The 112,275-nt window shown below is 61.4% G+C and carries 112 protein-coding genes, 1 tRNA gene and 1 pseudogene (2 of these 114 only partly in view); 51 read left to right on the plus strand and 63 right to left on the minus strand.

The window, feature by feature from the left end; all coding sequences use genetic code 11:
• The 3 genes from clpA to C8K44_RS12360 form a co-directional block, all read right to left on the minus strand.
• Window positions 1-630: the 5' portion of an ATP-dependent Clp protease ATP-binding subunit ClpA gene (gene clpA, locus C8K44_RS12350; protein WP_109576091.1), read on the minus strand. Its footprint begins 1,842 nt before the window's first position; only the first 630 of its 2,472 coding nucleotides appear in the window; it begins with the start codon at window positions 628-630; its stop codon lies off the left edge, out of view.
• Window positions 631-638: 8 nt separating this feature from the next.
• Complete coding sequence (gene clpS, locus C8K44_RS12355; RefSeq protein ID WP_055977693.1) at window positions 639-968, minus strand: ATP-dependent Clp protease adapter ClpS; 330 nt, start codon at window positions 966-968, stop codon at window positions 639-641.
• Window positions 969-1,241: 273 nt separating this feature from the next.
• Window positions 1,242-1,571, minus strand: a complete 330-nt coding sequence (locus C8K44_RS12360) for a phasin family protein (RefSeq protein WP_109576093.1) — start codon at window positions 1,569-1,571, stop codon at window positions 1,242-1,244.
• Between the two features lie 329 nt (window positions 1,572-1,900).
• On the opposite strand from C8K44_RS12360, the gene C8K44_RS12365 reads away from it, so the two are divergent.
• Window positions 1,901-3,331 (plus strand): D-alanyl-D-alanine carboxypeptidase, encoded by a 1,431-nt coding sequence (locus tag C8K44_RS12365; protein ID WP_245417460.1) that lies wholly within the window; start codon window positions 1,901-1,903, stop codon window positions 3,329-3,331.
• A gap of 43 nt (window positions 3,332-3,374) precedes the next feature.
• Here the strand turns inward: C8K44_RS12365 and C8K44_RS12370 are convergent, their stop codons facing one another.
• From C8K44_RS12370 to C8K44_RS28170, 8 genes are all read right to left on the minus strand, one after another.
• Window positions 3,375-4,070 carry a DnaJ domain-containing protein gene (locus C8K44_RS12370; RefSeq protein WP_109576095.1) on the minus strand — a complete coding sequence of 232 codons (696 nt, stop codon included), beginning with the start codon at window positions 4,068-4,070 and terminating at the stop codon, window positions 3,375-3,377.
• A complete protein-coding gene (locus C8K44_RS12375) occupies window positions 4,067-4,798 on the minus strand; it encodes a hypothetical protein (protein ID WP_109576096.1) in 732 nt (243 codons plus the stop codon). The genes C8K44_RS12370 and C8K44_RS12375 overlap by 4 nt, the downstream gene beginning before the upstream one ends.
• 66 nt (window positions 4,799-4,864) lie before the next feature.
• On the minus strand, window positions 4,865-5,302 hold the full coding sequence (locus C8K44_RS12380; RefSeq protein WP_109576097.1) for a DUF1489 family protein: 438 nt from the start codon (window positions 5,300-5,302) through the stop codon (window positions 4,865-4,867).
• Between the two features lie 139 nt (window positions 5,303-5,441).
• On the minus strand, window positions 5,442-8,000 hold the full coding sequence (locus C8K44_RS12385; RefSeq protein WP_158282732.1) for a TonB-dependent receptor: 2,559 nt from the start codon (window positions 7,998-8,000) through the stop codon (window positions 5,442-5,444).
• A gap of 273 nt (window positions 8,001-8,273) precedes the next feature.
• Complete coding sequence (locus C8K44_RS12390) at window positions 8,274-9,221, minus strand: FecR family protein (RefSeq protein ID WP_109576099.1); 948 nt, start codon at window positions 9,219-9,221, stop codon at window positions 8,274-8,276.
• Window positions 9,222-9,303: 82 nt separating this feature from the next.
• The gene (locus tag C8K44_RS12395; RefSeq protein WP_109576100.1) at window positions 9,304-9,804 is read right to left on the minus strand and encodes a sigma-70 family RNA polymerase sigma factor; all 501 of its coding nucleotides are present in this window, start codon (window positions 9,802-9,804) and stop codon (window positions 9,304-9,306) included.
• 271 nt (window positions 9,805-10,075) lie between these two features.
• Window positions 10,076-11,479, minus strand: coding sequence for an L-serine ammonia-lyase (locus C8K44_RS12400; RefSeq protein WP_109576101.1), 1,404 nt, complete (start codon window positions 11,477-11,479; stop codon window positions 10,076-10,078).
• Window positions 11,480-11,678: 199 nt separating this feature from the next.
• Window positions 11,679-11,810: a hypothetical protein gene (locus C8K44_RS28170; RefSeq protein WP_281062994.1), complete on the minus strand. Its 132-nt coding sequence runs from the start codon at window positions 11,808-11,810 to the stop codon at window positions 11,679-11,681.
• 286 nt (window positions 11,811-12,096) lie between these two features.
• Between C8K44_RS28170 and C8K44_RS12410 the strand changes: the two genes are divergently transcribed.
• Window positions 12,097-12,855, plus strand: coding sequence for a DUF599 family protein (locus tag C8K44_RS12410; protein ID WP_109576103.1), 759 nt, complete (start codon window positions 12,097-12,099; stop codon window positions 12,853-12,855).
• Here the strand turns inward: C8K44_RS12410 and C8K44_RS12415 are convergent.
• The 5 genes from C8K44_RS12415 to C8K44_RS12435 all read right to left on the minus strand — a co-directional run bounded on the left by C8K44_RS12415 (window position 12,804) and on the right by C8K44_RS12435 (window position 16,707).
• Window positions 12,804-13,601, minus strand: a complete 798-nt coding sequence (locus C8K44_RS12415) for a YdcF family protein (protein WP_109576104.1) — start codon at window positions 13,599-13,601, stop codon at window positions 12,804-12,806. The genes C8K44_RS12410 and C8K44_RS12415 overlap by 52 nt on opposite strands.
• Before the next feature lie 24 nt (window positions 13,602-13,625).
• The gene (gene gatA, locus C8K44_RS12420; RefSeq protein ID WP_109576105.1) at window positions 13,626-15,107 is read right to left on the minus strand and encodes an Asp-tRNA(Asn)/Glu-tRNA(Gln) amidotransferase subunit GatA; all 1,482 of its coding nucleotides are present in this window, start codon (window positions 15,105-15,107) and stop codon (window positions 13,626-13,628) included.
• A 68-nt stretch (window positions 15,108-15,175) separates the two neighbouring features.
• Window positions 15,176-15,463, minus strand: a complete 288-nt coding sequence (gene gatC / locus C8K44_RS12425) for an Asp-tRNA(Asn)/Glu-tRNA(Gln) amidotransferase subunit GatC (protein WP_109576106.1) — start codon at window positions 15,461-15,463, stop codon at window positions 15,176-15,178.
• An 82-nt stretch (window positions 15,464-15,545) separates the two neighbouring features.
• Window positions 15,546-15,965, minus strand: a complete 420-nt coding sequence (locus C8K44_RS12430; RefSeq protein WP_199227083.1) for a hypothetical protein — start codon at window positions 15,963-15,965, stop codon at window positions 15,546-15,548.
• 34 nt (window positions 15,966-15,999) lie between these two features.
• Complete coding sequence (locus tag C8K44_RS12435; protein WP_109576107.1) at window positions 16,000-16,707, minus strand: metal-dependent hydrolase; 708 nt, start codon at window positions 16,705-16,707, stop codon at window positions 16,000-16,002.
• Window positions 16,708-16,794: 87 nt separating this feature from the next.
• Here C8K44_RS12435 and ruvX point away from each other — a divergent pair, with 87 nt between their 5' ends.
• Complete coding sequence (gene ruvX / locus C8K44_RS12440) at window positions 16,795-17,280, plus strand: Holliday junction resolvase RuvX (RefSeq protein ID WP_109576108.1); 486 nt, start codon at window positions 16,795-16,797, stop codon at window positions 17,278-17,280.
• On the opposite strand, the gene C8K44_RS12445 is transcribed toward ruvX, so the two are convergent.
• Both C8K44_RS12445 and C8K44_RS12450 read right to left on the minus strand, forming a co-directional pair.
• Window positions 17,247-17,558 (minus strand): DUF6105 family protein, encoded by a 312-nt coding sequence (locus tag C8K44_RS12445; protein ID WP_109576109.1) that lies wholly within the window; start codon window positions 17,556-17,558, stop codon window positions 17,247-17,249. The genes ruvX and C8K44_RS12445 overlap by 34 nt on opposite strands.
• Before the next feature lie 206 nt (window positions 17,559-17,764).
• On the minus strand, window positions 17,765-19,393 hold the full coding sequence (locus C8K44_RS12450) for an acyl-CoA dehydrogenase family protein (RefSeq protein ID WP_109576228.1): 1,629 nt from the start codon (window positions 19,391-19,393) through the stop codon (window positions 17,765-17,767).
• Between the two features lie 184 nt (window positions 19,394-19,577).
• Between C8K44_RS12450 and C8K44_RS12455 the strand changes: the two genes are divergently transcribed.
• Genes C8K44_RS12455 through dprA form a run of 4 tightly spaced genes read left to right on the plus strand, consistent with a single transcriptional unit; the run spans window position 19,578 to window position 23,596 of the window.
• The gene (locus C8K44_RS12455) at window positions 19,578-20,543 is read left to right on the plus strand and encodes an aspartate carbamoyltransferase catalytic subunit (protein WP_109576110.1); all 966 of its coding nucleotides are present in this window, start codon (window positions 19,578-19,580) and stop codon (window positions 20,541-20,543) included.
• Window positions 20,540-21,826 carry a dihydroorotase gene (locus tag C8K44_RS12460; RefSeq protein WP_109576111.1) on the plus strand — a complete coding sequence of 429 codons (1,287 nt, stop codon included), beginning with the start codon at window positions 20,540-20,542 and terminating at the stop codon, window positions 21,824-21,826. The genes C8K44_RS12455 and C8K44_RS12460 overlap by 4 nt, the downstream gene beginning before the upstream one ends.
• Before the next feature lie 28 nt (window positions 21,827-21,854).
• On the plus strand, window positions 21,855-22,466 hold the full coding sequence (gene plsY, locus C8K44_RS12465; protein WP_109576112.1) for a glycerol-3-phosphate 1-O-acyltransferase PlsY: 612 nt from the start codon (window positions 21,855-21,857) through the stop codon (window positions 22,464-22,466).
• Window positions 22,463-23,596, plus strand: a complete 1,134-nt coding sequence (gene dprA, locus C8K44_RS12470; RefSeq protein WP_109576113.1) for a DNA-processing protein DprA — start codon at window positions 22,463-22,465, stop codon at window positions 23,594-23,596. The genes plsY and dprA overlap by 4 nt, the downstream gene beginning before the upstream one ends.
• Here dprA and C8K44_RS12475 read toward each other — a convergent pair.
• Complete coding sequence (locus C8K44_RS12475; protein WP_348626327.1) at window positions 23,558-23,812, minus strand: hypothetical protein; 255 nt, start codon at window positions 23,810-23,812, stop codon at window positions 23,558-23,560. The two genes, dprA and C8K44_RS12475, sit on opposite strands and share 39 nt — an antisense overlap.
• A gap of 236 nt (window positions 23,813-24,048) precedes the next feature.
• Between C8K44_RS12475 and topA the strand changes: the two genes are divergently transcribed.
• The 7 genes from topA (at window position 24,049) to C8K44_RS12510 (ending at window position 32,251) form a co-directional block, all read left to right on the plus strand.
• Window positions 24,049-26,661: a type I DNA topoisomerase gene (topA, locus tag C8K44_RS12480; RefSeq protein ID WP_109576114.1), complete on the plus strand. Its 2,613-nt coding sequence runs from the start codon at window positions 24,049-24,051 to the stop codon at window positions 26,659-26,661.
• Window positions 26,662-26,667: 6 nt separating this feature from the next.
• Window positions 26,668-28,983, plus strand: a complete 2,316-nt coding sequence (gene rnr, locus C8K44_RS12485; protein ID WP_109576115.1) for a ribonuclease R — start codon at window positions 26,668-26,670, stop codon at window positions 28,981-28,983.
• Between the two features lie 2 nt (window positions 28,984-28,985).
• Entirely contained in the window at window positions 28,986-29,423 is a 438-nt protein-coding gene (locus C8K44_RS12490; RefSeq protein WP_109576116.1) for a DUF983 domain-containing protein, read from the plus strand.
• Window positions 29,424-29,496: 73 nt separating this feature from the next.
• Complete coding sequence (locus tag C8K44_RS12495) at window positions 29,497-30,237, plus strand: NUDIX hydrolase (RefSeq protein WP_109576117.1); 741 nt, start codon at window positions 29,497-29,499, stop codon at window positions 30,235-30,237.
• A 7-nt stretch (window positions 30,238-30,244) separates the two neighbouring features.
• Window positions 30,245-31,426 (plus strand): MFS transporter, encoded by a 1,182-nt coding sequence (locus tag C8K44_RS12500; protein WP_109576118.1) that lies wholly within the window; start codon window positions 30,245-30,247, stop codon window positions 31,424-31,426.
• A 118-nt stretch (window positions 31,427-31,544) separates the two neighbouring features.
• Complete coding sequence (gene rpmG, locus C8K44_RS12505; RefSeq protein WP_019173400.1) at window positions 31,545-31,712, plus strand: 50S ribosomal protein L33; 168 nt, start codon at window positions 31,545-31,547, stop codon at window positions 31,710-31,712.
• A 242-nt stretch (window positions 31,713-31,954) separates the two neighbouring features.
• Entirely contained in the window at window positions 31,955-32,251 is a 297-nt protein-coding gene (locus C8K44_RS12510; RefSeq protein ID WP_146203938.1) for a hypothetical protein, read from the plus strand.
• Window positions 32,252-32,343: 92 nt separating this feature from the next.
• Here C8K44_RS12510 and C8K44_RS12515 read toward each other — a convergent pair whose 3' ends face one another.
• The 4 genes from C8K44_RS12515 to C8K44_RS12535 all read right to left on the minus strand — a co-directional run bounded on the left by C8K44_RS12515 (window position 32,344) and on the right by C8K44_RS12535 (window position 36,562).
• Window positions 32,344-33,630 carry an alpha/beta hydrolase gene (locus C8K44_RS12515; RefSeq protein ID WP_109576120.1) on the minus strand — a complete coding sequence of 429 codons (1,287 nt, stop codon included), beginning with the start codon at window positions 33,628-33,630 and terminating at the stop codon, window positions 32,344-32,346.
• Window positions 33,631-33,715: 85 nt separating this feature from the next.
• Window positions 33,716-34,444: an acetyltransferase gene (locus C8K44_RS12520; protein ID WP_109576121.1), complete on the minus strand. Its 729-nt coding sequence runs from the start codon at window positions 34,442-34,444 to the stop codon at window positions 33,716-33,718.
• Window positions 34,445-34,801: 357 nt separating this feature from the next.
• A complete protein-coding gene (locus tag C8K44_RS12530; protein WP_109576122.1) occupies window positions 34,802-36,175 on the minus strand; it encodes a PleD family two-component system response regulator in 1,374 nt (457 codons plus the stop codon).
• Window positions 36,176-36,205: 30 nt separating this feature from the next.
• On the minus strand, window positions 36,206-36,562 hold the full coding sequence (locus C8K44_RS12535) for a response regulator (RefSeq protein WP_348626331.1): 357 nt from the start codon (window positions 36,560-36,562) through the stop codon (window positions 36,206-36,208).
• 226 nt (window positions 36,563-36,788) lie between these two features.
• Here C8K44_RS12535 and C8K44_RS12540 point away from each other — a divergent pair, with 226 nt between their 5' ends.
• Window positions 36,789-37,088 carry a DUF3572 domain-containing protein gene (locus C8K44_RS12540; RefSeq protein WP_109576124.1) on the plus strand — a complete coding sequence of 100 codons (300 nt, stop codon included), beginning with the start codon at window positions 36,789-36,791 and terminating at the stop codon, window positions 37,086-37,088.
• Window positions 37,085-37,738 carry a hypothetical protein gene (locus tag C8K44_RS12545; protein WP_109576125.1) on the plus strand — a complete coding sequence of 218 codons (654 nt, stop codon included), beginning with the start codon at window positions 37,085-37,087 and terminating at the stop codon, window positions 37,736-37,738. Before C8K44_RS12540 ends, C8K44_RS12545 begins: the two co-directional genes overlap by 4 nt.
• On the opposite strand, the gene folK is transcribed toward C8K44_RS12545, so the two are convergent.
• From folK to folP, 3 genes are read right to left on the minus strand one after another with little or no spacing between them, the layout of a single operon-like run.
• A complete protein-coding gene (gene folK / locus C8K44_RS12550; RefSeq protein WP_109576126.1) occupies window positions 37,735-38,262 on the minus strand; it encodes a 2-amino-4-hydroxy-6-hydroxymethyldihydropteridine diphosphokinase in 528 nt (175 codons plus the stop codon). The genes C8K44_RS12545 and folK overlap by 4 nt on opposite strands.
• On the minus strand, window positions 38,246-38,605 hold the full coding sequence (folB, locus tag C8K44_RS12555; protein ID WP_109576127.1) for a dihydroneopterin aldolase: 360 nt from the start codon (window positions 38,603-38,605) through the stop codon (window positions 38,246-38,248). The genes folK and folB overlap by 17 nt, the downstream gene beginning before the upstream one ends.
• Window positions 38,606-38,610: 5 nt before the next feature.
• Window positions 38,611-39,459, minus strand: a complete 849-nt coding sequence (folP, locus tag C8K44_RS12560; protein WP_109576128.1) for a dihydropteroate synthase — start codon at window positions 39,457-39,459, stop codon at window positions 38,611-38,613.
• A gap of 152 nt (window positions 39,460-39,611) precedes the next feature.
• On the opposite strand from folP, the gene C8K44_RS12565 reads away from it, so the two are divergent.
• Window positions 39,612-40,226 (plus strand): DUF922 domain-containing protein, encoded by a 615-nt coding sequence (locus tag C8K44_RS12565; RefSeq protein WP_109576129.1) that lies wholly within the window; start codon window positions 39,612-39,614, stop codon window positions 40,224-40,226.
• A gap of 125 nt (window positions 40,227-40,351) precedes the next feature.
• Here C8K44_RS12565 and C8K44_RS12570 read toward each other — a convergent pair whose 3' ends face one another.
• The 3 genes from C8K44_RS12570 to C8K44_RS12580 form a co-directional block, all read right to left on the minus strand.
• The gene (locus tag C8K44_RS12570) at window positions 40,352-41,380 is read right to left on the minus strand and encodes an NAD(P)/FAD-dependent oxidoreductase (RefSeq protein WP_109576230.1); all 1,029 of its coding nucleotides are present in this window, start codon (window positions 41,378-41,380) and stop codon (window positions 40,352-40,354) included.
• Between the two features lie 82 nt (window positions 41,381-41,462).
• Window positions 41,463-41,783 carry a 2Fe-2S iron-sulfur cluster-binding protein gene (locus C8K44_RS12575; RefSeq protein WP_109576231.1) on the minus strand — a complete coding sequence of 107 codons (321 nt, stop codon included), beginning with the start codon at window positions 41,781-41,783 and terminating at the stop codon, window positions 41,463-41,465.
• 93 nt (window positions 41,784-41,876) lie between these two features.
• Window positions 41,877-42,251 carry an Hpt domain-containing protein gene (locus tag C8K44_RS12580; RefSeq protein ID WP_109576130.1) on the minus strand — a complete coding sequence of 125 codons (375 nt, stop codon included), beginning with the start codon at window positions 42,249-42,251 and terminating at the stop codon, window positions 41,877-41,879.
• A gap of 279 nt (window positions 42,252-42,530) precedes the next feature.
• On the opposite strand from C8K44_RS12580, the gene C8K44_RS12585 reads away from it, so the two are divergent.
• Entirely contained in the window at window positions 42,531-48,971 is a 6,441-nt protein-coding gene (locus tag C8K44_RS12585) for a kinesin (RefSeq protein WP_109576131.1), read from the plus strand.
• Between the two features lie 187 nt (window positions 48,972-49,158).
• Here C8K44_RS12585 and C8K44_RS12590 read toward each other — a convergent pair whose 3' ends face one another.
• The 4 genes from C8K44_RS12590 to C8K44_RS12605 all read right to left on the minus strand — a co-directional run bounded on the left by C8K44_RS12590 (window position 49,159) and on the right by C8K44_RS12605 (window position 53,237).
• Window positions 49,159-49,758, minus strand: coding sequence for an ABC-type transport auxiliary lipoprotein family protein (locus C8K44_RS12590; protein ID WP_245417461.1), 600 nt, complete (start codon window positions 49,756-49,758; stop codon window positions 49,159-49,161).
• 80 nt (window positions 49,759-49,838) lie between these two features.
• Complete coding sequence (locus tag C8K44_RS12595) at window positions 49,839-51,212, minus strand: MlaD family protein (protein WP_109576133.1); 1,374 nt, start codon at window positions 51,210-51,212, stop codon at window positions 49,839-49,841.
• 14 nt (window positions 51,213-51,226) lie between these two features.
• Window positions 51,227-52,048: an ABC transporter ATP-binding protein gene (locus tag C8K44_RS12600; RefSeq protein WP_109576134.1), complete on the minus strand. Its 822-nt coding sequence runs from the start codon at window positions 52,046-52,048 to the stop codon at window positions 51,227-51,229.
• A 1-nt stretch (window position 52,049) separates the two neighbouring features.
• Window positions 52,050-53,237, minus strand: a complete 1,188-nt coding sequence (locus C8K44_RS12605; RefSeq protein WP_109576135.1) for an ABC transporter permease — start codon at window positions 53,235-53,237, stop codon at window positions 52,050-52,052.
• Window positions 53,238-53,314: 77 nt separating this feature from the next.
• On the opposite strand from C8K44_RS12605, the gene dgcA reads away from it, so the two are divergent.
• Window positions 53,315-54,298 (plus strand): N-acetyl-D-Glu racemase DgcA, encoded by a 984-nt coding sequence (gene dgcA, locus C8K44_RS12610; protein WP_109576136.1) that lies wholly within the window; start codon window positions 53,315-53,317, stop codon window positions 54,296-54,298.
• Here dgcA and C8K44_RS12615 read toward each other — a convergent pair.
• Window positions 54,260-55,483, minus strand: coding sequence for an MFS transporter (locus C8K44_RS12615; RefSeq protein ID WP_109576137.1), 1,224 nt, complete (start codon window positions 55,481-55,483; stop codon window positions 54,260-54,262). The two genes, dgcA and C8K44_RS12615, sit on opposite strands and share 39 nt — an antisense overlap.
• Window positions 55,484-55,787: 304 nt before the next feature.
• Window positions 55,788-56,606, minus strand: coding sequence for a UDP-2,3-diacylglucosamine diphosphatase (locus C8K44_RS12620; RefSeq protein WP_109576138.1), 819 nt, complete (start codon window positions 56,604-56,606; stop codon window positions 55,788-55,790).
• A gap of 119 nt (window positions 56,607-56,725) precedes the next feature.
• On the opposite strand from C8K44_RS12620, the gene C8K44_RS12625 reads away from it, so the two are divergent.
• The 3 genes from C8K44_RS12625 to C8K44_RS12635 all read left to right on the plus strand — a co-directional run bounded on the left by C8K44_RS12625 (window position 56,726) and on the right by C8K44_RS12635 (window position 61,136).
• Complete coding sequence (locus C8K44_RS12625; protein WP_109576139.1) at window positions 56,726-57,505, plus strand: SDR family oxidoreductase; 780 nt, start codon at window positions 56,726-56,728, stop codon at window positions 57,503-57,505.
• A gap of 169 nt (window positions 57,506-57,674) precedes the next feature.
• On the plus strand, window positions 57,675-59,993 hold the full coding sequence (locus tag C8K44_RS12630; RefSeq protein WP_109576140.1) for an NADP-dependent malic enzyme: 2,319 nt from the start codon (window positions 57,675-57,677) through the stop codon (window positions 59,991-59,993).
• Between the two features lie 84 nt (window positions 59,994-60,077).
• The gene (locus tag C8K44_RS12635) at window positions 60,078-61,136 is read left to right on the plus strand and encodes a DUF2865 domain-containing protein (protein ID WP_109576141.1); all 1,059 of its coding nucleotides are present in this window, start codon (window positions 60,078-60,080) and stop codon (window positions 61,134-61,136) included.
• On the opposite strand, the gene gltX is transcribed toward C8K44_RS12635, so the two are convergent.
• Together gltX and C8K44_RS12645 are read right to left on the minus strand one after the other, a co-directional pair.
• Complete coding sequence (gene gltX, locus C8K44_RS12640) at window positions 61,054-62,427, minus strand: glutamate--tRNA ligase (RefSeq protein ID WP_109576232.1); 1,374 nt, start codon at window positions 62,425-62,427, stop codon at window positions 61,054-61,056. The genes C8K44_RS12635 and gltX overlap by 83 nt on opposite strands.
• A gap of 173 nt (window positions 62,428-62,600) precedes the next feature.
• Window positions 62,601-64,403, minus strand: coding sequence for an ABC transporter ATP-binding protein (locus C8K44_RS12645; protein ID WP_109576142.1), 1,803 nt, complete (start codon window positions 64,401-64,403; stop codon window positions 62,601-62,603).
• A 337-nt stretch (window positions 64,404-64,740) separates the two neighbouring features.
• Here C8K44_RS12645 and C8K44_RS12650 point away from each other — a divergent pair, with 337 nt between their 5' ends.
• Genes C8K44_RS12650 through C8K44_RS12660 form a run of 3 tightly spaced genes read left to right on the plus strand, consistent with a single transcriptional unit; the run spans window position 64,741 to window position 66,086 of the window.
• On the plus strand, window positions 64,741-65,055 hold the full coding sequence (locus tag C8K44_RS12650; RefSeq protein WP_109576143.1) for a metalloregulator ArsR/SmtB family transcription factor: 315 nt from the start codon (window positions 64,741-64,743) through the stop codon (window positions 65,053-65,055).
• Window positions 65,052-65,429, plus strand: a complete 378-nt coding sequence (locus tag C8K44_RS12655; protein ID WP_109576144.1) for an SRPBCC domain-containing protein — start codon at window positions 65,052-65,054, stop codon at window positions 65,427-65,429. The genes C8K44_RS12650 and C8K44_RS12655 overlap by 4 nt, the downstream gene beginning before the upstream one ends.
• Before the next feature lie 36 nt (window positions 65,430-65,465).
• The gene (locus C8K44_RS12660; protein WP_109576233.1) at window positions 65,466-66,086 is read left to right on the plus strand and encodes an ATP-dependent Clp protease proteolytic subunit; all 621 of its coding nucleotides are present in this window, start codon (window positions 65,466-65,468) and stop codon (window positions 66,084-66,086) included.
• Between the two features lie 10 nt (window positions 66,087-66,096).
• On the opposite strand, the gene C8K44_RS12665 is transcribed toward C8K44_RS12660, so the two are convergent.
• The 4 genes from C8K44_RS12665 to C8K44_RS12680 are packed head-to-tail and all read right to left on the minus strand — an operon-like array spanning window position 66,097 to window position 70,262.
• Window positions 66,097-67,332 carry an MFS transporter gene (locus C8K44_RS12665; protein ID WP_109576145.1) on the minus strand — a complete coding sequence of 412 codons (1,236 nt, stop codon included), beginning with the start codon at window positions 67,330-67,332 and terminating at the stop codon, window positions 66,097-66,099.
• 9 nt (window positions 67,333-67,341) lie between these two features.
• Window positions 67,342-67,761, minus strand: coding sequence for a GNAT family N-acetyltransferase (locus C8K44_RS12670; protein WP_109576146.1), 420 nt, complete (start codon window positions 67,759-67,761; stop codon window positions 67,342-67,344).
• Between the two features lie 54 nt (window positions 67,762-67,815).
• Complete coding sequence (locus C8K44_RS12675; RefSeq protein ID WP_109576147.1) at window positions 67,816-69,498, minus strand: NAD+ synthase; 1,683 nt, start codon at window positions 69,496-69,498, stop codon at window positions 67,816-67,818.
• Between the two features lie 53 nt (window positions 69,499-69,551).
• Window positions 69,552-70,262: a DNA-3-methyladenine glycosylase I gene (locus C8K44_RS12680; RefSeq protein ID WP_109576148.1), complete on the minus strand. Its 711-nt coding sequence runs from the start codon at window positions 70,260-70,262 to the stop codon at window positions 69,552-69,554.
• A gap of 99 nt (window positions 70,263-70,361) precedes the next feature.
• Between C8K44_RS12680 and C8K44_RS12685 the strand changes: the two genes are divergently transcribed.
• Window positions 70,362-70,925 (plus strand): DUF1003 domain-containing protein, encoded by a 564-nt coding sequence (locus C8K44_RS12685; protein ID WP_109576149.1) that lies wholly within the window; start codon window positions 70,362-70,364, stop codon window positions 70,923-70,925.
• On the plus strand, window positions 70,922-71,503 hold the full coding sequence (locus C8K44_RS12690) for a DedA family protein (RefSeq protein WP_109576150.1): 582 nt from the start codon (window positions 70,922-70,924) through the stop codon (window positions 71,501-71,503). Before C8K44_RS12685 ends, C8K44_RS12690 begins: the two co-directional genes overlap by 4 nt.
• A 3-nt stretch (window positions 71,504-71,506) precedes the next feature.
• On the opposite strand, the gene C8K44_RS12695 is transcribed toward C8K44_RS12690, so the two are convergent.
• The 4 genes from C8K44_RS12695 to C8K44_RS12710 all read right to left on the minus strand — a co-directional run bounded on the left by C8K44_RS12695 (window position 71,507) and on the right by C8K44_RS12710 (window position 73,868).
• Window positions 71,507-72,097 (minus strand): hemerythrin domain-containing protein, encoded by a 591-nt coding sequence (locus C8K44_RS12695; RefSeq protein WP_109576151.1) that lies wholly within the window; start codon window positions 72,095-72,097, stop codon window positions 71,507-71,509.
• A gap of 40 nt (window positions 72,098-72,137) precedes the next feature.
• Window positions 72,138-72,497: a diacylglycerol kinase gene (locus C8K44_RS12700; protein ID WP_109576152.1), complete on the minus strand. Its 360-nt coding sequence runs from the start codon at window positions 72,495-72,497 to the stop codon at window positions 72,138-72,140.
• 49 nt (window positions 72,498-72,546) lie between these two features.
• Window positions 72,547-73,344 (minus strand): class III extradiol ring-cleavage dioxygenase, encoded by a 798-nt coding sequence (locus tag C8K44_RS12705; RefSeq protein WP_109576153.1) that lies wholly within the window; start codon window positions 73,342-73,344, stop codon window positions 72,547-72,549.
• Between the two features lie 104 nt (window positions 73,345-73,448).
• Window positions 73,449-73,868: a GFA family protein gene (locus C8K44_RS12710; RefSeq protein WP_109576154.1), complete on the minus strand. Its 420-nt coding sequence runs from the start codon at window positions 73,866-73,868 to the stop codon at window positions 73,449-73,451.
• A 325-nt stretch (window positions 73,869-74,193) separates the two neighbouring features.
• Here C8K44_RS12710 and C8K44_RS12715 point away from each other — a divergent pair, with 325 nt between their 5' ends.
• From C8K44_RS12715 to C8K44_RS12725, 3 genes are all read left to right on the plus strand, one after another.
• The gene (locus C8K44_RS12715; RefSeq protein ID WP_109576155.1) at window positions 74,194-75,264 is read left to right on the plus strand and encodes a GGDEF domain-containing protein; all 1,071 of its coding nucleotides are present in this window, start codon (window positions 74,194-74,196) and stop codon (window positions 75,262-75,264) included.
• 76 nt (window positions 75,265-75,340) lie between these two features.
• On the plus strand, window positions 75,341-75,721 hold the full coding sequence (locus C8K44_RS12720) for an MbcA/ParS/Xre antitoxin family protein (protein ID WP_109576234.1): 381 nt from the start codon (window positions 75,341-75,343) through the stop codon (window positions 75,719-75,721).
• On the plus strand, window positions 75,681-76,451 hold the full coding sequence (locus C8K44_RS12725) for an RES family NAD+ phosphorylase (RefSeq protein ID WP_109576156.1): 771 nt from the start codon (window positions 75,681-75,683) through the stop codon (window positions 76,449-76,451). The genes C8K44_RS12720 and C8K44_RS12725 overlap by 41 nt, the downstream gene beginning before the upstream one ends.
• 54 nt (window positions 76,452-76,505) lie before the next feature.
• On the opposite strand, the gene C8K44_RS12730 is transcribed toward C8K44_RS12725, so the two are convergent.
• From C8K44_RS12730 to rpiA, 4 genes are all read right to left on the minus strand, one after another.
• Complete coding sequence (locus tag C8K44_RS12730; protein WP_109576157.1) at window positions 76,506-77,879, minus strand: 3-deoxy-7-phosphoheptulonate synthase class II; 1,374 nt, start codon at window positions 77,877-77,879, stop codon at window positions 76,506-76,508.
• 157 nt (window positions 77,880-78,036) lie between these two features.
• Window positions 78,037-79,431 carry a glutathione-disulfide reductase gene (gor, locus tag C8K44_RS12735; RefSeq protein ID WP_109576158.1) on the minus strand — a complete coding sequence of 465 codons (1,395 nt, stop codon included), beginning with the start codon at window positions 79,429-79,431 and terminating at the stop codon, window positions 78,037-78,039.
• Between the two features lie 182 nt (window positions 79,432-79,613).
• Window positions 79,614-80,177 carry a DUF2059 domain-containing protein gene (locus C8K44_RS12740; RefSeq protein WP_109576159.1) on the minus strand — a complete coding sequence of 188 codons (564 nt, stop codon included), beginning with the start codon at window positions 80,175-80,177 and terminating at the stop codon, window positions 79,614-79,616.
• An 18-nt stretch (window positions 80,178-80,195) separates the two neighbouring features.
• The gene (rpiA, locus tag C8K44_RS12745; RefSeq protein WP_109576160.1) at window positions 80,196-80,894 is read right to left on the minus strand and encodes a ribose-5-phosphate isomerase RpiA; all 699 of its coding nucleotides are present in this window, start codon (window positions 80,892-80,894) and stop codon (window positions 80,196-80,198) included.
• A 142-nt stretch (window positions 80,895-81,036) separates the two neighbouring features.
• Between rpiA and C8K44_RS12750 the strand changes: the two genes are divergently transcribed.
• The 4 genes from C8K44_RS12750 (at window position 81,037) to C8K44_RS12765 (ending at window position 85,165) form a co-directional block, all read left to right on the plus strand.
• The gene (locus tag C8K44_RS12750) at window positions 81,037-81,720 is read left to right on the plus strand and encodes a phosphoglycolate phosphatase (protein WP_109576161.1); all 684 of its coding nucleotides are present in this window, start codon (window positions 81,037-81,039) and stop codon (window positions 81,718-81,720) included.
• Window positions 81,721-81,788: 68 nt separating this feature from the next.
• A tRNA-Val gene (locus C8K44_RS12755) sits at window positions 81,789-81,863 on the plus strand.
• Between the two features lie 386 nt (window positions 81,864-82,249).
• On the plus strand, window positions 82,250-84,145 hold the full coding sequence (locus C8K44_RS12760; protein WP_109576162.1) for an LTA synthase family protein: 1,896 nt from the start codon (window positions 82,250-82,252) through the stop codon (window positions 84,143-84,145).
• A 717-nt stretch (window positions 84,146-84,862) separates the two neighbouring features.
• Window positions 84,863-85,165: a DUF982 domain-containing protein gene (locus C8K44_RS12765; RefSeq protein ID WP_109576163.1), complete on the plus strand. Its 303-nt coding sequence runs from the start codon at window positions 84,863-84,865 to the stop codon at window positions 85,163-85,165.
• Between the two features lie 23 nt (window positions 85,166-85,188).
• Here the strand turns inward: C8K44_RS12765 and C8K44_RS12770 are convergent, their stop codons facing one another.
• Window positions 85,189-87,060 (minus strand): murein L,D-transpeptidase, encoded by a 1,872-nt coding sequence (locus C8K44_RS12770; RefSeq protein WP_109576164.1) that lies wholly within the window; start codon window positions 87,058-87,060, stop codon window positions 85,189-85,191.
• A 267-nt stretch (window positions 87,061-87,327) separates the two neighbouring features.
• On the opposite strand from C8K44_RS12770, the gene C8K44_RS12775 reads away from it, so the two are divergent.
• The 3 genes and pseudogenes from C8K44_RS12775 (at window position 87,328) to C8K44_RS12785 (ending at window position 89,543) form a co-directional block, all read left to right on the plus strand.
• Window positions 87,328-87,723 (plus strand): rhodanese-like domain-containing protein, encoded by a 396-nt coding sequence (locus C8K44_RS12775; protein ID WP_109576165.1) that lies wholly within the window; start codon window positions 87,328-87,330, stop codon window positions 87,721-87,723.
• A gap of 74 nt (window positions 87,724-87,797) precedes the next feature.
• Window positions 87,798-88,616, plus strand: a complete 819-nt coding sequence (locus tag C8K44_RS12780; RefSeq protein ID WP_109576166.1) for a MerR family transcriptional regulator — start codon at window positions 87,798-87,800, stop codon at window positions 88,614-88,616.
• A pseudogene (locus C8K44_RS12785) lies at window positions 88,613-89,543 on the plus strand (hypothetical protein). The gene C8K44_RS12780 and the pseudogene C8K44_RS12785 overlap by 4 nt, the downstream one beginning before the upstream one ends.
• Window positions 89,544-89,567: 24 nt before the next feature.
• On the opposite strand, the gene C8K44_RS12790 reads toward C8K44_RS12785, so the two are convergent.
• Complete coding sequence (locus tag C8K44_RS12790; protein ID WP_109576167.1) at window positions 89,568-90,479, minus strand: alpha/beta fold hydrolase; 912 nt, start codon at window positions 90,477-90,479, stop codon at window positions 89,568-89,570.
• Window positions 90,480-90,527: 48 nt separating this feature from the next.
• Here C8K44_RS12790 and C8K44_RS12795 point away from each other — a divergent pair, with 48 nt between their 5' ends.
• Window positions 90,528-90,977, plus strand: coding sequence for a MarR family transcriptional regulator (locus C8K44_RS12795; RefSeq protein WP_109576168.1), 450 nt, complete (start codon window positions 90,528-90,530; stop codon window positions 90,975-90,977).
• Between the two features lie 4 nt (window positions 90,978-90,981).
• Here the strand turns inward: C8K44_RS12795 and C8K44_RS12800 are convergent, their stop codons facing one another.
• The 3 genes from C8K44_RS12800 to C8K44_RS12810 all read right to left on the minus strand — a co-directional run bounded on the left by C8K44_RS12800 (window position 90,982) and on the right by C8K44_RS12810 (window position 93,013).
• On the minus strand, window positions 90,982-91,866 hold the full coding sequence (locus C8K44_RS12800; protein ID WP_109576169.1) for a protein-methionine-sulfoxide reductase heme-binding subunit MsrQ: 885 nt from the start codon (window positions 91,864-91,866) through the stop codon (window positions 90,982-90,984).
• Window positions 91,867-91,985: 119 nt separating this feature from the next.
• On the minus strand, window positions 91,986-92,597 hold the full coding sequence (locus C8K44_RS12805; RefSeq protein ID WP_109576170.1) for a pyridoxamine 5'-phosphate oxidase family protein: 612 nt from the start codon (window positions 92,595-92,597) through the stop codon (window positions 91,986-91,988).
• Window positions 92,598-92,659: 62 nt separating this feature from the next.
• Window positions 92,660-93,013, minus strand: a complete 354-nt coding sequence (locus tag C8K44_RS12810) for a DUF971 domain-containing protein (RefSeq protein ID WP_109576171.1) — start codon at window positions 93,011-93,013, stop codon at window positions 92,660-92,662.
• Window positions 93,014-93,220: 207 nt separating this feature from the next.
• Between C8K44_RS12810 and moaA the strand changes: the two genes are divergently transcribed.
• The 10 genes from moaA (at window position 93,221) to C8K44_RS12860 (ending at window position 101,151) form a co-directional block, all read left to right on the plus strand.
• A complete protein-coding gene (gene moaA / locus C8K44_RS12815) occupies window positions 93,221-94,216 on the plus strand; it encodes a GTP 3',8-cyclase MoaA (protein WP_109576172.1) in 996 nt (331 codons plus the stop codon).
• Window positions 94,217-94,244: 28 nt separating this feature from the next.
• Window positions 94,245-94,715 carry a hypothetical protein gene (locus C8K44_RS12820; protein WP_109576173.1) on the plus strand — a complete coding sequence of 157 codons (471 nt, stop codon included), beginning with the start codon at window positions 94,245-94,247 and terminating at the stop codon, window positions 94,713-94,715.
• 90 nt (window positions 94,716-94,805) lie between these two features.
• A complete protein-coding gene (locus C8K44_RS12825) occupies window positions 94,806-95,726 on the plus strand; it encodes a DMT family transporter (protein ID WP_281062992.1) in 921 nt (306 codons plus the stop codon).
• A 2-nt stretch (window positions 95,727-95,728) separates the two neighbouring features.
• A complete protein-coding gene (gene mobA, locus C8K44_RS12830) occupies window positions 95,729-96,352 on the plus strand; it encodes a molybdenum cofactor guanylyltransferase MobA (protein WP_109576175.1) in 624 nt (207 codons plus the stop codon).
• Entirely contained in the window at window positions 96,352-96,879 is a 528-nt protein-coding gene (gene mobB / locus C8K44_RS12835) for a molybdopterin-guanine dinucleotide biosynthesis protein B (protein ID WP_109576176.1), read from the plus strand. The genes mobA and mobB overlap by 1 nt, the downstream gene beginning before the upstream one ends.
• Window positions 96,880-97,024: 145 nt before the next feature.
• Complete coding sequence (locus C8K44_RS12840; RefSeq protein ID WP_109576177.1) at window positions 97,025-97,801, plus strand: ABC transporter substrate-binding protein; 777 nt, start codon at window positions 97,025-97,027, stop codon at window positions 97,799-97,801.
• A gap of 135 nt (window positions 97,802-97,936) precedes the next feature.
• Window positions 97,937-98,650 (plus strand): ABC transporter permease, encoded by a 714-nt coding sequence (locus C8K44_RS12845; RefSeq protein ID WP_109576178.1) that lies wholly within the window; start codon window positions 97,937-97,939, stop codon window positions 98,648-98,650.
• Window positions 98,647-99,477 carry an ABC transporter permease gene (locus C8K44_RS12850; protein ID WP_109576179.1) on the plus strand — a complete coding sequence of 277 codons (831 nt, stop codon included), beginning with the start codon at window positions 98,647-98,649 and terminating at the stop codon, window positions 99,475-99,477. The genes C8K44_RS12845 and C8K44_RS12850 overlap by 4 nt, the downstream gene beginning before the upstream one ends.
• A 93-nt stretch (window positions 99,478-99,570) precedes the next feature.
• Window positions 99,571-100,440: an NAD(P)-dependent oxidoreductase gene (locus C8K44_RS12855; protein WP_109576180.1), complete on the plus strand. Its 870-nt coding sequence runs from the start codon at window positions 99,571-99,573 to the stop codon at window positions 100,438-100,440.
• A 9-nt stretch (window positions 100,441-100,449) separates the two neighbouring features.
• Window positions 100,450-101,151, plus strand: coding sequence for a DNA alkylation repair protein (locus C8K44_RS12860; RefSeq protein ID WP_109576181.1), 702 nt, complete (start codon window positions 100,450-100,452; stop codon window positions 101,149-101,151).
• On the opposite strand, the gene C8K44_RS12865 is transcribed toward C8K44_RS12860, so the two are convergent.
• The 4 genes from C8K44_RS12865 to C8K44_RS12880 form a co-directional block, all read right to left on the minus strand.
• On the minus strand, window positions 101,152-101,643 hold the full coding sequence (locus C8K44_RS12865; RefSeq protein WP_109576182.1) for an Lrp/AsnC family transcriptional regulator: 492 nt from the start codon (window positions 101,641-101,643) through the stop codon (window positions 101,152-101,154). It lies immediately after the preceding gene.
• A gap of 108 nt (window positions 101,644-101,751) precedes the next feature.
• On the minus strand, window positions 101,752-102,369 hold the full coding sequence (locus tag C8K44_RS12870) for a uracil-DNA glycosylase family protein (RefSeq protein WP_109576183.1): 618 nt from the start codon (window positions 102,367-102,369) through the stop codon (window positions 101,752-101,754).
• Between the two features lie 2 nt (window positions 102,370-102,371).
• Window positions 102,372-102,983, minus strand: coding sequence for a glutathione S-transferase (locus C8K44_RS12875; protein WP_109576184.1), 612 nt, complete (start codon window positions 102,981-102,983; stop codon window positions 102,372-102,374).
• Window positions 102,984-103,028: 45 nt separating this feature from the next.
• On the minus strand, window positions 103,029-103,562 hold the full coding sequence (locus C8K44_RS12880) for a thermonuclease family protein (RefSeq protein ID WP_348626329.1): 534 nt from the start codon (window positions 103,560-103,562) through the stop codon (window positions 103,029-103,031).
• Window positions 103,563-103,722: 160 nt separating this feature from the next.
• Between C8K44_RS12880 and C8K44_RS12885 the strand changes: the two genes are divergently transcribed.
• On the plus strand, window positions 103,723-105,237 hold the full coding sequence (locus tag C8K44_RS12885; RefSeq protein WP_109576186.1) for a HAMP domain-containing sensor histidine kinase: 1,515 nt from the start codon (window positions 103,723-103,725) through the stop codon (window positions 105,235-105,237).
• A 29-nt stretch (window positions 105,238-105,266) separates the two neighbouring features.
• Here the strand turns inward: C8K44_RS12885 and C8K44_RS12890 are convergent, their stop codons facing one another.
• On the minus strand, window positions 105,267-106,262 hold the full coding sequence (locus C8K44_RS12890; RefSeq protein ID WP_109576187.1) for a nicotinate-nucleotide--dimethylbenzimidazole phosphoribosyltransferase: 996 nt from the start codon (window positions 106,260-106,262) through the stop codon (window positions 105,267-105,269).
• Window positions 106,263-106,465: 203 nt separating this feature from the next.
• On the opposite strand from C8K44_RS12890, the gene C8K44_RS12895 reads away from it, so the two are divergent.
• Together C8K44_RS12895 and C8K44_RS12900 are read left to right on the plus strand one after the other, a co-directional pair.
• Complete coding sequence (locus tag C8K44_RS12895) at window positions 106,466-106,696, plus strand: DUF1289 domain-containing protein (protein ID WP_109576188.1); 231 nt, start codon at window positions 106,466-106,468, stop codon at window positions 106,694-106,696.
• A 15-nt stretch (window positions 106,697-106,711) separates the two neighbouring features.
• On the plus strand, window positions 106,712-107,413 hold the full coding sequence (locus C8K44_RS12900; RefSeq protein WP_109576189.1) for a TIGR02281 family clan AA aspartic protease: 702 nt from the start codon (window positions 106,712-106,714) through the stop codon (window positions 107,411-107,413).
• Between the two features lie 24 nt (window positions 107,414-107,437).
• Here the strand turns inward: C8K44_RS12900 and dusA are convergent, their stop codons facing one another.
• The 4 genes from dusA to C8K44_RS12920 all read right to left on the minus strand — a co-directional run.
• A complete protein-coding gene (gene dusA / locus C8K44_RS12905) occupies window positions 107,438-108,442 on the minus strand; it encodes a tRNA dihydrouridine(20/20a) synthase DusA (protein WP_109576190.1) in 1,005 nt (334 codons plus the stop codon).
• A 162-nt stretch (window positions 108,443-108,604) separates the two neighbouring features.
• Window positions 108,605-109,633 (minus strand): proline racemase family protein, encoded by a 1,029-nt coding sequence (locus C8K44_RS12910; RefSeq protein WP_109576191.1) that lies wholly within the window; start codon window positions 109,631-109,633, stop codon window positions 108,605-108,607.
• Between the two features lie 62 nt (window positions 109,634-109,695).
• Entirely contained in the window at window positions 109,696-111,387 is a 1,692-nt protein-coding gene (locus tag C8K44_RS12915; protein ID WP_109576192.1) for an aconitase X, read from the minus strand.
• Window positions 111,384-112,275 carry the 3' portion of a 4-hydroxyproline epimerase gene (locus C8K44_RS12920; protein ID WP_109576193.1) on the minus strand. It continues 110 nt past the right edge of the window, so 892 of the gene's 1,002 nt are visible here — the last part of the coding sequence; its start codon lies beyond the right edge, outside the window — the gene reads right to left on this strand; it ends in the stop codon at window positions 111,384-111,386. The genes C8K44_RS12915 and C8K44_RS12920 overlap by 4 nt, the downstream gene beginning before the upstream one ends.

Raw genomic sequence — 112,275 nt, forward strand, 5'->3', positions numbered from 1 at the left:
GTTGATCTCGGATTCACGGCCGATCAGCGGATCGATCTTGCCTGCGCGAGCCTTGGCATTGAGATTGACGCAGTAGGCCGTGAGCGCGTCCTGCTGCTTCTTGTTCTTGCCGCCCTCTTCGTTCGATTCGCCGTTGGGGCCGTGCTGTTCTTCATCAGCACCGCGCGGCGCACGGTTCTCGGTGGCGCCGGGGCGCTTGGCGATGCCATGGGAAATGTAGTTGACCGCGTCGTAGCGGGTCATCTGCTGTTCCTGCAGGAAATAGGCTGCATGGCTCTCGCGCTCGGCAAAGATCGCCACGAGCACGTTGGCACCGGACACTTCCTCGCGTCCGGACGATTGCACATGGATCACGGCGCGCTGGATAACGCGCTGAAAACCGGCGGTCGGCTTGGAATCCTCGTCATAGCCTGTGACGAGATTATCGAGCTCGGTGTCGATGTAGGTGAGCACGGTCTGCTTGAGCTCGTCGAGATCGACGTTGCAGGCGCGCATGACAGCCGCCGCCTCATTGTCGTCGATGAGGGCGAGCAGCAGATGTTCGAGCGTCGCATATTCATGGTGACGCTCATTGGCGAGCGTCAGCGCCTGATGCAGCGCCTTTTCGAGGCCTTGGGAGAAAGCCGGCATTCAATACCTCACTTCTTCTCCATCACGCATTGCAGCGGATGCTGGTTCTGTCTGGCGAAATCCATGACCTGGGACACTTTGGTCTCGGCCACTTCGAAGGTGTAGATCCCGCATTCGCCGACGCCATGGTTATGAACGTGCAACATGATACGGGTAGCGGCCTCCCTGTCCTTCTGGAAGAAGCGTTCGAGCACATGCACGACGAATTCCATCGGGGTGTAGTCGTCGTTGAGGATGAGCACCCGATATAGGCTCGGCCGCTTGGTCTTGGTCTTTGTCCGGGTGATGACGGCCGTGCCACGGCCTGGACCGTTGCCTCCCTCGTCACCGTTCTGCATCCGCGCCACATCAAGCTTCGTGGCTTCCAAGCCGGTCGTCAATCTGGTTCTGCCCTTCGTCAATTCCGACACACTTCGTCATGTAGGTGTCATCAGATGGATTTTAAGCCCTTCTTGCGTGCTGACAATATGGCGAGCGAGCTAGCAGGGCCCGATTTGGCATAAACGTGAAGCGCTTATGCAAAGAAAAACAAAAAACCCGGCTGCGCGGGCGCAACCGGGTCTCGTTCGACGGGTCTTTCGACCCAGCCCCCTGAAATGGAGGGTCAGCCGTTACTTCGCCTTGGCGACGAGCGACTCGAAAGGCTTGTAAGCGTCCTTGGCCAGCTCGGCATAAAGCTCACCGAGCTTGGTCGCCTCGGCGACGAAACCCTCATAGGCCTGCTTGGCGTAATCGGTCTGAATTTCGACGGCCTTTTCGAGCGACTTGACGCCGAGCAGCTTTTCGAAGGTAGCGGCACCGGTCTCGAAGCTCTTCTTGGTGTAGTCGGTCGTCTCGGTAGCGATCGCCTGGGCACCCTTGGAGAGCGAGGCAAAGCTCTTCAGGCCGGTGTCGACGAATTCCTTGCCGTATTTGCTGAAATCTTCATAGGTCTGGGTCATCGCTACATCCTTTCGGGTTGGGAGCGCTGCGCTATGCGATTGTGCGATGCAGCCTAGATATTGTGCAGCGCACAAGATGTCAACTGACCCTGCGTTACCCCTAGGCTCGTGAGGCAACCGCCCCATTCGCTAAAGTTCGACTAAAGACCCAGCAAAAGTGTGAACGAGCCGGTTACCATAAACCTATTGGTAACGCTGTGACCCTACTGTGCGTGGATACGGGGCAGGAACCTTTGCCGCCCTTCATGCAACAATAATTCAAGGGTGTAACAGTGCGTCAAGCGTTGCCGGGCAAAGTCCTAAAGTCGGCTATCTCCATCAAATCGTTTATGGTTTTTACCCTCGCCGCGGCCATTGGCCTGGCGTCGGCCGCCCCTACCTCGGCGGCGAAAGACAGCAGATACGCAGCGATCGTCGTCGACGCGAATACAGGCGAGACGCTGCACTCATCCAATGCGGATTCCCGGCGCTATCCGGCGTCGCTGACCAAGATGATGACGCTCTATTTGACCTTCGAGGCGCTGTCCAAAGGCCGGATTCAGAAAGACTCCAAGGTCGTGTTCTCCAAGAATGCCGCCGCTGAGCCTCCGACCAAGATTGGCGTGAAGGCCGGCGGATCGATCTCGGTTGAATCGGCAATCCTGTCGCTCATCACCCGTTCGGCCAATGATTCGGCGACTGCGCTCGCTGAAATGATCGGCGGCTCGGAAGCGGACTTCGCCCGCATGATGACGGCAAAGGCGCGCAGCCTCGGCATGAACGGCACCGTCTTCCGCAACGCCAACGGCCTGCCCAATACCGCTCAATTCACCACGGCGCGCGACATGGCCAAGCTCGGCATCGCGCTGCGCGAGCATTTCCCGCAATACTATGGCTACTTCTCGACCCGCAGCTTCGCCTTCGGCCGGCAGCGCATCGCCAACCACAACCGCCTGCTCGGCCGCATCAAGGGCGTCGACGGCATCAAGACCGGCTATACCCGGGCTTCGGGCTTCAATTTGGTTTCGTCGGTGCAGGACGGCAACCGCCGCGTCGTTGCTGTCGTCATGGGTGGAACCAGCGGTGCAAGCCGCGACAATCAGATGGCTGAGCTGCTCAAGACCTACATTCCGCAAGCCTCCAAGCGCGGCGGCGGTGGCGACCTGATCGCCAAGACCGATACCCCCGCTTTGATGGCAAAGCTGCCCAAGAGCAATGCGCCGACGCCGGACATCCGCCCCGTGGCTGCAGAAATCGAAGTTGCCGACGCATCGGCGGACGAAGCAGTGGCAACCGACGATGCGGTAGCAGTAGCTGCAGTCGCCATTCCCGCGCCAAAGCCGGTCATCGGGCTTGCAGCGCAGCCTAAGATCGCCATGGCCTCCGCCGAGCGTTTTGGCGGCAAGCTTCCTTTCCAGATCCGCAAGGCCAAGGATAGCGTGCCCGCCGCCTCCGACGCCGGCGTCGAACAGGCATATGCAGCGCCGGCCCCTGCTGTTGCCGCACTCGACCAGATGAAGACCGCATCGCTTCCTTCCGGCTGGGCCATCCAGGTAGCCTCCTCGCCCAGCGAAGGCGAAGCTCGTGCCCTGCTCGATAAGACCGCCAAGCAGGTGCCCGCGGTTCTGGCCGACGCCTCCGGCTTCACCGTGCCCTTCGAAAAGGGCGGCGTCACCTACTTCCGCGCCCGCTTTGCCGGCTTTGAAACCAAGGACTCCGCCTGGAATGCCTGCAACGCGCTGAAGAAGAAGAAGATCGCCTGCTACGCCATCGCGCAATAGGCGCTTTGCCACCTCCTGGAAAAGTCTTGTGTCGAAGGAGAGTTTAATGATGATCGGAGAGAAGGACGTCCTTGGCTTCGTTGATCCTCGCCGCGAGGAACGACGAGCCTCCGAGATCGGGATGCAGGCGCTGAATCAGTCGTCGATGGGCCTTGCGGACGTCCGCCGCGGCGGCCCCCGCTTCAAGACCAAGGACCTTGTAGGCCTCCTCCTTAGTCATGGCGCCAGAACTTGGCGCAACACCCTGCCCGTTGTCACGGTCAGGCTGCGCGTCTTCGCGCCAGACGGGAAACCGGCCGTCAAGATAGGTCTCAAGTAGCTGGCGGCTTTCCGGATCTCCGGAAAGCTCCTGATACAAAGCCTTCACCTCGGTAAGGCCGAGCGAAGCAAGCGACTTGCCCTCCTGGCGGCCAGCCAGGACAAAACCTTGCAGCCCCCCGGTATCGTGGTCCAGTTCCATTTCGAGCGCTGCGGTGCGTACCGTCGATCGCCGCCCAGGCGTCCGGGTAGCCGATCCGCTCCTTCTGCTTGCGACATACCAAGCTAATGCCGCTGAGATCAGGCCACCCCCGACCGACGCCCGTCCCAACAGCAGCAGTACCAGGCCGACAATCCCGAGCATCAGGGGTCCCGCGACCTTCAGCGCACGGGCAAGCTGTGTAGCGTCGGCACGCAGGAATGCCGCGATCGCCAAAGCCGAAAAAAGCAGGATCGCTGCGATGGCGGCGAAGATTGTCATGGCGCCTTGCCGCTCCTCAAATGCTCTATCATCAGGATATCCTCCGGACGCCCCCTTGCCTCCAGCGCCTTGATGCCGCCGGTGGCAAACACCGCGACCGCTGACAGCAGCTTGGACAAGGTCGCTGCGGCTCTACGATCGAAGCGGAACCAGGCACCCTTCGACAGCCGAGCGATCTCCTTGAAGGCCCGTTCGGCCCCTGCGTCGTGCCCTTCCTGAAAGACGAAGGCCGGCACGCCAAGCAAGCCAAGTCTGCCAGCTTTCTCAGCCAGTTCGTCGATGTTTTCCTCCATCGCATCGCCGATATAGACCAGCGCATCGACCTTGGCGCTTGCAGTCTCTTTGAGCGCATGCGCCAGAACCTTGCCGACCTGCGTCTCGCCGCTGCGGCACTGGATTGATGTCATCAGTTGCTTGAGGGAGCCTGTCTCGGCAACGAATCTTGACGCGCGGCATTCGCCGAGCCCACGGAAGTAGACCAATTGTACGTTCAGCCGACCGGTCTTGCCGACGGCGTCGAACATCTGGCCCTGCACCTCGCAAGCGAGGTCCCACGTCGGTTGGCGGCTCATCGTGGCATCGAGCGCAAGGATCAGGCGACCATTGCCCTTGCCGGTCGCAAGGGCGCGCGCCTGACGCACGAAAGCATCAATCGCCTTGGCATCCGATCGTCGATCGGCCGGCGGACGATTTGTTGAGGTAACCGGTGGCTTGCTGTCGTCGCTCATCAGCAATCAAGATGTGGCGGCGCGCGTCAGCTTGCAAGCCCGACATTGCGGGCTGCTAAGTTCGAGTTAGAGCAGGCCGAGTTCAGCCAGCTCCAGTCGCAGTTTCGGCGGCATTTCGGCAAGAGTCGAATTGCCTTGACCAAGATCGGCGGGTGCGTCGGCTGGTTTGAGATAGCGCCAGCCCTGGAACGCCCGACGCGGCTGCCAATCGGTGCGCACGACCGTCGGGTCCAAGATGAGATGGCAACGCGAAATGCCTTCGGCATCGGTAAACGGGCGGATTTCGAGCAGGCGCTGGCGGCACTGGACGTTGCCCTTGATCACCCAATAGAGCGAACCGCCGTCGGTCAGCTCGCCACCACGGGTCGGCACCATGCGAGTGGTATGGAACTGCTCGGCGGGCTCGCCGGCGCGGCGGCGCTCATCGAGGCGAAAAGTGATCCATTCCTCAAGGTCTTCGACGCTGTCGCAGCCGACGCAGAGTTTTATCAGGTTCAATGACATGGCCTGAAAACTAGCGCCTCAGGCCGGCGCATTCAACGCCGGCGGCCGTTTTGCACAAGCGAGGTTGTTGTGCCAGCCTGCGCGAGAGAAAAGGCGAACGGACCTGGGACCTGACGATCCGCTCGAAAATGATCCTGACCTAGAACTTGGCAGTCAGCCCTGCCCATGCCGTCCGCCCGGGACCGGGCATTTCGCCCAAACCCAACGGGTCGACATAATATTGATCGGTCAGGTTCTCGACCCTGAAGTTGGCCGTGACGTTGTCATTGATCTTGTACTCTGCGAACACGTCGACCAGCGTGTAGGGCTCCCACTTCACCTGCGCAATGAACGGGGCCGCACCACCGATACCATTATCGTGCCCGATCGTACGTGGCCCGGTATGAACGACACGTCCGCCGACAGTAAGCCTGTCATCGAACAGCTGCTGCGAAAGTGTGAGGCTCAGTGAGTACTGAGGAGGAACCTGGTTCGTGGCGTAGTCTGCGTATAGGGATCGATTGTTGCAGGTATCCGCTGTCGGGCAAAACGATACGTCGGTGTAGTAGTTCGCTCCGAACTCCGCCGAGAACCCACCCTTCCCGTAGCGCCCCGACAACTCGATTCCCTGGAATTTGGCGGCATAGATGTTCTCGGTGAACAGGCCGGTCCACAACGATCCTTCGTAGTTGATCAGCCGCATTTGCCTCGACACGTAGTCCTTGACGGTGTTGTCGAAGAAGGCAGCCTTCAGCCTGAACTCGTCGTCGGCGCTTATGAGTCCGTTTCGATCGACATTGACCCCGAACTCCCAATTGTGGGCGCGCTCGGGCCGCAGTCCGGCCATGACGAATGTATAGCCGATACTGGCCGATTCAGTGAGGCTGGGCATGCGAAGACCCTCGGTATAGCGGCCAAATAGCTGCACTCCATCCAGAGGCGTCACCTCCACACCGAATGAGGGAACCACACCGCTGCCACTGCGTCTGTCGGTCTGCCCAGGATAGCTCTTGACCGGCGTGTCCGAGAGATCGGAACGATCCTGGGTCGCATAAGCCTGGTACCTCAATCCACCGTCAAAGGTCATCCAGTCGGTGGGACTCCATTCGGATTTCACGAATGCGGCTGCTTCCTTGCGGGTGCCATTGCGTGGTCCGAATGGCTTTTCGAGTATGCGGGTGAATCTGGTGGGCTCGGCGTCCTCATCCAGATACGACGCCCCGTAGTCGCAAGACAGATCGCCCACCGAACTATGGAAACGCGAGGTGTTGGTAATGTCGCCGCCCCACATCAAGGTGTCGCTGCCAACGAGAACGCGTGTTCGAACCGGATTGGGAAGCCCCAGTGGTTTGGTGTCGCTGAAACCGGCGTTCGTTGGATTTCGCAGCGCTGCCGAAGACACGAACATGTTCGCGCGCAGATCGATATGATCATTGTCCGAAGGTTTCCAACGGTATCGGGCCGTTCCGCTGTCGGTAGATGCGGTCGAGAGCCAGCTCTGGGTTGGCTGGTAGCCGGGGCCAACCATGGAAGATGCCCGTGCCTCCCCGTGCTCACTTCTGAAGCCGGTGTATGACAGCTCAAGATTGTGGTCTTCGGCAAAGGCAAATTTGCCCTTCGCCAGCCAGGATTTTGTATCCGAAGAGGAGTTCAGGACCTTCTCGCCGGCCCGATACGCGGTGAGGCCGAGGTTCTTGTAGTATGTCGAATACGGATAGCAGAACTTTCCGTAGCCTGGGTATTCCGCGCAGATCTCGCCCGGCCCCAGGTTGCCGCTGCTTCGCGCGGACGGCCCATTGGCGCCGGCATAGTAGTTCCCGCTTTTGCGCGCGGCGTATGCGGCAACTACCTCGAAATTCTCGCCGCGCCCCGCAGCGGCGACGCTGCCGTAGCCTCTCGTGGGCTCAAGAAATGCGGGGCGGTCCAGTCCCTTTGGGCTCGACCTCGGATGCGTGGCGAAACTTGCCGGATAGAACACGATGCCGCCGGCGTCCCCCCTGACCGGCGATTCGGACGAGTTGGTCCCCGCTCCACCCTTGAGGCGGACGCCGAAACTCTTACCATCGTCAAGAATGTCGTCCGCCGAGATGGTGCTCATGCTGACCGAACCTCCGATCCCGCCTCCCGGAGCGGAGGATGGACCCTTCTCGATCTTGATCCCTCCGATCAGGTCAGGGTCGATGTAGGTGCGGTTTCCGACGCCCTGGTAGCCCTGGTACACGGTCGTCGAGTTTGTCGCGCCGTCGACGGTGACGTTGACGCGGCCCATGCCCTGCATGCCGCGGATGTTGATGTCGACCGCGGCGCCGTTTCGGCTTTCGCCCGAAAGCACGCCCGGCGTGCCCCTGAAGATGTCGGCTGGGCTGGTTCCCCTGAAACGCTCGATGGACTGCTGTGAAATATAGGCGCTCGATCCCGGCGTAACATACGGCTCGTCTGCCGGATTGCCGGCCCCGCCAGTCACGTTGATGACATTGAGCACCAAGGAACCGTCGGTAGCCGCAGGTGAATGCGCCCCGGAAACGCGGTCGCTGATTGTCACCGTATTTGCACCTGAGAAGCTGTAGGTCAGTCCGGTGCCCGCGAGCAATCGTGCGACAGCTTCACGTGATGAGAATGAGCCGTTGAGCCCGGACGTCTGCTTTTGCGCCGTGAGCGAGCTTGGGTAGAGCAGATGGAGATTGGCCTGACGCGCCAGTGAAAGCAGGCCATTTTCCAACGACCCGGCTGCCACTGAAACGCGAACGGTGCCAGATTGTGCCGGAGCCGTTTGGCCGGTCTGGGCCAGCAGTGGCACGCTGAAGGCAAGCAGTGACACGCTAGCCAGCCCGACCTTTGCGACCTCACGGAACCCGACCCGCGACCTTTTCGAAAATAGCATTCCAGCCCCCAAAATAGACAGGGGCACCAGTCAACTGCGGCAAACCCCACTGACTACTAAGAGTCAAAAAGGGGGTGCCTCCTGACGTCGGCAGAGAAATTTTCTTGTCTGTTAGCGGGAGCGAACCACGACGATCATCCCTGTCAAGTAGTTCAGACGCACCGGCAGGCTTTGCTCCAGGCTCCGAAGCGCCTTGTCTGTATCATCCAGATCAAAAACGCCGCTGACACGCAGCATCGCAGCTTGTTCGCCGAGAACCAGCAGTGAGCCGTAGCGGTAGCGTTCCAGCGTTGCAAGCACATCGCGCAACGGCGCTCCGGAAAAGACGAGCTTGTTGTCTTTCCAGGCGACGGCGTTGGCGACATCGATGCGCCGCACCGACAATGCACCTTCTTCCGACAGACTTGCCATGTCGCCGGCCTTCAACACCGTATGTTCGGCGCCGCTGCGAACCTCCACGGCGCCCTCCTCGACCTGCACGTCACCATGGACACCAGAGGACCTGAACGCGAACCGCGTGCCGATGGCAATTGCCGTCATCGTGTCGTCAGCGACGACAAACGGCCGGTCGGGATTTTTGGCCACGTCGAAGAAAGCCTCGCCGCGCAGCAATTCGACCCGGCGCTCGGGACCGGCAAAACGAACGGCAATCGCGCTATCGGTGTTGAGCGACACCAGCGTTCCGTCTTCCAACGTCACGTTCCGGACCTCGCCTACAGTCGTGTAGAAGTCGGCGCGGAGGCGATCCACCAAGCCCAGGTGGACAAACATGGCCGCCAGACCCGCGATCAGGCAAAGGCCGGCAATGTTGGCGATTACCGCACCGCGCGCCGGCCGCAGCTTGTGGAGACGCCGCCGCGCGATCGGAAGATGCTCCAGGTCCGCCCAAAGCCCCTTGAACTCCTCATAGGCGATCAGGTGAGCGGGATCCTTGGTCAGCCACGCGCGGAAGTCGCTTCGATCTTGATCGGTCGCGTCGCTGGACTGCAGTCGCGCAACCCAGCCAGCGGCCTCTTCCTCGATCTTGTCGTGCTTCGGTTTGCTGTCGTTGATCGCCATTGCACGTCCCGCTTGGCAGAGCCTTCCCAGATGAGCAGAAGTTGGTATCGGGCGGCTCGTCGCATTCCTAGCCGACACCGCCCTAGAAGGAAATCTCGCCGCGCATCCTCCTGGTTTGCAGCAAGGCCCTGATGATGTGTCGTTCGACCATGTTGCGGCTGATGCCAAGTCTTGCCGCGATCTCGCCGTTAGACATGCCGTGTATACGGCTCAGGATGAAAACCTCCTGGCAACGCCTGGGCAGTTCCTCGATCGCCTTTGCCATCAGCAACAGGCACTGGCGCCCGTTGACGACACGTTCGGCATCCGGCGCATCGTCGGACAATTCGAGATCGGCAACATCGCAGCCACACAATACGGGATCCGTCCGAAATCGCTTGGAGGTCGACTGCGCGACCGATCTTGCGATCTGGAACAAATAGGCCTGCGGGTTTTCAATCAGTGTCCTGGGAGCGACAACCATCAAGCGCAAGAAGGTTTCTTGCGCTGCGTCAGCAACATCCTCGCGGTTGGCCAGCCGCCGTTGGAAGAAACGCTTGAGACGTCCCTCCTCGCTGCGATGCAATTCCTCGATCGATGTCATTTCATGACTTCGATCTCCGCGCGGGGAAATTAGAGATGTATTTCCGCGCATGTCCGCATTGCTGCCGTAATCCACTCGCCCCGACCATGAGATGCCCCACCGATTCTGCCGCTTTCTACGGCAGATAAGTTGACATATCTAGTCAAGATATATGGTAAATTCTGGAGATGCCGGCTGCGACATAGGCAAGCCTTTGAAGCAGCCGGTGGCTATCGGATGCAGCCACGGTGTCGGATGGTCGGTCGCGATAGGCGCCTGGAAGGGAAGTGTTTCAGCACTCCACAACGTTGACCGCGAGACCGCCAAGGCTGGTTTCCTTGTACTTCTCGCTCATGTCCATGCCGGTCTGGCGCATGGTTTCGATCGCCGCGTCGAGCGGCACGAAGTGCTTGCCGTCGCCCTTGATGGCGAGCGAGGCGGCGGTCACCGCCTTGACCGCGCCAAGCGCATTGCGCTCGATGCACGGCACCTGGACCAGACCTCCGACCGGATCGCAGGTCATGCCGAGATGGTGCTCGAGCGCGATTTCGGCGGCATTCTCGACCTGTTCGGGCGTGCCGCCCATGACAGCGCACAGGCCTGCCGCGGCCATTGCCGACGCCGAGCCGACCTCTCCTTGGCAGCCGACCTCGGCGCCCGAAATGGAGGCGTTGGTCTTGATGATGCCGCCGACAGCGGCAGCCGTAAGCAGGAAGTCGCGGATGCTGTCCTTGTCGGCTTCGACGTGGAAATGCAGCCAGTAGCGCAGCACAGCTGGCAGAGTACCCGCGGCGCCATTGGTCGGTGCGGTGACGACGCGTCCACCGGCGGCGTTCTCCTCGTTGACGGCCATGGCATAGATCGACAGCCAGTCATTGGCGAGCAGCGGGTTGGGCCGGTTCTGGCTCCACTGCTCCTGCAACTTGTCGTGCAGCTGACGGGCCCGACGGCGCACCTTGAGGCCGCCCGGCATGATGCCGTCCTGCGACAGGCCTCGATCGATGCAGCGGGTCATCGCGTCCCAGACCGCGTCGAGACCAGCATCGAGGTCGACGCGCGGCATGTGGGTTTCTTCGTTGGCCCGCTTCATCTCGGCGATGGACAGCCCGCTGCGCGAGGCCATGGCCAGCATCTCGACGGCATTGGCGAACGGATAAGGCACGCGCTTGCCCGCCGCGGGCGCCGTGGACTTGGCCTTCATGCGTTGCAGCTCTTCTTCAGAAACGACGAAGCCGCCACCGATCGAGTAGTAGATGCGCTTGAGCAGCAGCCGGTCACTGGCGTCGTAGGCATAAAACGCCATGCCATTGGCGTGGCCGAGCAGCGGCGTCTTCTTGTCGAGCACCAGATCGGCAGCTGGATCGAAGCGATAGGACGGATGGCCCAGAGGTGAAACGTGCTTGTCGCGCACGATCTGCTCGACCAGTGCATCGGTCTGATCCGGGTCGACCGTCACGGGCGTCAGGCCGCAAAGGCCAAGCATGACGGCGCGGTCGCTGCCGTGACCGACGCCTGTATATGCCAGCGAGCCATGCAGGCTCGCACCTACCCGGTCAACCTTGACGCCCGCCGGACGCGGCCAGTCGCCACCCAAAATCTCGGCAAGAAACCGCGCGGCCGCCGTCATCGGGCCCATTGTGTGCGAACTCGACGGACCAATGCCGATCTTGAACAGGTCGAATACCGAAAGAAACAAATCTCACTCCCTGCGACGGCGGCTTATGTCGCATATGTATATGATCATTCCGCCCTTTTCACGCACTGAGCTAGACGCGATCCGACGCGGATTACTCAGCGCGCGACATTTGAAAAAACCTGGAACTTACGCAAGGCCACAATGCAAAAAAGCGCGGCCTGAGCCGCGCCTTTTGTATCCAATCCCGAAGGGCTACTGATCAGCCAGCCGTCACGATCGCCGCCTTTTCAGCGCCACCGCTTACCAGCCAGGCAAGAACGAGAAAAACCGCAAAGCCAATCACTGCCTTGGCCGTAAGGCCCCAGCAGGATTTCTGAACGCCGTCATCCATGATGTATCGCAAAACCCTTGTGGTTCGGGGAGCAAGCGGCGTTTCCGCCCTCCAGATCGTCCCGAGTGGGAGTGCTGGATACGACTTTGCCGGCGTCTTCGCAACTGCAAAAAATGGCGAAAGCATGGCGAAATCTGCATGGCAGCCATGCACCCATCAATGTAATTTTAATCAAATCAGGCACTTATGCCAAATCGGCCGTTCACGCATTTTCAACACCTGTGACAACATCACGACGGGCGGACGCACTCGAAATGCGCGTGACAGCCATGTTAGTTTCCCATCGATGATCAACGATTCCCTCTTCGCGACCGGCCCGTTGAGCGGCCTCGACATTGCGGCGCTCGCGTTCTTTCTTGCCGGCTGGGTCTTTCACGCCCTTGGTGCCGAGGGACACATCGTCAAGCGCCTGTCGCTGACGCGTGCAATGAATGCCCAACGCACCGCATGGATGGCGACCATGGCGCGGCGCGAGGTTAGGATCGTCGATACCTCGATCATGAACGGACTGCAGCAAGGCACGGCCTTCTTTGCCTCAAGCTCGCTGATCGCCGTTGGCGGCTGCTTTGCGCTGCTTGGAGCCTCAGACCGGGTGCTCGCCATCTTGAGCGACGTGCCGCTCGCGGGGGCCACTGCGCGCCCGCTGTTTGAGATCAAGGTGATCGGCCTGATCATCATCCTTGCCTATTCGTTCTTCAAATTCGGCTGGGCCTACAGGCTGTTCAACTATTGCTCGATCCTGGTCGGTGCGGTGCCGCAACTCGGCAACCGCAGCGAACCCGATGCCGAGATCGAAATCGCGGTCATGCGGGCGACCCGCATGAACCAGCTTGCGGGGAAGCATTTCAATGCTGGCCTACGCGGCGTCTTCTTTTCGATCGGCTATCTCGGCTGGTTCGTCGACGCGCGCGTCTTTTTCGTCACCACGGTCGTGTTGCTCGCAGTGCTGATCAGGCGCCAATTCTTTTCCGAAGCCCGCAAGGCAGTCCTGGTTCAGGACTCCGGTCCGGGGAATGGATCGTCGATCCGGCCCGACAGCCAGTAGGCGAATAGGCCAATCCATTCGCGCATGGCCATCATCGTGTTCTGCAGCGAGTCGGCGGGATTGTCGGTGAACAGCCCGACGCCCTCCTGCCCTGACGTGCGGTAATCGACCGGCCAGGCGGTCACCTCGAAACCAGCCTTGGCAAACAGCGCGATCGAGCGCGGCATATGGAAGGCCGACGTGACGAGCAGCCAGGTTTCGCCTGGCTTCGGCGTTACGAGTTCCTTGGAAAACAGCGCATTCTCGTAAGTGTTGCGCGAACGATTTTCGAGGATCAGCCGGTCGCGCGCCACGCCAAGCGCTTCAAGCAGGCGCGGCGCGGTATCGGCGTCGCCCTCGCCGTCCAGGGTCAGCGTGCCATTGCCGCCGGATACGACAATCCTCGCTTGCGGATAGCGGCGAGCAAGGATCGCGGTCTCGACCATGCGGTCGCCACCGCTGTTGAGCTCATAGCCGCCGCGCGCGAGATTGATCGCACCTTCAAAACCGCCGCCGAGCACGACGATGCCGTCGATGGTGGCTGGCATTGCCGGGCGCTGAAAACGCTCTTCCAGCGGATTGAGCATCAGCGAGCCGAGCGACGTCCAGGTGGCAAGCGCTAGAATCGCCAAGGACAGGAAGGCCGTGGTGCGAAAGAACCGCCGGCGGCCGAAGAAACTCGCGATGAGACCAGCCGCGAGCAGGAAGATCGCCAGATTAAGCGGCTGGACGAAGAACCAGAATATCTTGGAGAGATAAAAGAACATCCATTCAAGGCAGGCGCTATGCGCCTACCACCATTTCTCCGGCTGGAAACGCCCTGCTGTCTGCTCGATGACATGCGCCGTCTGGAACAGCGTCTCTTCGTCGAAAGGACGGCCGATGAGCTGAAGGCCCAGCGGCAGGCCATTGCCGTCGAGGCCGGCTGGAACCGCGATGCCTGGCAGGCCGGCCATGTTCACCGTCACGGTGAAGATGTCGTTGAGGTACATCTTGACCGGATCTGCCGCCATGTCCTCGTCGGCGACGCCGAAGGCCGCGGATGGGGTAGCTGGAGTCAGGATGACGTCGACGCCAGCCGCGAAAGCCAGTTCGAAGTCGCGCTTGATCAGCGTGCGCACCTTCTGCGCCTGAAGGTAGTAGGCGTCGTAATAACCGGCCGACAGCACATAGGTGCCGATCATGATGCGGCGCTTGACCTCGCGGCCGAAGCCAGCGGCGCGGGTGTTCTCGTACATCTCGATGATGTCCTTGCCCGGCACGCGCAGGCCGTAGCGCACGCCGTCGTAACGGGCGAGGTTCGAAGAGGCCTCGGCTGGCGCCACGATGTAGTAGGCCGGCAGCGCGTACTTGGTGTGCGGCAGCGAGATGTCGACGATCTCGGCGCCAGCATCCTTGAGCCAGGCAATACCCTGCTGCCAAAGCTTCTCGATGTCCTCCGGCATGCCATCGACGCGGTACTCTCTGGGAATGCCGATCTTCATGCCCTTGACCGACTTGCCGATCGCCGCTTCGTAGTCAGGCACCGGCTGGTCGACGGAGGTCGTATCCTTGGCATCGACGGATGCCATCGACTTGAGCAGGATCGCAGCGTCACGCACGTCGCGTGCGATGGGTCCGGCCTGGTCGAGCGACGAGGCGAAGGCGACAGTGCCCCAGCGCGAAACGCGGCCATAGGTCGGCTTGATGCCCACAGTGCCAGTGAAGGCTGCCGGCTGGCGGATCGAACCACCGGTGTCGGTGGCGGTAGCGCCAGCGCACAGGAAGGCCGAAACCGCTGCTGCCGAGCCGCCCGACGAACCGCCCGGTACCAGCTGCTTGTTCGAGCCGCTGGCACGCCAAGGGTTGATCACCGCCCCGTAGTGAGAAGTCTCGTTGGACGAACCCATGGCGAACTCGTCCATGTTGAGCTTGCCCAACATAACCGCGCCGTCGGTCCAAAGATTGGCGGTGACTGTCGATTCGTAGCGTGGCTTGAAACCGTCGAGCACATGGCTGCAGGCCTGGGTATGCACGCCTTCGGTGGCGAAAAGATCCTTGATGCCGAGCGGGATGCCTTCGAGTGCGCCGCCCTCGCCCTTGGCGAGCTTGGCGTCAGACGCTTTGGCCATGTCGCGCGCCTTTTCGGGCGTCGTGGCAACATAGGCGTTGAAGGTTGGATTGGCCTGTTCGATAGCCGAGACATAGGCCTCGGTCAGCTCGGAGGCGGTAATCTCCTTGCCGCGCAGCTTCTCGCGCGCTTCGGCAATCGTCAGTCTGGTCAGTTCGGTCATGGCGAAATCACTTCGGGTCACGCAGCCGAAAGCTGCTGATGATTGGAATGGGGTTAGGCTGCGGAGGCCTACTCCACCACTTTCGGCACTAAGAAGAAGTTCTCGTCGGTAGCCGGCGCGTTGGCGACGATGTCGGCGGCCTTGTTGCCATCCGTGACGGCATCGACCCGCTTCTTCATCTCCATCGGCATGACCGATGTCATCGGCTCGACGCCGGCGACATCGACCTCGTTGAGCTGCTCGACAAAACCCAGGATGGCGTTCAATTCGCCGGTCATGCGCTGGGCATCGTCTTCGCTCACCGCAATACGGGCAAGATGCGCGACGCGCTTGACGGTCTTGAGATCAACGGACATCGAAAAACTCCGGAAAGCCGGTAAATTGATTAGGTCGGGCTATAACGGCGCGGCGCGCGCGGCGCAACATCGATGATCGTGCTCACGGCATGGTGACGCCGTCGCACAGGTAATAAGTGCCTGCATTGTCGGTCTGCCCACCCTCGGGATCGACGTCACGGACGGAAGACAGTTCCAACTGCGTCGGGCTCAGTTCAAGGATGGACAGCACGTCAGGAAACAAGTGCCCTGGCTCCTGGCAAAGCGCCGTGGCTGCCCATGCGGGCGAGCGCGTTGCCCGCGTGATGTTCACGAACTCGCAGTTATATTCGACGCTTTCGATGCCGCTCATCGACAAGACCAGGCCTCCGGCCTCGATCACCGTCTGCAGCGATTCTTTCTTGGCCTGAGCGCAGAGTTCCTCGGATTGCAGGTAGACACCCTTGATGAAGCCCTCGGCGGAGGTAGCCGAAGCGCTGACCATAAACACAGAAAACGCCGCGAAATATCGCCAGTCGTTCATCGCCAACCCCCGTCCCACGGTCCGCCGCGTTCGATCAAATGTCTATGGCAACGCCCACTTTCGGCAACACCACCCCCACACCCGAACCTTCTAGGCCGTTGACGAACTTTTCCGCCGTCTGGTCGATGATCGGGAAACTGCCGAAATGGCACGGTATCACGGTTTCGAACTTGAAGAAGCGCCGGCAGGCAAGCGCTGCCACGGCACCGCCCATGGTAAAACGATCGCCGACCGGCACGATGCCGATTGCCGGCTCGTGCAGTTCGTTGATCAACGCCATGTCCGAGAAGATGTCGGTGTCGCCCATATGGTAGAGCGTGCGTTCCCCGGCGAAATGCAGCACCAGGCCCGCAGGGTTGCCGAGACATGTGTTGTTACCGCCCGGCCCGCTGGCCGACGACGAATGCTGTGCGGCAACGAAGGTGGTGGTGAAGCTGCCGCAATCGACCGTACCGCCGATGTTGCCGGGATTAATCTGCTTGTCGCTGACACCTTGGCCCACGAGATACATGCAGATCTCGAAATTTGCGACGAGCATTGCGCCCGTCTTCTTCAGGATGGCTGCGGCATCACCGATGTGATCGTCGTGGCCGTGGGTCAAAAGCACATGGGTGATGCCCTCTGCGGCCTGCTCCCAGGACTTGCCCCAGGACGGGTTGCCGCTCAGGAACGGATCGATCAAAATCCTGGCCCCAGCGACCTCGATGCGGAATGCCGAATGCCCATACCAGGTCAGTTTCATCGTTTCGGCACTCCTCGCAATTTCGTTGCCTAAAGGATAGAACGCGGCAAGCCCCTGTCAAAGGGGCTGAATCAAAAGGAACGCCGCTTGGCCATAGCTAATATTGAACAGTTGCCCGCGCTGCTAGCCGGCGGCAAGACCCTGGCCGGACTCGACCTTGGCGACAAGACGATCGGCGTCGCTGTCTCCGATCGCGGCCTCTCGTTCTCGCATCCCCGGCAGGTCATCATTCGCAAGAAGTTCACCCTCGATGTCGCGGCATTGCTGGCCATGCTGGCCAAGGAGAACACCGGCGCGATCGTGATCGGACTACCGATCAACATGGACGGCTCGGAAGGACCGCGCGCGCAAAAATCGCGCGCTTTCGTACGCAACGCCGCCAGCCTGACAGACTTGCCATTCGTCTTCTGGGACGAACGGTTGTCGACGGTTGCCGCCGAACGTGTGCTGATCGAGATGGATGTTTCGCGCAGGAAACGTGACGGGCGGATCGATTCCGCCGCTGCCGCCTTCATCCTGCAGGGTGTGCTCGACCGGCTTCAGACGCTCGGCGCCGATTCGGTGGAAAAGTAGCGCGCCCGCAACAGCCTGACCTTCTCGGCAATTTGCTTGCGGCGGCGATACGCCCAGATCGCCAGCAGGACAAGCGTATCGACGAAGAAGGCCTTGCCCATCATCCAGGGTATCGTTGCGGGATCGATGCCGAGCAATTCGCCATAGAGGTCGAAGATTGCCAGGTTGAACGCACGGCTCAGCAACGGGTAACCGAAGTTGAGGTCATTGATCGACAGGAAGTACCAGCCCCAGAAAAGCACCAGTGGCGCTGCCCAAATGCCGAAAATATAGCGCATCAGACGCACTCCCCCGCACGCGGTTTGGCGACATCAATGTCCGGCAACTGGGTGGCAAAGGCCCGCATTGGGATTCCTGCTTCTTTGCAAAAGACAGTGCTCCCTGCGTCCGCGCTACGCAACGTAAACCATTTATTAAGGTTAACAGGCCACAGGCCAATGTCGTCCTCGCCCACGCCCTGGCGAAGCGGACGGCTTGAGCCGTCTCAGCTGACCTGAGGATAGAGCGTGTCGATGATCAGCCGCGAATCGTGCCGGGCATCAAGCATGCCGTAGGTACCGCGCCACTGGCCCGCGAGCCGGGTCTCGATGAAAGCATCGGCGATGCGCCCCGCCCCCATGCGACGCAATTCCGCGGCGGCAGCCGAGATTGCGAGTTGCTCGGTCAGGATGCGCGCCGACCCTTCGTCCGAACTCGCGACCTGCATCGCAGCCCTCAGAACGCCGAGAATGCTGCGCCCGCCCGCGCCGAGGTCGCGCTCAATGCTGGCTAGCACATCATCAAACAGTCCCGGAGCCCGGCCCAACACACGCAGCACGTCGAGTGCCATGACGTTGCCCGAACCTTCCCAGATCGCGTTGACCGGTGCCTCGCGGTAGTAGCGCGCCAGCGGCGCCTCTTCGACGTAGCCGTTGCCACCGAGGCATTCCATCGCTTCATAAAGAAGAGCCGGAGCGATCTTGCAGACCCAGTACTTGACGACAGGCGTCATGGCGCGCGCAAAGGCCGCCTCGCCCCGATCTGATGCCGCCTCGTCGAACGAACGCGCCAGCCGGAAAGCGAGCGCAGTCGCCCCAGCTACGTCCAGCGCCATGTCGGCGAGCACGCGCTGCATCAAAGGCTGGTCGACGAGATTGGAACCGAAAACCTGACGGTGGCGGGTGTGATGGACGGCCTCGGCGAGCCCCGCCCGCATGAGAGCCGACGACGCGACCGCGCAATCGAGCCGCGTCAGCGTCACCATGTCCATGATGGTCTTGATGCCGCCGCCGGGCTCGCCGACCAGATCGCCGATAGCGCCCTGGATCTCGACTTCGGCGGAAGCGTTGGAGCGGTTGCCGAGCTTGTCCTTGAGGCGCTGGAATTCCAATCCGTTGGCCGAACCGTCGCTCAGGATACGCGGTACAAGGAAACAGGTGAGCCCCTCAGGGGCCTGTGCCAGCATCAGGAAGGCATCGGACATCGGCGCCGACATGAACCATTTATGGCCGTTGAGACGGTAGAAGCTGCCACCGGCGCGTTCGGCCTTGGTGGTATTGGCGCGCACATCCGTGCCACCCTGCTTTTCGGTCATGCCCATGCCGAGCGTCAGCCCGGCCTTTTCGATCGGCGGCTTCTGCGCCTGGTCGTATTTGCGGGTGGTGACGCGAGGCGCCCACTCGCGGAAAAGCTTCGGGCTGGCCATCAATGCGGCCAGCGACGCATTTGTCATGGTGATCGGGCACAGATGCCCGCATTCGAGCTGCGCGGTGAGGTAAAAGCGCGCCGCGCGCACCTGATGCCGGCGGCCGGTCTCGGTGCCGCCGTTTTCCCAGACGGATGAATGCAGTCCGCCAGTGATCGAGCGGCGCATCAGCGCGTGATAGGCCGGATGGAACTCTACCTGATCGATGCGGCGGCCCTGGCGGTCGAACGTCCTGAGCTTCGGCACCTCGCTGTTGGCCAGCCGCGCCAGATCCTGCGCCTCATGGGTCAGCACAAAGCGGCCGAGCCCGTCGAGGTCTCGGCGGACCGGCTCCGAAAAGCGCTCTGCGATCTGGATCAGCAGCGGATCGCCGCGCCAGGCATTGCTGCCCGTCAGCGGAGGGGGCTGGTTCGGCACGTCCTGCGTCACGCCTTGTCCTTCATCGGTGTGGGCAGCGGGCACGAATCCGCAGCCATGGCCGGCTTTATAGCCGAAATGCTTATCGATAGCTTATGGCCCAGCTTGTTCGTGACGAAAATCCCGTGGGAGAACTTTCGACGGTGAAATGCCGGCTTGCAGGTCACTTAAGCACAGCCTATAGCACCGCCTTGAGATGACAGACCTTTCGTCCCTGCCGCCCTACCCGCACCGCCATCTTCTTGGCATCCGCGACCTTTCCCCATTGGATATCGAAATATTGCTCGACCGCGCCGACGCGGCAGTGTCGATTTCGCGCCAATCGGAGAAGAAAACGTCAACGCTGCGCGGTAGAACCCAGATCAATCTTTTCTATGAAGCCTCGACGCGCACGCAGTCGTCCTTCGAGCTCGCCGGAAAACGTCTCGGCGCCGACGTCATGAACATGTCGGTGGCAAGCTCTTCGGTGAAGAAGGGCGAAACGTTGATCGACACCGCAATGACGCTGAATGCGATGCGGCCCGACATCTTGATCATTCGCCACCAATCGGCGGGCGCCGCTGCCCTGCTGGCGCAAAAGGTCGGCTGTTCGGTGGTCAATGCTGGCGACGGCGCGCATGAGCATCCGACACAGGCATTGCTGGACGCACTCACCATCCGCCGCGCGAAGGGCCGCATCGCCCACCTTACGGTAGCGATTTGCGGCGACATCCTGCATTCGCGCGTTGCGCGCTCGAACATCCTCTTGCTCAATGCGCTTGGTGCGCGCATTCGCGTCGTCGCACCCTCGACCCTGCTTCCCTCCGGTATCGCGCAGATGGGAGTCGAGGTGACTCAGTCGATGGCCGAAGGTCTCAAGGACGCCGATGTCGTCATGATGCTGCGCCTGCAGCGCGAGCGCATGGCTGGCGCCTTCGTACCTTCGGTGCGCGAGTACTTCCGCTACTACGGACTCGACGCTGAAAAGCTGAAGGTGGCCAAGGAAGACGCGCTGGTGATGCACCCAGGTCCAATGAACCGTGGCGTCGAAATCGCTTCCGAAATTGCAGATGGCCCGCAGAGCGTCATCCAGGAACAGGTGGAAATGGGCGTTGCCGTACGCATGGCGGTGATGGAAGCGCTGCTCGATCCGCGCCGCAATCGCGATGGACACAACGCATGAGCATCACGGTTTTCCAGCGCGCCCGCATCGTCGACCCCTCGCGCGGCATCGATGAGACCGGCACCGTCATCGTGGACGGCAAGAAGATCGTTGCCGCCGGAGCCGACGCCCTCAACCAGGGCATTCCTGGCGGCGCCGAAGTGATCGACTGCTCTGGCAAGGCGATCATCCCCGGCCTGATCGACGGCCGCGTCTTCATCGGCGAGCCGGGCGGCGAGCACCGCGAAACGATCGCCTCGGCAAGCGTGGCCGCAGCCGCCGGGGGCGTCACCTCGATCGTCATGATGCCCGACACCGACCCGGTGATCGACAATGTCGCTTTGGTGGAGTTTGTCCTTCGCACGGCCAAGGAAACTGCATCGATCAACATCTTTCCAGCCGCAGCCATCACCAAGGGCCTCGATGGCCACGAGATGACCGAGTTCGGCCTGCTGCGCGAAGCAGGCGCGGTCGCCTTCACCGACGGCCGCCACACCATCGCCAACTCGATGGTGATGCGTCGCGCGCTGACCTATGCGCGCGATTTCGGGGCGGTCATCGCGCATGAGACCCAAGACGCCGACCTCGCCTCGTCAGGCGTCATGAACGAAGGCCTCTATGCCAGTTGGCTTGGACTGTCGGGCATTCCGCGCGAAGCAGAGACGATCCCGCTTGAACGCGACCTGGCGCTGGCCCGCCTGACGCGCGGCAACTACCACGCCGCCAAGATCTCGACCGCCATGGCGGCCGCCGCCGTTTCGCGCGCAAAGGCCGACGGCGCCAAGGTGACATCGGGTATTTCGATCAATAGCCTGTCGCTCAACGAAAACGATGTCGGCGAATACCGCACCTTCTTCCGCCTGGCACCGCCGCTGCGCGCCGAGGAAGACCGCATCGCCATGGTCGAGGCGCTGAAGGACGGCACGATCGACTTGATCGTTTCCTCGCACGACCCTCAGGACGTCGACACCAAGCGCCTGCCCTTCTCCGACGCGGCAGTTGGCGCGATCGGGCTGGAGACATTGTTGGCAGTGGCTTTGCGGTTGCATCACAATGATGACGTTCCGCTGCTGCGCATCATCGAAGCGCTTTCGAGCGCCCCGGCTAAACTGTTCGGTCTGCCTGGCGGCACGCTGAAGCCGGGTGCGGTAGCCGATCTCGCGCTGGTCGATCTCGGCGAACCTTGGGTGGTCCGCGAAGCCGACATTCGCTCGCGATCCAAGAACACCTGCTTCGAAGGTGCCAGGCTGCAAGGCAAGGTCTTGAAAACCTTGGTCGCCGGACGCACAGTGTTCTCGGCCTGACGGGCCACGGGGGAGTAGACTTATCTTGATGCCGGATGAAATTTTCCCAACGGCGCTGCATGTCCTGATTGCTGCTGCCGTTTTCGGCTATCTGTTGGGTTCAATTCCATTTGGCTTGCTGCTGACTCGCGCTGCCGGCCTCGGCGACGTGCGCAAGATCGGCTCCGGCAATATCGGCGCGACCAACGTGCTGCGCACCGGCAACAAGAAGTTGGCGGCGGCCACGCTTCTGCTCGATGCGCTCAAGGGCACCGTCGCTGTCATGGTTGCGGCCAACTGGAGCCACGACGCCGCGATCGCTGCAGGCTTTGGCGCGTTCATTGGCCATCTCTATCCGGTCTGGCTCGGCTTCAAGGGCGGCAAGGGCGTCGCCACCTATCTTGGCGTGCTGTTGGGCTTTTCCTGGATCGGTGCGCTGGTGTTCGCCATAACCTGGCTGCTGATTGCCTTCGTCAGCCGCTACTCGTCACTCGCCGCGCTGGTCGCAGCTGTTGCGGTGCCGATCGCACTTTACATGATCGACATGCCCAAGGCCGCCGGCCTGCTCGCACTGATGAGTGTCCTTGTCTTCATCAGGCACCGCGCCAACGTTTCGCGCCTGCTTGCCGGAACCGAAACCCGGATCGGATCAAAGGGATGAGCCAGTCCGCCGCCGGGCCGCATCTGAGCGACCGGCAGCGGCTTCATTGGTTGCGCCTGATCCGCACGCCAAATGTTGGCCCGGCGAGCTTTCGCGGTCTGATCGAACGCTTCGGTTCCGCCGAAAGCGCCATCGAAATGCTGCCAGAACTCATGATGGCGGGCGGCGGCAATCGGCAGGCGCGTGTTCCTTCGGTTGCCGAGGCCGAGGCGGAAATGGAGCTGGCTCGCAAATTCGGGGCGCGTTTTGTCGCCCTTGGCGAGCACGACTATCCCCAGGCGCTCAAGCGAATAGACAATCCGCCGCCGCTGCTTGCCGTCAAAGGCAGCAGCGATGTTTTCGGCCTGCCGCCCGTGGCGATCGTCGGTGCGCGCAATGCTTCGCTTGCAGGCATCAAGATGGCGCGCTTGCTTGCCGCCGAACTCGGCCGCAATGGCTATTCCGTGATTTCGGGATTGGCGCGCGGCATCGACACCGCAGCGCATCAGGGCAGTCTTGCTACAGGCACGGTTGGCGTCCTGGCTGGCGGGCTCAACCGTCCCTACCCTCCCGAGAACCTCGACCTGTCCAATGAGATCGCCGAGCGCGGCGCAATCGTTTCGGAAATGCCGTTCGACTGGGAGCCCCGCGCCCAGGACTTTCCACGCCGCAACCGTGTCATTGCCGGCTTGTCCCTCGGGCTTGTGGTAGTCGAGGCGGCGCAACGTTCGGGTTCGCTGATCAGCGCACGGCTTGCCGGCGAAATGGGGCGGCTGGTCTTTGCGGTACCCGGCTCCCCACTTGATCCACGCGCCGCCGGAACCAACGGCCTGCTGAAAGAAGGCGCGACGCTGGTAACCGAGGTCGGCGATATCCTCGAAGCGCTGTCGCCGCTTGTCGGAGGCCAGCCCTATGTGCCGAGCAGCTTGGAAGAACCGCCGGACTATGCCGCAACTCCGCCGCCAGCAGATAGCGACCGGGCCCGGCTCGCCGAAGCGCTCGGCCCTGTCCCGGTTGAAATCGACGAACTGATCCGCCACACTGGACTGCACCCGGCGCAGGTTTTCATGATTCTTCTGGAACTCGACCTTGCAGGCAAGCTCGAACGCCACTCAGGCGGACGTGTTTCGCTGTTTGAGCCCGGCCTTTGACGGCCTCTCGCCGCAAGCGGCGTCGCCCGCCTCAACATAGGCCATCTCGATCAGATACGCGAGCAAACCGCAACGTTCGGCATCTGCCATGACCCTGAGTTGCGCCAGCATCGACTGAATATAGTCGAGCGTCTCGGCTCGCCTTTGTGTTGGCGCCGGCTTGTGCATCTGTGGCTTTTCCTCTGCGGCCCAGTCTTGAAGCGCGAGATTCAACACCGATGTAGACACCGAAAGCGGGTTCCATCGGCAACCGCGCAAACGTAGCAAATCCACTAACAATTGCAATGCCGACTATAAATATACCCTGGGTTGTATTCCCTCCATCCGTTGCCGTTTTTGGCTCCATCCCCTTGACCGGACTGAAAAGCGCGGCCATGTGACGTGCGAATTGAAAAAACTTTGCCACGCGCCTTCGTCGTTGTTTTGGCGCTTCACTGGAAAATCAGCCACATATGGACGTCGTTGTCGTCGAGTCACCGAACAAGGTGAAAAGCATCAACAAGTATCTGGGCAAGAACTACAAGGTTCTGGCCTCGTTCGGCCACGTCCGCGATCTGCCCGCCAAGGACGGGTCGGTCAAACCGGATGACGACTTTGCCATGTCCTGGGCGGTCGACGCTGCGTCAGCAAAGCGGCTGACCGATCTCGCGAAGGCCGTCAAGGAGGCTGACGGACTGATCCTCGCAACCGATCCGGATCGCGAAGGTGAAGCCATCGCCTGGCACGTGCTCGAGGTACTGAAGCAGAAGCGCGTACTGAAGGACAAGACGATCAAGCGCGTCGCCTTCAACTCGATCACCAAGCCGGCCGTGCTCGAAGCAATCGCCAATCCTCGAGAGCTCGACCCCCAGCTGGTAGACGCCTATCTGGCACGGCGTGCACTCGATTATCTGGTTGGCTTTACCCTTTCCCCGGTTTTGTGGCGCAAGCTGCCGGGTGCCCGCTCGGCTGGCCGCGTGCAGTCCGTGGCGCTGCGCTTCATCTGCGACCGCGAGAACGAGATCGAGCGTTTCGTTCGTGAGGAGTACTGGCAGATTGCAGCCGTCCTCGGTACGCCGCGCGCCGAAAGTTTCGATGCGCGGCTGACTGCCTTTGACGGCAAGAAGCTGCAGAAGCTCGATATCTCCTCGCAGGCCATGGCCGACGAGATCAAGACCATGCTGGAAGGCGCGAGCTTCACGGCCCTGTCCGTCGAAGCCAAGCCGACCAAGCGCAATCCAGGACCGCCCTTCACCACCTCGACGCTGCAGCAGGCCGCATCCTCGCGCCTCGGCTTCTCGGCGAGCCGCACCATGCAGGTGGCGCAACGCCTCTATGAAGGCATGGAGATTGGTGGCGAGACCGCCGGTCTGATCACCTATATGCGTACCGACGGCGTGCAGATGGCGCCAGAGGCGATCGAGGCAGCACGCCAATCCATCGTCAAGGAATTCGGCGCAAAGTACCTGCCCGAAAAGCCGCGCCAGTATACGACCAAGGCGAAGAACGCACAGGAAGCGCACGAAGCCATCCGGCCGACCGATTTCAACCGTACGCCGGCCGAGATGCGCAAGTTCCTCGATGCGGATCAGGCGCGGCTCTACGAGATGATCTGGAAGCGCGCGATCTCAAGCCAGATGCTGCCGGCCGAGATCGAGCGTACCACGGTCGAGATCGAGGCTCGCAATGGCGCCAAGACCGCCGGACTGCGCGCTGTGGGCTCCGTCACTCGCTTCGACGGTTTCATTGCCGCCTATACCGAGCAGAAGGAGGAGGATTCCGAGGACGAGGAAAATCGCCGCCTGCCCGAGATCCGCGCCGACGAAGTGCTCAAGCGCGAGACGATCAGCGCCACGCACCACACCACTGAGCCGCCGCCCCGTTATTCCGAGGCGAGCTTCATCAAGAAGATGGAAGAGCTCGGCATCGGCCGTCCCTCGACCTATGTCCCGACGCTGAAGACGCTCGAAGACCGTGACTATGTGAAGGTCGATAACCGCAAGCTGATCCCCCAGGCCAAGGGCCGGTTGGTGACTGCCTTCATGGAGAGTTTCTTCCGGCACTACGTCGAGTACGATTTCACCGCCTCGCTCGAGGAAAAGCTCGACGAAGTCTCTGATGGCAAGCTCGCCTGGCGCGACGTGCTACGCGATTTCTGGAAGGACTTCTCCGGCGCGGTCGACGAGATCAAGGAACTGCGTGTCACCAATGTGCTCGATGCGCTGAACGAAGAACTTGCACCACTGGTCTTCCCCGAACGCGAGGATGGCTCGAACCCGCGCATCTGCCCGAAATGCGGCACCGGCAACCTGTCGCTCAAGCTCGGCAAGTACGGCGCCTTCGTCGGCTGCTCGAACTATCCCGAATGCGGCTTCACCCGTCAGCTCGACGGCCCGGGCGCCAACGGCGACAATGGCGGGCTCGAGGACGGCACTAAGGTGCTGGGAACCGATCCCTACACCAATGAAGAGATCACGTTGCGCAGCGGCCGCTTCGGCCCCTACATCCAGCGCGGTGACGGCAAGGAAGCCAAGCGCTCCAGCCTGCCCAAGGGATGGACGCCGGCATCGATCGACCATGAGAAGGCGCTCGCCTTGCTGGCGCTGCCGCGCGATGTCGGCCAGCACCCTGAATCGGGCAAGATGATCTCGGCCGGGCTTGGCCGATACGGCCCCTTCGTGCTGCACGATGGCGCCTATGCCAATCTCGAAAGCATCGAGGACGTGTTCTCGATCGGCCTTAATCGCGCGGTGACCGTGCTTGCCGAAAAGCAGGCCAAGGGCAAGGGTGGTCGCGGCGGCGGCACCCCCGCGGCGCTGAAGGATCTGGGCGAGCACCCCGCCGGCGGCGGAAACATCACCGTGCGCGACGGCAAATACGGTCCCTATGTCAATTTCGGCAAGGTCAATGCTACCTTGCCGAAGGGCAAGGACCCTGCGACCGTGACTGTGGAAGACGCACTTGCGTTGATCGCGGAAAAGGAAGCGAAAGGCGGCGGGGCCAAGAAGCCGGCCCGTAGCGCAACCAAAAAGCCGGCCAGCAGCGGAGCGAAGAAGACCGCCAGCAAGGCCAAGAAGAAGGACTGACCGACCTTGGCGCGAAAGATTTCCGGACGAAACGCCGGCACCAGACGCGCCGCAAGCGACGAGGTCCGCGGCAAGGACGTCTATCGTCCGTCGCGCGACGAGATTTTGCGCTATATCGCGGAAAATCCCGACCGCAGCGGCAAGCGCGACATCGCCAAGGCCTTCGCGCTGAAGAACGACGATCGCATCTGGCTCAAGCACCTGCTGCGCGAGCTGCAGGACGAAGGCCTGCTCGAAAAGAGCCGCAAGCGGCTCCACCGGGTCGGCCAACTGGCGCATGTCGCCGTGCTCGACATCTTTGGCCGCGACGCCGAAGGCACGCTTCTGGCGCGTGCCTCCGAGCAGCCTGACGGTCCGATCGTCGCGATCAAGCTTTCGCGCGGTGGCAATGGGCCGACGCCCGGCGTCGGCGATCGAGTGCTAGCGAAGACCTTCCCCATCGAGGATCACCTCGACGACAACGAGCCGTCCTACACCGCGCGGGTAATGAAGATATTCGAAAAGCGCAGCGATACCGCGCTTGGCATCTTCCGCATCCTGAAAGACGGCACGTTCCGCATTGAACCGGTCGAGCGCCGCCAGCCCGAGCTTGTCGTCGACAAGGATTTCCACAACGGTGCCAAGGAAGGCGACCTCGTCGAAGTGGTCCCCGAGCGCGCCAACCGCTACGGCCTGCAACGCGCCAAGGTCGTCTCGGTTCTGGGGTCGCTCACCAATGAGAAGGCGGTTTCGATGATCGCCATCCATGCCCACGACATTCCGCATATCTTCCCCGCCGAAGTGCTAGCCGAAGCCGAAGCGATCAAGCCGGCACCGCTCGACGGCAAGCGCGAGGACTGGCGCGAACTGCCGCTGGTCACCATCGACCCGGCTGACGCCAAGGACCATGACGACGCGGTCTATGCCGAGCCGGATACGGACGAAAAGAACCCGGGCGGCTTCATCGTCACCGTCGCCATCGCCGACGTCGCGGCCTATGTCCGGCCAGGCACCGCACTCGACAACGAAGCCTTGAAGCGTGGCAATTCGGTCTATTTCCCCGACCGTGTCGTGCCCATGCTACCGGAGCGCATCTCTAACGATTTGTGTTCATTGCGCGAAGGCGTCGACCGTCCTGCACTTGCCGTGCGCATGACGTTTTCGGCCGAAGGCCAAAAGGTCAGGCACGCCTTCCATCGTATCATGATGCGGTCTTCGGCCCGCCTCGCCTACCCACAGGCGCAGGCTGCCATCGACGGCATGCCCGACGACAAGACCGGGCCCATCCTGGACACGATTCTCAAGCCGCTTTGGGCGGCATATGACGTGCTCAAGCGCGGGCGTGACAACCGCCAGCCGCTCGAACTCGACTTGCCGGAGCGCAAGATCCTGCTCAAGCCGGACGGCACGGTGGACCGCGTCATCGTTCCCGATCGCCTCGACGCCCACAAGCTGATCGAGGAGTTCATGATCCAGGCAAACGTCGCGGCGGCCGAGACGCTGGAGAACAAGAAGCAGAGGCTAGTCTACCGCATCCATGACGGTCCCTCGCTCGCCAAGCAGGAATCGCTGCGCGAGTTCCTCCAGACCATAGGACTGTCGCTGGCGCGCGGCGCTGCCATGCGGCCTAGCCAGTTCAACGGCATCCTTGAGCGCGTGCGCGGCGGCGACAACGAGCAACTCGTCAACGAGGTGGTGCTGCGCTCGCAGAGCCAGGCCGAATACAACCCCGACAATATTGGCCATTTCGGCCTCAACCTCCGCCGCTACGCGCATTTCACCTCGCCGATCCGCCGTTATGCCGACCTGATCGTGCATCGCGCTCTCATCGGCTCGCTTGGCCTGGGTGCCGGTGGGTTGACGGCTTCCGAGGAAGCACGGCTGGAAGAGATCGCCGGCCTGATTTCGCAGACCGAACGCCGCGCCATGGCCGCCGAGCGCGAGACTGTCGACCGGTTGGTCGCGGGCTTCCTGGCCGAACGCGTCGACGAGACGTTCGACGCCCGCATCTCAGGCGTGGTCAAGGCGGGACTATTTGTCCAATTGCCGCAATATGGCGCGGATGGTTTCATCCCCGTGTCATCGTTGGGTGACGATTATTACCACTTCGACGAAGCCGCCCGCGCCCTCTTCGGCGAGCGCACCGGCAAGGGCTATCAGCTTGCCGACCCCGTCGAGGTCAAGTTGGTCGAGATCGCCCCGCTGGCTGGTGCCATGCGCTTCGAAATGCTGACCGAACCGAAGCCCCTGCCCGGTTCGAAAAGGTCGTTCCACAAGACCAAGGGGCAAAGAACGCGTGCGCGTGCCTCCCAACCGCGGCGAGGACCGCGCGGCAGGAGATGACGATGGAAGAACAGGTATTCGGCGGCGACCACCAGCAGGTCGCCCGTGAGCCGCGCCAGGTGTGGCAGGCGATGAAGCGCGGCCTGTTCTGCAAATGCCCGAATTGCGGCCAGGGCAAGCTGTTTGCGTCCTTCGTCAAGACGGTCGACAGCTGCGAGGTCTGCCACGAAGAGATCTTCCACCACCGCGCCGACGATCTGCCCGCCTATCTCGTGGTGGTCATTGTCGGCCACATCGTCGTCGGCGCCTTCATGGGTGTTGAGGCGACGAGCACGCTTGCGACCTGGCAACACCTTGCCATCTGGGTTCCCTTGACGATTGTCTCCGCCCTTGCGCTGCTGCGCCCCATCAAGGGCGCGGTGGTTGGCATGCAGTGGGCGCTGTACATGCACGGCTTCGGCGGCGAAGACGACGCGATCGAGGCGCACCCCGAGGCCTGAACGAGCGCTGGCGCAATGCCTAAGGCCAAGCAAGCGCTTCCATCCACTCCGACATGCCGTTAGGACAACCGCGATGGATGGCATTAGCAAAGCAGAACTCGACAGGCTCGAAGCCAGGGAGATGGCAAAAAGCGCTGCTCCCTTGCGCCCGCGCGACGCGGCAACGCTGATCCTGCTCGATCGCAAGGGTGATGACGTGCTGGTGCTGATGGGCCGGCGTCACATGAAGCATGCCTTCATGCCTGGCAAATTCGTCTTTCCAGGTGGCCGCACCGATCCTGCCGACAGCCGCATTGCGGTCGCCGACGAACTGCATCCCGAAGAAGCCGCGAAGCTACGCGCCGGCACTGGCCGCGTCAGCGTCGCTCGGGCCCGGGCGATAGCGCTTTCGGCGATTCGCGAGACCTATGAGGAAGCTGGCCTGTTGATCGGCCAGCGCGCTGCGTTTTCGACCACCAAGGCCGATTGGCAGGGTTTTGCCGAACATGGCGTAGCCCCCGCATTGGCCTCCCTGCGCTTCATTGCGCGTGCGGTAACCCCACCGGGACGTGTTCGCCGCTTCGACACGCGCTTCTTGTCGGCCTGGCGCAGCGACGTTGCCGTCGAGTTGCCAGACGGGGGACCGACCAACGAACTCGAAGAACTGGTCTGGCTGCCGCTGGACGATGCCATGCGGGCCGACATCCCGGCAATCACACAGTCGGTGCTCGGCGATCTCCGGCTGAGGCTTTCGGCTGATCCTGAGCTTAAGCCAGGCGGCGAAGTGCCGTTCTACCGCATGTTCAACCAACGCTTCCGCCGCGACATCCTCTAGGCTTTGCATGACCGAGACCATTCAGCAGGCTGAAGGCATGGAGCGTGTGCATTGGCGCTCGATTGCGGCAGCCGTAGCTTCGATCAGCGTCGTCGGCGTCGCAATCGGACTGGGCATACCGCTGCTCAGCGTGATCCTCGAATCGCGCGGCTACTCATCTTGGATGATAGGGCTCAACACAGCGATCGCCGGCATTGCCTCGATTGCCGCGGCACCGCTCGCAACGCCCATCGCCATGCGTTTTGGCGTCGTGTGGACGATGCTGGCGATGATTCTCTTCGGCGCGGTGGCCTTTGTCGGCTTCTATTTCGCGCAATCCTTCTGGATGTGGTTTCCCTTGCGTGCCGTGTTGCATTTCGCGCTGACGGTGCTGTTCATCCTGTCTGAATTCTGGATCAGCACCTGTGCTCCGCCGCATCGGCGCGGCCTGGTGCTCGGTATCTACGCCACCGTGCTGTCGCTCGGTTTCGCCGCGGGCCCATGGCTGTTCTCGCAGATTGGCAGCACCGGCTTCCTGCCGTTCGGGCTGACCTTCGGCTTTGTCATGATTGCTGCGATCCCCGTGCTTCTGGCGCGCAGCGAAAGCCCCAATATCGTCTCCGAGGGCGGCAAAGGCGGCTTCTTCCGCTATATCTGGATCGTGCCGACCGCGACTGCTGCCGTTCTGGTCTTCGGTGCGGTCGAAACGGGCGGATTTGCGCTGTTTCCGATCTATGGCCAGCGCGTTGGCTATTCCGAAGCCGAAGCTGCGCTTTTGCTGACCATGATCGGCCTTGGCAACTTCATGTTGCAGATTCCCATCGGCATGCTCAGCGACCGCATCGGCGATCGCCGCATTTTGCTGTTGGTCTGCGCCCTCGTCGGGTTGGCCGGAACGCTGGCGATGCCGCTTCTGACAGCCAACTGGCACCTGATGGCTGGGATGCTGTTTGTCTGGGGCGGCGTTGTGGCCGCACTCTATACGGTCGGCCTCGCGCATCTGGGCGCCCAGCTATCGGGACGCGACCTCGCCTCGGCCAATGCTGCCTTCATCTTCTGCTACGGCTTCGGCATGATTCTGGGGCCGCAGGTAATCGGCATCTTCATGGACGTCTTCGGACCCAATGGATTCGGCTGGGCGCTGGCCGTGTTCTTTGGCGGCTATATCGCTATCGGGCTGGGCCGAATTGCCGCGAAATCGCGCCGATAACGCTCCAAGGCTTGACTTTCCGGGTGCGTTCTTTATGTGTCCCGCAGGTTTTCCGCGTCCGGGTTGTTTTCCCGTCCTGAAGCGGGCTTCAACTCTAGACGAATAACGGACGAGAATCATGGCCAAGGCTGCAAACATCAAGATCAAGCTTCTGTCGACCGCCGACACCGGTTTCTTCTACGTGACGAGCAAGAACAGCCGCACGAAGACGGAAAAGCTGTCGTTCCGCAAGTACGACCCAGTTGCCAAGAAGCACGTCGAATTCAAGGAAACCAAGATTAAGTAATCTGGTTGTCTATCGGAATTCCAAAACGCCGCCCATCGGGCGGCGTTTTTGCGTTGTGGGCCCTTGTTGACGCCAAAGGATCGAACTTAAAGCAACGGCCAGCATTCAGACTTTCACGATACATAAACGCTGGCATCACGCTCGCATGGCAATCAGCCGTGCGCACGCGTCTAAGGACCATGGGAAGCGGCCATTTTCTTGCCCTTTCTGAAACGCGAGGCGGTCGACTCGTGGAGGGGGCAATGTCTGGTCATTCCGAAAACGGCGTGGTACTGCCTGAAGGCAATCTGTTCGACACCTCAAAGCAGCAAGAGCAGATTCGCGAGGCGCTGGAAGCCAGTTTCCCCAACCTCAAATTCATTGTCACAACAGAACGGCAGCGTGGATTCGAGGCATTCCTGGTGATCCCGATTTTCGGTGGCGCGGGCCAAAGTCGTCATGCGACCATGATGCGTCGATCGCCAAAGTCGGCACCCAATTCGACCACGGATGCGTCCACCACCGACAAGATCGGCGGTACTTTCAACGTAACGCTTTGATCTCACGAAATAACAATAACCCAAGCCAACTCCGCCTATGGCGCCGCTTCTGCTTGGTTTTCTTCCGGTAAGGTAGCGACGCATTCAGCCCCTCAGGGAGCAGCTGCGGCCGCCGGTGCCTGTCCCTGCCGCAACCGCGCCAACAACTTTTCCAACTGGTCGGGATAATCAGGCATGAACGTCCAGTAGTGGGACCCGCCGGGCGCCTCGCCGGCGCCCAACCCACGTTCGTTTGCAGGCAGATGGTAGAGCAACGTGATCAGCACGTCGCTGCTCACCCATGGATCGTCGTACCAGAACGTATGCGAGCGGTTAGACAGGCCGGGAATGTTCTCCGGCCGAACCCGCAACAGCTCAAGACCGTATGATTTGGTTGCGTCCAGCAGCCAGCGCGACGCGTCGGGGTCAAGCTCCCGCATGTCGGGCCGGCCGGCTCGCGAGGCTCGGTTGAGCACCTGGGACAGGCGCAACGCACTATCGTTCAGATTGACAGCGACAGTTATCCGCTCGGCCTTGCCGGCATAGTCGCGCATGTCATCGACGAAACCGCGGAAATCGGCGTCGGGGGCCGCGTGATAGACTTCGCCAAGTCGCACGGATTGCTCCCCAGATTGTTGCGCATCGCGACCGACCATCGCAAGGGCGTCGCTGCCCACGGTGGCGCCTGCGCTGTAGGTGAACACCTCGACATTCCTGGCGTCGGTGTTTTGTGACAAAAGCTCGATCAGCTTTGCCAGATGCGGCGCCGCGCCAAAGGCGGTCACCATATCGCGCGAGTAGCGCAGGAAGTTCTCGGCCGTCGGCCAGACGAACAGCACCACCACTGAATTCCGCCCGGTGAAATGATGAAGCTGGGCCGCTTGCCCCGCCGCCCGTTCGACGGTCGTGTTGGCGCCGTGGACGTAAACGATGAGGTCCTTGTCGCGGCTGTTCTTGAGCGCCTCGTTGATCTGTTCGAACCACGCCTTCGCTTCGGGCGACAAGGGATCGCTGTCTTCGATCGTGGCTTGCTCGTTCATGTTTTCGAGATGCAGGAAAGGCCGCCGATCCTCGCTGGCGCCGGTGGACCACGCGTAAACCTTGTCCCAGGTCGTGCCTTCCTCCCCGATGCGCACTGTCGCCACACCTGTGTGCATGTCGCGGCCCGGCACGACGGCATAGAGGCGGCTGTCACGAGGACCGACCGGCAGCCGATTGGTGGCATAAAACAGTTCGATGCGGGGATCCGGCTTCAGAGAGGCATTGGCCGAGAAGGCATTCGGTTGGCCGTCCACAAACACAGCCGGTGCAGGCATCAGCCGCATGGGTGGTTGGTAGAAGGACATGGCAACCGTAGCCGCCGCGGCAATCAAGGCAAAAATGCCGACATAACGAAGCATGATTTCTCCCTGGGCCCTCTACGGCAAGGGTCCGTACAGACGTGTCAAAGTGGGCGCCATGCTGGGGACAGCAACGCCAGCAGGTTCAGTTTCCGAAAACCCGGAGCAGCAATTCACGAAGCGTCAGGTCGTGATCGAACCGTCCGTGGCGGAGGAAGTTCAACGTCTGCGCGATCACTAGCGGATTGTTCATCATGAAGGTGTGCGTGGTCGGCAGGACAATGTGGTCTTTCATACCTTCGAGCTTCGTGCTTTCGACCGAAACCTTGCCGTCATTCGGCCCCTTGAACATGCCTGAAAGGATCGGATTGACCGAGCGGTCGCCAGCGATGATGCCGAGCTCGTAGTCGGCAGCACCGAGTTGGCTGGGAAGACTGTTCGGTCCGGTGCCGAGCTGGACCCCGGCCGGACCATTGACCATTTCGAAGAGCCTGAGGCTGCCGAACGTATCCACCACTTCAGAACCGTGGTTGGGCGGCCCGAGCATGACAACGCGGCCAAGATTTTCGGGACGGTTGTGCATCAGCCAGGCTCGCACCAGTATGCCGCCCATGGAGTGGGTCACGAAGTGGATTTTGCTCGCCTTGCCGCATTTGGCTACCGACGTGTCAACATAAGCGATCAGCTTGTCGATCGGGGCCTCGGTCGAAGGGTAGGTGTCGTTGACGACGGCATAGCCGAACGTGCCCAGGGTTTCTTCCATTAGCAGAAACGACGTGTCGCTGCGCGACAAGCCATGCAGCATCACGACGCATTCCTGCGCGAAGGCGGCTGGTGAAAACAGCAGAAACAGGAGTGTCGCTAAAAGACGCATGGACGCAGCTAATCCGAATCCTGCGAATCTCTCAAGCAGGTGAGGCCAAGGCATGAAAATGATTTGATTGAGAGATAAGGGGGCCGGTCGGCGTCTGGCAGCGGTACGAGGAGGCCACTATGTGCCAGTGCCGGCCGGCCGACCCCACGGACCCAGGAGATGCGGCGGACCTGAGCATCATGGGGTATCAATTGGGCTTTCCGGCCTGCGCTCCTCGTGCCGACGCCCGTCCTTGTTCATTCCACAGTCGCGCAAGACTTCTTGGAAATCAACACTTTCTTAACCACGGCTCCCCAGTCATTTGGGTTAAGGTAAACAATTCAGCTTAACATAATTGACTCGGCACACGACTCACATTCAGGCCGCACGCGCGACCACGCGGTTGCGACCACGCGTTTTGGCATCGTAGAGAGCGAGGTCGGCGCGCTTCATCAGCCCGGCTACGCTATCGCCTTCCGGCCAAAGCGATGACACGCCGACACTGACAGTGACCGACACGCCCATCTCGGCGCCGCCTATTGCAAATGGTGTCTTTGCGACTTCCGCGCGAATGCGCTCGGCAACCATTTCGGCCAGCGCTCCCTCGGTGTCCGGCATCACGATGACGAACTCCTCACCGCCAAAACGACAAGCCAAGTCAATACCTCGTACGCTCTTCTTCAAGCGTCGTGCGAACTCGCGCAACACCTCGTCGCCGCCGTCATGACCAAAGGTATCGTTGATCCGCTTGAAGCGGTCGAGATCGGTGATCATGAGGGAAAGCGGCCTGCGCCGTGCCATCGCCCGCTCGACAAGGCGCGGCAGATGGCTGTCGAGGTAACGGCGGTTATGCAGCCCCGTCAGGCCATCCGTCACGGCCATTTCGATCGTCTGGCTGACGCTTTTCCTCAGCTCGTCGTTGTAACGTTTGCGGCGCACCTGGGTGCGCAACCGTGCAATCAGCTCCTGCCGGTCGAGCGGGCGCACAAGATAATCGTTGATGCCGAGTTCGAGGCCACGAATGATGAGCTCGTCTTCGCCTTTGTTGACCAAGAGCACAATCGGCAGCGAACGAGTGCGATCAAGGGACCTGAGCTGCGAGCACAACCGCAGTGGATCGAACTCCGCAAACCCGGACGACACAATCACGCATTCATAGATGCCTTCGGCGGCGTTGAAGAGCCCTGATTGCGGGTCGGCGGCGATGTATGCCTCGGCAGCGCCATCCAGCAGCGCGCAGACGTGAGCAGCCGACGACGTCATCTCGTCGATCAGCAGCACCTTCGGCAAGGCTCCTTGCAGGAGGTCCGAGCCGGACGAGAGCTGATCCATGCCGATATTGTGGGTGGTTGAGGAGCGCAGCCGCAACTCGTCTGTCAGTACTTTGAGGCGAACCAGGCTCTTCACCCGCGTGATCAGCTGCAGGTCGTTGACTGGCTTGGTCAGGAAATCATCGGCACCGACATCGAGGCCGCGCACGCGGTCGGTGACATGGTCCAGCGCTGTCACCATGACCACTGGAATGTGCGCTGTTGCCGGATCGGCCTTCAGACGGCGACAAACTTCAAAACCGTCCATGCCGGGCATCATCACGTCGAGCAACACGACATCGACCTTGCCGTCTTCGCAAGCGGCAAGGGCATCGGGTCCGTTGAAAGCGGTCAGTACCTCGAAATATTCGGCCAACAGCCGGACTTCGAGCAGCTTTACGTTGGCCGGTATGTCATCGACGACAAGTATGCGCGCGGTCATGCTAGTACCTCGAGCGGGCCGGCGGGCGCATCAGGCATCGCCGAGATAGGATTTGATCGTTTCGATAAAGCGCGGCACCGAGATCGGCTTGGAAATGTAGGCTTCGCAGCCGCCCTGCCTGATCCGCTCCTCATCGCCTTTCATGGCAAAAGCGGTGACGGCGATGACCGGGATCATGTGGAGGTCATCGTCTTCCTTCAGCCATTTGGTGACTTCCAGGCCTGAAACCTCAGGCAACTGGATGTCCATCAAGATGAGGTCTGGCCGGTGCGTGCGGGCAAGCTCCAACGCCTCCAAACCGTTGCGCGTACGCACGGTCTCATAGCCGCTTGCCTCGATGAGGTCGCGAAAGAGCTTCATATTGAGCTCATTGTCCTCGACGATCATCACTTTCTTAGCCATCGCGTTCCGCCTCGATTGCACACCACGTCTCGGCGGCAATCATCATGCGCGCAGGACGCGCACACCAACCCCGAATCCGACGCTAACTCAAGAACATTACGAAACGTAAAACGCCTCTGCCAAATCACGGATCGTTGCGCGCCTGCTTTACCAGTTGCCGCGAGCCCCACTTGCCGCTACTTCCGGAACCCGTCGAACAAGCGGAATTCTGATGCAGAAGAACCAGCAATCGCACGAGAACGCACAGGCCTTGGCCATTCAGGCCCTGGCATTTGTTGCTTCCGACCCTGAGCTTTTGCCGCGTTTCCTTGCCATCACCGGCATCGAAGCCCAGCACATCCGTCGCGCGGCGCAAGAACCTGGCTTCCTCGCCGGGGTACTGCAGTTCCTCCTCGCTCATGAACCAACGTTGCTGCGCTTCTCCCAGGAAACCGGCATTGCGCCCGGTGATGTCGGGATCGCGGCACGCGCGCTGCCGCTTGGCAACGACGATCACGAGCGTTCGGCATGAGCGAAGATCCTGAAACCGCGCGGCAGATTGCCGAGCTCGCCCGCGACACGCGACCGCTGCTGGTGCTCGACGTCGATGAGGTGCTGCTGGAGTTCATGGTTCCATTCATGCGCTTCCTCGACGCGCAGGGCCTGGTATTCCTGGCCAAATCCTTTCGATTGACGGGCAACATCGTCGAACAAAAGACCCAGATCCCGCTGGAACAAGCGGCCGTATCTGACCTGCTCGACGGCTTTTTCCACGCTCAACGTGAGTGGCAGACGCCAGCAATGGGGGCCGCCGACGCCGTTGCCGGCCTGGCGGGCAACGCCGAGATCGTCATGCTGACGGCGATGCCGCATCGCCATCGCGACATCAGGCGGATGCACCTCGATGCGCTTGGCTTCCCCTACCCGCTCTTGACCACTGAAGCGGCGAAGGGACCGGCACTCAGACAATTGAGGGGTGAGACCAGACGTCCCGTCGCCTTTGTCGACGACATTCCACACAACCTTGTTTCGGTGCGCGATGCAGTCGCCGACGCGCATCTGTTCAATCTGATGTCGTATCGCGAAATGCGACGGCTGTTGCCGCCCATGCCGGAAGGCATCGTCATTGCCAACGATTGGGCAGAAGCCGCGCCGAAGATCGCCGCGGCCCTCGGGCTCTAGTTTTCGCCCAGGTCACGCCACCAGTCGCGGCCCGAATCGAGCCTTTCGATGCCAGAGCTATCAAGTGCCGCAGCCCATTCGGTCGCCGGTTTGCCGACAAGCATCAGATCGGGCGCGATTTCGGCCAGCGGCACCATCACAAAGGCCCTGTCGAGCATGCGTGGGTGCGGAATCTCCAGTCCGACATCGCTGACATTACTATTGCCGAGCAACAGCACGTCGATATCAATGAGCCGCGGGCCCCAGCGCTCAACGCGCACGCGCTTGAGCCTGCGCTCCACCTCCAGGCAAAGCTCCAGCAGTTCCAGCGGCGCCAGCGAAGTCGCGACTTCGGCGGTGACGTTCAGGAAATCGGGCTGATCGACCTTGCCCCAGGGCGGCGTGCGATGAAGCGATGAAACGGTAACAACACGCGTACTGCCGCTGGCGTCGAGCAGGTGCAGTGCCGCAGCCATCGACTTCGCCGGATCACCGAGATTGCCGCCTAGGCTGAGAAAGCCGCGTTCCTCAGCGTGGCCAGACAACGGTCACCTCTACGTAGTCCAGAACGCCGGGCACCGGCGCATTCGGCTTGCGAACCGTGATTTCAGCGCGCTTGATCTGCGGAAAACGAGCAGCAAGCGCCCTGCCGCATTCCTGCGCCAGCGCTTCGATCAGGAAACGGCGCTGGCCAGTGATGATCTTTTCGATGACCTGGAATGCAACGCCATAGTCGACGGTGCTCTGCATTGAGTCGTCTTCCAGCGGACGGTCCGGATCGACAGTCAGCTCGGCATCGACGTAAAAACGCTGGCCGAGCCTCTCTTCTTCGTCGAGGACGCCGTGCCGGGCAAAGAAGGCGCAGTTTTTCATACGGATAAGGTACATCTGGGTCAGCGTCCCGGCAGGTTGGTCTGGCGCGACAGCATAGCATCTGCGAATGCCAGCGCGTCCAAGTTGATTGCGACATTGTGGACGCGAAATATATGCGCGCCCTGCATGCGGAGTATGACGCTCGTCGCCGCCGTGCCGGCATCGCGCTCTGGCGCGTCACGTCCGGTGACATGGCCGACAAAGCGCTTGCGCGACGTGCCGGCGAGCAGCGGGTAGCCGAGTTGCGAAAGCTCGGAAAAGCGCGCCATCAGGTCGAGGTTTTCATCCGGGTCCTTGGCAAAGCCGAAACCCGGATCGAGCATGATCTGCGCCTTGCCCACGCCAGCTTCGGCGGCGATCTCAAGTGAACGGCGAAGGAAAAGGTACTGGTCGTCGATCACGTCGGGCAGTTTATCGCGATCGCGACCGGTGTGCATGATCACCAGTCCTGCCCCGGTATCGGCGGCAACCTTGGCGATGCCGGGCTCTCGTTGCAAACCCCAGACGTCGTTGACGATGTGCGCGCCGGCGCTGACGGCAAGCCGTGCGGTCTCCTCGCGATAGGTATCGACCGAAATCAACGCGTCGCCAGACTTGGCAAGTTCCGCGATGACCGGCAGCACGCGATCCTGCTCTTCGGCGGCGGAAACCGTGGCAGCGCCTGGTCGCGTCGATTCACCGCCGACATCGACGATCACGGCACCTTCCGCGATCATGCGCCAGGCCTGTTCAATCGCCCTAGCGGGAGCGTTGAAGGCGCCACCATCGGAAAAGCTGTCAGGTGTGACGTTGAGGATGCCCATGATAAGCGCCCTGTCGCCGAGGTCGATATGGCGCCCATGCGCCAATTGCCATCGTTTTTCGGTCATGCCGTCGCCACAAAAGAATTCCAGAGGACAGACCACGTCACGAAATATCAACGCTTGCAGCTTCAACTCGCTGCACGGTCACTTTCTGCGGCACAAGACATTTCCCTGCGCCGCCAACGCCCCTAACGCAAGGTAGGCCAAGAGGCAACACAATGAAGCATCTCTTCCTCGCCGCCTTGCTTGCTGGGGGCATATGCCTGCCCGCCCAGGCAGCTACAGTTTCGAAATCCTACAGCTATTTCACCATCACCGGCAAAACGCTCGATGAGATCGAACATCAGCTGATGACACGCGGCCCCGAGGTCAAAAGTACCGGCGGCCGCCATCCTGGGGCGACGCAAATGGAGTTCACCACCCGCATCGGCTACGCCGAGGTCAAAGGTGGCTGCGCCATCGTCTCCGCCCAGGTCGCCGTCAAGGCCAAGGTGATCCTGCCGCGCTGGCGCCAGAGCGGCAAGACGCCCCAAGACGTCAAGCTGATCTGGAACACGCTTTCGGCCGACATCAAACGGCACGAGGAAAGCCACGTGGTGATTGCCAAAAACCACGCGCGTGAGCTCGAGCAGGCGTTGAAAGCGATCGGCAAGCAGAAGTCGTGCGAAGTCGCGGCGACCAAGGCCAAGGCGACAAGCAACCGTATTCTTACCGCCCATGACCGGGCGCAAGAAGAGTTCGACCGAATCGAGGGCATCAATTTCGAGAGCCGCATCATCAGGCTGCTGCGATACCGCATGGAACGGATCGACGCCGGCAAGATCAGAAGCTGACCGCTGCTCTTGCTACCGACTCTGCTGCATTACGTTCACAGAACGCCGTAATATCCTGACTCGTAAAAGCCGCACGAACCAAATTGTTCGCGAAGCTAAGACCGATTTCGATTTCGGGCCTTGCGCTAGTCTGGAACGCCAAGCTTCTTGTGCAAGCTGGTCGACGATGTGGTGTATTGGAAAACGATGCGTTCCTTGGGGCTGATGATGTGTTTGGCCGCCTGAGCCATCAAAGCAGCCTCGTGAAAACCCGACAGGATCAGCTTCAGCTTGCCGGGATACCAGTTGATGTCGCCGATGGCGAAGATGCCCGGAACCGAGGTCTCGAATTTTTCCGTGTCGACGGGAATCTGGTTTTCGTGAAGGTCGAGGCCCCATTCTGCGACCGGCCCAAGCTTCATCGTCAGCCCGAAGAACGGCAACAGGCGCGTGCACGCAATCTCGACATCGCCTTCCGCACCTTTGACCGTAACCGAGCGCAGCACGCCGTTCTCGCCTGAAAGCGCCGACACTTGCCCGATCACCAGGTCAATGGCGCCGGCGTCGCGAACTGCATGCATCTTCTTGACGCTGTCGGGGGCTGCGCGAAACTCCGGCCTGCGGTGAACAAGCGTTACACGCCGCGCGATGGGCTGCAGGTTGAGGGTCCAATCCAGGGCGGAATCCCCGCCACCGACTACAACCACGTCATGGCCGCGCAATTCTTCCATGCGTCGAACCGCGTAGAGAACACTTGATCTCTCGAAGGCCTCAATGCCAGGAATCGGTGGCCGCTTGGGTTGAAATGAACCGCCGCCGGCCGCGATCACCACGACCTTGGCATCAAAAATCTCGCCCTCATCGGCGGTAACACGGAAACTGCCGTCTTCCAGTCGCTCAAGCGCGGTCACCATGCGGTTGAAAGTGAACTCCGGCTTGAACGGTGCGATCTGCAGCAGGAGCTTGTCGACCAGTTCCTGCGCGCCGATCGAAGGATAGCCTGGGATATCGTAGATCGGCTTTTCCGGATAAAGTTCGGCGCATTGCCCGCCGGGCCTGTCCAGAATGTCGATCAGATGGCAGCGCATGTCGAACAGGCCAAGCTCGAACACTGCAAACAGCCCGATCGGGCCGGCACCGATGATCAGGACGTCAGTTTTGGTGATGTCGCTCAAAGCCGCCTCGCCGCTCACGCATGCATATAAAGAATGTGCATGACATGTTGCGCCATGCCAAGCGCGGGGCAGATGGAAAGGCTTAGCCCTGGCGCTCCGGAACGGCGACGATCAAGCCGTCGAGTTCATCCCTCACCTTGATCTGACAGGACAGACGCGAATTCGGACGCACTTCATAAGCGAAGTCGAGCATGTCTTCTTCCATTGCCTCCGGTTCGCCGACGACCGCGGTCCACGCTTCATCGACATAGACATGGCAGGTGGCGCAAGCACAGGCGCCGCCGCATTCGGCCTCGATGCCCGGCACCGCATTGCGAATGGCATTCTCCATCACGGTCGAGCCATTTTCGGCCTCGACTTCGAAACGCGTACCGTCATGGGCGATGTAGGTCAGCTTGGTCATGCTCATTCCTAAGAAAAGTCACCCGGCAGATAATCACTCCACCGTGCAAGTCAACTGCCGCGCGAAAGCGCCGCCGGATGTCGGGTTTGCGATCTAGCGGTTGATTGCTGCGATGAAGTCCCTCACTTCATCGATCAGACGGGCAAGCCGCCTGATCAACCCGGCATCGTCGGGATGCGTCTCGATCTTGCCAACGCAATCCGCTATAGGGAATGCGCCAACCCCGCGTGCCGCCCCTTTGAGAGCATGGCAGAGCCTCAGGCGCTCTGCGACGTCGGCCGAAACGATCGCTTCACGAACGGCAAGGGCCTGGTGAACAAAGAGGTCGAGCACCTCGCGCTCGACATCGCGGTCGCCGATGGTCTGGCGAGAGAGGTGTTCTAGGTCGATTGGACGGGCATGCGCCGCAGCCGAGGATTCGCCGCCCGGCATACCAAATGCCACGGAACCGATTTCGCGCGTTACCATTCAACCCCTACCTTACCACTCGCCCTTGGGTTGGTAACGTATGGCGACCATGTGGATAACCCGTTAACCCGACAAAGCCCGGAACCCTGCGGAACCGGGGCCAATAATCACGTGCGCGTTAACCGTATATTTAAACTTTTACGTATCGGGGCGAATGCATGTTTTCTTTACCCGATTGTGTCACTACGATACGGGCGGTCCATATTGAGCCTCGGACGCGGACGAAAATAGGACAAAAAGTCCAGAGATTCCGCGTCTTTAGTACAGGGTAGCGAAGGCATGGCGAAGAAATCCACTCCGACCAAGAACCTCGATCTCGACGTAGCCAAGGAGCTTGAGCAGGCGCTCGACTTCGACTTGAGCAGCGACGAAGGCGGCCTCGACATGGCCGCGTCGATGGACGATCTCGAAGCACAGATTTCGCAGGCGGCCGAGGAACTGGCGCGCGAAAGCGACAAGCAGAAGCCTGCGGCACCCAAGGCGCCCCCAGCACCTGCGGCCGCGGCCGCGCGCCCCATGGCCGAGCCGCCGGCCCAATTGCGCCCCGTCGAAACCAAGCCATTGCAGCCCGAGGGCTTAAAGCCGGCCAATGACGATCGCCAGAAGGACTACAAGTCCCTTCTGCACAGCCTCAACCGGCGCGCCTCCAGCACCATTTACTGGATGGTCGGTCTCGTGTCGGTCGCCTGGGTCGCGGGTGCCGTCGCACTTGCCGACCGCATCGTCACGCCCAGCATCTGGACCATCCGCACGCTGGACGACGTTCTGGCACGCCCCGGCCTTTTGATGCTTGTTGTCGCCACGGTCGTTCCGATCGCCCTGTTCTGGGCCTTTGCTGCGATGATCCGCCGCGCCCAAGAAATGCGCATTGCCGCCCAGTCGATGACCGAAGTTGCCTTCCGCCTCGCCGAGCCGGAAAACATGGCGCAGGATCGCGTCATGATGGTGGGCCAGGCCGTCCGCCGCGAAGTGGCAGCCATGGGCGAAGGCATCGAGCGTACGCTCGCTCGCGCCGTCGAACTCGAAACCCTGGTCCATACCGAAGTCAACCAGATCGAACGCTCCTATTCGGAAAACGCCGCCCGCATCCGTTCGCTGGTCGACGGTCTCGGCAACGAGCGCGAAGCCGTGGTCTCGCATGCCGAGCGTGTCCGCGCCTCGATTTCGGGCGCGCATGAGACGCTGCGCGACGAACTCGGCTCGGCAAGCGACATCATCCGCGACAGCATCCTGAACGCTTCGACCAAGCTGTCGATGACGATTACCAATTCCGGCGACACGCTTATCGACCGCATCAACGAAGGCGGCATGGGCCTCTTCGAGGCGATCGACAACCGCATGGATACGCTCAGCGACCGGCTGTCGACCTCGGGCGAGGCCTTTGCCAGCCTGCTCGACACGCGCATTGCCAAGCTCACGCAGAGCACCGACGAGGCGACCCGCTCGCTGACCGACCTGCTCGACGACCGCACTTCGGGCATGGTTTCGCTCCTCGGTGGCGCCGCCAAGACGCTCAACTCTGAGTTTGAAGCCAACCTGCACGGCATCGAACGTACACTGGCCGAGCGTGGCCAGGCGCTGATCGGCGAATTCCAGACGCGCGCCGAGGCACTCGACACCGGCACGGCCAAGCTCAACGCCGCGCTCGAAGCGCGCGCTCGCCAGATCAACGAGACGCTGGTTGAACGTGCTCGCGAGATCGCCACGACCTTCGTGCAGGGTCGTGACTCGCTGACCGCTGTGATCGACCAGGGCAAGACGCAGATCGGCACCGACCTCGCCGATATCATCACCTCGACCTCGACCATGCTTGAAGCGCGTGCCAGCGATTTCGCCGGCCGTATGGAAGCCGCGCGCAACTCAGTATCGAACGCATTCGACGGCGACATCCAGCGCCTCTCCGACGCCCGCATTGGAATTGAACAGGCGGTCGAAGACCACACCCGCAAGCTTTCGGAAGCACGCGACCGCATGGCCGCAGCGCTCAGGGACGATCTCAGCAAATTCGCCGAGGGACGCGCCAGCATCGAAGCCGCCGTCGGCTTCCAGGTGCAGAAGCTCGCCGAAGGCCGCAGCCTGATTACCCAGGCACTTGACGACGACATGCGCAAGCTGGACCAGTCGCGTCAGGCGGTGGATGATACGCTCAGCAGCCAGTTCCGTCAGCTCGCCCAGGGCCGTGAGCAGCTCGCGCAGGCGCTCGTCGAGGACTCCGAAAGACTCGTCCAAGCCCGTACGAATATTGACGAAATGGTCGCTGGCCATGTCGGCAAGCTGGCCGAAGGCCGCAATATCCTGTCACGTGCTCTCGAAGCCGACCTCAACAAGCTCGCCGACAGCCGCAACAGCATCGACGGACTTGTCGCCGGTCAGGTCGAAAAGATCGCCGAAGGCCGCGCGATCCTTGCCAAGGCACTGGAAACCGATCTCGACGGCATCAAGGCATTGGTTGACGGCCATTCGTCGAAGATGGCTGCCGACCGTGCCAGCCTTTCCAACAGCCTCCAGACTGACATTGCGGCGGTTCATGGCCTGATCGAGGACCACGCAGGCAAGCTCGCAGACGAACGCGTCCTGCTCTCCAAGACGCTGGAATCGGACCTCGCCAAGCTGGCAGACAGCCGCGCAGGCATTGATGGCCTCGTCGCGGGCCAGGTCGAAAAGCTTGCCGAAGGCCGTGATATCCTCAAGCGCGCACTCGAGACCGACCTCAACACGATCCACAGCACGATCACCTCGCATTCCGAGAAGCTCGCCGAAGACCGTGCGATGCTTTCGCGTTCGCTCGAGGCCGATCTCGGCAGCGTCTCCGGCCTGGTGTCGAGCCACGCCGAACGGCTCGTTGCAGAACGCGGGGCGCTCTCCAGGGCACTGGAAGACGACCTTGCCAAGCTGGCTGAAAGCCGCTCGGGTATCGACGGCCTCGTTGCCGGTCAGGTCGAGAAGCTGGCCGAGGGCCGCGATATCCTCAAGCGCGCGCTCGAAGCCGACCTCAACGCGATTCGCAACACGGTCGCTTCGCAGTCGGAGAAAATCGCCGAAGACCGTGCGATGCTTGCGCGTTCGCTCGAAGCAGATCTCGACAGCGTCAAGGGCCTGGTTTCAAGCCATGCCGAACGGCTCGTCGCCGAGCGCAGCACCTTGTCCATGGCACTCGAAGACGATCTCGCCAAGCTGGCTGAAAGCCGCTCGGGCATCGACGGCCTCGTTGCCGGTCAGGTCGAGAAGCTGGCCGAAGGCCGCGACGTCCTCCGCCGCGCACTGGAAGCCGACCTTGCCAAGATCGACGGCATGATGCTCGGCCAGGTCGACAAGCTGGCCGCTGGTCGCGACACGCTGACCAGGGCGCTGGAAGCCGACCTTGCCATGCTCAACAGCAGCCGCACGAGCATCGACGACATCGTCGCCAACCATGTCGGCAAGCTCGCAGAGGGTCGCGAGACCATGGCTCGCGCCCTTGACGAAGATCTCGGCAAGCTCGGCGAAGCACGCCGCGATATCGATCTTGCCATCGCTGGCCACATCGACCAGATCGCAGCGCGCCGCGTCGACATTTCCGACGCGATTGCCGGTGACATCGAAAAGATCGAGGAAACCTTCCGCCGCCAGACCGGCGTGATCGAAGAGCGCACCAGCACCATGGAACGCGCTCTGTCGCTGGGCGTCGACAACGTCCGCGGCGTGCTGGAAAAGAGCGCTGTCTTCGTGGCTGGCGCCTTGCGTGAGAAGGTCATGGAAGTGACCGCAGCTCTCAACGAAGAAGCTGGACGCGCCTTCAGTGACGCTGACCGAGTCATCGCCGAGCGCGCCGAGCAGACCTCGACCGCCCTGCTCGCTCGTGCCGAAGATATCGCGCGTGCCTTTGACGATGCCGACCGCCGTCTTGCGGCGCGCGCCGACGAAACCTCGAACGCGCTTTTGGCACGTGCCGAAGAAACCGCCGACACCCTGTCGGCCAAGGCTGGCGAGATCGCCCGTACCTTTGATTCGGCCGACCGCGCGCTGATCGCACGTGCCATCGAAACGGCGGATGCACTGTCGGCCCGCGCCGGCGACATCCTGCGCAACTTCGACAGCGCCGACGAACGGCTTGGCATGCGCATTGGCGAATCCGCCGACGCACTCACCGCCCGTGCCGCCGAACTCGGCCGCATCTTCGACACCGCCGATGAAAAGCTCGCCTCGCGCATCGCCGAAGGAGCGGATTCGCTGGGCAACCGTGCCGGCGAACTCAGCCGCATCTTCGATGCAGCCGACGAGCGGATCGCAGCACGCGTCGCCGATAGCTCGGCAACGCTGGGCAGCCGCGCGGGTGAAATCGTGCGCAACTTCGAACAGGCTGACGAGCGGCTTGCCGCGCGTGCAACGCAGACGGCTGACGCACTTGCCGGCCGCGCCGCTGAAATCGGCCGGACCTTCGAGGAAGCCGACAGTCGGATCGCAGCCCGTGTCGACCAGACGGCTGACACGCTGCTGAACCGTGCCGGCGAAATCAGCCGGGCGTTCGAAGAAGCTGACAGCAGGATTGCCGCGCGTGTCGACAGGACGGCCGAGGCACTGCTTGGCCGCGCCAGCGAGATCAGCCGCGCCTTCGACGAAGCCGACAACAAGATCGCCGCCCGCGTCGACAACACCTCGCAGTCCCTGCTTGGTCGCGCTTCGGAGATCGGCCAGGCATTCGACGAAGCCGGCCAGCAGCTTGCCGCCCGCATTGCCGAGAGCACCTCGGGCATCGGCCAGCATGCCGCGCTGATCGCCAACGCGTTCACCGAGACCGAACAGCGTGTTGTTGCCCGGGCTCATCGCACATCGGCCGATCTCGATGCCCGCGCGCGCGCCATCGAAGAGACGCTGACCAATGTCGATGAGCGCCTCGCGGCTGGTGCCCAAGGTGTTGCGGCTCGCATCGGCGAGCACCTGTCGAGTGCCGAAGCTCGCCTCGCCCACGGTGCTGACGCGATGGGCCAGAAGCTCAGCGAACAGGTTGCACAGGCCGAGGCACAGCTCGTCGCCCGCGCCAATGTGGTCGCCGAGACATTCACCGCGGTTGGCCAGCACATCGGCCAGAGCACCAACGAGGCTGCCCGCACGATCGGCACCAACACGCGTGAACTCAACGCGATGCTGGCGGAACGCTCGAACGAGATCGCCAAGATCCTCGACGAGACCGCCCGCCCGCTGGTCGATCGTTTCGCCGAAAGCGGCAACGACCTCCACCGCAGCATGGAAGAAGCCACCGCGCGCGCAGCCGAAAAGCTGCGCACCGAAAACGCGGTGCTTGTCGATGCGCTCGCCAGCCGTACCGCCGAGACCCTGTCTGCGGTCGAAGGCGCGCGCTCGACGCTCGCCCAAAGTGTTGCCGACCTTATCGGCCGCATGACAGCGTCCAGCTCGCAGCTCAGCAACCTTATCGACCAGGCTGCCGCGAACCTCGCGAATGTCGACGACCGCCTGACCGGCAGCACGTCGAACTTCGCTGCGACCACCGAGAAGGCCGCACAGACCTTCTCCAGTGCCGCTCGACTGGTGGACACCAACACCAATCGCCTGACCGACCTGTCCTCGACCACGTTGCGGGAAGTGGCTTCCATCGCCACCAAGTTTGACGAGCACAGCCGCCTGCTGTCGAGTGCTTCCAACCTGCTCTCGTCGGCGCAGAGCAACCTCGAGCACACGCTCGAGCGCCAGTCGTCGCTGGAAGACCTCGCCGTAGGCTTGGTCAAGAAGTCGGAAGACCTTGAGCGCGTCATGCAGTCATTCGAGCGCCTCGTCGGCCAGACGCTGGAGAACGCCGAAGGCAAGACAATGGAATCGGCGGACAAGATCCGGCTCGCCATCGCCGACGTCGTCGAAACCGCGACAAAGCGCTTCGCCGACGCCACCGAGGAGATGCGCCGGACCGCCGGCTCGATCAAGACCGAGCTCGAAAGCACCCGCGCCGAACTCAAGAAGGGCGTGCTCGACATGCCGGAGGAGGCCAAGGAATCGACCACGGCCATCCGTCGCGCAGTGTCCGAGCAGATCAATGCGCTGAAAGAGCTGTCGGCGATCGTGGCCAAGTCCGGCCGCACGGTCGATGTTTCCGACGCTTCGCTGCGCAACCCGCAGCCGCAAGCCCAGCGCCGCCAAGCCGCTCCGCAGCCAGAGCGCCGCGAGCCGCCGGCACCACTGGGCGGTACGACCCTGCGTGGAACGCTCGACATCGAGCGTCCCGCCCCCGCCCAGCCACAGCAGCCAGCGCGTGAGCCGGCCAGCCGTGGTGCGCAAGGTGGCTGGGTGCGCGACCTGCTGACCGGCGCCTCGCGCGAGGAGCAGTCCGGGCGCCCGGCGGGCCAGCCCGAACCGCGCGCCGTTCCGGCACAGCGTTCGCCCATGCATGTGGTCGAGTCGCTCAACTCGCTGTCGGTCGACATCGCCCGCGCCATCGATCACGACGCCTCGATCGAACTCTGGGATCGCTATCGCCGCGGCGAGCGCGATGTCTTCACCCGCCGGCTCTACACGCTGAAGGGTCAGCAGACCTTCGACGAAATCCGCCGCAAATATCAGTCCGATGGCGAGTTCCGCACTGCCGTCGACCGCTATTGCGATGATTTCGAGAAGTTGCTCAAGGACGTCTCGCGCAACGACCGCGAAAACATCATGACCAAGACCTACCTGACCTCGGATACGGGCAAGGTCTACACGATGCTGGCACATGCGGCAGGCCGCCTGAAGTAAGCAAGCTGCCGCAAGGCAGTAGGGCAATACGGAAATAGGGCAGTAGGTACGCCACCTACTGCCCTGTTTTGTCAGCTACATTCGGCAGATCGAGGTGATGCGCGCTGACGTGAAATAGTCAGCGAGCCAACCAGTCAGCAAAAGGGCTCAGGAGGAGATCCGGCACCCTACTGCGCTGCTGCCCGGTTCAAATCAGCGTTTCGGTCCATTTGACGATGTCGGAAGCAGCCTGGCCAAAGGCCCGGTCGAGGGCTGCCACGTAGGCGTCGTTGCCAGCGCCGGAAACCGGCGTGCTGGCGGTGAAGACGCGCGAGGCACGCACTTGGCCGTTGCGGTCGTTCAGGAGCCTGACGAACAGTTCGACCTCGGCGCGTTCGCCGCCGTCGACCTTGATCTCGAAGTTGCGCAGCTCGACGACGACCTGGTAGTCGATCGCCAGCCCCTCGCCGGGCTTGCCTACGCCGACGAAGCGGCCGGCACGCTGGAACGTCTCGGCCAGTCGTGCCTGCACGATGCGCGGCAGCCGGTCCGACCACTGGGCCCCCTTCAGGAACTGGATGGAACCGGGCGACGGCTTGATGACGATGCTCTGGCCGTCCAGCGACTTGAGTGCCGAAGGTTCTGCAATGAGAATCTGGCGATGGCTCGAGCCGCCACGCCCACTCACCGCTGGCGCGGTGAGCTCGTAAGTATCAAGCGGCGGCGGCGTGGCAACGAACAAGGAGGCACAGCCAGACAGCGCAAGCGCGGCTGCGGTTAGCAGCAATGTTGATCTAGCAGCTTTCACGTGCTGTCCCCGAACAAGACTCAAGCCGCGTCGTGCGCGAACCACCCTCACCACGTTCATGGTGCGGCATGCCCGCGATGTCAACGACGCACCCGTCCGTCGAACTCGCGCACGCTGCCCTCCCCGCCAGTGATGATGCGTTGCGGATTGCGCTCCAGATCGGAGACGGCTTGCTCGATACGGCTGATCGAACGGCGGCTGTCCTGCACCAGCGACTCGACATCGCGCAGTCCCTGGCCCGAGAAGCGCGAAAGCCCGTCCATGATGGTCGCGAGCCGTGAATTCAGCGTGTCGGCAACCTGCTTGAACGATTTCAACGTGGCACTGGCATCCGACATCACACCTTCCGCCTCGCCCGATCCAAGCAATGTATCGACCTTCGCGAGCACGCCGTCGACACGTACCGACGCCTGATTCAGGCGCGAAGTCAGTTGCTTGGCGTCCGAGATCATCTGGTCGATGTCGTCGGCACGGCCGCCGAACTTGTCGGTGACCTTGGCGACGTCGGCGGCGACCCTCTTGGCGTTTTCACTGGCCTGCTGGATGTTGTCGAGCGATGCGCGCACGCTCGCTGCGTCAACGCCTTCGAGCACACCGTCGACCTTGGCCAGCGTCAGCTGCGTCTTCTGGGCGAACTCATTGATGGACGTTACGGCGGTGTTCACGCCCTTGACGATACCGTCGAGCTGGTCGCTCTGCGCGCTGAGGTTCTTGGTGAAGGTGTCGACGCTGGCAACGATGTTCTTCACCTTGGCGGGATCGACCGACTTGAGCAGTGCCTCGGCCGCATTGATCGTACCGTCCAGCTTGCCAGAAACACCCGACAGTTCTTCCGATAGCGCGCTGACGCTCGCCAGGAACTTGTCGACGCCGTCGGCATTGCGCGCCAGGGACTCGGAGAATTTCTGGGCATTGGTAACGGTTTCGGTCAACGGACCACGGACATCGTTGGTAAAGCCTTCGAGATTGGTCAGGACGGTATCGGCGCGCTTGAAGATGTCTTGCGCGGTCTGCAGCAAGTTGGTGACGGCGGACGGATTTGCGACGATCTCGGCGATCTTGCCTTCCGCCTCAGCCTGGTCGAGCAGGTTCGGCTCTGCGACATTTGCGCCCTTGAGCTCGATGTTGGCCTGGCCCGTCAAGCCGGCAAGGCCGATATCTGCCTGTGTCGAGCGGGTAATCGGGGTCAGCTTGTCGATCTCAGTGTCGGCGATGGCTACCTGAGGATTGGTGAGGTCGAGATAGACGCGGCGGACATCGCCAACCTTGACGCCGTTGAAGAGCACAAAGCTGCCTCTCGCCAGTCCTGACGCGGAACCAGGAATGCGCACGCGCAGCGTCACCGTTTCGCCCCGCTCGCCGATTGCTGCCGTCCAGTAGACGAAAGCAAAGGCGGCCAGGATCGATACCAGCGTGAAGATACCGACGATGACATAGTTGGCCCTGGTCTCCATCACATCATTCCATTCTATGCTCTTGCCGCAAGATCAAGCTGCCGAGCCCGTTTTCCGCGGAAATAGGATCGTACCCACGGTTCTTCGCTCTTAAGCATGTCGTCGATCGTGCCTTCGACCAGCACCTTCTTGTCGCCCAGCACCGCCACCCGGTCGCACACCGAAAACAGGCTGTCGAGATCATGCGTGACCATGTAGACGGTCAGCCCCATCGTATCGCGCATCTTGCCGACCAACTCGTCGAACTCGGCAGCACCGATCGGGTCGAGGCCCGAGGTCGGCTCATCGAGAAAGACGATGTCGGGATCCAGCGCCAGCGCACGCGCGAGCGCTGCGCGCTTGATCATGCCGCCGGAAAGTTCGGAGGGAAACTTGCCTGCCGCATCCGGCGGCAAGCCCACCAACTCGATCTTGAGCATGGCAAGCTCGTCCATGAGTTTCCTGGGCAAATCGAGATATTCGCGCATCGGCACCTGGACGTTCTCCAGCACCGTCAGGGCCGAAAACAGCGCCCCGTGCTGGAACAGCATGCCTAGGCGCATGTCGATCTTGAGCCGCTCTTCTTCGCTTGCGCGCTCAAGATCGAATCCGAACAGCTTAATCGTGCCGGAGCGCTTGCGGATCAGGCCGAGGATCGTGCGCAGCAGTACCGATTTGCCCGAGCCTGACGCACCGACGAAACCGAGGATTTCGCCACGCCTGACATCGAGAGCGAGCTTGTCGAGGATAACCTTGTCCTCGAAGGCGACAGTCAGGTCGCGCACCGACAGCACCACCTCGCCCATGGGGTCCTGTCTTTGGCTCTCCGCCTGAATCATCGTTGTGCTGTTTGCCATGTCAGAAATTGATCGCTGCGTAGAACATGGCAAACAGGCCATCGAGGATGATGACGACGAAGATGGCCTTGACCACAGACGCGGTAACGTGGCGGCCAAGCGATTCAGCGCTGCCACCGACTTTCAGGCCTTCTACCGAGGCGATCGTACCGATGATCAGCGCCATGAACGGCGCCTTGATCAGACCAGCGGAGATCGTACTGAGGTCAATTGCCAAGCGCAGGCGGTCGATGAAGGCGGCCGGAGGAATGTCTGAATAGAGCCAGGCCGCCAGCATGCCGCCGCCGAGTGCCGCAAAATTTGCAATGATGGTGAGGCACGGCAATGCGATCACCAGGGCTACCAGTCGGGGAAAGACGAGCACGCCGATCGGGTTGAGGCCTATCACGGTAAGCGCGTCCACCTCTTCGCGCATCTTCATCGAACCGATCTCGGCGGTGATCGCGCTGCCCGAGCGGCCTGCGATCATGATCGCCGTCATCAGCACGCCAAGCTCGCGCAGGATCAGCACGCCGACGAGATCGACAACGAAGATGTCGGCACCAAAATAGCTGAGCTGATATGCGCCTTGCTGGGCAACGATCGCACCGACGATCGCCGACATCAGTACCACCACCGGGATGGCGCCGACGCCCATGCGGTCCATCTGGTTGAAGATGGCGGCCGGGTTGACCGCATGGCCACGCCCCAGCTTCATCTGGGCGCCTCGGATTGTCGCGCCGAGGATGTTCATGGAAGCGAGAAAATCGTCGCGCATCTCATAAACACGGCGGCCCATGGCCTCGAGCAGCCGAAGGACAATATTGGGCGCGCCTGCCCCGGCCGAATCTCCTTCGCGTCGCACCGCATCGCCAACGGCACCGAGGAGGATCTTGGCCACTTCGCTGCGGCCCTCCATCCTGACTTCGACGCCCTTCTTCTCGTTGGCGCAGACGAGCCGGTCAATGACCCAGGCACCGGCGGTATCCATCTTCTCGATGTTGGAAAGGTCGAGCGCCAGAGTCGCATGACCCTTGCGCGCTTCGATCTTGCGCATTTCGGCATCGACTAAGGCAACAGTTCGGGTGGTCCAGATACCAGTGAAGACGCAAGCAAGCACACCTTCGCGCTCAGCCACCGCAATCTGCGGCTGATGATCTTGACCGTCGGCGGCCCCGCCGCTTGCTTCCCGTTTGCCGATGGTGAACATGGCACCTTCCCTAACGCGTCGGCTGCGCCATGTCGATTTTCGCAACCACGCCAAGCAGTTGAACGGAGCAGATTTTCATGTCGCGTGTCCTTTCGGTCGAAGACGAGCGCTTTCCCATCGCCGGAACGTTCACGATCTCGCGTGGTTCCAAGACTGAAGCCGAAGTCATCACCTGCACGATTGCCGAATCAGGCTTTGTCGGACGTGGCGAATGTGTACCCTACAAGCGTTATGGCGAGACCCTGGCGAGCGTGCGCGAGCAGATAGAAGCCGCGCGCCGCGCTGTAGAAGACGGCGCTTCCCGCACCGACCTGCTCAACCTGATGACGCCGGGCGCGGCCCGCAACGCCGTCGATTGCGCCTTGTGGGACCTGGAGGCCAGAACGAGCGGCATACATGTCACCTCTAGGCTCGGCCTAACGGCACCGCGCCCGCTTGAGACCGCCTATACGCTTTCGCTCGGCGAACCGGAGGCGATGGCAGCGCAAGCACGCGCCAATGCCGCGCGGCCGCTGCTCAAAGTCAAGATTGGTGGCGACAACGACATCGCCCGCATTCGCGCGGTCACCGTATCGGCGCCCAACAGCCGCATCATCCTTGACGCCAATGAAGGCTGGACCGAGGACAATATCGCCGAAAATCTGACCGCAGCCGCCGAACTCGGCATCGCACTGATCGAGCAGCCACTGCCGGCCGGCGCCGATCAGATCCTCGGCCGCATTGCGCACCCTGTGCCGATCTGCGCCGACGAAAGCGTCCACATCGCCGCCGATCTCGGCAAGCTCAAAGGTGTCTACGACGCGGTCAACATCAAGCTCGACAAGTCAGGCGGGCTGACGGCCGCGCTCGAACTGCGCGACCAGGCCCGCGCCCTTGGCTTCCAGGTGATGGTCGGCTGCATGGTCGGCACGTCGCTCGCCATGGCGCCGGCGGTGCTGCTTGCCCAGGATGCCGACTTCGTCGACCTCGACGGCCCACTGCTTCTGGCACGCGACCGTGCGCCCGGGCTTATCTACGAGGGTTCAATGGTGTCGCCGCCCCTGCCCGAACTTTGGGGCTGAGCGCGAAGCCAGCACCACAAGCACGATGGCGCCAGCAGCGACCACAGCCATGAAGTAGAAGCCGTTCACGCCAAAGCCCTGATATAGCGGCCCCGAGAGCAGCGTCACGATCGCCATCGACATGCCATTGGCGAAATAGGCGATGCCTTGTGCCGCGCCGGTGCGCTCTTCTGGCACCGACTCGGCAATCAGCTTCTGGACGCCGATCAGCACCAGTGCCGTCGACACAGCATGAAGGCTCTGCACGGCAAAAAAGCCTGCGACGCCGAGCCCCAGCGGCCAGATCAAAGGATAGGCGACCCAGCGCACAATCGCACCTACGCCGGCCAGAACGAGCACCGACTCCGTGGATTTGGAGCCGAACAGGCGCGTGAAGAACATGAACATGACGATCTCGGTCACCACGCCCCAGCTCCACAAAAGACCAACGACCGTTTCGTTGATGCCGAGCGATTTCCAGTAGATCGACACGAAACCGTAGAGAAAGCCGTGGCTGCCGATGATGACGCCGGTGCCGCCGGCCATCAGCAGGAAATAGCGGTTGAACAGCTTGGGTGCGGCCTGCTGCATGTCGGTAGCGGACAGCGGCGAGGCAAGCCGGGGCCGGCCAAGACGAGGCGCGATGAACGACACCAGGAAACAGCCGAGCAGCCCGACCGAAATGATTGCCGGTACCGCATCGGCCCCCGTCAGCGAAAGGATGAACCCTGCCCCCAGGCTGCCAGCCAGAAAGGCGATCGAGCCCCAGATGCGCATCGCGGCATAGTCCGAGCCAAAGCGGCGGACGCCCGAGAGCGCCAGCGAATCGGCGATCGGTGAATGCGGTGTCCACACCACGGCAAGCGTAAGCGAAACGGCAAGCACGACGAGATAGGTCGGCTCCAGGAAATAGCCGAGCGACAGCAGCAAAGCCGACGCTGCAAGGAAGATGAAGACGTTGGCACGGTCCTTGGCACGGTCGGCCATGGCGGTGATCAGCGGCGTGGTGATGACCCGCAGAAACATCGGCGCCGACAAAACGATGGCGATCTGCTCAGGGTCGAACCCCTTGGCCTCGAGCCAGAGCGGGAAGTACGGCAGATGCACGCCCATCGGCACGAAAAGTGCCGCGAACAGCAAAGAGATGCGCAGTTCGAAGCGCTGCGGCTTGATCTGCTGTTGTGGCGTGAGTGGCGGAAGCTTCATGGCAGATCTGCGGGTCCGGGCGCGACCCGAACCAAACAAGTCTCACCGATTTGTCTGACCCATTATCATGGGTGTTCACCACACGAAAGCCGCCGGGCCTCTCCAAGGGACCAAAGGTTGGACCACACGCCCGATACTTTGTCGGCCAAGTACCGTCACATGCGCGGGGCGTTCCTGCGCGCCTAGACGTTGCGCCCGCTTCTGCACTGCCTGGGCTGCGCTCTGAAGACCGGTTTCGGCATGGCCTGGACGATCCCGCCGCCGGCCGGAGAAACAAGTCGAATCGCACATGACTGCTGTCCGCTCAGGCGGCCTTGTCGACACGTTGGTCAACGACCATGGGAACGAAGGATTCGTTGACGAGCTTTCCGGCCAGCACGTGGGGCCAGCGCAGGATGACCAAGGTACCATCGAAATTTTCGGCCACCGCTGTGCAGTTTTCGACCCAATCGCCGGTGTTGATGTAGTCGATGCCGCCGAAGTTTTCGATCGCAGGGTGGTGGATATGGCCGCAAATGACACCGTCGACCTCCGAGCGCCGGGCCTCGTCGGTCAGCACGTCCTGGAATGCGCCGATGAAGTTGACCGCCTTCTTGACCTTGACCTTTGCCCAGGACGAGAACGACCAGTAGGGCATGCCAAAGGTGCGGCGGAAGCGCGCCACCAGGCGGTTGAGGGCCATGGCCGCGTCGTAGGCAAAATCGCCGAGATAGGCGAGCCAGCGCGCGTTCTGCACCACAGCGTCGAACTGATCGCCATGAATTACCAGGAAGCGCTTGCCATCGGCGGCCTCGTGGATGGCGCGGTCGGCAACGACGATGCCACCGAAATGCACCCCCTGGAACATGCGGGCAAACTCGTCGTGATTGCCGGCGATGTAGGTGATAGTGGTGCCCTTGCGGGCCTGGCGCAGCAGCTTCTGCACGACGTCATTGTGCGTCTGCGGCCAGTGCCATGCGCGGCGCAGACGCCAGCCATCGACGATGTCGCCGACCAGATAGATGCTTTCAGCCTCGTGATGACGCAGAAAGTCGATCAGATACTCGGCCTTGGCCGCCTTCGAGCCGAGATGGACATCGGAGATGAAAAGCGTTCGGAATGTGCGTGTGCTGGTGCCGGACATGGCATTTCACCCGTTGCTGTCGCCGTGGCTATGCCCAGATTCATGCAACAGGCGTATGACGGTTGCGACTGGCGCACCTTGGACATAGGGTGGGCCATCACCGACAGGAGACGGACATCATGGATCTCGGCATCCGGGGCAAGAAGGCAATCGTGTGCGCGTCGAGCCGTGGCCTTGGCAAGGGCTGTGCTGTCGCACTCGCCGAAGCGGGCTGCGAGCTTTTCCTCAATGGCCGCGACGTCGGCGCGCTCAGTCGCACGGCAACCGAAATCCGCCAGCGATTCGGCGTACAGGTGACGGAAATCGCGGGCGACGTGTCCGATCCCAAGGTGCAAAAGGCGCTGCTTGCCGCCTGCCCGTCTCCCGATATCCTGGTCAACAACAATGGCGGTCCGCCCTACCGCGATTTCCGCGAACTCGATCGCGCCAAAATCCTTGAAGGCGTAACCAACAACATGGTCACGCCGATCGAGCTGATCAAAGCGGTGATTGACGGCATGGCCGAGCGCGGTTTCGGGCGCATCGTCAATATCACCTCGCTGTCGGTCTACACACCGATCCCCGGCCTCGACCTGTCGTCGGGCGCGCGCGCTGGCCTCACCGCCTTCCTGGCGGGTGTGGCGCGAACGGTCGCGGACCGTAACGTGACCATCAACAACATGTTGCCGGGCAAGCTCGACACCGATCGCCTGCGCGGGCCGCATGAACCAGGCAGCATCGAGGATCCTGCCCAAGGAGCAGCAAGACGCGCCAGGCTGAGTGCTGAGATTCCCGCTGGCCGACTCGGCACCCCGGAGGAGTTCGGCCAGATCTGCGCCTTCTTGTGCTCGGTCCATGCCGGGTACATGACCGGCCAGAACATCCCGGTCGACGGCGGACTGTATGTCAGCTCGTTCTGAGCACCTCAAAAGCTGAATCGACATCTCAGTAAATTACGACAAGCGGCTGGAATGATTGTCATTCCGTCGCTTGAAAGTGATTCAACGGCCATCTGGCCGTTGACACCTCGAAAATTGCCATGGTCGTGCTAATAACGGCCTTTGAAGCGGAATCTGTAAGGAGCGAAAAATGACCGGGGACAACAAGAAGAAGGAAGCGCTCTCCGATCTCGACCAGGCCGCGCTCTTTTTCCACAAGCACCCCATTCCCGGCAAGCTGGAGATCCAGGCGACCAAGCCGCTAGGCAACCAGCGCGATCTGGCGCTGGCCTATTCGCCTGGCGTGGCCGCTCCCTGCCTCGCCATCAAGGACGATCCGGAAGCAGCAGCCGACTACACTGGCCGCGCCAATCTCGTGGCAGTGATCTCCAACGGCACCGCCGTGCTGGGGCTTGGCAATATCGGCCCGCTGGCGTCCAAGCCGGTGATGGAGGGCAAGGCCGTCCTGTTCAAGAAGTTCGCCGGCATCGACGTCTTCGACATCGAGATCGACGCGCCCCAGATAGACCAGATGGTAAACACCATCGCGGCACTGGAGCCGACCTTTGGCGGCATCAATCTCGAAGACATCAAGGCGCCCGAGTGCTTCGACGTCGAAGAGCAGCTCAAGGCAAAGATGCGCATCCCGGTCTTCCACGACGACCAGCACGGAACGGCGATCATTGTCGCAGCCGCAGTGCTCAACGGTCTGGAACTCGCCGGCAAGAACATCCAGGACATCAAGATCGTCACGTCGGGCGCCGGCGCTGCGGCCCTCGCCTGCCTCAACCTTTTGGTATCGCTCGGGGCAAAGGTCGAAAACATCTGGGTCACCGACCGCTTTGGCGTCGCCCACAAGGGCCGCGTCGAAGAAATGGACCGCTGGAAGGATCCTTACGTCAAGGACACCAATGCCCGCGTGCTTGCCGATGTCATCGGCGGCGCCGACGTATTCCTTGGCCTGTCCGCCGCAGGCGTGCTGAAGCCTGAACTGCTCAGCCAGATGGCGGAGAAGCCGCTGATCTTGGCGCTGGCCAATCCAAAGCCCGAGATCATGCCGGAAGAAGCGCGCGCCGCCCGACCCGACGCGATGATCTGCACCGGACGTTCGGACTTCCCGAACCAGGTCAACAACGTGCTATGTTTCCCCTATATCTTCCGTGGGGCGCTCGATTGCGGTGCGCGGGCCATCAACGAAGAGATGAAGATGGCCGCCGTGCGCGCGATTGCGGCACTGGCGCGTGAGGAGCCGTCAGATGTCGCCGCGCGCGCCTATTCCGGGGAAACGCCGACATTCGGTCCCGATTTCCTGATCCCGTCGCCGTTCGATCCCAGGCTGATCCTTCGGATCGCGCCGGCGGTAGCGAAGGCTGCCTGCGAATCCGGCGTGGCGACCCGCCCGATCACCGACTTCACCGCCTATATCGACAAGCTCAGCCGCTTCGTCTTCCGCTCCGGACTGGTGATGAAGCCGATCTTCTCCAATGCCAAGCAGGCAACGTCCAAACGCGTCATCTACGCGGACGGCGAGGACGAGCGCGTGCTGCGCGCAGCCCAGGTGGTGCTGGAGGAAGGTTTGGCCAAGCCGATCCTGATCGGGCGCCCGCACGTCATCGAGGTGCGGCTCAAGCGCTACGGCCTGCGTATCCGTCCCGGCACGGACTTCGAGGTCATCAACCCGGAGGACGATCCGCGTTATCGCCATTATGTCGACCACCTGATCGACCTCGGCGGCCGCCAGGGCATCACGCCTGAAGCAGCGCGAACGATGGTGCGCACCAACAACACGGTGATCGCTGCGATCGCCCTCAAGCGTGGCGACGCGGACGCCATGATCTGCGGGCTGGAGGGCCGTTTCGAGCGCCACCTCCGCAACGTCACGCTGATCGTCGGTGCCCGCGATGGTGTCAAGGATCGAGACTTGTCCGCACTGTCGATGTTGATCACGCAGCGCGGCGTTTTGTTCTTCACCGACACCTATGTGACCGTCGACCCGACGTCCGAGGAGATCGCCGAGATGACCATGCTGGCGGCCGATGAAATCCGCCGCTTCGGCATCGAGCCCAAGGCAGCACTGCTGTCGCACTCGAACTTCGGATCACGCGATTCCGCCAGCGCCCAAAAAATGCGGGCGGCGGCGGCCATCCTGAAACGCATTGCGCCCGAACTCGCCAGCGACGGCGAGATGCACGGCGATTCCGCCCTCTCGGAAGTGCTGCGTCAGCGCGTCTACCCGTATTCGACGTTGAAAGGTGAGGCCAATCTTTTGGTCTTCCCCAACCTCGACGCCGCCAACATCGCGCTGACCACGGTCAAGACGATGATGGATGCGCTGCATGTCGGCCCGATCCTGCTTGGCACCGCCCAGCCGGCTCATATCCTGACGCCGTCCGTCACTTCCCGCGGCATCGTCAACATGACGGCATTGGCCGTTGTCGAGGCGTCACAGCGAGCGCATGCGACAGCCTGATCTCCAAATCGAGGTTAGCCGCTTTCAAGGAAACGGTTAACCTCGGCGACGCTAGGGTTGAGTCTACCCTTACCGGGGAGAGGCATGTTCAGGCGCGGCAATAGCACGGTGAGGCGGGCAGGCTCAGCTTGGCTGGCTGCGGCCGCCTTGGCCATTTTGACGAGCGACACCTCACTCGCCGCCTCGCCGCAATGTCTCCAGCTGGAAGCGGCACTCGCCCGCCTGCCCTTGCCTTCCGGCAGCTTCGAACAGTCGGACGAGTTCGCGGCTGCCGCTGATACCCAACAAGACCAGATCGATCTGGCCCGCATCAGAGCTTCCGATATCGGCTGTGGTCGCGCCATTTCCGGCGACATGATCGCCCAATGCGCCGCACTCAACGCCAAGATCGCCGAGATGGAGGACAATCTCGGCAGACTTGATCGAAAGCCGACGCAGTCAAACGAAAGCACGCGGCGCGAACGCATCCGTATTCTTGATGCGATGCAGTTGGCTGGTTGCAACGATCAAGACGACGAGCAGGAAGCCACCGACGCGGCACCGCTCGACGATCAGCCAAGTGTTACGATCATCCGTGGCGGGAGTGCGCAAAGCCTCAGCCCCACCGAGAGCTACCCGCAGCACATCGTGATCAGCCGCAGCCAGGAACAAGGCACTGGCGAATACCGCACACTCTGCGTGCGAACCTGCGATGGCTACTTTTTCCCGATGTCGAACGCAGCAGCGCTGTCTGACTTCCAGCGCGATGAGAAGAACTGCGAAGCAAGCTGCCCCGGAACCGGGATCGAGCTTTTTTATCACCTCAACGAGGGGCAGCCGCAGGAAAGCATGGTCTCCGCCCGCTCCGGCCAGCCCTACGGAAACCTGCCCACGGCCTACCGCTACAAGCGGGTCGATCTGCCACGTGTGCCGGCATGCGGCTGCAATGTCAGCCAGGACAGGAATTTTTCCGTAATCGCCGGTGAAGGACGCCCGATCCCGAGCGCCCCACAGGCGAAGCCGGCGAAAGAATTCCCTGCGGCCGCCGCGCCTCGACCGGCACCCGACCCCGATCGCAAGGTCAGGGCCGTCGGGCCAACGTTCCTTCCCGACCCACAAGCGGCAACAGGTCTGCGAGTTCCGGGCCCGACTCCAGTCCGGTAAGCGCAAGCCTCAGCGGCATGAACAGCCCCTTGCCCTTGCGGCCCGTCGCCTTCTTCACCTTGGCTGTCCAGTCCTTCCAGACATTGGCGTCCCATGGCTCTTCCGGCAAAAGGTCCATCGCCTGACCAACGAATTCGCGATCCTCTTCGGCGAGTTCGGCAACCGGCTGCGGTCCCTCGCGCAAGATGCGCCACCAAGACGCGGCGTCCGACAGCCTATCGAGATTGCCGCGCACTGCCATCCAGAACGCCTCGGCATGCTCGCCACTGACGCCCAGCAAAAGCAGCCTGTCACGCACTTCGGCAAACGACATGTGATGCAACAGAGAGCGGTTGAGAACGACGAGTTCATCAGGATCGAATTTGGAGGCCGACTTGGAGGTCGCCGCGGGATCGAACTTTTCGGCGAGTTCGTGAAGGTTCGGCACCGCCGTCACATTCTCCGACGTGCCGACAAGGACCGCAAGTGAGGCAACCGACATCGGCTCAATGCCGCTTTCACGCAGGCTTTCGATCGACAAGGCCCCGGTGCGCTTCGAGAGGCCCTCGCCGGAAGCGGTCGTCAGCAAATTGTGGTGGCCGAACACCGGCGGCTCGGCTCCGAGCGCGCGGAAAAGCGCGATCTGCACGCCGGTATTGGTGACATGGTCGTCGCCACGAATGACATGACTGATCTGCATCTCGATGTCATCCACTACCGAGGGCAGCGTGTAGAGATAGGTGCCGTCGGCGCGCACCAGGACCGGGTCGGAAAGCGACGCCAGATCCACCGTCTCTTCGCCGCGAACCAGGTCGTTCCAATGAACCTCGGTACGCTCGGTTTCGAATGGATCGGATTTGAAGTTAGGTAGCAGGAAACGCCAATGCGGCTTGCGCCCGTCCTGCTCATAGGCAGCGCGTTCGGCATCGGTCAGTTTCAGTGCCTCGCGGCCATAGACCGGCGGCAGGCCGCGCGTGCGGCGCACCTTGCGGCGCAGGTCGAGCTCCTCAGGCGTCTCGTAGCACGCGTAAAGCACGCCTGCGGCCTTCAGCCTGTCGACGGCAGCGTCATAACTGGCAAAGCGGCGCGACTGGTACTCGGTCTGGTCGGGGAAGATGCCGAGCCAGTGCAGGTCGTAGAGGATAGAGTCGGCGAATTCCTGGCGCGACCGCTCGACATCGGTATCGTCGAAACGTTGGACGAACCGCCCCTTGTGCTTGAGGGCGAACAGCCAATTGAACAGGGCCGTGCGCGCATTGCCGATATGGATGCGGCCGGTGGGCGAAGGGGCGAAGCGAACTGTAACTGTCATGATCGGGGCGTAGCCGAAGGCTTTTGTGTTGACAAGGCGGTGCCCCCGCACCGGGTTTCCAGAAATAGAGCATGCCTGACCCTATTGGAAGCCGGCCGATAGACTCCCCGGCCCCTCGAAATGACAAATGGGCCGCGATCACTCGCGGCCCATTTCAATGGTTGGGACAAGGCTCAGACAAGCCCTTTGGTGAGTTCCAACGCCTGGCGCTCGAACAGGCGGCGATAGATTCCGCCGTCGCGCCGGACCAGAGCCTCGTGGCGGCCCTCTTCGACGATTTCGCCACGATCGAAGACCAGCAACCGGTCAAGGGAACGCACGGTCGACAGCCGGTGCGCGATGATCAGCGTCGTGCGACCGACCATCAGCCGCTCCATCGCCTCCTGGATCAGCACCTCCGATTCCGAATCAAGGCTGGATGTCGCCTCGTCGAGAATCAGGATCGGAGCATCGGCCAGGAACGCGCGGGCGAGCGCCACGCGCTGGCGTTCGCCGCCCGAAAGCTTGACACCGCGTTCGCCAACCAGCGTGCCATAGCCCTTGGGCAAGCGCTGGATGAAATCATGCGCGCTGGCGAGCTTTGCCGCGTGCTCGATCTCGGCCTGCGTCGCACCCGGCCGGGCATAGGCGATGTTCTCCGCCAGCGAGCGGTGGAACAGGATCGGCTCCTGCTGGACGATCGCGATCTGCGAACGCAATGAGGATTGCGTGGCCTGGGCGATATCCTGCCCGTCGATCGTGATCCGACCGTCGCCGACATCGTAAAGCCGCTGGACCAGCTTGACGAATGTCGTCTTGCCCGAACCGGAGTGTCCGACAAGGCCGACACGCTCGCCCGGCTTGATCGACACCGAAAAGTCCCTGTAGAGCGGCAGCGCGTGCGTGCCATAGTGGAACGTCACATGATCGAACTCGATACCGCCGTCGCGAATCTGGATCGGCATGGCACCGGGACGATCGGCGACGCCGAGCGGCTGGCCCTGTATGTCGACCAGTTCCTCCATGTCGTTGACCGAGCGCTGCAGGTTGCGGATGTGCATGCCAACGTCGCGCAGATAGCCTTGCAGCAGGAAGAACGAGGTCAGGACGAAGGCAATGTCGCCGGCAGTTGCCTGCCCGTTGGACCACAGCATCAGCGCAAAGCCGATGATCGCCGCACGCAGCAGGACCAGCGTGACGTTCTGCGACGTGCCGTTGATCGTTCCACGCCTCCAGGTGCGCGCCGTACGGTGACGCCACTTCGCGATCACCTTGGCGAGCCGCCCTTCCTCGCGCTCCTCGGCGCCAAAGGCCTTGACCACCGAGTTGCAGCTGACGGCGTCGGCCAAGGAACCGCCAAGCCGCGTATCCCATCGGTTGGCGAGGCTTGCGGCCGGCGCGACATAGCCAAGCGACATCATCACGGTCTGGGCGATGAAGATGATCGAGCCAGCGGCTATGATCAGGCCCATCATCGGCCAGTGCCAGCCGAGCAGAATGGTCGATCCTACCAGCATCACGAACGATGGCAGCAACGCCACTAAAAGCGTGTCGTTGAGCAGGTCGAGCGCCCACATGCCGCGTGTCACCTTGCGCACAGTCGAGCCGGCGAAGCTGTTGGCGTGCCAGTCGGTCGAAAAGCGCTGGACACGATGAAACGCGTCCTGGGCAATGTCGGACATCATCTTCAACGTCAGGTCGATGATGCCGATGAAGGTGATGTGACGGAACACCAGCGAACCTGTCGCCAGCGCCAGCAGCGTGAAGAACGCCGACAGGGCGGCGTTCCATGCTACCGCGTCAGTCGCCGCGCCGCTTGCCACCGAGTCGATCAGCCGACCCGCATAGAGCGGAGTCAGAACGTCGGCCATCGTCGAGATGAGCACGGTCGCCGAAATCAAGACGAGCCGCATCGGTTGGCGCCGCCAGTGTTTGAAAGTGAAGCCTAAAACGCTGCGAAAAGCACCGCCGCGCAGATCGATACGAAAACGAGCCATGATGCCATGAGGCGCCGGAACCGACGCCGTCCTCAAAGAAAAATGTTCAAAGGCGCGACGAATAATTCTTGCTGAATCAGGAAGTCGCGATACGGGGGCGTCAGAAATATAGAACGCCGGAAGCTGTTCGACGGGTCAGTGACCCCGGTTCGAACGTCGGGAGGACATGTCATATTCTGGCATTCAGACCTCCCTGCTAGTGGCCGCGAAGAGTTTGCTTATAACTGAGCATTTTTGCTTAGCCAACCCCCGCTCTGGTCCGAAGCCTGTTGTGCCAGAAACGACGTGCGAAACGAACCGCTTGCGCAACAGATAAGTCCATGCTTATCTCTTGGTCATGAACGAATCCGACGTATTCCGTGCCCTATCGGACCCGACGCGCCGGGCAGTGCTGGACCGGCTGATTGCCGGCGCCAGAAATGCCACCGAGTTGCGGGAAGGTCTGGAGATTTCCCAGCCAGCCGTCTCGCAGCATATCGCGGTGCTACGCGGTGCGGGCCTGGTCAATGAGGTTCGCGCCGGCAGACATGTGAACTACTCCGTCAACCCGGACGGATTGCGCCCGCTGTTCGACTGGCTGACCCGCTACCGTGCTTTCTGGCCGGAGCGCGTCGAGAGACTGAAGACGCTGCTCAAGGAGATGGACCAATGACGGACGCTCAGCCGCAGAACAACAACGACGAAGACGTCGTCGTCGAATGCGAACTGGAGGCCGCCCCGGAAAAAGTCTGGCGAGCGCTGACCGTGCCGGAGCTGGTCGCAACATGGCTGGATGTGCCGGCACATCAAGGTGGCGGGTTTAACAATGACGGGCCGGCCTATCGAATTGTCGAGGCATTGCCTTATTCGCGCGTACGTTACGCCTGGAGCGATGCGGCAACGACCGAACTTGAAAGCTTCGTTACGTTCGATCTGTGCCCGAATGGCGATGGCGGCACCTCATTCCGCCTTACCCATAGTGCGGAGCGGACCGTGGTGGCTCCGGCAAACTCGAACAGCCCGCCGCTGATGTGCCGCGCCGCCTAGACCTAAAACAGATCAATGATGGAAAGGAACTCGCGCATGCGCGACACGATGCAACTCGTCCCTATGGTGGTGGAGCAGTCGCCGCGCGGCGAACGCTCCTTCGACATCTTTTCCCGGCTCCTGCGCGAGCGCATCGTCTTCCTCAACGGCGAGGTCGATGACAATTCTGCCTCGCTCATCTGCGCTCAATTGCTGTTTCTCGAATCCGAAAACCCAACCCGCGAAATCTCGTTTTACATCAACTCGCCCGGCGGCGTGGTGACCAGCGGCTTTGCCATTTACGATACGATGCAATTCATCCGCTGCCCGGTTTCCACCTTGTGCATGGGCACTGCCGGTTCGATGGGCTCGTTCCTGCTCATGGCCGGCGAACCTGGCCGGCGCATCGCACTGCCCAATGCGAGCGTGATCCTGCACCAGCCGAGCGGCGGGTTTCGCGGCCAAGCTTCCGACATACAGCGCCATGCCGAGGACATCCTCAAGCTGAAGCGGCGCATGACCAGGCTCTACGCCGAGCATTGCGGGCGGACGGAAGAGGAAGTGACGCGCGTACTCGACCGCGATTTCTTCTTCACCGCCGAGGAGGCCAAGGAATGGGGCCTCGTCGACCACGTCTATGACCGCCGCGACACCGTCGAAGGTATCTCCGGAAAGTAGCTGGTTCTGGTCAGGCCTGGACAGGCACTGCCGAGACCTGGCTCCTCGCACGCACTCGGCGCGAAACCAATAACATGACGGAGGAAACTGCAAAGCAGTAGATACCCATGGCCACGATCTGTCCGGGATAACTGACACCGCCGTCGATCAGGAACCCTGTCAGCCCCGGCCCGATTGCCGAGGCAAAGACCCCGGCGGCGACGATGAGTGCCCTGATCGAACCAAGGTGTTTGAGGCCATAGACTTCGGGCCAGACCACCCCGAACAGCGTTGTGGACAAACCGTTCGAAACGCCGAGCAATGCCATGAAGCCGAAGGCGCTCCACTGGGCTTCGACGAGGCCTAGCAACAAGCAGGCGAAACCCAAGGGTAACAATACGAAAGGCAGCAGCGATACGCCGGAAAACCGGTCGATGAGCTGGCCGACGACCAGCGTGAAGGCGGCATTGACCACCGCCGTCACCAAAAAGGACGAAGCAAACACTTCGAGCGACCAGCCACGCAACTCCACCAGATAGACCTGATGGAAGAACAGCGTCGTCACGATCAGGCCCGGCGCCATGACGCCAAGCAGCAACAGGTAGAAAATCGGATCGCGCACCACCTCGCCCCGCGTCCAGTCGCGCGCATCGATCCGGCGCGCCACAGGATCCGACGAGCGCGGCTTTCGGTCGGTGGCCACCAGCAGCGCGATGGCCGGCACGGCGATCAACGCCAGCGTCGCCGCCGCCAGCAGCCAGCCATTGCGCCAGCCAACCGCAGCGGCGATCAGCACGAAGCCCATCGGGATGATGGCGTCGCCGGCGTTGTGGCCAAGAATGACGGTTGAAAGCGCCCGCCCCCTTTGCGCCGAAAACCAGCGCGAGGTCGCGGTGTAGGCTGAATGCACCATCATGCCCTGGCCAAACAGGCGCAGGAGATAGATGGTCACAAACAGCAGGACGAGATGCTGCGACAGTGCCATCGACACGCTCGCCAAGGCCAGCATCGGCACGACGAACAGCACTACCTTCTGCACGCTGTAGCGGTCGACGATCTGGCCGAGCCGCGGCAGGCTCAGCGCGCTGGCAAGTGTTGCAAACATGTACAGCGTGCCGAACTCGCCATGCGACAGCCCATAATCGCGGCGGATGTCGCCGGCCGACAGCGCGATGAACGACGTCATGCCAAAGGTCGAAAAGAAGGTGAGCAAGAACCCGCCGGCCAGCCAGCGTGGATTGTCCTTGACGAAAGCTATGTAAGACACGCGTTCAGTCTATTCTTGCACGGTCGGCTGCCGCGCCAGGCGCATGTACATGCCGTCGTTGGAAACCTTGAAACCGAACTTGTTGTAGAGCGTGTGCGCGTCGCTGGTGCGCAGGCTCCAGCCCGTCACGCTTGCCAGATCCGGGTGGTCGAGCAGTGCCTGCACCAGTTTTTTGCCGATGCCCAGCCCGCGATGTTCGGGCCAGACGATGACGTCGCACACATAGGCAAAGCAGGCATAGTCGGTGACGACCCGCGCGAAACCTACCTGTTGTCCATCGAGATATGCCGCAACGCAGAGCGAATTTTCAAGGGCGCGGCGATTGAGGTCGTCGCTTCGCTGCGCGCCCCAATAACTCGCCTTGATGACGTCCGACGTTTTGCCGAAATCAATACGTGTGAGGTCAAAGCTGATCTCGACCGCAGTCATAAGCCATTCCTTCCGGCAGAGTTCACCGCAAGATATCTATTCAGAGTCAGATACTTATCCGCGATCCCTGAATCTGTTTGTAATCGGGTAGCGGCGGTCACGACCAAAGTTCTTCTTGGTGATCTTCACGCCCGGTGCTGCCTGCCGCCGCTTGTATTCGGCGATGTAAAGCAGGTGCTCGATGCGGTGTACGGTTTCACGGTCATGGCCGCGCGCCACGATCTCGTCGACGCCCATCTCGTTTTCGACCAGGCATTCCAGGATATCGTCGAGCACCGGATAGGGCGGCAGCGAATCCTGGTCGGTCTGGTTCGGCCTGAGTTCCGCCGACGGTGCCTTGTCGATGATGTTTTGCGGAATCACCTCGCCCGAAGGTCCGAGCGCGCCCGGCGGCACATGGGTATTGCGCCAGCGCGACAGCGCATAAACCTGCATCTTGTAGAGGTCCTTGATCGGATTGAAGCCGCCATTCATGTCGCCATAAAGCGTGGCATAACCAACAGACATCTCGCTCTTGTTGCCGGTGGTCACGACCATCGATCCGAACTTGTTGGAAACAGCCATCAGGATCGTGCCACGAGCGCGTGACTGCAGATTTTCCTCGGTGATGCCCTCCTTGGTGCCCTCGAAGAGCTGCGTCAGGGCATGCGAGAAGCCGTCGACCGGTTCATGGATCGGCACGATGTCATAGCGGCAGCCGAGTGCACGGGCGCAATCTTCCGCGTCCTTGAGCGAATCTCCCGAGGTATAGCGATAGGGCATCATGATTGCCCTGAGCCGCTCTTCGCCGAGCGCGTCGACTGCAAGGGCAGCACAAATCGCCGAATCGATGCCGCCCGACAAGCCGAGCACTACGTTCTTGAAACCATTCTTGTTGACGTAATCACGCAGGCCCAGCATGCAGGCGCGGTAGTCGGCTTCTTCCCGATCAGGGATCTTCGACATCGGGCCTTCGGCGCAGGTCCAGCCTTCGCTGGTACGCCGCCACATGGTCATGGCCACCGTCTCTTCGAACTGGCTCATCTGGAAAGCCAGCGAATGGTCGGCATTGATCGCAAACGAAGCACCGTCGAAGACCAGTTCGTCCTGGCCGCCCAACTGGTTGGCATAAAGCAGCGGCAGGCCGCTTTCGATGACCTGGCGGATAGCCACCTGATGGCGGACATCCATCTTGGCCCGGTAATAAGGCGAGCCGTTGGGCACAAGCAGGATCTCTGCGCCGCTTTCCGCCAGCGTCTCGCACACGCCGAGTTCGCCCCAGATGTCCTCGCAGATCGGAATGCCGAGGCGCACGCCGCGGAAATTGACCGGTCCGGGCATATCGGGCCCGGCCTGGAAGACGCGCTTTTCATCGAACTCGCCATAGTTGGGCAGGTCGACCTTGAAACGCTCTGCAATCACCTTGCCGCCATTGGCAACTATGACCGCGTTGTGCACCCCGCTCTTGCGCTTGAGCGGCACGCCGATGATGACACCGGGACCATTGTCGGCCGTGTCCTTGGCCAACTCGTCTGCAGCGCGCTCGCATGCGGCAAGGAAGGCCGGCTTGAGCACCAGATCCTCCGGCGGATATCCGGCCAGGAAGAGTTCGGTGAACAGTACCAGATCGGCACCTTGTCGCGCAGCATCCGCCCGCGCCTCGCGCGCCTTGGCGAGATTGCCCGGGATATCGCCGACAGTCGGGTTGAGCTGGGCGACTGCGATGCGGAGGACGTCGGGAGTGGATTTTTTCGTCATGTCAGCGATTTAGCCTGCGTGTTTGCGTCGGGCAATGCCGTTCGATTGGACCATCATTCGCCCATGTAGGAGCGCAGTTCGTCGGCCGGGTGATTAACGCCGATCGACATCGACAGGATGCGCGAGATATGCGCGCGCGGCAGCTTGGTCGCCGTCGCCCACTCATTGATCTGGGCCTGCACCTTGGCGAGATCCCTTTTGGAAGTGGCAGCTTCGCCGATATCGAGTCCGGCATCGCGCAACGCGAGGATCATGTCCTGCGACATGATGAAGGTATCCCAGCCGAGCCAACGCAGCAGATACTGGCCGGTATTGCCGCCAAGCCGGCTTCCGTGCTTGCCAAGATAGGCCGTGAGTCCGACCTGATCGTCGGCAGGCCAGGCAGCGAGGAATTTTCCGAAGCTGCCATGCTCCTTCGACACTTGGTCGACAAAGGCAGCATTGTCACGCACCGACCTGATCTTTTGCGGATTGCGAACGATGCGTTTGTCCGAGGCGAGGTCGTGCCAGAAGTCGTCAGGCTGGAACAAAAGCCGCTTCGGCTCGAAACTGAGAAACGCTTCCTCAAAGCCCGGCCATTTCTGCTCGATGACGCGCCAGACGAAGCCTGCAGCAAAAACGCGCTCAGCCATGGTGGAAAGGATTCGGTCGTCCGAAACCTTTGATAGCGCAGCGTTGTCGGGCGCAGGCCCTAGCAGAGACTTGAGTACCGCCTCGCCGCCTTTGCGTCCGGCGGCTCGAGTCCAGATCTTGGCGAAGTCCATCTATCCATTCCCTCGCAGGCGCATTTTGGCGACATCGGCCATTATCTTCATATAAGGATTCGTGGCTGCCAAGCAGCCGATTGCGACGGGAGGTTTGCAATGAACAAGAGCGTGGCGGAACTGGCGGGGCGATGGCTGAAGCGCGCACCGGAACATCTGAGCGAGCTCGAACACAAGGTCCTTCAGAGCGCGATCGACCGCAAGCCGGTTTCCCGCAACGTCAACGACAGCATTGCCCATTGCGAGAGCCGCGGCGACCGGCTCGCCGATGGCCTGGCGCGCGTTGGCGGCTCGTGGAGTTTCATCCTTTCTTTCCTCGGCTTCCTGGTGGCGTGGGCGCTGCTCAACGCTTGGCTATTGGGGCAAGAGTCCTTCGACCCCTACCCCTTCATCTTCCTCAATTTGGTGCTGTCTATGCTGGCGGCCATTCAAGCGCCCATCATCATGATGTCGCAGAACCGCCAGGCCGAACGCGACCGCCTCGATGCCGCGCATGACTACGCCGTCAACCTCAAGGCCGAGATCGAGATCATGGCGCTGCATGAGAAGCTTGACGAAATCCGGTTCCAGGAAATCATCTTGCTGCGCGAGCAGGTGCAGGAGCTGACTGCCCAGGTCCAGCGCATCGCCGACGCCTCCGCGGCCCAGTCGCCTTCTCGATGATCGAAACCCTTCACCAATTCGTCGAACGCTTCGGGCTGCTCGCAGTCTTTATCGGCTGCATGGCCGAGGGCGAAAGCGTGGCGATCCTCGGCGGTTTTTTCGCCCACCAGCAGCTGTTTGCGCCATGGCAGGCTTTTGCCGCCGCATGCGCCGGCGCCTTTTTGGGAGACACGCTCTTCTTTGTTCTTGGCCGCAACTTTTCGGGTCACAAATGGGTGCGCCTGCTCAGGCGACGGCCTGGTTTCAGCCACGCCTACAGAATGGTTCAGGCCCACCCCAATCTGTTCGTGCTGGCAAACCGCTACATCTACGGTATGCGGATGGCCGGAGGTATCGCCGCCGGGCTGTCGCGAATCCCGATCTTGCTGTTCCTTGTACTGAACGCGCTGTCAGCCCTGATCTGGGCCGCTCTGTTCGTCAGCCTTGGGTATGTTTTCGGCCTCGGTGCCGAGCATATCATCGGCGACACGCTGAAGGGACATCATCGCTTGCTGATCGGGCTGGGCATTGGCGTGGCAGTTGCCATCGCCGGATGGCTTCTCGCCCACCATGTCGCCAAGAAGGAGCCTCGCGAATAGCAGTCACCCGACCCCGAGCGCACGGTCTCCCCGGTCCAGAATGAGCGGAATGATAAGGTCTTCCTCATCATCGAGATGCCTGGTCAGCATCGCGACCAGCCGCGCATTCTCATCGGCATAGGCATCGGCAGCAAAGCGCTGCTTGTCTTCATTTTCCTGCAGTGCGCGGAGAAACGCATTGGCCGTTTCCGCATTGCGCTCCAGCGCCTCGTGGATGAGATGATGGTCGGCATCGAGGATGTCGAAGCCGTGCTTCAAGCGTTTCTCGGCGTTGGCGAAGGCCGGGAAATAATGCTGGTCCTCGACATTGTGGTGGCCATCGAGATTGCCAAGGAAAAAGTTGAGCCGCGGCGCGAACCAGCGGGCGAACTCAACGGCGTCAAGCCGGCCCTCGCGATAGTCCGCGATGCCCCCGGTCAGTGCCCCGCCCAGTTCTCGGAACATGTCGTGGCGCTGCAGCCACATCGAGGCCATGCCGTGAACGTTGTCATGGGCGCTCCAGTCTTCGCGTGGATACTTTTCGACCAGCCAACGCAGATCGTCAGGCAGGCCGCTGCGCGCTTCAAGGTGATGATTGTTGGTCAGGTCAGCCATGCCGGTCTCCTTTGGTAACCGACATATGGGGACGCATGCTTCAGATCGGAAGACCGAGGATGCGCTCGGCGATCGCGAAGCCCCAGACGCCGAGAACGATGACAATCGAAATCAACACTGCGAGCGATCCGCAGTCCTTCGCCAGCTGGATATCGATGTTGAACTCTCGGCTCACCGCGTCGCAGGCCGCTTCGATCCCGGTATTGAGCACTTCCACCGTGATCAGAAACAGGATCGAGCCGACCAACAACGCATAGCCGCTCCAGGTCGCTGCAACGAACCAGCCGACGGGCAATGCCGCGATCAGCAGGATGATCTCCTGCTGGAATGCTGCTTCGGTGCGGATGAGTCGCGAAAACGCGCGCACCGAATTCTGGAAAGCCTTGACCAGCCGCTCCATGGAATGCCCTTTCAAATGTTCGAAAGGGCATCATGTAGCGGCTCGGCGGTCAGTCGAACAGATAGGAATCGTTGGCGAAGAAGCCGTGATCGACCGAATTGTGGACACGGCGGCCCTTGGCGCCCTCACCGGCAGCCCCATAGGCGAAGAAGATCGGCATCAGGTGCTCATCGGTCGGGTGATTGTCGGCCGGGAACGGCGCCTTGGCGCGCCAGTCCAGAAGGGCCGCGGTATCGCCTGACGCAATCTTGTCGGCGAACCAGTCGGTAAAGGCCTGAACCTTTCCGGCCAACGCGGGATCGGGCTCCGCTCCGTGCCGCAACCTGCTGAAATATGCCCGCAAATTGTGGGTGATGTGGCCCGAGCCGATCAGCAGAACACCCTCCTCGTGTAGCGGCGCCAACGCCTTGCCGACGGCATAGTGCCAGGCAGCATCGCGATTGGGGTCGATCGAGACTTGCACGATTGGAATATTGGCGTCCGGAAAAGCCAGCTTCATCGGCGTCCAGGTGCCGTGGTCGTAACCACGCTTTTCGTAGGTATGCGGATTGAGCCCGGCGGCCTCCAGCATCCCAAAAACCTTGGCCGCGAGAGCGGGCTCTCCCGCTGCCGGATAAACCATTTTGTACAGTTCCGGAGCAAAGCCCGCGAAATCATAGATCATACCCGGTTTGGGATCGGTCACCACGGCGACGCCATCGGTTTCGAAATGCGCCGAGACAATGACGATAGCCTTGGGCTTCGGCACCAGTTGCGAGACAGTTTCGAGATAGTGGCGTGCAGGCGTTTCGGCCAAGACGATATCAGGACCGCCATGCGAAATGAAAAGTGTGGGCAACGAGCTCATGTTCTTTCTCCTTGCCTGGAATATATGCCCCATCCGCTGTTTAGAGCAGACCGCCGCCGCAAGACGAAGCGTTCACCATTTGAGAACGGGAGCTGGGTCTTCGTTCAATCCTGCGCCACGGCAATGTCGGGAGACGACCGTTCAAATTGCGGCAGACCGTCGTCGATCTCGTAATAGGCGCCCTTCTGGCCTACGAAGATGTGGCAGGCTCCGGCAAGATCACTCGGGTCATCGAACAGGCCCGCCATGACCGATATGTCGGGCTGCCCATGTGCTTTCCAGAACAACAACGAGCCGCACCGGCTGCAAAAGCCACGCCGCGCAAAATCCGATGCCGCATACCAGGTGATGTTCTCGCTGCCGTGAAGCTCAAGCTGGTCGTCGGCGACATTTGTCGCTGCATAGAAATGGCCGGCTTGTTTTCGGCATTGCCTGCAGTGGCAGTACACCACTCCACGCGGCTGTGCCGTCGTTGTAAAACGCACTCCGCCACACAGGCACGATCCTTGATGTAACTTGTCCACAGCCCTCTCCTTTACTGGCCGGGCCTAGATTGCCGCTATTCAAGCCGCCAGGCGCGATGATTTGCGACATTCGCCAGAGGGGCCTATGCCGCCTACGGCCCACGCAGCACCAAATACACCCTGTGGTAGAAAAATAGCCGTCGCGCGGGCCCAAATTAAGGAAAACTTAGCCAGCCTAAATTAGGTATCAATGCAGATGATGAGTGCAGAGGGGACCTGCGCCATCGCAACTTTCTCTTTCACGCCGCTCGCGCCCCCGACCGGTTGCCCGCCAGCATCGCGCTGTCGCGCCACCGGCCGTTTGGCCAACTGAAACGGGACATTAATGCATTCTGCAGCCGCCCCGACAGACCGAGGCAACGATATCGCGAGCACCGTCGTGGCAACTATGAGCCAGATGGGCGTCATAGGGTTGCCGCGCAACTACGAAATCTTCTACGAGGCGTTGACCGGGACGAACCCCGCGCTCAGCCTGGAGGTCATCGCCCTCGGCAATCGCCCAACCCAGGAACAGCTCGACCTGATCGGCCGGAAGTTCTTCGCTCAGAATCACGGCCAAGGTATCGTCGAGCACGCACGCGAAGTGCTTGCCCGCGAGCTCGAAGGGGTCGCAAGCCTGCTGCGTAACGAGCGCACCCATCTGGAACGCTACGGCAAGGTGCTCGACGAGACATCGAGCGGACTGAACAGCCGCACTGCGATGTCGCAGGAGCTGCTTCAGAAGATCGTCGGCGTGATGTCGGTGGCGACCGCGTCGACCATCGACCACGGCAAGCAGGTGGTGAGCACGCTCAGTGACAAGTCGAGCGAACTGGAAAGCGTCAAGTCGAAGCTTGAAGAGTACAAGAAGCTCGCCGACACCGACCCCCTTACACACGTCTGGAATCGCCGCGCCTTCGACAGGCGGATCGCCAAGATCTATGACGACAACAAAGGCATCTTGTTCAGTGCCCTGATCCTGGCGGACATCGACCGCTTCAAGGACATCAACGACCGGCACGGCCATCCGGTTGGCGACAAGATCCTGCGCATCATCGCAACCATCTTTCAATCCAGTGTTCATCGCGACATGTTCGTTGCCCGCACCGGCGGCGAAGAGTTCGCGCTGATTGTCGAAGGCACCACCGAAGAAGCCACCTTCGAAATCGCCGATCGCGTTCGCTTGTTGGTTGCGCAGACACAACTCAAGGACATCCAGCCGGGCCTGAACTGCGGCCAGGTCACCGTTTCGATGGGCGTGTGCATGGCCTCCGATGCGGAAAGCGCCGAAGACCTCTATGCCAAGGCTGACCGCGCGCTCTACCGGTCCAAGCTGATTGGCCGCAACCGGGTCACCCGCTACTCGACGATCGCCGAGCGGCAGGGCAAGAGTTGGATGCTCTACAAGAAGGATTGAGCCGAGGCCACCAAACGCGCGACACTTTCCATGGAAATATTTCTGGACTATACTTGCCAGAGAAATGGAGAGTTCGATGCGAAGTCATCCAGGTCCAGAGACTTCGGCCGCGCCTGGCGCAGTCATCACCAAGGCGACATTGCGGGCCGCCGATCTGCTCGGCATCACAGCCAAGGTGCTTTCTTCCATCATCGGCGTGTCCGAAGCCACGGTTTCGCGCATGCGAAAACGGGAATTCGCGCTGGACTCTGGCACCAAGCCGTTTGAACTCGCTGTCTTGTTCGTGCGCCTGTTCCGCTCGCTCGATGCCATCGTCGGGGGCGACGAACCGATAGCCCGCGCATGGCTGCGCAACGAAAACACCGCACTTGGTGCTGTTCCGCTTGAAAAGATCGTCACCATTGCCGGGCTTGTCGATGTCATCGCCTATCTGGACGCCCGCCGCGCTCTCGTCTGAGGCGCGCGCCTTAGATGGCCGTTGCTGGCGCCTCGTCGAGGCACAACATCGTGTCTCGACCTTGAAGCTTGTCGACGATCTCGCTGAGCAGGCAGCACTCGAGGAACTGATCGAAACGACCAAGCCAGTCGTTCCCCTCGAATGCCGGCACCTGCATTATCTGTTGGCGACGCCGTTCCGCTACGGCTCGAACTATCCAAGCGGCTCCCGCTTCCGCCGCGCAGGCAAGACACTCGGCGTCTATTATGCGGCGGAAAAGGTCGAAACCGCCGTGTCGGAGATGGCCTTTTACCGGCTTTTGTTCTTCTCGGAGTCGCCAGAAACGCCTTGGCCGAGCGACGCGGCCGAATACACAGCATTTGCGGCAGCCATCAAGACGACACGTACCACCGACCTGACCGTATCGCCGCTTGCGAAGGACAAGGATGCCTGGACACATCCGACCGACTACGCCGCTTGCCAGCAACTGGCCGATGCGGCGCGCGAAGCCGGCGTCGAGGTGATCCGTTACCGCTCGGTGCGCGATCCAGCCGGCGGTGCGAATCTTGCCTTGCTCACCTGCCGGGTATTCACCAAACCCGCACCCACGGAACGTCAGACCTGGCGCATTCGCCTCGGCCCATCCGGCGTCCAGGCCATCTGCGAATTTCCCGAAATGCGCATTGGCTTTGACCGAACATCCTTTGCGGCCGACCCGCGCCTTCGCGAGATGCACTGGATCCGCAAATAAAAAGGCGCCGGTCGAAACCGGCGCCTCCTCTATTCATTGAACCCGCTATGCGGATCAGGCGTTGACGGCTTTCTTCGCCGGCGCCGGCGCGCTCTTGCGCAGTTGTTCCGCCACCAGGAATGCGAGTTCGATCGCCTGGTCGGCATTGAGACGCGGATCGCAATGCGTGTGGTAGCGATCCTGCAGTTCTTCCGCCAAGATGGCGCGAGCGCCACCGGTGCATTCGGTGACGTTCTTGCCTGTCATCTCGACATGGATGCCGCCCGGATGCGTACCCTCGGCGCGGTGGATGTCGAAGAAGCTCTGCACTTCGCTCAGGATGCGGTCGAAGGGCCGCGTCTTGTAGCCGGCAGCGGTGATCGTGTTGCCGTGCATCGGATCGCATGACCAGACGACCTTGCGGCCTTCCTTCTCGACGGCGCGGATCAGCTTCGGCAGATGCTCGCCAACCTTGTCGTGGCCGAAGCGCGCGATCAGGGTCAGACGGCCGGCCTCGTTCTCCGGGTTGAGCGCGTCGATCAGCTTGAGCAGGTTGTCCGGCGTGATCGACGGGCCGCACTTGAGGCCGAGCGGGTTCTTCACGCCGCGGCAGTACTCGACATGAGCGTGGTCGAGCTGGCGCGTACGATCGCCGATCCAGATCATGTGGCCCGACGTCGCGTACCAGTCGCCCGAGGTCGAGTCGACACGGGTCAGCGCCTGCTCGTAGCCGAGCAGCAGCGCCTCATGGCTGGTGTAGAAATCAGTCTCGCGCAACGCGTAGTTGGTCTCCGACGTGATGCCCACCGCACGCATGAAATCCATGGTCTCGGTGATGCGGTTGGCCAGAGCCTCGTAGCGCTCGCCCTGCGGGCTGTTCGACACAAAGCCAAGCATCCACTGATGCACGTTCTCGAGGCTGGCATAGCCGCCCTGAGCGAAGGCGCGCAGAAGGTTCAGCGTCGCAGCCGACTGCCGGTAAGCCATCTCCTGGCGCGCCGGATCGGGTATACGCGACTTCTCGTCGAAGGCCGGGCCATTAATGATGTCGCCGCGATAGCTTGGCAACGTCACGTCGCCCTTGGTCTCGTTGTCGGACGAGCGCGGCTTGGCGAACTGGCCAGCGATGCGGCCAACCTTGACCACCGGCTGAGCGCCGGCGAAGGTCAGCACGACCGACATCTGCAGGAAGACGCGGAAGAAATCGCGGATGTTGTCGGCGCCATGCTCGGCAAAGCTTTCCGCGCAATCGCCGCCCTGGAGCAGGAAGGCCTCGCCATTGGCAACGGCAGCAAGCTGCTTCTTCAGCTTGCGCGCCTCACCTGCAAAAACCAAGGGGGGAAAGGTTGCGAGACGGGCTTCCGTTTCTGTGAGCGCCGCAAAGTCCGGATAGGCCGGGACCTGCTGGATCGGCATGCTTCTCCAGGAATTCGGTGACCATTTCGTCATGTTCGCACCTAATGATTTCGCTAACGGGCACCTCACCCGCGCCATAGCCCGCCATTGCGGGAACGCGGCTCCATACACGATGAGGAGCCTCTAATCTACCCCGGAACACGCCTGAGATCGAACGTTTCCCTACGGCAGGTTCCAGGTGGCGTCCGCGTCAGTTGTCGACCCGCACGCCGTCCTTAACCAGATAGGTTGGCTTGTACATAGTCACCAGTTCTTCGGCTGCGGTAGGATGCACGGCCATGGTGCGGTCGAAATCGTCCTTGGTGAGCCCTGCCTTGAGCGTGATACCCAGCAGCTGCGCCATCTCGCCAGCGTCCGGGCCTAGCACATGGGCGCCAAGCACGAGCCGCGTGTCGCCATCGACGACCAGCTTCATCAGCATCTTTTCCTGGCGTCCCGAAAGCGTATGACGCATCGGGCGGAAGCTGGTGCGGTAGATTTCGAGGTTCTTGAACCGCTTGGCCGCGTCGTCTTCGGAAAGGCCCACCGTACCGATCTCGGGCTGCGAAAACACGGCGGTCGCCACGCAATCGTGATCGGGCTCGGTCGGATTGTTTTTGAACGCCGTTTCAACGAAGCACATCGCCTCGTGGATCGCGACCGGCGTCAACTGGACACGGTTGGTGACGTCGCCAACGGCCCAGATGTTTTCAGCGCTGGTCCTGGAGAACCGGTCAACGACGATCGCGCCCTGCTTGTCCATCTCGACGCCGGCAGCCTCCAGGCCAAGGCTTTCAGTGTTGGGCGTACGGCCGATGGCCAAAAGCACCTGGTCGACGGTCAGCGACTGGCCTGAGCTCAGCTTGACGTCGAGCCGGCCGTCGCCGCGCTTGACCACTTCCTGCGAAACCGAATGCAGCAGGATCTTGATGCCTTTCTGCTCCATGGTCTCATGCAAGGTGCGCCTGAGATCCATGTCGAAGCGGCTGAGGATTTCCTTGCCGCGATAGACAAGTGTCGTGTCGACGCCGAGCCCGTGGAAGATATTGGCGAACTCGACGGCGATGTAGCCGCCGCCCTCGATCATGATCGCCTTCGGCAATTCGGGCAGGTCAAAGACCTCGTTGGAATAGATGCAGTGCTCGTGGCCCGGCAGCGCCGGGTGCGCAGCTGCCCGTCCACCGGTGGCAATCAGAATCTGATCGGCCGTTACCGTGCGGTTTTCCGCCTCGAGGCGGATGGTGTGGCTGTCCACCAGCACGGCACGCGACTGTATCGTCTCGCCACCCGACCCTTCCACGTTGCGCTTGTAGATCGCCTCCAGCCGCGAAATCTCGCGCTCCTTGTTAGCGACTAGCGTGCTCCAGTCGAACTTGGCATCGCCCACGGTCCAGCCATAGCCGGCAGCGTCTTCGAAATGCTCGGGGAACTGCGAGGCATAGACATAGAGCTTCTTGGGCACGCAGCCGCGGATAACGCAGGTGCCACCGAAACGGAACTCCTCGGCCAACGCGACGCGTTTGCCCAGCGCTGCGGCAACGCGTGCTGCGCGCACGCCGCCCGAGCCACCGCCGATGACGAAGAGATCGTAGTCGTACTGGGGCATGATGTCCTTCCTGCGGTCAGCCCGCGCTCACATTTAATGTCCGCGCAAAGGTCGTTCTAAGTCTTTGAAACTGCGCATCGCCTTTGATGCACCGATGTTCGGTCACAGGTAGTGGCACCTGTGGCAAAAGAAAAGCCCGGCAAATGCCGGGCTTTTGCATCGTGACTGTTGGTCGCGGCAGATCAGTTCTGCGGTGCGACCGGCGCAGCAGGGGCGGCACCCTCGGTCGCTGCCGGAGCAGCCGTGCCCATAACAGCCTTCAGCTGCTCGCCGACCTGCTCGGAAAGGTCACGGGCGATACCGTTCTGCCAGATCTCTGCGGCCTTGACCAATTCGCGCGTAGCGATCGGACCATTCTCGATGAGCTTCTTGCCTGCTTCAGAGTTGTAGAAGGCGGCAATGTCATTGAGATTTTGCTCGGAAAACGCCTTGGCATAAGCCAGTGCCGACTCACGCTCCAGATCGGCGCGGCGCGATGCCATGGCAAGCGTCTTTTCATCTACTGTCTTGGTGATCACTTCCTGCATGTCGGGATTCTGCTGGATCAGCTGCTGCTTGAGAGCAGCGGCAGCCTGCGGCAGAATCGCATCAAAGCTGTCGGTCGCATGGATCGCGGTAATCGCCGCGTGCGCTGCCTTGATGTGGGATTCGCCGATCTCCTGCGCCTGGGCAGAGAATGCGACGGCCGCGAATGCCGAAGCCGCCACCATGACGGAGAAGCGGCGAAGCCGGTTTGTCAAAATCATGATGAATAGAACTCCTGTTTAGCGGGTCGGATGAACGGTCCTGACACCATCCGAGCCGGCGATGACGGCAACGGTAGCCAGACCGAGAAAGAGACCGTGCTCCACCACGCCGGGAATGGCATGCAAGGCATCGGAAAGCGCTCTTGTATCGGGAATGCGGCCAAAAGATGCATCGATAATGAAATGTCCACCGTCGGTTACGAAGGCTTCGCTACCGGCCTTGCGCAGCACGAGCGGGCCAGAAAGCCCGAGCCTGGCAGCGGCCTTGGCAATGGCGATTTCGGTGGCCTTGAGGCCGAAGGGATTGACCTCGATCGGCAGCGGGAAACTTCCGACTGTATCAACCAGCTTCGTCTCGTCGGCAATGACAACCATGCGCGCCGAGGCAGCGGCAACGATCTTTTCGCGCAGCAACGCGCCGCCGCCGCCTTTGACGAGGGTAAGTGCGGGATCGATCTCATCGGCGCCATCGATGGTAAGGTCGAGCTCGGGCGTCTCGTCGAGCGTCGAAAGCGGCACCGACAGTTCGCGGCAGAGTGCTGCGGTGCGCTCTGACGTCGGCACGCCTATGACCTGCATGCCGGCGGCGACCTTGACGGCCAACAGCCTGACGAATTCCTCGGCCGTCGAACCGGTCCCAATGCCGAGGCGCATTCCGCTCTCGACATAGCCCAAGGCAGCGCGTGCCGCCTCGATCTTCAAAGCCTTGGCATCCATGACTATCGTAAAATCCTCGAATATCAGGCTTGGCTCCTAGCATTTTTGCCCGTTGGGTCAAAGGCTTTATGACCCCTCCGCCTTGCGCCACGGCAGGCCCGGGGCTATCGCCTCTGCGACGTGTCAATTATGAAAGCGAGCTATGTCCAAACCGATCATCGTTTTCGATCTCGACGGAACTCTTGTCGATACAGCTCCTGATCTTCTCGACAGCCTGAACCACACGCTCGTTGCCGGCGGTCTCGCCGAAGTCGACGACACTGCCTTCCGTCGCTTTGTCGGCCAGGGCGGGCGCATCATGATCGAGCGCGCCTGCTCCGCCCAGCGAAAGCAACTCGCTGCCGCGGAGCACGACCGTCTGCACGAAATCTTCCTTGACCACTACACGGTCAACATTCCCGGCCGTTCGTTGCCCTACCCCGGAGTGGTGGCAGCGATGGATCGTTTTGCCGGTGCCGGCTACCTGCTCGCTGTCTGCACCAACAAATATGAAAACCTCGCCCGGGGCCTGATCAGGGCACTTGGGCTTTCCGATCGCTTCGCTGCCATTACGGGACCCGAAACGTTCGGCATCCGCAAGCCCGACCCGCGCCACCTCACCGAAACCATCGCCAATGCCGGCGGCGACGTGTCTCGCGCTGTCATGGTCGGCGATTCGGTCACCGACATCGACACGGCCAAGGCAGCCGGCATTCCTGTCGTCGCCGTGGATTTCGGCTACACCGACCGTCACGTCAGCGAATACGAGCCTTCAGTGGTCATCTCGCACTATGACGAATTGACGCTTGGCATGGCCCAGAAGCTGATAGACGCTGCAAGTCGCTAAAGGCGCCTTGACACGACTCCCAGCCCTCCCCTATATCGCCCGAACGTTCGGCCCTTGAGGCCTCGGACGGGCGATTAGCTCAGCGGGAGAGCACACCCTTCACACGGGTGGGGTCGCAGGTTCAATCCCTGCATCGCCCACCATAATTTAGATCCACTTTATTAATTTCCATATGTTCTGCTTTACCTTCTTGACTACGACTCTGAAGGCGATTTCAACTTAGATCACAGGCATCTGAATCTTCGTAGCGTCCTGGAAAGCTGGGGATGGTGGTGCACAACAACCATTCAGAACCATGATCACTATGCCCCCGGCCACCTCCAGAAAATCCAGAGTTTTGCCCTGCATGACGCACATGCCTCTCCACTTCCATGTGCCCGAAGTCATCGACGAAGTTCCCCGGCTTAAATAGTCCACAGCCTCACCGACGTGATCCTGCACTAGGCCGGCTTTCAGCCGCGCATTGAAGTCAGGCGACTAGCCGACCTCTTCGATTTATTTCGCCGATAACTTCCCAGAAAGATTTGTGATGCGGACCAGCGATGGACCATTGAAGCGATGCTATGCGCTTTACTTCCTAGCCATCTATGCCCTTTATCTCGCCTTGCTGCTTCTTGCCCTTCGCGGACGAAATCCGGCATTCACAATTGATTTTTCCACCGTTGTGATGCCTGCAATCGAGATCGGCCTCCTTTGCATGCTTGGGTTCGCTGCCTGGAAAATACAGCACGCCAAACTGGCGGTGCCGGCAGTTTGCGTGTTTTTAGCTATGCCGCTTTCGGCAATGTTCATTTACGCAGTTCAGGGCTATTCCGCATACCTATCTGGGCACTACATCTCTGTTCTCGCACTGGAAAACAGCGCCGATGGCAGACAATATGTAACGAAGCCGTCGTTTTTGTTCGTGTTGTCATTGGGCCTTGCAGGTTGGATTTATCTCTGTTTTTCCGCCATACGAACACGTAAGCAGTGTAAAACTTATCCGCTCGGAGGACGCTTCCTGCTCTGCTTGGCAGTTGTATGCCTGCTCTTTGTTAGAACAATTACCAGTCCTACAAATCCGACAGGGTACGTACATATCCGCCCAGATATGGTGCCAATAACATCTCTCGCCCGCAAATATCGCGACATGTACCGGGCAAGGAACAGCCTGGCAGACATGACCAAAGTGCTTGATGGACAAGGCATCACCTTACCAAGCCTCGAACGTTACCCGCTGCTGCGCAAGGAGGCTTATTCCACCCCCCTAATGTTCCCCAAAACGCACCTCGCCGACAACCAACCAAATGTGATCGTGATCTTTGCCGAAGGTTTATCGGCTCGTTTCTTGCAAACCTATGGTGGAAATCATCAGGGACTGATGCCCAACGTTGATCGATTTGCCTCAAAATCAATGACGGTCGACAACTATTTCAGCCATACGGCGGCAACATACCGGGGAATACAAGGTCAACTGACTTCCGGATACCCACGCAACGGTGGATCAGAGAGTGGCGGCTGGGAAACATCAGGTGAAGACAACACAGCTCTGTTAACGAGCGTCAATTACCGGACAATTCCAGATATCCTTGCTTCTCAAGGATACAAGACCGCTTTTTTATCATCGAGCCCGGAATCCATCAAATTTAACGAGATGCTGCGATGGCTTGGCTTTGGAAAGGTCTATTCTGTCGAGACACTGTCTGAATTGCTAGGTGGACGAAAAACAGCACTCAGTTCGGGCACTCATGACGCTGCAGACGCAGAAATATTCGCTGGTCTCAAGGGCTTTTTAGAAAAACAGGCCAAAAGCGGTGATAAGCAGCCTTTCTTCGTTGGGACTTACAACATTGGAACACATGCATTTTTGGATTCTGACAGCGCTGGAATAACCTACAACAATGGCAAGAACCCAGCGCTCAATCGAATGCACAATTTCGATGCGCAACTTGGGAAGTTCCTGGATTATTTTCAGAACTCGACTTACGCTGATAATACTCTTTTGATCATTACCGCTGATCACGCTACATTTCCGGAACCACCTGTGGTTGAGGCCCTGCAAACTGATGACTACCAGTCTTACTTCGTCGACCGCATCCCCTTGATTATTTACCATAGAGGATTGTCTCTGCCGTCCACCTTTGACGCCAGCTATCGAACGTCAGTTGATTTTGCACCGACGCTCCTACACCTTCTATCGATCCAAAAGGCTGACAATGCTTTCATCGGATATTCCATTTTCGAGCAGCCGCCGAAATTTCATACCCCAGTGGCTGCATTCGGTGATGAATTTTACTACGTCACTCCTCAAGGCATTACGACCACGACGGAAAACCTTAGCGACAGATACATCGCTTACAAGAACTATGTGAAGATGTATTACTGGTTGGAATTTACAAACCGCGTATTTCCCCGACCTACATCTCATAGAGATGTGACCGGGTAGCACTTCCAGCTTGAGCCGTAGGGGCAACTTCCAACGGCAATGACCCATCCCCCATTCGAGCGATAAAGACATCATCGCCTAGCCGAATGGAGCAGATGTATCGCGTGCAACCGATGTCATGATTGTGAAAGGAGGGAGCCGTTTTCCCCCTGTGGCCGGCGCATTGTTGCTCCCCGCCCGGCGTTTGCAATGCGCCGGCCACGCCTGACCTTTCAAAGACGCAAAACCCCGCCGGCCGGAACCAGCGGGGCTGTTGCCTAAGGCGGGAACTCAAACTTGCCCGCCGGCGCCCGATGCCGGTTCATTGTGTTGAAAATAGGCTCAAGCAGGAAGCAAGTGGCGCATTGGTGTGGATTACGCGCAATCGCGCAGCTTTTTTGGCCACCGCGCACCCTCGTTGCCACCCCTCAATCCATTGAGCTAGTTGCATCTGAGCGCCCCGGGGAGCACCATTTGCATCTGGGCGGATGGAGCGGCCGACGCGACGCCGTAAATGTTCTAGCTGAGTGTGGCGTCGGCCAGCCGCCTTTGTCGCCATGGCAACGGACCATGGAGGACCGCCCTGCACCAGGGCTTTCAGCAGTCAATTCCGAAACACTGGGCGGCAGCGCCGAGCACTGCCCTTGACCCTGCAGGTTATCGCCCCATGTTTTCCTTGCTGCCGATGTCCGGCAGCCTTTCGCTTGCTCAAAATTGACAAGAAAACTGGAGGAAGTGATGGAGGCCAAGGCTTTCAATCGCCCGCTATTCGTCAAGCACGAACACATCGTTCGCGAAATCTGCTGTTTAACTGACGCAATTGCCTTTCTGACAGACTGGCCCGAAAGTCGGCGCGGACCTATCTACAGTGTCGCCACCCGCGCTTGCGTGGCAGCGCGCAACGGTCAGTTGCCTGTCGAGGGCGCGCGCAGTGCCGTTCAGAGCTTCGCTAGGTCGGCAAACATCCTCGAGCAAGGTCCCATATCGCTCGAGCCATGGATGATGACGACCAAACGCGGACGCGGCGGCCTGCCGGCCTGACGGATGGCGCTTTGCTCAAACGGTCACATGCCCGGCGCGCGAGCGGAGTCGGTTCGTATCATGGCGTCTTTCAGCCGCGCGTCACGGTCATAGACATCGCCGAAATACTCTACCTTGCCGTCTAGATCAGGCCAGGCGGTGAAATAGGCGACATAGACCGGAATCTTGCGCGTAACCTTTTCGGACGAATGCCCCTGCTTCAACTTGGCCGCGATGTAATCGACATCGGTGCCCAGCACGGCCGCTGCCATGCCGCGAGGATCCGAAAGACGGATGCAGCCGTGGCTGAAGGCGCGGTTGTCACGATCAAACAGCGCCTTTTGCGGTGTGTCATGCATGTAGATCGCATGCTTGTTGGGAAACAGTATCTTGAGTTCGCCCAGCGCATTGGCCTCGCTCGGCGCCTGGCGCACGCTGTAAGGCACCTTGGCGCCATACTGTCCCCAGTCGATCGCTGACGAGGGAATGCGCCTGCCTTTGGAATCGGTGACCTCGTAGCCGGCCCGATCGAGATAGCTCGGGTCGCTGCGCAGCCGCGGCAGCATCTCGTTGACGATGATCGACTGCGGCACCCCCCAGTAGGGATTGTAGTCGACCTGCTCGATATCGTCCTGGAAGAAGCTGGTCTGATTGGTGGACTTGCCGATCACCGTCTTCATCTTGAGCTTTGCGACGCCGTCTTCAATGTAGCTCGCGGTGAAAGCCGGCTGGTTGATGAAGACGCGTGGGCTGCCCAGATCGGACGGCAGCCAGCGCAGTTGTTCGAGCGCGACCAATACCTTGTCCAGGCGATCTGCCTTGGAGGTACCGGCCAAGATCGCCACCGTGCGCGGACCGACCACGCCGTCGGCCTTGAGCCCTGCCCGCTTCTGCACCGCCTCGACGACCGGTACAAGCTCAGGAGAATAGACCTCGCTGCTGCCCAGCCTGGCCAAGGTCTCCCCGTATTCGCCGCCCATCTCGTCATCGAGATCGCGGGCGATCAGATGCAGCAGCTTGGGAAGTTCGGGATTGGTCTCGCCCGGCTTGAGCAGCAGCTTGGGATCAACGACAATGTCGTTTTCCTCGCTCGCTCTCAGTGCTTCGAGCTCGACGCGAAGTGCCTTGTACTCGGGGTTCTGCGGGTGCTTCGATTCGAGAAAGGCTCGGACATCCGGGGTTTGGCTGAGCGCCTTGAGCGTGGCTACCATGTCGAGCTGCTTCGGCGCGAAATCATAGTAGCCGGAAATGCGGTTCGGATCGATCCTGCCGCCTTGGGCGTCATGCACGTAGCGAAGCACGCGCGCCGACATCGCCATTTCGAAGCGGATCAGTGTCTTCGGGCGGCCAGCCACATCGTCAGCCGCATAAGTGGCGGGCGGGACCGAAACGGCATAGTCAGCCGGGATCAATCCATGGCTCGCGGTGTCGCTCAGCGTGCGGATCGCCTCTTCGGCACGGGCGTTGGCAGTGTGCCCGCTCACCCAGATGAAATCAGGATTGGCCGAATAATAATCGAGCAACGCCTTAGCGATGTCTTTTTCGGCAACGAGATCGAACGCGCTGAGGCCTGCAAGCGCCTCGCGGAAGGAGGTACCGGCAAGCGACGCGTCAAGCGATACCGACTGCGTGCCGGCGACCAGCTTGGAAAAGTCGACCGTCATCATCGGGTCGGTCTTGTAGGTGTAATATGACGGTGCGCTGATCTTGGCTGCCGGAGCCGGCTCCCGCTTCTTCTGGTGCGAACGGGCTGGAGGAAACTCGCGCTGCAATTGGCGCGGCTCGCGGTTGTAGGTGCCGCCGAAAAGCATTTGGAACAGGCCCTGCGCGCCCGCCTGCGGGGCACCCATGGCAAGCGTAGCGGCCAAGGCGGCCAGCGGAAGCGATATCGGCCTTTTCAGGATTGAAACCGTCATAAAACACCCAACCTTGCCGGAAATTGCATCGGAATCTCCATGCGCCGGTGGAAGATTTCCTGTCGCCGAATGGCTGATGTAAGGCGCGACTGTCTCGATTCATACCGATAACGTTAAGCTTTCATAAATTTCCCGACAGCTGTTGCCGAACAGTTTCACATCATCGTGAGGCGTCCGGGCGCGATCCAGCTTGGTGACAAGCCGTGCAGCTTCATGCGATCACTTGGCCGACAAGGCGGCGCCCAGCGGAATTGGAACGAGGACACTATGAAAAAGGGCTACCGGGAACTGCTCGACGAGGCCAACTCAGTCGTCGAGGTGGTTTCATCCGAGGAAGCGGCAACACTGCTTGACGATGCCGGCACCATCTTCATCGACCTGCGCGATCCGCGCGAAGTCGAATGCGAGGGAAGGATCCCGGGGTTGCAACATTGCCCCCGCGGCATGCTCGAATTCTGGATCGACCCGGAAGGCCCCTACCACAAGCCGATTTTCTCGAGCGGCAAGAGCTTCATCTTCTTTTGTGCCGGCGGCTGGCGATCAGCGCTTGCCGCAAGGACAGCGCACGAGATGGGACTTGAGCCGGTGCGCCACATATTCGGCGGTTTCAGCGCCTGGGGCGCCGCCGGCCTCCCGACGGAACCGGGTGGCAAGAAAAGCTGAGGCCTGGATCGCAATGACGAAAGCACTTCGGAGCGCTTGACCTCGCCCCAGGGGCTGCCCGTAGACCTGCCGTCATGAACGATTCCTATCTTCTTGCCGGCCGCTTCGGGGCCGCCACACGACTGTCGCCGAAGGCGTTGCGGCTCTATGCCGAGCAAGGCCTTCTGGTGCCTGCCTATATCGATCCGCAGACCGGCTATCGCTATTATGCGCCCCAACAGGCGGCACGGGCGCAGCTGATCGCGAAGCTGCGACGGCTTGGGCTGCCGGTAGCGCGTGTCGCGCAGCTTATCGAACTCACGCCAGAGGCCCGCGTGGTCGAACTTCAAGCGTGGCTGGCCGCGCAAAGCGACCTGTTCGCCGAGCAGGCCGAGGCCGTACACGCGCTTGCCCGGCAAGCCGATGGCGGTGAACCCGCTTTGGCTAGCGCTATCGGTTTGCGCGAGATGCCTGCCGTCAAGATCGTGTCCCGACAGAGCCAGGTTAGCGTCGAGGCGCTGGACAAGTTTGTCGCCAGTGCCGAGGCAGACATCCGTGCACATTTGCGTGCCTCGGACTTGCCAAGCGACGGACCGTTGGCCGTCCACTTTCACGAGCAGGTCAGCCGCGACAGCGAAGGCCTCGTAGAGGTCGCCATTGCCTATGAAGGGCGGCTCGAGCCGACCGGCGACTTGCGCATCAGGCTGCAGCCGGAGCGGTGCGAGGCCTATATGCCCGTGCCCAAGGCATATGAGGATTTCCCGCTCATCCTGCGCGTCTACGACGCCCTTGAAGCCTGGCTCGACGCACGAAGCGCACTGAGCTGCACCGGCAGCCCCTGCGAGACCTATCCCGGAACAGATGGCGCGCGTTTCGATGTCGCCTATCCGATCACCCCAAGAGAGCAGCCATGATGCACTTTTCCTACACGGGCTCGGGCCCGTATTGCTACGCCAATTCCTTCGCCATGATGTTCGGAGCCGACGCCCCCTCCAGCGGCGTGATCGAATTCGCCACCGGCAGTCCGTTCGGCATGCAACTTATTGGCGGAACGATGCCGTTCTTCGACCCTTATGGCTGGGACCCCGAGAAAGGCTTTGAGGACGCGCTTTCGGCGCTTGGCTGGACATCGACGGTCACCCAAGGTGGCGAGGCCGACGAAGCCCTGGTCCGCCTCAGGGCGGCACTTGCTGGCGGGCAGGTGTGGATCGGTCCGGTGGAAATGGGACATCTCCGGCACCAGCCGGGCATGCGCGGCCCAATCGCGGCCGACCATTATGTCGTCGTCCTTGAAGCGGACGACGAGCGCGTGCTGATGCATGATCCGCAAGGCTATCCTTATGCCAGCCTGCCGATCGCCGACTTCATGGCAGCCTGGAAGGCCAGGACACTGACATACGGCACGCCCTACACGATGCGAACCGGATTCAAGCGGGTCGCAAACATGTCCGAAATCGACACGATCAAGGCATCCATCCCCAATGCGATCCGTTGGCTGTCAATGGAGGGCGATCTCGGCATGCCCGCCGGCAGCCTGGGCAATGGCGAGGCGGCCGAAGCATTGGCTGCAAGGATCGAGACTGGATGCGACGACGAACTTCGTGGCCACATGATCCATTTCGCGGTCCGGGTCGGCGCCCGCCGCGCCGCCGATGCCGCAACATACCTGGCGCGGGCCGGATACAGCGAAGCAGCACAGATTGCCGACAGGCAGGCACGCGCTATTGGCGCGATGCAACATCCGCTGGTTTTCGGCCACGACGCGGCCGCGGCGGCAGCCCTTCGTGAAACTGGCACCCACCTACGGCATCCTGCGCACGGCATTGCAGAAGCAAAATTGAACGCTGGCCAGCCTTGGGGGCTGGCTAGTGAACGACGGCGACCTCAGGCGCGTCGGCTAGAAAACCGACCGCCGCCTCGACAACTTTTTCGCCGGTAAGAATGCGCCGGTGGCCAAGCCCGTCGGCCCAGAAAAGCCTGACATGGCTGCCCGCGCCTACCATGGCGCGGGCCTCCGTCGCCGGCACCTCCCTGTCGTCGGCTGCGTGTATGACGAGCGTCGGAATGGTCAGACGTATCAGCAGTGTGGAGCTGACGAAATGACTGATGGGCGTTCCGGTAACGCGCTCGACCTGGCTTGCGATGGCATGTTGCGATTTCGGCCCAAGCTTGATGTAGCCGCCGAAATCCTCAAACAGCTTGGGCATCGAATCTGGCGCTGAAATCAGCACCAGCCGTCCTACCGCCAATGGCGCGAAAGCCTTGACCGAACCGGCGGCAGCATTGACGGCCACGGCACCGCCGAAGGAATGACCCACGATTGCCTCGAACGGCCCAAACCACTGGGCTGCGAGATTGACGGCTTCGACCGCCTTGGCCATGTCGAGCGCTCGTCCAAGCGAGCCACCATGGCCCGGCAGATCGAGGGAAATCACCCGATGGCCGGCATCCCTGTAGCCCTCGATCAGTTTTCGCATGTATTCGGTGCGTGAGCGCCAACCGTGGACGACAAGCACGGTACCGCGTTCGCCTCTCCTCTGAGGGGGACGAAACTCATGCATCGCCACGCAGCCGCGTTGTGTCTTGATTCGGTGATGTCGGGCCTCGGCCATGAAATCGGAAGCCTTGGCGATTGCGCGCTTTTCGCCTTCGGAGAGCGACCTTTCGCTTGGCGTACGCCGGAAAAGCTCGAATGCTGCGCGGCCCGCTAGGCGCGGTGAAACCAGTTCGGCCATACCGAACAGCCGCCGGATGACCTTCAGCCCGATTGATGCCATAGTGATCGCCCATCCATAAGTTCAATCATGAACAATAATAGTTCAACCATGAACAATAATCAAGATTTGCCGTGGGACAATCCGCGGTTCCGCAACTGGGTCGCGGTGGCGAAGGCTTGCCACTCGATGGAGCGCGCCCTGGCGAGCGCGCTGCAGCCGCATGACCTCAAGCCAGCACAGCTAGATGTGCTGATGAACCTCTACCGCCATCCCGGCATGTCGCAGCACGATCTCGCCCGCAAGCTGCTTGTCGGACGCTCCAACATCACGATGCTCTTGCCGCAACTGGAAAAGCGCTCGCTTGTAAGCCGCGAAGCCGATGCCAAGGACCGTCGCATCATGCGGCTGATGTTGACCGGAGACGGCGAAGCACTGCTGATGCGCGCGCTGAAAGCTTATGGAGCGCTGATCGAAAAGGCGATGAGCGCCTCGACACCCGAGCAATGCGATCTGATCGGCGCGCACATGTTGCGCGTCGCCGATGCCCTTAAGGAATAGCTGCTCAGGCTGCCGCTCTAGCGGCCCGCCTGCCCCGCGGCACTTGGGCCTTTCCAAGCGATCTGACATAGCCGAGGGCAGCGACACCCAAGCCTGTCGCCAGGACCCACCATGCCGGCCGGATGGTGTAGGAAAACTGCAGGTTGGCCCAAAGCACGCGGCCGGGCGGCACGCCGGTTGCCAGCCCATACCACGCCGCCTCGATGATGACGGTCGACAGCGCCGCCGCAATTGCGATCCCGATGAGAACAAGCGGCGACATCACGCTGAGCCCGCGCCAATGCGCCAGCCGATAAAACATCAGCAGGATGAAGAAGCCCGCCATCAGAGTCGGCTCATAGACGTCGGCCTTGGACTGCATGAAGAAATGCAGTGCCGCCAGGATGCCTATGCCGTAGGCAATCTTGTGCAGCCGGTTCCAGTTGCGCCCAAGCTGCTTGATCGCCGCATCAGTCGATGTCGCGCCAAGTACGGCCAGTCCGAGCAGCGCGACAAAGCCGATAGTGAGATAAATGCGCAGCGCAATTTCGCTGACCGCGCGCAGCACATCCCAGTTCTGGTCGAAGAAATAGAGCACCAGATGCCCGAGCGCGTAACACAGTGCGGCCAATCCGAGCATGCGACGGATGATAATCAGCTTCGGCCATTGCCCGATGCGCCGCAGCGGCGTCACAGCCAGCGACAACAGCACGAAGCGTATGGCCCAGTCGCCGGTTTCATGGATAGCCGCAGTGAACGGTCGCGGGCCAAGCAGCGTGCTGGCGCCAGCCCCTTTCGGAAAGCCGGCCAGTGCATAGTAGGCAAGCAGCAGGACCGGCACCAATGTACCGGCGAATGCCGCAGCCTTGAGAGGCGAAAAATTTCCAGCGCGGTCTTTCCAAGGCGTCATGCGGTAGCTCCAGCAGTTTGCCGGTATACGTCGCCAACGCCGCTGGAGTTACACCGACCGCAATCACTTTGTTTTGACATCAACGGCGGCTGCGATGCGATCAAAGGCCAGACAGCAGCCTACCACATCGATTTCCTGGCGCGCTCAGGCCATTCGCGATCATAGGCATCGCCGTCGATGCTTTCGCGGCTGGTGACGGCAAGGAGTTGCCCAGGTGTCGGCAGCGATTTCGGATCGACATGACGCTCGGGGTTCCACAGCTCGGAACGGACGATCGCCCGCGCGCACTGGAAATAGACGGCGTCGACATCGATCACCGTCACCGAGCGCGCCGGCTTGCATTCAACGGCGAAAGACGCACACAGTTCCGTATCGACGCTAATGCGGGCGCGACCGTTGACCCGCAACGTCGTTCCCGAGCCCGGCACCAGAAACAGCAGCGCCACCCGTGGATCGCGGATGATGTTCTTGAGCGAATCCGCGCGGTTGTTGCCGCGACGGTCAGGCATCATCAGCGTGCGCGCGTCATGGATGCGAACAAAGCCCGCAAGGTCGCCGCGCGGCGAGCAATCGAGCCCTTCTGGCCCGCTGGTCGCAAGTGAAACGAAAGGCGATGCCTCGATGAAGGCGGCGTATTCGGGAATGATGTGGTCGAGTTCCTTGACCAGCGATGTTTCGCCGGGAAGGCCATAAAGTGCTTCAAGTTGTTCGACCGAGGATATGTCCGACATCGCCTGCCCTTTTGCTTTGCTCCTGCTGCGCTTAGCCGGCCATTGTGAACTGCCGAAGACAGTTACCGCTGACGGCTCAGTCCCTTTTGCGCCAGTTCGTCGAGATACCCCTGCCAGCGCTTGTCTTTCTCGTGGCCCAGCGTGTGGAGGTAATTCCAGGTGAAGATACCGGTGTCGTGGAAATCGTCGAAGGTGATGCGCACGGCGTAGTTGCCCACCGGTTCGATCTTGAGGATCGCAACGTCTTTCTTGCCGGGAACCGTCACGCGCTGTTCCGGCGAATGTCCCTGCACCTCGGCAGATGGAGAAAGCACGCGCAGCAACTCGGCTGAAAGCTCGAACGGGCGATGGTCAGGGAAGGTCAACGTCAACAGCTTGCGGTCCTTGGAGACCCTCAATTCTTTCGGTGCCGTCATGATCCATCCTGCCCTTTTGAGTTGCCCTTCACTACTGCGCTTCGACCGCCGCGAAAAGCACTATCACCGCGCCAATCGGACAAAGAGACACGCGCTACCCCAGGGCAACAAACTTTCATCTTGATTGACAGGCGCGTGCGTACAACATAGCCGTAATATGCAGGCGCTGAAAAAGACGCCATAAAACGGGAAACGGAAGCGCAGACCATGGATATGATCGATCCTTTCGGTCGCTCGATCAGTTATCTGCGCGTGTCGGTGACCGACCGCTGCGATTTCCGTTGTACCTATTGCATGGCCGAAGACATGACCTTCTTGCCCAAGAAGGATTTGCTGTCGCTCGAAGAACTCGACCGCCTCTGCACTGTCTTCATAGAAAAAGGCGTCAAGAAGCTGCGCCTCACCGGTGGTGAACCGCTGGTGCGCAAGAATGTCATGCACCTCATCCGCCAGCTGTCGCGCCATATCGAGAGCGGCGCGCTGGAAGAACTGACGCTGACAACCAACGGCTCGCAGCTGTCGCGCTTCGCGGGAGAACTCGCCGATTGCGGCGTTCGCCGCATCAATGTCTCGCTCGACACGCTTGATCCCGACAAGTTTCATGCCATCACCCGCTGGGGCCACCTTTCCAAGGTGATGGAAGGCATCGACGCGGCTCAGGCGGCCGGTCTGCACATCAAGCTCAATGCCGTGGCGCTCAAGGGCTTCAACGACACCGAGATCCCTGACATGCTGCGCTGGGCCAATGGCCGCGGCATGGACCTGACCGTCATCGAAACCATGCCGATGGGCGAGATCGATGCCGACCGCACCGACCAGTACATGCCGCTGTCGCTGTTAAGGGCCAATCTTGAGCGGCAGTTGACGCTGACCGACATCCCGTTCAAGACAGGCGGTCCGGCGCGCTATGTCGACGTCGCCGAAACCGGCGGACGGCTCGGCTTCATCACGCCGATGACGCATAATTTCTGCGAAAGCTGCAATAGAGTACGGCTGACCTGTACCGGCACGCTCTACATGTGCCTCGGCCAGGAAGACGCTGCGGACCTTAGGGCACCGCTACGCGCTTCCGAAGGCAACGAGCTGTTGTCGAACGCCATCGACGAGGCGATCGGGCGCAAGCCCAAGGGCCATGACTTCATCATCGATCGCCGCACCAACCGCCCTTCCGTCTCTCGCCACATGAGCGTGACCGGCGGCTGACAGGCGCGTTTCTCGAAGGGGGAACCGCATGATCCGCAAGGTGGCAACGATACTGTCGGCAGGCGCGCTTGCCTTGGCAATCGCAAGCCCCGTTTCCGCCAAGCCCTTCACCTACACCAATGCCCGTTTCGGAACGTCAGTGACGTTTCCCGACGAAATCTTCACCAGCCATGCCGAGGAGCCGGCCAATGGCGACGGCCTGCTGTGGCTGGCACCAGACGGCGGAAGCCTTGCTGTCTATGGCTCCAACAACGCGCTCGAACAGACGCCTGAACAGCTTGCCGATTTCAGCTCCGAGGGACTGGATGTCAGCTACCGCAAGGTGGGCAGGGATTGGGTGGTACTGTCGGGCCATGACGGGCCCAACATCTTCTACCACCGCCTCGAGTTCGGCGGTGACGGAGTCATTCACGCGTTCCTGCTCAAGTACTCTGCGTCGGCCAAGGCGAAATACGACCCGTTGGTCAGCGCTATCGCCGAAAGCCTCAACGGCCCATAGGCCGAATGCTGCCTGGTCCAGCCGATTGGCATTGCTGTTTCGCGTGCTGGTGCTAAAGCCGTAGGGCAACAGCAGCAACGGAAAGCTCAATTGCCTCTTTCCTCGAATATTCGCGGCGCCGTGTTCATGGTGATCGCGATGGCAGCATTCACCTTCAACGATACGCTGAGCAAGCTCGCTTCCCAGACGATCAATCCGGGTCAGTTGATGCTCGTACGCGGTGTGTTCGCCACCACGCTGATCAGCCTGCTGGCCTGGCAACAGGGCGCGCTCAGGGGTTTTAGGCAGTACTGGCACCCCATGGTGCTGTTGCGTCTTGTCGGCGAGGTCGGTGGCACGGTCTGCTTTCTCGTTGCCTTGCCGCATCTGCCACTGGCCAACATTTCGGCCGTGCTCCAGGCACTGCCACTCGCGGTGACCATGGGAGCGGCACTGTTTCTGGGCGAGAGCGTCGGCTGGCGCCGCTGGCTGGCTATCGCCACCGGATTCGGCGGTGTCCTGATCATCGTGCGTCCCGGTTTCGAGGGCTTCAACGCCTTTTCAGTGCTGGCGCTGCTGTCGGTTGCCTTTTGCGCGGTACGCGACCTTGCGACACGCAAGATCCCCGGCCACGTGCCTTCCCTTTTCGTATCGACCGTCACGACGATCGTCATCACCATCACCGGTGCGCTGACGATCGTACCCTTCGGCGGGTGGGTGCCGATGACTTTCGACCTCGTCCTTTTCCTGGCGGGGGCGGCAGTGCTGGTGCTGTTCGGCTATCAGTTCGTCATCATGGCGATGCGCGAAGGCGAAATCTCATTCATCGCACCGTTTCGCTACACCGCTCTGATCTGGGCTCTCTCGCTCAGCATCGTGGTATTCAGCGATATGCCGGACCCTGCAATGATCGCCGGTGCCGCCATCATCGTCGCCTCCGGCCTCTACTCGCTCTATCGCGAACGTGTCGTTGGCAAGGGTCGACCGGCGGCGGACAGCACAAGCGCCTCAATGGCGCCCGACGGAGTTTAGCCATGGCGATGCAGATCGCGGGCCTGATCCTTGCCGGCGGGCGATCGAGCCGGATGGGAGGCACCGACAAGACGCTGCTGCCGCTTTTTGGGCGCCCCTTGATCAGTCAAGTGCTTGACCGCCTTGCATCCCAGGTGTCTCCGGTTTGCATCAACACCAACGCCGGTCCGTCTCATTTCGCGAGCCTCGGCGTGGACATCATCGCCGATACGATTGCCGGCTATCAGGGCCCGCTGGCTGGCGTGTTCGCCGGGCTGGAATGGGCGGACAGCAAGGGTGAGATCACCCATGTCCTCAGCGTTGCCGGGGATACGCCATTCTTCCCGCTTGATCTCGCCCGGCAACTCGCCATGCATTCGACTGCGGGGCGCGTGGCGGTGGCTGCCTCCAACGGGCGCGTGCACCCGACTTTCGCGCTGTGGCCGGTTTCGCTTCGCGAAGCGCTTGCGGCCTTTTTGGAAAGCGGCGATACCCGAAGGGTGATGACGTTCATCGAGCAAGCAGGCTTAGACGTGGTTGATTTCGAAGTCGAACAGCGCGGCGCGACGACCCTCGATCCGTTCTTCAACATCAACACGCCTGGTGACCTTGCCGAGGCCGAACGCCTTTTTGGCGGAGCGAACTGATGGCGCATCGCGTTTTCGGCATCACCGGCTGGAAAAACTCCGGCAAGACGACCTTGACCGAGCGCCTGGTGACGGAACTTGTCGGGCGCGGCTGGAGGGTCTCGACTGTCAAGCACGCTCATCACCACTTCGATATCGACAAGCCGGGCGCTGACAGTTTTCGCCATCGCGAGGCCGGTGCAACGGAGGTTGCCATCGTGTCAGGCCGCCGCTGGGCGCTGATGCACGAACTGCGAGGTGAAGACGAGCCGACGCTGGACGAGGTTTTGGCGCGCCTTGCGCCTTGCGATCTGGTGCTCGTCGAAGGCTACAAGCGCGAGAACCATCTCAAGATAGAAGCGCGCCGGCTGGAGGCCAAGGATCGCTCGCCGCTGACCTCCAAGGACCCCGCCATCGTCGCCGTCGCCTCCGATCATCCGGTCGAGGGAGAACAGGTTCCGGTGTTCGGGATCGACGACATCAGGGCGATTGCCGACTTTATCGAAAAGCAGTTTGGCCTGAACGCCGCTAACGCAACGTCAACTTAGTTGCATGGTACCAGGATCACAAAAGACCTTTTCACGATTGATTTTTAACTGAAAACAGTGGGAGTATCCCCGCCACAGGCGGATAGTTTCCGCCCAACGGCCGCAATGGACAGGAACCGGCCGGACGGTAACAGAGAGGAAGATTATGCGTATTTCCAAGATCGCCTTGGCCGCATCGGCAGCGTTCGCGCTGACCATCGGAATGGCACAGGCGCAAGAAAAGAAAATCACGATCGCCACCGAAGGTGCCTACCCTCCCTACAACAACCTGACCGCTGACGGTAAGCTCGTAGGCTTCGACGTCGACATCGCCAACGCGCTCTGCGACGAGATGAAGGTCAAGTGCGAGATCGTCGCCCAGGAATGGGACGGCATGATTCCGGCACTTCAGGCCGGCAAGTTCGACGCCATCATCGCGCAGATGTCGATCACGCCCGAACGCAAGGAAAAGATCGACTTCTCCAAGAAGTACATCAACACCCCTGCGGTGATCGCTGCGGCCAAGGACAGCGACATCAAAGGCGTGACCAAGGAAGACCTGGCTGGCAAGACTATTGGCGTGCAGGGCTCGACCATTCACTACAACTACTCCGAGAAGGTCCTCACCGACAGCACGATCAAGTCTTATCCAAGCGCGGAAGAGTACAAGCTGGACATCACCAATGGCCGTCTTGACGCAGTGATGGACGACCTCGTGTCCATCCAGGGCTGGCTCGACAGCCCGGACGGCGCTTGCTGCAAGATCGTGGGTACCATTCCGAACATGCCCGAAATCCACGGCGAAGGCGCAGGCGTTGGCGTCCGCAAGGGCGAAACAGCACTGGCCGACCAGTTCTCCGCGGCAATCGCAGCCATTCGCGCCAACGGGAAGTACAAGGAAATCAACGACAAGTACTTCAAGTTCGACGTTTATGGCGATTGAGCCGATCAGGGTCTGACAAGTTCAAACAGGCGGCGGGACAAGTTCCCGCCGTTTGGCTAATTTAGACACAACAACAAGCCGCCACGAAAGGCGGTGGCACTCCCACAACGGGAATGCAAAGGGGACAATCTGCCGATGCAAAGCGTTTGGGCGCTTCTCAGTTTCGGACCCGAAGGTTGGGGAGACGATCTTGCCCATGGCGTGCTTGTCACCGTTTCGCTAGCCCTGGTGACATTGCCGCTGGGCTTGCTGATCGGCTACCTGATCGCACTGGCCAAGCAGTCGAGCGAACCGTCCATGCGGCTGGCCGGCAATATCTACACCACGATCTTCCGCGGCTTGCCTGAGCTTTTGACGCTGTTTCTCGTGTTCTACGGCGCCCAGATCGGCATCCAGCAGCTGGTCCGGCTGGTGCGACCCGATGCGGTCGTCGAAATCAACAGCTTCGTTGCCGGCATGATCGCCCTGGGCGCCGTCTTCTCATCCTACGCCAGCGAAGTCTTACTTTCTGCCTTTCGCGCCATCCCGCGCGGCCAGTATGAAGGCGGCTATTCGATAGGCTTGTCCCAGCGCCAGACCATGCGGCTGGTGATCCTGCCGCAACTCATTCGCATCGCCCTGCCCGGCCTGTCCAATCTCTGGCTCATCCTGCTCAAGGAGACGGCTCTGGTCTCGGCGGTCGGCCTGACCGACATCGTCCGTCAAAGCAGTATTGCCGCGCGTGTCACCAAACACGCTTTCATGTTCTTCGGCGTCGCCTGCCTGATCTATCTTGCACTCGCCATCATCTCGTCCTTCGGCATCAACGCAATCGAGCGCTGGGTCGGCAAGCGGGAGGCGCAGCGATGAGCACGACGAGTGAACCAACCGCCAAGGCGCTGCGCCCGCCAGCACCGCCACGTGGCTGGTCGAGCGAACGCTTGATGGGCTGGGGCTTTGTCGGCCTCTGGATCGTGCTGGGACTTGCCCTCGTAACCTACCTGTTCAGTGCCTGGAATCCTGAACTCTTCGCCAAATACGCGCCATCCTACCTCTCGGGCCTGCGCGTAACGCTGACGCTGGTCGCGATTTCCACCGTGCTGGGCGCGGTCCTGTCGTTGCCGATCTGCTATGCCAGAATGTCGAAGAACCGGGTGTTGAATGCGATTTCCTTTGGCTATGTCTATTTTTTCCGCGGCACGCCGCTGCTCGCACAGACCTTCCTGATCTATTACGGGTTCGGCTCGTTCAGGCCGCAGCTGGAGGCCATCGGCCTGTGGAGTTTTTTCCGCGAAGCCTGGTATTGCGCGGTCTTTGCCTTTGCGCTCAACACTGCTGCCTATCAGGCGGAAATCCTGCGTGGCGCCATTGAAAGCGTCGGCAAAGGCCAATGGGAGGCGGCATCCGCGCTTGGCCTGTCGAAATTGCAGACACTCTACAAGGTCGTCCTGCCGCAGGCATTGATAGTGGCGCTTCGCCCTTACGGCAACGAAATCATCCTGATGATCAAGGGTTCCGCCATCGTCGCCATCATCACGGTCTACGATCTGATGGGCGAGACACGGCGCGCCTTTTCGCGCACGTTCGACTTCCAGACCTATCTCTGGGCGGCCCTGCTCTACCTCTCGTTGGTTGAAACCTTGCGCCATTTTATCGACTGGATCGAACGGCGCATCACTCGCCATCTGCATCGCTGAGCAAACTCTGGCCCAAACACGATCGCCTTGACGAATCCGCCCCATGTCATAGACCTCGGGCACGACAATATTTGCACTTCGAAAGGGTGAGCCATGGCATCGGTCGCGTTTCTTGGTCTTGGCGTTATGGGCTATCCCATGGCCGGCCATCTCAAGAACAAGGGCGGGCACGACGTGACCGTCTACAACCGCACCACCGAGAAGGCACAAAAGTGGGCTGCCCAGCACGGCGGCGCCTTTGCGGCGACCCCAGCGGAGGCCGCCGAGGGCAAGGACTTCGTCTTCGCTTGTGTCGGCAATGACGACGACCTGCGCGAAGTCACGACAGGCACACAGGGTGCATTCCATGTGATGAAGAAGGGTTCGATCTTCATCGACAACACTACCGCATCGGCAGAGGTCGCACGCGAGCTCGATGCTGCTGCACGAGCCGGCGGCTTCCATTTTCTCGATGCACCGGTGTCAGGCGGTCAGGCCGGCGCTGAGAACGGCGTGCTCACGGTCATGGTGGGCGGCGAACAGGACATATTCGACCGCGCTCGGCCAGTGATCGATTCATTTGCCCGCATGGTTGGCCTGATGGGTTCCGCGGGTGCTGGCCAGCTGACCAAGATGATCAACCAGATCTGCATCGCAGGCCTTGTCCAGGGCCTCGCCGAGGGCATCCACTTTGGCAAGAAGGCTGGCCTCGACATCGAAAAGGTCGTCGATGTAATCTCCAAGGGTGCCGCCGGCTCCTGGCAAATGGAAAACCGCCACAAGACCATGAACGCCGGCAAATACGATTTCGGATTCGCCGTCGACTGGATGCGCAAGGATCTCGGCATCTGCCTGGAAGAAGCTGATCGCAACGGTGCCAAACTGCCGGTCACGGCCCTGGTCGACCAGTTCTACAAGGATGTGCAGGGGATGGGCGGCAAGCGCTGGGATACATCCTCGCTACTCGCGCGCCTCGAAAAATAGCGCTGCATCATGGTGCTGGCGCCGACCTCCACAGTCGAAGAGATCGTCGCGCATCTGAGGACGCTCGGCTCGGAGGAAGACCGCGCCGGCATCGCCCGCTTTGGCATTCGCAACGATCGGGCGCTTGGCATCTCCAATGCCGTGCTGAGGCCTATCGCCAAGACGCTAAAGCAGGATCACGAGCGCGCGCTGGCACTGTGGGCTACAGGCATCCGCGAAGCGCGTATCTTGGCGGTTGCCACCGATGAGCCTAAAAAGGTCGCGCGCGCGCAAGCCGACGCCATGGCCGCCGATTTCGACAGCTGGGAGATCGTCGACCACGCCGTCTACCTCTTCTGCGATGCCGGGCTCGCCCATGAGATCATTACAGCCTATGCCGCGGACGAGCGTGAATTCGTCCGGCGTGCGGCCTTCTCGGCTATCGCCACGGCCGCGGTGCACCTGAAGAAAGAGCCGGATCAAACCTTCATAGGTTGGCTCGATCTGATCGAAACGCATTCGACAGACAGCAGGAACTTCGTCAAGAAAGCCGTGAACTGGGCGCTGCGTCAGGTCGGCAAGCGTTCGCCCGCCCTCCATACCCCGGCCCTGGCATTGTCACAAAAACTCGCCGTTTCGGCTAACAAGACGGCCAGATGGATCGGCAAGGACGCCGTGCGCGAACTTACCGATCTCAAGACCCTTGAACGACTGAACGCGAAGAACCGTTGATCAGGCGGCCGACGCGCCGCTTTCCTTGTCCAGAACCATGTAGTCGAGCGGCAATTCGGTCGTGTACTTGATCTGCTCCATGGCGAAGGCCGACGACACGTCGCGGATCTCGATCTTGGCGATCAGGCGCTTGTAGAAGGCATCGTAGGCAGCGATGTCAGGCACGACGACGCGCAGCAGGTAATCGACGTCCCCGCTCATGCGGTAAAACTCGATGACCTCGGGAAACTCCTGAATGACCTCGGAAAACCGCCTCAGCCACTCATGGCTGTGTGAATTGGTGCGGATCGACACGAAGACGGTGACGCGGGTGTTGATCTTTTCCGGATCGAGAATGGCGACACGCCGCTTGATGACGCCTTCTTCCTCCAGCTTCTGGATACGCCGCCAGCAGGGCGTGGTGGACAGGCCGACTTTCTTGGCGACATCGGCAACGGCCAAGGTCGCGTCCTCCTGGAGGAGACGAAGGATTTTCCGGTCGAGGCGGTCCATATGCAGGCTCCGTTAGAAAAGGTTCGCCATAATCCTGTGATTTACCCCATCATACAAGAAAGGAATTCTCCGCACACCCTGCATTTTCGGTATCGATTTCCATACCGCCTAGGAAAGACGACTCTGGATTTCCGTCCTGAGAAAAGGCAGCAATTCCATTTCGAACCACGGATTCCGTTTGATCCAGCCGGTGTTGCGCCAGGATGGATGCGGCAATGGCAGCACATGCGGGCCCGATGAGCGCGCCCAGACCGAACGCCAATCGGCGACTGTGTCGGTCAAGGACGAGCCACGCGCGGCGCCCATGTGCCAGCGTTGCGCGTATTGACCGATCGCCAGCACGACATCGATCTGCGGCATCAGCCCCATCAGCCGTGCGCGCCAGGCCAGCGCGCATTCCCGTCGTGGCGGCAGGTCGCCGCCCTTGGCGTCCTGCCCTGGAAAGCAAAATCCCATTGGCACGATCGCGAATTTTTCCGGATCGTAGAAAGCTTCAGGGGAAACGCCCAGCCAATCGCGCAGGCGGTCGCCTGAAGCGTCGGTAAACGGCGCGCCGCTTAGATGCACCCTGGTCCCGGGCGCCTGCCCGGCGATGAGGATACGCGCACGCGATGACGGTACGACCACCGGCCGAGGCTCATGGGGCAAGGGTTTGCCCAACGGATGATCGACGCAAATGCGGCAGCCCTTGATCTCCACAACCAGTCGGTCGAGTTCGGCGGACATGTTCAGGCTGCGGCACTCGGGCGGGCGGCAATCGAGCGGTACCAGCGCAGCACGTTGGCAAACTCCTCGGGTACCACGATGCGGGCCGGCTTCATGAAGTCGACGGCGATCAGCCCGGTGATATCGGCAATGGAAAAAGCGTCGCCGGCGGCGAATTCGCGCGATGAAAATTCCTTGTCGAGCAGCGCGAGGAAATCGATCACCTTCGGCTTGTTGGCCTCGCCCCATTCCGGAACCTGGGGCACTTCCCATTCCTTCATGGCCGGGTGGATGTGCCGGAAAGCAAAGCTAACAGGCTGGAACAGGTTGAACTCGATCCGCCGCTGCCACATCTCGACGAGCGCCCTGCCAAGCGCCCCACGACCAAAGAGCGCCGGTTCCGGGTGCAGTTCCTCGAAATAGCGGCAGATAGCGATGGATTCGGTGAGGATTGTGCCGTCGTCCAGCTCGAGAACCGGCAAGCGCCGCAACGGATTGCGCGAGGCAACTGCCTCGGCCTTGTGTCCCATGGCTCCCATGTCGACCGATGTCATCGGCACCTCGATGCCTTTTTCGGCCAGGAACACACGCACCCGCCTCGGGTTCGGCGCCCGGCCACCATCAAACAGCATCATTGGCTTCTCCTCGGTTGCCGCGATTTCGCAACTATAGGCCGTAAACTACCAGAATCGAAAGATTTCCCGCAGCCAATTGAGTATCCGTCCGTAGCTGCCATGCTCGATGTCGGTCATGTCGCCATGCATTTTGCGCCAATCGCGCGGACGATCGAAATCCCCAGCCCACATCCCTCTGTGGTCACGGCGAGCGGCGGATTCTGCAGCTTCATAGCCGCCATAGGCAATCGCCCAGCCGGCTTCGACCTGGGCGCGGTTGAGGTCGGTGTTGCCGACACTGCACTCGCCGAGCAGGCGGCCGTATTTATCTCTCTCCCAGCCTGTGCAAACCACCTGCCGGCCCGCGACAAGATGCGACAGGGCTTCGCGCGAGCGGCGGCCGCAAGGATATTGGGCACCGTCTTTGACGCAGACTTGGGAGTATTCCGGCGCATCGATTCCACGCAGCCGGATGCGTTCGGTCCCCAACGTAATCGAATCGCCGTCATTGACGACCGCAGTTCCCTCGGCCTTGCGTGTCTCCACCCTGTCGAGACGCGCCGATACGAGAATAAGGAGCCCGAGGATCGCAGCCGTCACCGCATAGTCCAGAATCTTGCGCCAACGGCTTCGCGGACGCCTGAAATACCGCTGTCGCGGCCTGCCCGACCACGAACGGCTCATATGGCAAACAATCCCTTAATCATTCGGACGTAGCGTGCAGTCTTAAGGTAAGCGCGCGCGAAAATCGAATTATCACATGCCGTTGCAACGCTCTCATACGGCGGACAAGATCATTGTGGACCGCAGGAAACGCCATCGCAACAGCGATGTCGCTCGCGCTGTGCGCAAGACCCGCGATCAGCTGGCACAGCAGCCAGGCGGGCTGGCCTTCGACCGCGAGTTGCTGAAGCTCCATGCCGCCTCGATCAGGGCCAATTCAGCCGCGCTCCCATTGTTGGTCGTTATCCTTGCCGGCATTGGTCTGCTGCTTGGCGCGGAACGCGTCATCCTCACTTGGGCGTTCGTTGCCATTTTGGCCTATGGTGGCCTGGCCCTGCTTGCCCGTCGCGCCGACGAGGCCGCTCCCGCCGCCATGAGCCCGATGGCCATGCGCCGCACCTTCCTCGTTGGCCATTTCGTCACCGGACTTGCATGGGCCTATCTGGCTGCGATGACATGCACCGCTTGCGAGCCCGATCTGCTGGCTATCTTGAAAGGGGCTTTCCTTCTTGTCGCCATGGCCGCGACCGCATTCGTTGCATCCTCACTACGCGGCGCTATGACGGCGACCTTCTTCGTTCCTGTCGCTGCCTACGCGGCCTTTGGCGTCCGGCTGTCCGAGCCGCTCGGCATGATCATGGTGACGTTGCTGGTAGTAGCCCTTCCCTTCTTTTCCCAGGTCGCCAATATCAAGAACCGGTCGGCTCTGATGCTGATGTCGTTCCGCTCGGAGATGGACGCGCTGATTGCCGAACTGGAAACGGCCAAGTCAATGTCCGACGAGGCCCGACGCCGCGCCGAGGACGCCAACCTCGCCAAGTCGCGCTTCCTCGCAACGATGAGCCACGAATTGCGCACTCCGCTCAACGCAATCCTTGGCTTTTCCGAAGTGATGGCGGGAGAAGTGCTCGGGCCCATCAACAGCCCGACCTACCGCGAATACTCCCGCGACATCCACGATTCGGGCAAGCATCTGCTTGATCTGATCAACGAGATCCTCGATTTGTCGCGCATCGAGGCCGGCCGCTACCAGCTCAACGAAGAGCCGCTGGCGCTGCTGACGGTGGTCGAGGATTGCTGCCACATGATGGAGCTCAAGGCGCGCAACAAGGACCTGCGCATCGTCGAACAATTCGAGCCGGCGTTGCCGCGCCTGCTCGGAGACGAACGCGCCGTCCGCCAGATCACGCTGAACCTCTTGTCCAACGCCATCAAGTTCTCGCCCACGGGCGGAGAAATCCGCGTTCGCGTCGGCTGGACAGCCGGTGGCGGGCAGTACATCTCGGTCAAGGACAACGGCCCCGGCATCCCGGCCGAGGAAATTCCCATCGTGCTTTCGGCATTCGGCCAGGGCTCGATCGCCATCAAGAGCGCGGAACAGGGCACCGGCCTGGGCCTGCCCATCGTGCAGGGCCTGCTCTCGCTTCATGGCGGCGAGTTCGAATTGCATTCGAAGCTGCGCGAAGGCACCGAGGCTATCGCCATCTTCCCTGCCGCGCGGGTGATCGACGGCTTGCCGAAACTGGAGCCTCGCAGCGCGGCAAGAGCATGATTGCGAACCGAAGGTCTGCCTGGCAAGCGTCAGCTAACCGCCGCTGCCATCCCCGAACTGATCTGGGCAGCGGTCTTGACGAGACCGGCCGCAAGCCCGGCTCCCACCGCTTCGCCATGGTCGATGCCAAGCCCCAGCAAAGGCCTCGCGCCGAGCTTTGCGAGCAAGCGGGCATGGCCTGGTTCGGTCGAGACGTGCGAGAACATGCAGTGATCGAGGGCCGCCGGATCGACGGCATGAAGCACCGCGGCTGCGGATGACGTCGCAAAACCGTCGAGCAAGAGTGGAATCTTTTCCATGCGCGCAGCAAGGATTGCACCGGCAATGGCTGCGAATTCGCGGCCGCCAACACGACGCAGCGCCTCGAAGGGGTCGTTGAGATAAGGGCCGTGCAGAGCCAGCGCGCGATCGACCATTTCCGCCTTGCGCGCCTGCATTGCCGCGTCCGCGCCTGATCCAGGCCCAACCCAATCCGAGCCCTTGCCGCCGAACAGCGCAGCGCAAAGTGCTGCCGCAACGGTGGTATTGGCGACGCCGAGGTCGCCGATGCAAAACAGGTCGGTGCCGCCGGCAATCGCCTCCATGCCAAAGGCCATGGTGGCGGCGCAACCACGCTCGTCAAGCGCCGGCTCAACCGTGATGTCGGCGGTCGGCAGATGCAGCGCCAGATCAAGAACCTTCAGGCCAAGTTCGTTGGCAAGGCAAATCTGGTTGATCGCAGCGCCACCGGCAGCGCACAGCTCGACGCGCCGCGCCGTCGCTTCCATCGGCCTCGGCGAAACGCCCTGGGCAGCCACGCCGTGATTGCCGGCAAATATTGCGACCATGGGCTTGAGGACCGTGGGAGGAGCACGCCCAGTCCAGCGTGCCAGCCAAGCGGCGATGTCTTCGATGCGGCCGAGCGAACCTTTTGGCTTGTCGGCCTTGGCAAACAGGGCCCAAACCTTGCCGGCCTGTGCGACATCGCCCTCAGGCAGATGGGCAAACAGATTGCGGAAATCGTCAAAGGGAAGTGCGCTGGGCATGCGGGGCTACCTGCTGTTCGTCATCGTCACGCGCGGCATAGCCGCCTGAGCGCGCGAAAACAATCGCGACAAAGCGCTCGCGGGAAGGCAGCAAGGCGATCAGACGTCGCGGGAAAGCGCTTGCAATGCCGCGCAGGCTACATCATCTGTGGCTGGCGCAGCGTATATGTTGGCGCGACGCATAGCCGCCGTGGACGATGTTTATGACCGCCATTGAATCTCCCTGCATCATGCTGTGTTCGGTTGACGACACCACCGGCTATTGCTTCGGTTGCGGCCGCACCCGCGCTGAGATAGGCGCCTGGCTCGGCATGTCACCGGAAACGCGCCGCGCCGTCATGGCAACCCTGCCCGCCCGGCTCCAAACCATCGAGCGCAAGCCGCGCCGCGAAACCCGTCGTTCGCGCATCGCCCGCGAAAACGCGTCCAACTAAGGAATTTCAGCAGACATGAACCGCCTTTACTGGGTCGTCACAGCCTTGCTCGGCGGCGGACTGCTGCTTTTGCTGTTCAACCATTCCTCTGGCGAGACCCTGGGCCTCAACAACGACAGCTTTGGCCAGCTGATCTATGCCGGCGCGCTTGCTCTTGTGATCGGTGCCGGCATCCTGCGTCGGGGAACGCGCCTGGGTGACACGTTGCGCAGCCTTGCGCTGTGGGTGCTGATCGTCCTGGCGTTCGTCGCCGGCTATCAATATCGCTACGAACTGCAGGATATCGCGAGCCGCGTGACGGCCGGCCTCGTGCCAGGCAGCCCGATGTCGGCCCTCGACGGCAACGGGCGCGCCACCGTCACACTGGACAAGCTGCCAAACGGACATTTCGGGGCGCGCATGCAGATCAACGGTGCGACCATTCAGGCAATGGTCGACACTGGTGCCACCAGCACCGTGCTTACCACGGCCGACGCCCGCAAGGCTGGGTTCGATCCGGCAAGCCTGAGCTTCACCATTCCTGTCTCAACCGCAAATGGCATCGCGCACGCTGCGCGCATTACCGCAGGCAGTGTCCAGCTTGGCTCCATCGAGCGAAAGAACCTGCCCATGCTGGTTGCCGACCAGGGGCTAGAGCAAAGCCTTCTCGGCATGAATTTCATCGGCTCGCTGTCGGGCTTCGATGTGCGCGGCGACCGGATGATCTTGCGAGACTAGTCCAGACATCCGTAATTCTGAATGTCAGGCCGCTTCGCTGGCGCGGCTCAAATTGACGGCTGCGAAGGCATCACGCAGCACCTCAGGGCCAGCCCCAGGCCTGTTGGCGTCGGTGGAAAGTATCTGGCGAAAACGCCGTGCGCCGGAAAGGCCGTGGAACATCCCGACCATATGACGCGTGACATGACCGAGACGGCCACCGGCGGCGATGTGGCGGCCGGCATAATCCGCCATTGTTTCGATCAGCGCAGCGAAATCGAACTCGTCGGCCGCCTCGCCGCGCAACATCGCATCGACGCCGGCCAGGACCGCAGGCGTGTGATAGGCAGCGCGGCCAAGCATCACGCCGCCGACCTTGTCGAGATGCGAGCGTGTTTCATCAAGCGTCAGAATACCGCCATTTATGCCTATGAATCGATGGGGCATTCTGGCTTTGAGGCGGTAGACGCGACCGTAGTCGAGTGGCGGAATATCGCGATTTTCCTTGGGGCTCAGCCCTTCCAGCCACGCTTTTCGCGCATGCACCCAAAGCGCATCGGCACCGGCAGCGAAGACCGCGTCGGCGAGCGTATCGAGCGCTGTTTCAGGGTCCTGGTCATCGACACCGATACGGCATTTCACCGTGACAGGAACCTTGACCACAGCCTTCATTGCCGCAACGCCTTCGGCAACCAGGTCGGGCGTCTTCATCAAGCATGCGCCGAAGGTGCCCGACTGCACGCGGTCAGACGGGCAGCCGACATTGAGGTTGATTTCGTCATAACCGAACGCTTCGCCGATACGAGCGGCCTCGGCGAGCTTGGCCGGATCGGAGCCGCCAAGCTGCAAGGCGACCGGATGCTCGCAATCGTCAAAACCTAGCAAACGATCGCGCGCGCCATGAATGATTGCGTCTGCCACCACCATTTCGGTGTACAGAAGCGCATCGTGGCTCAGCTGCCGGTGAAAATATCGGCAGCACCGGTCGGTCCAGTCCATCATGGGTGCGACGGCGAGTATCTGGGCGCCGTCGGCATAGAGCTTGGTCATGGTTTCTTCGCGTAAGGCTGAGGTGGCTTTCAGATAAGGCCGCTCCCTACCATGACAAGGCCACCACGCCAAATCAGCCTGCCGCGCATGCGAGGAGCAGCGCGCCCTCTTCGCACCGCTGCAACCAGTCCTGCGTCTTGCGGCGTCCTCGGCCAGAGTACTTTAGCGCGCGCCCCAAGTGTCGGTGAGACGGTAACCTTCGGGCCAAGGATCCGACGGATCGAGCATGTGCTGATGCGTGCCGGTGATCCAGCCGCGACCGGAGATTTCCGGCAAGATGGCTGGGCGGCCACCGACTTCAGTCGTCCCGAGGATGCGGCCCGAGAAAGTCGAGCCGATCAGCGACACTGCCGTAAAACGATCTTCCATGGTCATCTGCCCCCGTGCGTGCAGTACGGCCATGCGCGCCGACAATGCGGTGCCAGTGGGCGAGCGGTCGACCTTGCCGGGTTGGATGGCTACGGCTGCACCCGCGCGCAGGCCTTCGGCAGTACGCTCGACCGCACCTGCGAACAGGCAGAAGGAGAAATGCTTCCAGTCCGGATTGTCGGGATGGTGGAAGCCAAGGGCCGCATTGGCGGCGTTGGTGATCTTCACGCCGAGCCTGGCGATGTCATGGGCTTCGTCAGCCTTGAGGCTGAAGCCCAAGGCGGCGGCATCCACTATGACGAAGCTGTCGCCGCCATAGGCGGTATCGACCGTTAGAGTGCCCAACCCCTCGACCTCCAGCTTGGCATCCAGACGTTCAGCGAAACTCGGCAGGTTCTGCACGAAGATACGTTCAGCCTTGCCGTTCTTGCATTCGGCGCGCACACGAACGAGCCCGCCAGGCGCTTCGAGAGTAATCTCGGTCACCGGTTCCTTCATGGGCAGGATGCCGCTATCCAAAAGCACGGTCGACACGCAGATCGAATTCGAGCCCGACATGGGTGGTGTGTCTTCCGGCTCCATGATGATGAAGGCGGCGTCAGCTTCCGGGTGCTTCGGCGGCACCAGAAGATTGACATGGCGGAACACGCCGCCGCGCGGCTCGTTCAGCACGAAGTTGCGCAAGGTATTGTCGCGGGCGATCCAGCGGCTCTGTTCCCAGATCGTATCGCCAGGCGGCGGCGTCACGCCACCGACGATGACGTCACCTACCTCGCCTTCGGCATGGGCCGAAATCACATGGATCGTCTTGGTGCTGCGCATGTTACCTCCTCGGGGCAATTGCAGTACGGGTGCGAGCCGTCCGGAATTGCGCAAAATTCGTTCTAGGAAAGCCAATCCGGCAAGCGCTCGGATGCGTGGCCGGTCAACGCAGCGGTCACACAATCGGCAAGGTTGCCAAAGCGCACCGCGCGACCGGACAGTCCGGGGCCGTAGTGGGCGTACTTACCGGAGTTCGTCATCACCGCGCGTGTCCGCGTCGGGAACACCGGTTCGGAAATCGAGCACCAGCACAGGTCGGGCAGCACCTGCACGCCGCTCGCTTCGAGCCGGGCCAAAGTGCCGTCGGCGCGAGCGTCGGAGATCACCTGGTTGCCGGCAGTCACGATGACCGACACGTCAGGCTTGCGAGCGCGTCCGCCAAGCGCGTCGGCCAAAACCCGGCATTCGTCGAGCGAAGCATGCGGGCTGCCGATGGCGACGAGGTCCACCTGTTCGGGCCCCGCGTTCAGCGCCTTCCACGCCGCGACCAGATCGGCGCGGGTGACAACAACTCGATCCGCATCGTCGGCTGCGGCACCCTCGGCCTCGGATGTCACATCCTCGATGTGCAGCATCGGCGCCGCCGAAGTCGTGCCGAAGGCCGCGCAGAGCGCCTTGAGATCGTCACGCGACGGCTTGCCCCCAGCGAGCCCTCGCAGCAGCGGGATTCGGTCGGGCGCGGCCTTGCCGGCGAGATAGCCGACCAGCGGCCAGAACGCGTCGTCCACACCATCGGGCAGTTCCACATCGATCACACGGCGCGCCTTGCGATTGCTGTCGAGATAGACGCCCGACAGCGGCGCGCGGCCTGTCAACGCGATGCAGAGGTCGAGGAAATCGGGATGTTTCGCAGTCCGTGCGCCAAGCACGGTGTTGGCAAAGATGACGGCGTTGGATTCGGCCCAAGCGATTGACTCGCCCTTTCCCGGCGCACTGTCGAGCAGATAGGGCGAGCAGGTGAAGGTCGGCTTGCAGCCCATGCGCACATATGCATCGGCAAGGCGCGCGGCAGGATCGCCGAAATCGTGGGCCACGCCCTGCGCCTGCCAGTTGGCGCGGTCGACGGAGATGGCGTTCATCGTCGAGGGCACGCGGACGCGCGCGCCCATGTCGGCCATCTTTTCGGCAAAGGTCAGGTTAGCGGGGCTGGCATAGATGCAGCCGTCGATATGGGCCTGCGTGACGTCGATCAGCCCGCGGGCGCCCTGCTGGGCCGCCACGGCCAAGATGATGCGCATTGCCTGCTGCACGGCCACGCCGTCGCGGCCGTCGAGCATGGCGCGGTCGGCTTCGCTCAGTTCGAGCGCTGCCATGGCCGGCGGGCTGACTGGAAGCGTCAGGCCATCTGCCTCGATCGCCGTGTCGGTGATGCGCGCCGATCTGGCATGCGATAGCGCGTCAAAGGCTTCGGGCGCCAGGCGCAGCACCGGCAGCGGCTTGCCGAACAGCTCGGAAGCAATCAGCGCGCCGAGCGTCAGCACGTCCTCAGCCTCCGAGAACACCAGTGCCGCGGGCGCGCGTCCGGTCAGCACGAGATCGAGCAGCACGCCCGAGCCTGTGCAGGAACCGCGGCTCGACGGCATCATCAGGATGCTGCCGGTCAGGCACGTCCCGTGTAGCGGGTGATGAACGTCGATGACGCTGCCGGTGGCGGGGTTGACCCCGCCCCAGAAGCTCAGCGCCTCCGGTGAGGCGATGACCGGCCCGCTGGCCGCACCACCGAGAATGCTGCGCGCCGGCACCAGTTCGCTCATTTCACCACGAAGCCGTGCGCGAAGGGGTCGCGATCGTCGATGAAGATGGTGTTGATGCCGGTCTGGCGCGCCCAGCCGGCGATGGACGGGATGATGGCATCCCGATCAGCCACCTTCGTTGCAGCCTCGACCCGTCCCTTGAAGATCGAGCCGATGATCGATTCATGCCAGAACTCGTCGCCGACCTGCAACTTGCCCTTGGCGGCGAGCTGCGCCATGCGGGCCGACGTGCCGGTGCCGCAGGGCGAGCGGTCGATGGCCTTCTCGCCATAAAACACGGCGTTGCGGGCGTGCGCACCCTCGACCGTCGGCTTGCCGGTCCACTGGATGTGGCTGAGGCCTTGGATCGCGGGGTGCTCGGGATGAACAAATTCGTACTTGGCGTTGAGGGCCGCGCGCAGCTTCGGGCTCCAGCCCACCAGCTCGCCGGCGGTATGGTCGGCCATGTCGCGGAAATTCTTCTGCGGCTCGACGATGGCGTAGAAATTGCCGCCATAGGCGACGTCGACGACGATTTCGCCCAGCCCCTCGACCTCGGCGGTAAGGCCTTCCGCATAGAGGAAGCCCGGAACGTTGGTCAGGCGAACTTCCTCAACGAAACGGCCCTCCTGGCGATAGGTGATGTCGACCTTGCCGGCGGGCGCATCGATCGACAGCTTGCCCGGCTCACGCGGGGTGATGAGACCGTTCTCGATGGCCATGGTTATGGTGCCGATGGTGCCATGACCGCACATCGGCAGGCAGCCCGACGTCTCGATGAACAGCACCGCGACGTCACAGTCGGGCCGCGTCGGCGGATAGAGGATCGAGCCCGACATCATGTCGTGGCCGCGGGGTTCGAACATCAGGCCGGTGCGGATCCAGTCGAATTCGCGCAGGAAGTGCGCT

The organism is Aminobacter sp. AP02 (genome assembly GCF_003148805.1).
Classification (GTDB): domain Bacteria; phylum Pseudomonadota; class Alphaproteobacteria; order Rhizobiales; family Rhizobiaceae; genus Aminobacter.

Coding starts and splice junctions, on each gene's coding strand:
- clpS (WP_055977693.1), bottom strand. CDS start 968: ATGCAGAACGGTGACGAGGGAGGCAACGGTCCAGGCCGTGGCACGGCC.
- C8K44_RS12360 (WP_109576093.1), bottom strand. CDS start 1,571: ATGACCCAGACCTATGAAGATTTCAGCAAATACGGCAAGGAATTCGTC.
- C8K44_RS12365 (WP_245417460.1), top strand. CDS start 1,901: ATGGTTTTTACCCTCGCCGCGGCCATTGGCCTGGCGTCGGCCGCCCCT.
- C8K44_RS12370 (WP_109576095.1), bottom strand. CDS start 4,070: ATGACAATCTTCGCCGCCATCGCAGCGATCCTGCTTTTTTCGGCTTTG.
- C8K44_RS12375 (WP_109576096.1), bottom strand. CDS start 4,798: ATGAGCGACGACAGCAAGCCACCGGTTACCTCAACAAATCGTCCGCCG.
- C8K44_RS12380 (WP_109576097.1), bottom strand. CDS start 5,302: ATGTCATTGAACCTGATAAAACTCTGCGTCGGCTGCGACAGCGTCGAA.
- C8K44_RS12390 (WP_109576099.1), bottom strand. CDS start 9,221: ATGGCGATCAACGACAGCAAACCGAAGCACGACAAGATCGAGGAAGAG.
- C8K44_RS12395 (WP_109576100.1), bottom strand. CDS start 9,804: ATGACATCGATCGAGGAATTGCATCGCAGCGAGGAGGGACGTCTCAAG.
- C8K44_RS28170 (WP_281062994.1), bottom strand. CDS start 11,810: ATGGATGACGGCGTTCAGAAATCCTGCTGGGGCCTTACGGCCAAGGCA.
- C8K44_RS12410 (WP_109576103.1), top strand. CDS start 12,097: ATGATCAACGATTCCCTCTTCGCGACCGGCCCGTTGAGCGGCCTCGAC.
- C8K44_RS12415 (WP_109576104.1), bottom strand. CDS start 13,601: ATGTTCTTTTATCTCTCCAAGATATTCTGGTTCTTCGTCCAGCCGCTT.
- gatA (WP_109576105.1), bottom strand. CDS start 15,107: ATGACCGAACTGACCAGACTGACGATTGCCGAAGCGCGCGAGAAGCTG.
- gatC (WP_109576106.1), bottom strand. CDS start 15,463: ATGTCCGTTGATCTCAAGACCGTCAAGCGCGTCGCGCATCTTGCCCGT.
- C8K44_RS12430 (WP_199227083.1), bottom strand. CDS start 15,965: ATGAACGACTGGCGATATTTCGCGGCGTTTTCTGTGTTTATGGTCAGC.
- C8K44_RS12435 (WP_109576107.1), bottom strand. CDS start 16,707: ATGAAACTGACCTGGTATGGGCATTCGGCATTCCGCATCGAGGTCGCT.
- C8K44_RS12445 (WP_109576109.1), bottom strand. CDS start 17,558: ATGCGCTATATTTTCGGCATTTGGGCAGCGCCACTGGTGCTTTTCTGG.
- C8K44_RS12455 (WP_109576110.1), top strand. CDS start 19,578: ATGACAGACCTTTCGTCCCTGCCGCCCTACCCGCACCGCCATCTTCTT.
- C8K44_RS12460 (WP_109576111.1), top strand. CDS start 20,540: ATGAGCATCACGGTTTTCCAGCGCGCCCGCATCGTCGACCCCTCGCGC.
- plsY (WP_109576112.1), top strand. CDS start 21,855: ATGCCGGATGAAATTTTCCCAACGGCGCTGCATGTCCTGATTGCTGCT.
- dprA (WP_109576113.1), top strand. CDS start 22,463: ATGAGCCAGTCCGCCGCCGGGCCGCATCTGAGCGACCGGCAGCGGCTT.
- topA (WP_109576114.1), top strand. CDS start 24,049: ATGGACGTCGTTGTCGTCGAGTCACCGAACAAGGTGAAAAGCATCAAC.
- C8K44_RS12490 (WP_109576116.1), top strand. CDS start 28,986: ATGGAAGAACAGGTATTCGGCGGCGACCACCAGCAGGTCGCCCGTGAG.
- C8K44_RS12495 (WP_109576117.1), top strand. CDS start 29,497: ATGGATGGCATTAGCAAAGCAGAACTCGACAGGCTCGAAGCCAGGGAG.
- C8K44_RS12500 (WP_109576118.1), top strand. CDS start 30,245: ATGACCGAGACCATTCAGCAGGCTGAAGGCATGGAGCGTGTGCATTGG.
- rpmG (WP_019173400.1), top strand. CDS start 31,545: ATGGCCAAGGCTGCAAACATCAAGATCAAGCTTCTGTCGACCGCCGAC.
- C8K44_RS12510 (WP_146203938.1), top strand. CDS start 31,955: ATGTCTGGTCATTCCGAAAACGGCGTGGTACTGCCTGAAGGCAATCTG.
- C8K44_RS12515 (WP_109576120.1), bottom strand. CDS start 33,630: ATGCTTCGTTATGTCGGCATTTTTGCCTTGATTGCCGCGGCGGCTACG.
- C8K44_RS12520 (WP_109576121.1), bottom strand. CDS start 34,444: ATGCGTCTTTTAGCGACACTCCTGTTTCTGCTGTTTTCACCAGCCGCC.
- C8K44_RS12530 (WP_109576122.1), bottom strand. CDS start 36,175: ATGACCGCGCGCATACTTGTCGTCGATGACATACCGGCCAACGTAAAG.
- C8K44_RS12535 (WP_348626331.1), bottom strand. CDS start 36,562: ATGATCGTCGAGGACAATGAGCTCAATATGAAGCTCTTTCGCGACCTC.
- C8K44_RS12540 (WP_109576124.1), top strand. CDS start 36,789: ATGCAGAAGAACCAGCAATCGCACGAGAACGCACAGGCCTTGGCCATT.
- C8K44_RS12545 (WP_109576125.1), top strand. CDS start 37,085: ATGAGCGAAGATCCTGAAACCGCGCGGCAGATTGCCGAGCTCGCCCGC.
- folB (WP_109576127.1), bottom strand. CDS start 38,605: ATGTACCTTATCCGTATGAAAAACTGCGCCTTCTTTGCCCGGCACGGC.
- folP (WP_109576128.1), bottom strand. CDS start 39,459: ATGACCGAAAAACGATGGCAATTGGCGCATGGGCGCCATATCGACCTC.
- C8K44_RS12565 (WP_109576129.1), top strand. CDS start 39,612: ATGAAGCATCTCTTCCTCGCCGCCTTGCTTGCTGGGGGCATATGCCTG.
- C8K44_RS12575 (WP_109576231.1), bottom strand. CDS start 41,783: ATGACCAAGCTGACCTACATCGCCCATGACGGTACGCGTTTCGAAGTC.
- C8K44_RS12580 (WP_109576130.1), bottom strand. CDS start 42,251: ATGGTAACGCGCGAAATCGGTTCCGTGGCATTTGGTATGCCGGGCGGC.
- C8K44_RS12585 (WP_109576131.1), top strand. CDS start 42,531: ATGGCGAAGAAATCCACTCCGACCAAGAACCTCGATCTCGACGTAGCC.
- C8K44_RS12595 (WP_109576133.1), bottom strand. CDS start 51,212: ATGGAGACCAGGGCCAACTATGTCATCGTCGGTATCTTCACGCTGGTA.
- C8K44_RS12600 (WP_109576134.1), bottom strand. CDS start 52,048: ATGGCAAACAGCACAACGATGATTCAGGCGGAGAGCCAAAGACAGGAC.
- C8K44_RS12605 (WP_109576135.1), bottom strand. CDS start 53,237: ATGTTCACCATCGGCAAACGGGAAGCAAGCGGCGGGGCCGCCGACGGT.
- dgcA (WP_109576136.1), top strand. CDS start 53,315: ATGTCGCGTGTCCTTTCGGTCGAAGACGAGCGCTTTCCCATCGCCGGA.
- C8K44_RS12615 (WP_109576137.1), bottom strand. CDS start 55,483: ATGAAGCTTCCGCCACTCACGCCACAACAGCAGATCAAGCCGCAGCGC.
- C8K44_RS12620 (WP_109576138.1), bottom strand. CDS start 56,606: ATGTCCGGCACCAGCACACGCACATTCCGAACGCTTTTCATCTCCGAT.
- C8K44_RS12625 (WP_109576139.1), top strand. CDS start 56,726: ATGGATCTCGGCATCCGGGGCAAGAAGGCAATCGTGTGCGCGTCGAGC.
- C8K44_RS12630 (WP_109576140.1), top strand. CDS start 57,675: ATGACCGGGGACAACAAGAAGAAGGAAGCGCTCTCCGATCTCGACCAG.
- C8K44_RS12635 (WP_109576141.1), top strand. CDS start 60,078: ATGTTCAGGCGCGGCAATAGCACGGTGAGGCGGGCAGGCTCAGCTTGG.
- gltX (WP_109576232.1), bottom strand. CDS start 62,427: ATGACAGTTACAGTTCGCTTCGCCCCTTCGCCCACCGGCCGCATCCAT.
- C8K44_RS12645 (WP_109576142.1), bottom strand. CDS start 64,403: ATGGCTCGTTTTCGTATCGATCTGCGCGGCGGTGCTTTTCGCAGCGTT.
- C8K44_RS12650 (WP_109576143.1), top strand. CDS start 64,741: ATGAACGAATCCGACGTATTCCGTGCCCTATCGGACCCGACGCGCCGG.
- C8K44_RS12655 (WP_109576144.1), top strand. CDS start 65,052: ATGACGGACGCTCAGCCGCAGAACAACAACGACGAAGACGTCGTCGTC.
- C8K44_RS12660 (WP_109576233.1), top strand. CDS start 65,466: ATGCGCGACACGATGCAACTCGTCCCTATGGTGGTGGAGCAGTCGCCG.
- C8K44_RS12670 (WP_109576146.1), bottom strand. CDS start 67,761: ATGACTGCGGTCGAGATCAGCTTTGACCTCACACGTATTGATTTCGGC.
- C8K44_RS12675 (WP_109576147.1), bottom strand. CDS start 69,498: ATGACGAAAAAATCCACTCCCGACGTCCTCCGCATCGCAGTCGCCCAG.
- C8K44_RS12680 (WP_109576148.1), bottom strand. CDS start 70,262: ATGGACTTCGCCAAGATCTGGACTCGAGCCGCCGGACGCAAAGGCGGC.
- C8K44_RS12685 (WP_109576149.1), top strand. CDS start 70,362: ATGAACAAGAGCGTGGCGGAACTGGCGGGGCGATGGCTGAAGCGCGCA.
- C8K44_RS12690 (WP_109576150.1), top strand. CDS start 70,922: ATGATCGAAACCCTTCACCAATTCGTCGAACGCTTCGGGCTGCTCGCA.
- C8K44_RS12695 (WP_109576151.1), bottom strand. CDS start 72,097: ATGGCTGACCTGACCAACAATCATCACCTTGAAGCGCGCAGCGGCCTG.
- C8K44_RS12700 (WP_109576152.1), bottom strand. CDS start 72,497: ATGGAGCGGCTGGTCAAGGCTTTCCAGAATTCGGTGCGCGCGTTTTCG.
- C8K44_RS12705 (WP_109576153.1), bottom strand. CDS start 73,344: ATGAGCTCGTTGCCCACACTTTTCATTTCGCATGGCGGTCCTGATATC.
- C8K44_RS12715 (WP_109576155.1), top strand. CDS start 74,194: ATGCATTCTGCAGCCGCCCCGACAGACCGAGGCAACGATATCGCGAGC.
- C8K44_RS12720 (WP_109576234.1), top strand. CDS start 75,341: ATGCGAAGTCATCCAGGTCCAGAGACTTCGGCCGCGCCTGGCGCAGTC.
- C8K44_RS12725 (WP_109576156.1), top strand. CDS start 75,681: ATGTCATCGCCTATCTGGACGCCCGCCGCGCTCTCGTCTGAGGCGCGC.
- C8K44_RS12730 (WP_109576157.1), bottom strand. CDS start 77,879: ATGACGAAATGGTCACCGAATTCCTGGAGAAGCATGCCGATCCAGCAG.
- gor (WP_109576158.1), bottom strand. CDS start 79,431: ATGCCCCAGTACGACTACGATCTCTTCGTCATCGGCGGTGGCTCGGGC.
- C8K44_RS12740 (WP_109576159.1), bottom strand. CDS start 80,177: ATGATTTTGACAAACCGGCTTCGCCGCTTCTCCGTCATGGTGGCGGCT.
- rpiA (WP_109576160.1), bottom strand. CDS start 80,894: ATGGATGCCAAGGCTTTGAAGATCGAGGCGGCACGCGCTGCCTTGGGC.
- C8K44_RS12750 (WP_109576161.1), top strand. CDS start 81,037: ATGTCCAAACCGATCATCGTTTTCGATCTCGACGGAACTCTTGTCGAT.
- C8K44_RS12760 (WP_109576162.1), top strand. CDS start 82,250: ATGCGGACCAGCGATGGACCATTGAAGCGATGCTATGCGCTTTACTTC.
- C8K44_RS12765 (WP_109576163.1), top strand. CDS start 84,863: ATGGAGGCCAAGGCTTTCAATCGCCCGCTATTCGTCAAGCACGAACAC.
- C8K44_RS12770 (WP_109576164.1), bottom strand. CDS start 87,060: ATGACGGTTTCAATCCTGAAAAGGCCGATATCGCTTCCGCTGGCCGCC.
- C8K44_RS12775 (WP_109576165.1), top strand. CDS start 87,328: ATGAAAAAGGGCTACCGGGAACTGCTCGACGAGGCCAACTCAGTCGTC.
- C8K44_RS12780 (WP_109576166.1), top strand. CDS start 87,798: ATGAACGATTCCTATCTTCTTGCCGGCCGCTTCGGGGCCGCCACACGA.
- C8K44_RS12790 (WP_109576167.1), bottom strand. CDS start 90,479: ATGGCATCAATCGGGCTGAAGGTCATCCGGCGGCTGTTCGGTATGGCC.
- C8K44_RS12795 (WP_109576168.1), top strand. CDS start 90,528: ATGAACAATAATCAAGATTTGCCGTGGGACAATCCGCGGTTCCGCAAC.
- C8K44_RS12800 (WP_109576169.1), bottom strand. CDS start 91,866: ATGACGCCTTGGAAAGACCGCGCTGGAAATTTTTCGCCTCTCAAGGCT.
- C8K44_RS12805 (WP_109576170.1), bottom strand. CDS start 92,597: ATGTCGGACATATCCTCGGTCGAACAACTTGAAGCACTTTATGGCCTT.
- C8K44_RS12810 (WP_109576171.1), bottom strand. CDS start 93,013: ATGACGGCACCGAAAGAATTGAGGGTCTCCAAGGACCGCAAGCTGTTG.
- moaA (WP_109576172.1), top strand. CDS start 93,221: ATGGATATGATCGATCCTTTCGGTCGCTCGATCAGTTATCTGCGCGTG.
- C8K44_RS12820 (WP_109576173.1), top strand. CDS start 94,245: ATGATCCGCAAGGTGGCAACGATACTGTCGGCAGGCGCGCTTGCCTTG.
- mobA (WP_109576175.1), top strand. CDS start 95,729: ATGGCGATGCAGATCGCGGGCCTGATCCTTGCCGGCGGGCGATCGAGC.
- mobB (WP_109576176.1), top strand. CDS start 96,352: ATGGCGCATCGCGTTTTCGGCATCACCGGCTGGAAAAACTCCGGCAAG.
- C8K44_RS12840 (WP_109576177.1), top strand. CDS start 97,025: ATGCGTATTTCCAAGATCGCCTTGGCCGCATCGGCAGCGTTCGCGCTG.
- C8K44_RS12845 (WP_109576178.1), top strand. CDS start 97,937: ATGCAAAGCGTTTGGGCGCTTCTCAGTTTCGGACCCGAAGGTTGGGGA.
- C8K44_RS12850 (WP_109576179.1), top strand. CDS start 98,647: ATGAGCACGACGAGTGAACCAACCGCCAAGGCGCTGCGCCCGCCAGCA.
- C8K44_RS12855 (WP_109576180.1), top strand. CDS start 99,571: ATGGCATCGGTCGCGTTTCTTGGTCTTGGCGTTATGGGCTATCCCATG.
- C8K44_RS12860 (WP_109576181.1), top strand. CDS start 100,450: ATGGTGCTGGCGCCGACCTCCACAGTCGAAGAGATCGTCGCGCATCTG.
- C8K44_RS12865 (WP_109576182.1), bottom strand. CDS start 101,643: ATGGACCGCCTCGACCGGAAAATCCTTCGTCTCCTCCAGGAGGACGCG.
- C8K44_RS12870 (WP_109576183.1), bottom strand. CDS start 102,369: ATGTCCGCCGAACTCGACCGACTGGTTGTGGAGATCAAGGGCTGCCGC.
- C8K44_RS12875 (WP_109576184.1), bottom strand. CDS start 102,983: ATGATGCTGTTTGATGGTGGCCGGGCGCCGAACCCGAGGCGGGTGCGT.
- C8K44_RS12885 (WP_109576186.1), top strand. CDS start 103,723: ATGCCGTTGCAACGCTCTCATACGGCGGACAAGATCATTGTGGACCGC.
- C8K44_RS12890 (WP_109576187.1), bottom strand. CDS start 106,262: ATGCCCAGCGCACTTCCCTTTGACGATTTCCGCAATCTGTTTGCCCAT.
- C8K44_RS12895 (WP_109576188.1), top strand. CDS start 106,466: ATGACCGCCATTGAATCTCCCTGCATCATGCTGTGTTCGGTTGACGAC.
- C8K44_RS12900 (WP_109576189.1), top strand. CDS start 106,712: ATGAACCGCCTTTACTGGGTCGTCACAGCCTTGCTCGGCGGCGGACTG.
- dusA (WP_109576190.1), bottom strand. CDS start 108,442: ATGACCAAGCTCTATGCCGACGGCGCCCAGATACTCGCCGTCGCACCC.
- C8K44_RS12910 (WP_109576191.1), bottom strand. CDS start 109,633: ATGCGCAGCACCAAGACGATCCATGTGATTTCGGCCCATGCCGAAGGC.
- C8K44_RS12915 (WP_109576192.1), bottom strand. CDS start 111,387: ATGAGCGAACTGGTGCCGGCGCGCAGCATTCTCGGTGGTGCGGCCAGC.